This window comes from Paraburkholderia sp. BR14374 (genome assembly GCF_040948685.1).
Lineage (GTDB): Bacteria > Pseudomonadota > Gammaproteobacteria > Burkholderiales > Burkholderiaceae > Paraburkholderia > Paraburkholderia youngii.
In genome coordinates this window covers 343,920-458,569 of the sequence record NZ_JBFPKF010000004.1, presented here as the reverse complement: position 1 = coordinate 458,569, position 114,650 = coordinate 343,920, and the positions used below count along the sequence as shown (strand labels likewise).

Sequence of the window (114,650 nt, the reverse complement as noted above, 5' to 3'; positions counted from 1 at the left end):
TACGGCATCGGTGTCGGTCCCGGCGACCCGGAGTTGCTGACGTTGAAAGCGCTGCGGCTGCTGAAAGCGGCGCCCGTGGTCGCATATTTCGTCGCGAAGGGCAAGAAGGGCAACGCGTTCGGCATCATCGAGGCGCATCTGCACGACGCGCAGCAGCATCTGCCGCTCGTCTATCCGGTCACGACCGAAGCGCTCGAACCGCCGCTGTCGTACGAAGCGATCATCGCGGACTTCTACGACACCGCCGCCGCAGTCGTCGCCGGCCATCTCGACGCGGGCCGCGACGTCGCCGTGGTCTGCGAAGGCGATCCGTTCTTCTACGGCTCGTACATGTATCTGCACGACCGGCTCGCGGCGCGCTACGACAGTGAGGTGGTGCCCGGCGTGTGCTCGATGCTCGGCGGCGCGGCGGTGCTCGGCGCGCCGCTCGTGTATCGCAACCAGAGCTTGTCGGTGCTGTCGGGGGTGTTGCCCGAAGACGAATTGCGCCGCCGTCTGGCCGATGCCGACGCGGCGGTCATCATGAAACTCGGCCGCAATTTCGACAAGGTGCGGCGCGTGCTCGACGAACTCGGACTCGCGCAGCGCGCGCTGTACGTCGAACGCGCGACGATGCGCAATCAGCGCATCGTGCCGCTCGCCGAAGTCGATCCGATGGCATCGCCGTATTTCTCGCTGCTGGTTGTGCCGGGGCAGAAATGGCAAGGATGAACGCGCCCGCGATCGTGATTCTCGGCACGGGCGCGCTCGCGACGGCGCGGCGGATTCAGGCGCTGTACGTCGAGCGGGGCGCGCATGCCGCGGCCGGCGTTGCCACGGCATGTCAGGTCCACGCGCTGCAAGGCCGCGTCGAGGCCGACGTGTCGTACAGCGAACTCGGCGCGCATCTGCGCGAGCTGTATGCGCGCGGCACGCCGATCGTCGCGTTGTGCGCGGCCGGCATCGTGATTCGCTGCCTCGCGCCGCTGCTGTCGAACAAAGGCGCCGAGCCGCCGGTGCTCGCGGTTGCCGAGGACGGCAGCGCGGTCGTGCCGCTGCTCGGCGGCCTCGCGGGCGTCAACCTGATGGCGCGCGACATCGCTGCCGAGTTGGCGGTGCAGCCCGCGATCACGACGAGCGGCGAGCTGCGCTTCGGTACCTGCGTGCTCAATCCACCCGATGGCTATGCGCTCGCCGATCTCGGCCAAGGCAAGCGCTTCGTGTCGGATCTGCTCGCGGGCGAAAGCACGCGCATCGAAGGCGACGCGCCGTGGCTCGACGACGCGCAACTGCCCCGCTCGGACTCGGCGCGTCTCGCGATTCGCGTGACGCCGCGCGCGTGGGATGGGCGCGAAGACGAGCTCGTGATTCATCCGCGCAGCGTGGTGGCGGCTGTCGTCAGCGACGATGCCGACTGCGCCGATGCGATCGTCGCACGCGTGCGCGCGGCACTGAGCGCGCACGGTCTCGCGATGCTTTCGCTCGCGGCCTTGCTCGCGCCGTCGCCGAGCATGGCCGACCCGGCGCTCACGCAAGCCGCATGGCTTCTCGATGTGCCGCTACGTTTCGCCGATGCCAGCGCCGAACCGGGCGAATCGAGCGCCGCGCGCTTGCTGCATACCGCGCTGCGCGTCCCCCACGAAACGCTGCACGACGACGCATACCCGAACGTCGCGCTCGCCCTCTCCTCACTCGCCATCGACCCGGCGACGCTCGGCCGCCCCCGCGGCCGTCTGACCGTGATCGGCCTCGGCCCCGGTTGTGCCGAACTGATGGTCCCGGCCGCGCGCACCGCGTTGAACGAAGCGACCGACATCCTCGGCTACGACACCTACGTGAAAATGGCTGGCCCGCTGCGCGCCGATCAGCGTGTGCACGGCACCGACAATCGCGAGGAATTGCAGCGCGCGCGGCACGCGTTCGAGCTGGCGAGCGAAGGCCGCTCGGTCGTGATGGTGTCCTCGGGCGACCCCGGCGTGTTCGCGATGGCGGCCGCCGTGCTCGAAGCGCTCGAAGCATCGCACAACGACGCATGGGCCGCCGTCGAACTATCGATCGTGCCGGGCGTGTCGGCCGCGCTCGCGACCGCCGCGCAGGCCGGCGCCCCGCTCGGCCACGACTTCTGCATGCTGTCGCTGTCGGACAACCTGAAGCCGTGGACGATCATCGAAACTCGCCTGCGCCATGCGGCGCAAGCCGATCTGGTGATGGCCTTCTATAACCCGATTTCGCGCGCGCGTCCGTGGCAACTCGACAAGGCGCTCGATATCGTGCGGGAATATCGCGCGCCATCGACCCAGGTAGTGCTCGGGCGCGATATCGGCCGGCCCGGTGGCACGCTGCGCACGCTGACGCTCGGCGAGCTGCGCTCGGCCGACGTGGATATGCGCACGATGGTGATCGTCGGGTCGTCGCTGACGAGAAAATTCGCTTGCGGCGACAACGGCGCGCAGTGGGTGTACACGCCGCGGTGGTACGAGTAAGCGGGCCGTACCGGGTGGTGCCAGCCCGCTCCGCTCATGCCACCTTCAGATCCTGCACCGCCCGCTGCCTGACGCCCAGGTCGTCCCACAACTCCGGATGACACGTGAACACCAGAATCTGATGCCGCGTCGCCGCGTCGATCAATACGCGTTTGAGTGCGTCGCGGCGCGCGGCATCGGTGTGGACCGCGGCATCGTCGAGCATCAGCAGAGTCGGCCGGCCTGAGGCCTGCAGCAGGTCCGCGTACGCGAGTCGCGTCAGGATGCCGAGCTGTTCGCGCGTACCGAAGCTCAGCGCGTCGAGCAGTTCCGCGCGGCCGTCGCGATCGAGCATCGCCGGAATCAGATCGTCGCCGAGCGCGAGGCTCGACTGCGGAAAAATCCGCTTCAGGTAATGACCGAGCCGCTCGGTCAACGGCGCGCGCAGTTGCGCGAGCGCGGCGTCGCGTTCGTCGACCAGCACTTCGTCGAGCAGACTCAGCGCGCTCGCGCGCAGGCTCAGTTCGTCCTTGCGGCGCGTGGCCTGCTCGACCTGCGCTTCGAGCACGGCAAGCCGTTCGCCGAGACCGGATGCGCCCATCGTTTCGAGCTGGCTACGCAGCTCCGCGATCCGCAGTTGACGCTCGTGCTGCTCGTTGCGCGCAAGTTCCGCAGATGCGCGGTAGCGCTTCGCCTCCGCCACGGGATCGTCCAGACGCGCCGCATCGAGTTCGCGCTCGCGCTCGCCGCGCTGGTTCTTCAGCACATCGACCTTCACGCGCTGCTCGACGATATGCGCCTGCCACTGCGCGCGGTTGCGTCGGAACGCTTCGTCGTTCAGCTGCGCTTCTTTACGCTGCAGCTGCGCCGTGAGCGAATCGGCCTTGGCGACGCCGGTGGATTGCGCGCCCGCCGCCTGCGCGAGCACCTTGCGCGCGGCCTCCAACGCGTCGCGCGCGATATCGGCATTGCGGCGCGCGTCGTCGAGCGGCGGCGCCGCCGACACGTCGGGCAGACCGGCAAGGCGCTCGCTCGACGCCTGCAAGCGCGCAGCCGTCGATGCCAGCGCCGCGCGCAACGCATCGATGCCTTGCGGCGCATGGACCTCGAGTATCCTCGCCTGGCTCTTCTGTTGCGCGACCAGCGTTTTCCATTGCTCGTGACGCGCCTGCGCATCGCCCACCGACGCGACGCCCAGCGTGAGCAGCAACTGAGCGTGCTGCGCCTCGATCGACGCCAACTCCGACAATCGCGCGGACAGATCGGACACGCCCGGAATCACGCGCAATTCGCCGAGCTCGCCGAGGCCGATGCGCTTTTCTTCATCGACACGCAGCACGCCCGTGCCGCTGATCGTCTGATCGCCGACGCTTAACTCGCCGTTCAAGGTGTACTCGATGCGCGTCATCGCCGCTTCGGTCCGCGCGCGCAGCACGGTCAATTCGCTGTCGAGCGAGACGAGGCGCTTGAACCGCGCGTCGTCGAGTTCGAGCGCCGCCGCGTCGCGCGCGGCCTGCAGCACCGCCGCGTTCGCCTTATCCGCCTCACCGATCGACGCTTCGAGCCGCTGGCTCTCCGCCCGATAGAAATCGACCTGGCTGCGCAGATCGGCGGCGGTCACGGCCGCGTTCGCGAGTTCGAGCGCGCGGTTCGCCTCGGCGGCTGCCTGCTCGAATTGCGCCACGCGGCTTTGCGCCTGCGCATGCGCGGTTTGCGCAGCCGCGACTTCGGCGCGCGCCGCGTCGAGCTGCTCGCGTTCGCGCGCGATGGCTGCCTCCAGTTGGAGCGCACCCTGCTCCTGCTGCACTGACAACGCGAGTTCCGCCTCGCCGATCTTCAGCGACTGCGCGAGCCCTTCGAGACCGCGTTCGAGTTGTTCGACCGCCGCGGCACGTTGCTGCGCGAGCGCGGCCTTCTGCTCGTGAAGCTCCCACGGACGCCGGCGCTCGGCGTCGTCGAATGCCTGCTGTTGCGAGGCGAGGCGCGCGATGTTGTCGTCGAACTGCTGGCGCTGCTGTCGCAGCTCGTCGCGGCTCGCGATCAGCGTGGCGAGCTTCTGCTCCGCCTCGGCAAGCGGCCCGGTCGATTTCTGAGTGCGCGCGGTCAGCAGTTGCCGCAACTCGCGCTGCACGGCCGCGATCAGCGCGTCCTCGCCGCCCGCTTCGCGGCCGCCGGACAGTTGCGTGAGCGCGTCGCGCAGATACTGCGCCGCGTGCCCGGTCGAATCGCGCATCTCCTGCGTGCCGCCTTGCTGCACCCACAACAGACCGGGCACGCCGGCGTTCTCGGCTTTCATCGGACCGCGCGCCGCGCGCGAAAAGCCGAGCAGCGCGGCGAGCTTGTCTTCGGCTTCGTCCTCGCTATACACGGCCTGGCCGATTCTCAGCTCGCAGCGCTGACGCGACACGAACTGCTTCCACAGACGGCACGCGACACCATCGAGTTCGAAGCTGACCTCGACCGACGGCTGCCCGTTCGCGAGCCCCCACGGCAACAAGTCCTTCAGATGCGAGGCCTTGTAGCGTTCGAGGAACACCGTGCGCACCGCTTCGGCAATCGTGCTTTTGCCGGCCTCGTTCGGGCCGACGAACAGGTTGAGACCGGGCTGCAGATCGTCGATCACGATCCGCCCGCCGAACTGCCTGAATTCCTGAATCGCGATACGTTGCAGCTTCATGCGCAGGCTCCTTCACGCGGCGCTTCGGGTTGTCGATCGCGCGCCTGCGCGGGTGGTGCGGCATGGGAATCGCGGTGCCACTGTTCGCGCTGAAAGCGCGCCAGCAGCAGCAACGCTTCGGCCGCGCGCCGCGCATGTTGCGGATCGGCATGCGCGTCTTCCTGCAAGCCGCGCAGCCGCGCCACCACCTTCGCAAGATAGCCGCTTTGCGCGCCGAGCTCGGCGAGATCGTCGGCGGTGGGCAGCACGTGCAGGCTGCTCAGATCGGCACGCAACGCGCGCACGCACGCGCGAGCCTCTTCGACCGCGACATGCAGCGCCTCCGCATCGGCGAGCGCCGCCGTGCCACCGACCTCGATGCGCAGCACGTCATTCGCGCCGAGTTCGGCGAGGCGGGCTTTCAGTGCGTCGATATCGGTCGGCACCGAAATCGTCTCGTCCCAGCGATGCCACCGGTATTGCCCGACTCGCACCGCGTCGACCTGCGGCATCGCGCCCGGCTCGCTAATCGTGACGTCGAGCACGAAGCCCGGTTCGTTCGCGCGGAAGCGGTCCTGTTCGTGTGTACCCGCGTACCACGTGCGTTCGTCGACACGCAGATGGCCGTGCCAGTCGCCGAGCGCCAGATAGTCGAGCCGGGCGCTCACGGCGCGCGTCGGCGCAATCGGGTTCGACGAATCGATGCCCTCCTGCAGGATGCCGCCGACGCTGCCATGCGCGAGCCCCACGCGGTGATAGCCGGGCGGCGTCTCAATGGAATCGAAGAATGCGGTGGTGTCGTCGTAGGTGATGCGCTGCGTGAGCGGCGCGCACAGCAGCGCGCAACGGCACGCGTCGAGCAGCACGACGCCGGTTTCGAGCACGACGCGCACGTTCGGCGGCACGCAGTTGAGCCGCTGCGCGCGGGTCCACACGCTTTCGACCAGCGCCGCGTCGTGATTGCCCGGCAGCATGATCCACGTTCCGGAAAACGCTTGCAGCGCGGCGAACAAACGCCGGATCACGGTGTCCGACACCGTCTGCTGATCGAACACGTCGCCCGCGACGAGCACCGCGTCGACGTTGCGCGCGGCCGCTTCTTCGGCGATGCGGCGCACCGTGTCGAAGCGCGCTTGAGCGAGATGCGCGGCCTCGTCCGCTTCGAACTGACCGAACTGCGTGCCGATCTGCCAATCCGCGGTGTGCAGAAACCTGATCACTGTGCCTCCATTGCGATTGCGTTGCGTCGTCTTGCGGGTGGCTCGACGACGAGCCCAACCGCGAATGTTACCTTGCCGAAGCCCCGGCGCGCATTGCGCGCGCGCATCCAGGCTGGACGCGTGCGCGGGCCGTACCGCATCATTGCAACCGAACCGGCTGCCCCGCCACCTTTCAGCCGCCCGCCGCCCGACACGATCAACCGCGCCCGATGGACAAGACCACCGAACTGAAGAAGGCCAAGCGCACGCCTTTACTGCTGCTGCTCGCGGCCGCCTGCGTTTTCGTCGTCACCGCGTTCCTGCCGCGCGGCCTGTGGGTCGACGGCATCAAGGCCGTCGCAGAGGCCGCGATGGTCGGCGCGCTCGCCGACTGGTTCGCGGTCGCGGCGCTGTTTCGCCGCGTGCCGATTCCGGTCGTGTCCGCGCACACCGCGATCATCCCGCGCAACAAGCACAAGATCGCCGACAACCTCGCGCACTTCGTGCAGGACAAGTTTCTCGACATGCCGTCGCTGGTCGGTCTGATCCGCCGGCACGATCCGGCTCAGACCATCACCGCGTGGCTCAGCGAATCGGCCAACACCGAGCGTCTCGGCGACTACGTGGTGCGCCTCACCGGCGGCATCCTCGAGGTGGCCGACGACGCGCGCATCCAGAACTTCATCAAGGACGGCTTGCGCGACGTGCTCGCGAAGGTCGATCTGTCGCAATCGCTCGGCGCGATCCTCGACACGCTGACGCGCGACGGCCGTCATCAGGAACTGCTCGACACCGCGATCGATCAGGTGATCGCGGTGCTGCGCGAAGCGCCGGCGCGCGAGTTCATTGCCGCGCGCATCGTCGATTGGGTGAAAAGCGAGTATCCGACGATGGAGAAGTTTCTGCCGTCGGCGTGGATCGGCGACAAGGGCGCCGAAGCGATCGCGAGCGCCGCGAACCGTATGCTCGAACAGATCGCCGAGAACCCCACGCACGAGCTGCGCGACAGGTTCGACCGGGTGGTGCAGAAGCTGATCGCGCGCCTGAAGACCGATCCGGTTTTCCTGCAACAGGGCGAAGCGCTGAAGCGCTATCTGGTCGAAGGAGAGGCTTTCAGCAGCTATGTGAAGGACATGTGGGGCGAACTGCGCGCGTGGCTCAAGCGCGATCTGCAAAGCACCGACTCGGCACTGCATGCGCGTGTCGCCGCGATGGGCGCGTGGGTCGGCCGCGAACTCGCGCGCGACCCAGCGCTGCGGCAATCGCTGAACGATCACCTCGAAGAAGCCGCGCGCGCGATGGCGCCGGACTTCGCGCAGTTCCTGACGCGCCATATCAGCGATACCGTGAAGAACTGGGACGCGCATGAGATGTCACGGCAGGTCGAGATGAATATCGGCAAAGATCTGCAGTACATCCGCATCAATGGGACGATCGTCGGCGGATTTATCGGCTTGCTGCTGTACGCGAGTTCGCAGTTGCTGGAGATGTTGCGAGTGCATGTAGGCTGACGATTCGAGCTCATCGAGCGACCCGCCGCGTAGCCGCGCCTGAGCCCTGCTCGCACCAAACCGCCTACAATTCGGGCATATGTCTTGCGGACGACCAGTGCTCCGCTCGGTCGTCAACGCGTCCCAACCGGAATTGTGTTTACATGAAAATATCGCTACCGCCGCCGCATGGGCGCCCCAATCGCGTTTATCCGCCGGGCACGCCGGGCCTGCATGGCCTCGTGTCGCTAATCACCGGCGTGGTGGTCGTGTGCGCGCTGTACTTCGGGCGGGAGGTGCTGATTCCGATCACGTTGTCGGTGCTGCTGAGCTTCCTGCTCGCGCCGCTCGTGCAGATGCTGCGGCGTCTGCACATGGGCCAGTTGCCGTCCATCTTCATCGCGGTGCTGTTCGCTCTCGCGTCGCTGCTCGCGATAGGCGCGCTGATCGGCGCGCAGCTCGTGCAGCTCGCGAACGCCCTGCCGCAGTACCAGGAAGCGATCGAGCAGAAGATCGAAACCGTGCAGGAAAAGACCGTGGGCCGCGCCGATTCGCTGATGAGCAGCGCTGCCAGCGCGCTGCAGCGCATGGCGCCGTCGCGTCCCGCGCCGCCGCGCCCGACCGGCCGCGCCGCGCGCAACGCGCCGCAGGTGCCGCAACAGGTTGAGGTGCACGAGCCCGCGCCGACGCCGGTGCAGCTCGCCCAGCGCGCGCTGACGCCGGCCATCGCGCCGATCGAGACGACCTTCATCGTGCTCGTCGTGACGATCTTCATCCTGCTGCAACGTGAGGATTTGCGCGACCGTTTGATCAGCCTGTTCGGCTCGCGCGACCTGCACCGCACGACTACCGCGATCAACGACGCCGCCGGGCGCCTGTCACGCTATTTCGTCGCGCAGCTCGGCGTGAATCTGAGCGCGGGCGGCATCATCGCGATCGGGCTCGCGATCATCGGCGTACCGGGCGCGCTGCTGTTCGGTGTGATCGCCGCTTTGCTGCGCTTCGTGCCGTACATCGGCATCTGGATCGCCGCGATCCTCGCAGTATTTCTCGCGGCCGCGATCCAGCCGCAATGGACGATGGCGGTCCTCACGCTGATCCTGTTCATCGTCGTCGACGTGGTCGCCGGGCAGATCGCCGAGCCGCTGCTGTACGGTCATCGCTCGGGCCTGTCGCCGCTCGCGGTGGTGGTCGCGGCGATTTTCTGGAGCTGGCTGTGGGGGCCGATCGGCCTCGTGCTGTCGACGCCGCTCACGCTGTGCGTCGTCACGCTCGGGCGCTACGCGGACCGCTTGAACTTCCTGACCGTGCTGCTCGGCGATCAGCCCGCGCTGACTCCCGCGCAGAACTTCTATCAGCGCCTGCTCGCCGACGATCCGCACGAGGCGATCGTGCAGGCCGAACGGCTGCTGCGCGAGATGTCGCTGATCGACTACTACGACAAGGTCGCGCTCGAAGGCCTGCGGCTCGCGCGCAACGACGCGCAGCGCGGCGTGCTGATGCCCGGGCAGTTGCAGCGGATCAACGACGCGCTCGCCGATATCGTCGAGAACCTCGAAATCGCCGACGGGCTGCCCGATACGCTGTCGCCTGCCGAATCGGCTGACGCGGGTAACGCGCTGCTCGCGGGGGCGCCGGAGCTGGCGTCGCCGGGCGCGGGTGCTTCGGGGCGCTACGGCAGCGATCCGCTGTCGCGCTCGCCGCAGTCGGACGGAGCGGGCAAGGCGGCGGTGTTGTGCGTGCCCGGCCGCGGCGCATTCGACGAAGTGACGACGGCCATCGCCGTGCAACTTCTGAACCGCCAGGGTTTCGCGCCGCTGATGGCGACGCACTCCGGCTATCGCAGCGCGCGCGCCGATGAGCCGAGCTTCAAGGACACCTCGATCATCTGCATCGTGTCGCTCGACGCGCCCGAGTCGCCGCCGTATCTGCGCAACATGCTGCGGCGCACGCGCGAATGGCGGCCGCGCGCGACGCTGGTGGTCGGCGTCGGCGACGCGCCGGACGACAGCGCCGAACTCGATACGGGCGGCGAACTGCATGCGTCGCCGACGTTCCGCGCGATGATCCAGGCTTGTCACGCGGCGACGAGCGGGCAGCCGATGCGGCAGCAATCGCAGACGGCCAGCGCGGGCTGAGGCTGCTGGCCCGAAGCAGGCCACGTCGAAAGACCGCGATTTTTGCTTCAAGCATCCATCTGCGGCTATGGCTAGCGCGCACCGCCCCGGGGCTTACGTTAAGCCTCGCTCGAATCCCATTCTCATGGTCCGTCGAGGCTTCCTTCCCGACCGCCAAGCTGCAATGTCTCGTTGGCATCGATCGCTTTGAGCAGACTCGCGACGACTCGTCTGCTTTCTCCGAGATCGCGCATCTTGACGTCGAGCTTTTCGACCTCGCGCCGCAACGCAGCGCGTGCCTCGGCACACGGATGGAAAACGGGCTTGGCGCCGAGCACACAGGGCAGCAACAACCGGATACTCCTGATCTTCAGTCCCGCCGCGCTGAGCACACGGATACGGTGTGCCGCGTCTATCTCCTCAGGACCGTAATCGCGGTAGCCCGATTCGGTTCGCATTGGTTTGAGCAAACCTTCGTGTTCGTAATAGCGCAGCATCCGTTCACTAACGCCGCTGCGGCGAGCCAGTTCGCCGATACGCATGACATCTCCCATACGAAACGCTTGACTTTGACAACGCTGTCAAAGTTTAGCCTGATCTGGCCGGCCGGATCGGCCGCCGCTACATTCACCAAGGGACTTGCTCATGACATCCACCGATGACACGTTTGACGGAACGTTTCCGTTTTCACCGCGCTTCAGCGACGCTGCCGGCTTCCGAATGCATTACGTCGATGAAGGCCGCACCGATGGCGAGGTTGTCCTGTGTCTGCATGGGGAACCGACATGGAGCTATCTGTTTCGCGATCTGATCGTGGCGCTGTCAGGCAGCTACCGTGTGATAGCGCCCGATCACATGGGATTCGGCAAGAGCGAGACCCCGGAACATCGCACGTACTGGCTGCAGGATCATATCGACAATCTCGAACAGTTCGTGCTGGCCCTGGATTTGAACGACATCACGCTCGTCATGCACGACTTTGGCGGCCCGGTCGGCATGGGACTCGCCGCGCGGCATCCAAGCCGCATTCGCCGAATCGTCAGCACGAATGGCCCGACTCCGTTTGGTCAGCACACGTTACTAGACAGATGGAACGCGAATACCGCGGTCGCGCCGTGGTTCCAGTGGATCGTTCGCGCCGAATCGCAAGGGCGCCTTGAATCCGTGCTGGGCGAACTCGGCTTCAATATCCTAAGTACGTTGAAGGTCAACGGCTTCGAAAACCATACGCGCATCAACGATACGTGGCTGCGCGCCTACGGTTCGCGTTTCGTCGTGCCCGCCGACAGCGCCGGCGCAATTGGCTGGGCCAAAGGCTTCGCGATCGGGGCGCATCGTTTCGAGGTGCCCGACGCTGCTGCGCTCGACGCGATCCGGTCGAAACCGGCGCTCGCCATTTGGGGCGATGCCGACCGTACGCTGGCCGCGGATCACTTGCTGCCGCTGTTCAGCGAACTATTTCCGCTGGCGCCGATTCACCGGCTCGCGGGCGTCGGCCATTACAGCTTCGAAGACGCACCGCAGGAAATCGCAGGGCTGATCGTCGAATTCCTGAAGACCCACTGACGCAAGCCTGGACGGGGTCAGCTCGCGTCGCGGCGTCGTACCCAAAATGCGGACAGCCGCGCACGCACGCTGCCGCATACTGCGCCGATAACGCAAGCAAACCGGAGACACGCATGACCCGTCCGTTCAAACCCTATCCGTTCGCGCCGCGCCGTTATCCGGCCGCGCTGCCGCCGCTCGTCGACGGCCGCGATCCACAAACGCGCGCCGTCGCGATCGTCGGCGGCGGTCCGGTCGGCATGACGCTCGCGATTGCGCTCGCGCGCCAGGGGGTGCGCTCGGTGCTGATCGAGGCCGACGACAGCGTCTGCACCGGCAGCCGCGCGATCTGCATCTCGCGACGCAGCCTCGAAATCTTCAAACGGCTCGGCGTCGTCGAGGGGTTTCTGCAAAAGGGGCTGGCGTGGACCGGCGGGCGCAGCTTCTATCGCGACACCGAGGTGTTCCGCTTCGCGATGCATCAGGACGACGAGCAGTCGCTGCCGCCGATGATCAATATCGCGCAGTATCAGATCGAGCAACTGCTGCTCGACGAGATCGAACGGCACGCCGATCTGATCGACGTGCGTTGGCAAACGCGTGTGACGGGCCTCGCGCAACGGCCGCAGGGCGGCGCGACCTTGACATTGCGCTGCGCCGAATCTGCCGATTCCAAAGGCACGAGCTGGCAGATGGACGCCGCTTGGGTCGTCGCCTGCGACGGCGGACGCAGCACGATCCGAGACCTGCTCGGATTGAAGCTCACCGGCACGACCTACGAAGGCCGCTACGTGATCGTCGATATCGAACTCGACAGCACGCGCGCGACAGAACGCCTCGCTTATTTCGATCCGCCGTCGAATCCTGGCTCGACGGTGCTGGTGCACAAGCAGCCCGACAACGTGTGGCGTATCGACTATCAGTTGCGCGACGACGAAGACCCCGACGCCGCCGTGCTGCCCGAGAACGTGATGCCGCGCGTGCAAAACCTGCTCGACTCGATGGGCGAAACCGGCGCGTGGTCGCCGATCTGGATCACGATCTACAAGGCCAATGCGCTGACGCTCGAACGCTATCGGCACGGCAACGTGCTGTTCGCGGGCGACGCCGCGCATCTGGTGCCGATCTTCGGCGTGCGCGGCGCGAACTCCGGCATCGACGACGCCGACAATCTCGGCTGGAAGCTCGGCTGCGTGATCAATGGGAACGCTTCGCCAACGCTGCTCGATAGCTATAGCGACGAACGTGTGTACGCGGCGCGCGAGAATCTGAGCTACGGCATGAAAAGCACCGAATTCATGGCGCCACCGACCTTCGCGTTCGAGCTGATGCGCACGGCCGTGCTCGGGCTCGCCGAGCGTCATGCGGCATTGCGGCCGCTGATCAATCCGCGCCAGACGCATGCGATCGCGTATCGGCAATCGCCGCTGAACTTCGTGGGCGACAAGGCCGATGCATTCGATCGCGGCCCCGCGCCGGGCACCGTGCTGCCCGAGTGCAGGCTGCTGAAACAATCGCAAGATGGTGCACGGCTCGGCATTCACCTAACCGACCTGCTCGGACCGTGCTTCACGGCGCTGCGCTTCGACGCAGACCACGCGAACGACGGTGAGTCGTGGCAGCAACTGCAAAGCATGCTAGCCAGCAAGGACATTCCGTTCAACCTGATCGATATCGTCACGGCCGATGCGCAATCGGCGAACAGTCCTCGAGCGATCGATCCAACCGGCCGCCTGCACGACATGCTCGACGCACAGCCCGGCACTGTCTATCTGATCCGCCCCGACGGCCACGTGCTGGCGCGCTGGCGCAACGGCAGCGCGGCCGCCGTGCGGCACGCGCTCGATGCCACGCTGACGCCGCAGAACTAACGCGCAAGGACCCTCGACACCATGACCGATTCCGATCTCGACCTCGTCTATACGACGCTGTGCAACACGCTGACCCACGAAGGCGAAGCGCAGGCGTCGCTGTATCTGGCGCGGCTCGCGCTGTTGTGCCTGACCGAACTCGACGACCCGGGGCGCGCGTTGTCGTTGATCGAAGCGGCGAAGCTGCCGGCCGCCGTCGCGGTCTAGCACGGGCAAAAAAACCGCCTCCCTGGAGGCGGTAACGAGCCGACTATTTTTCCGCGAGCCGATGACCGCCGCCATGCGGCTCGACGCGATAGCGCTGGCGAATCTCCTTCAAATGATCGAGATCGCCGGGATGCTTGCCGTCGGGAAAATCGACTTCGGCGATGCTGTGGCCAGCGCTCGCCTTGAGCATCCCGCGCTTTTGGCCGCCGCTAGCCAGCACGGCGATCGCTTTGATATTGCCTTGCTGATCGTATTCGATATGGACCTTCATGGGGGACTCCTCGTCATGTTCGATGGAATTGAGCGGATGCACAGCGGCCAGGTTCATATTGCGTCGGTCCATGCAATGAAGAGTCCGTAGGAAGCATAGTCGGTTGCGCTCGTGTTATGCACCTCCAGCAGCACGACGCGATTGCCTTCGGCGTCGCAATCGTTGGAAAGGTTGCGGACTTCGATGTTCTTGTCCCACGGCGGTCCCGACAGGGGGATCGCTGCCGCCCACAGGATTTCGCCGTAGTTCATCGGACCCACCCACCAGAACGCGGAGTCGCCCGCATTCAGATCGACTCCGCTGCCGAGCAGTTGGCCATTTACATTGATACCCATCGCTGTCTCCCAGTTGCAGACGGCCACAGCGAAGCGTAATTGCCCGTGTGCCCGTGGCGGTGGTTACACCGCTGACTAGAGGACGGCGACGCTTGATGCGTTTTGAATGAAGCCTGGTATTCTGCGAATGCCCACAAAAAAGCCGCGCGATCAACGCGCGGCTCTTCTTCCTTCTTCGAACCGAAGGCGTTACGACAACAACTTCACTGCCTCGGATACAAGCCCAACGTACTCGCATGCAGCCTCGCGAGCCCGAGCAACGCATCCGTATAAGGCGTCGGCACCCGCGTCAGTTGACCAAGCTCGCGCACCGCGCCGACCAGCGCATCGAGTTCGACCGCCTTGCCGGCCTGCACGTCCTGCAGCATCGACGTCTTCATCGCGCCGAGCTTCAGCGTGACCGCGTGACGGTCATCGGGCGCCTGCTCGATCGGGATGCCGAAGCGAGCGCCGATTTCCTTCGCCTCCAGCATGATGTGCGTGACGAAGCCGCGCACCAGTTCGTCGCCGAGAATCCGGTCGGTCGTTGCGCCGGTGATCGCGCTGACCGGGTTCATCGTCATGTTGCCCCATAGCTTGAACCAGACGTCGCGCTGGATCTGCGCGGAGGCCGTGGCATGGAAGCCCGCCGCCTGCAGCAGCGCGGCAAGCAACTCGACACGCTCGCTCGCCTTACCCGACGCCTCGCCGACGATCAGCCCATTGCCCTGGTGATGCCGGATCACGCCGGGTGCGTCGATCAGGCAACTGGCATGCACGACGCAGCCGATTGTCTGCGCGGCCGGGATCGCGGCTGCGATCGCGCCGTCGGGATCGATCGTCTTCAGGCGCTGGCCGGCGAGCTCGCCGCCGAGGCCGTCGCAGAACCACCACGGCACGCCGTTCATCGCGGTCAGCACGATCGTTTCCGGGCCGAGCAGCGGTTTGATATGCGCGGCCACCGCCGCCATCGCCGGGCCCTTCACCGCGATCACGACTAGCTCCTGCACGCCGAGATCGGCCGGCTTGTCGCTCGCCTTCACCTGCTCGGCGTAGATCACGCCGCCTTCGATCAGCCGCAGGCCGTGCTGGCGCACCGCGTCGAGCGTCGCGCCGCGCGCTATCACGCTGACCTGATGCCCAGCCTGCGCGAGCTTCACTCCCATCCAGCCGCCGATCGAGCCGGCGCCGTAGATCGCTACTTTCATCGCCTGAATCCTTGCCTGTTGCTGTGTTTATCGCAGCGTTGATTGTCGCGCTCTTTTATGCGTGGCTTCAATCATTGCCGGTAGCTCGCATCGATCCGGTCGACCCGCCGCACCAGCGCATCGAACACGTCCTGCCCGGCGCCGTGGCGCGGATCGAACTGCAACGCGTCGCGCGAGCAGCGAATCGCGACCTCCTCCGGCACCGGCCGCGCGCGCCCCATCGAAAACGTCGCCATCTGGATTTCGCACGCGCGATTCAGCGTCCACAGAATCGCGAAGGTCTGCGGCAACGTGCGGCCCCACGATAGCAGACCGTGGTTGCGCAGGATCACCGCCTGTTTGTCGCCGATATGCGCGAGCAGCCGCGGGCCCTCTTCCGCATGAATCGTAATGCCTTCGAAGTCGTGATACGCGATCCGGTCGTGCAACTGCGCGCTATAGAAGTTGGTCTGCTGTAGGCCCTCTTCGAGACAGGCCACCGCGACGCCCGCGGTCGTATGCGTGTGCATCACGCAGTGCGCGTCGGGCAAGCCCTCGTGAATCGCTGCGTGCACGACGAAGCCGGCCGGATTCACCGGATACGGCGAGCCGTCGAGCACCCGCCCCTGCGCATCGATCTTCACCAGATTGCTCGCGGTGACTTCGCTGTAGTGGAGCCCGAACGGGTTGATCAGGAAGTGGCGCTCGACGCCGCTGACGGTTTCGGGCACGCGCAGCGTGATGTGGTTGTAGATCATCTCGGTCCAGCCGAGCAGATCGAAAATCCGGTAGCACGCGGCAAGCTGCACGCGCGCCTGCCATTCGTCCGGATGCATCGCGGCGGCCGGTCTGGGCAAGCTCGCCGGGTGCGCTTCGAGGGTCGTGGCCATCGTCAGTGTCTCCATGATTGTGGTTGTGACGGCGCGCCTATGCGCGCCGCCACCCTATTCACGCGTGCCGCAGCAGCGGCTGGACCGCCGGACGGCTTCAGGCGCCCGACACCACCGCCGCGATCGACGATGCGACATAGTCCGCGTTGCGCGCGTTCAGCCCGGCGACGCACATGCGGCCCGAGCGCAGCACGTACACCGCGTATTCGTTGCGCAGACGCTCGACCTGGCTTTCGGACAGCCCCGTGTACGTGAACATGCCGCGCTGAGCGACATAGCGCGCGCGCATCACTTCATCGACGCGTCCGTCGAGCCCCGCGTGGATCACGTTGCGCATCGCGAGGATGCGCTCGCGCATCGCGCCGAGCTCGGCTTCCCACGACGCACGCAGCGTCGCATCGGCGAGCACGTTGGCGACGAGACGCGCGCCGTGCGTCGGCGGATTGCTGTAGTTTGCGCGCACCGCCGACATCAGCTGACCCGCCACGCGCGCCGCTTCGTCGGCGCTCTTGCAGACCACGCTCAGCGCGCCGACGCGCTCGCCGTACAGCGAGAAATTCTTCGAGAACGAGTTCGCGACGATCAGCGGCACGTTCGCGTCGGCGAGCAGGCGCACCGGTGCGGCGTCTTCTTCGAGGCCCGCGCCGAAACCCTGGTAGGCCATGTCGACGAACGCCATCAGCTTGCGGCGCTGCAAAACCGGCGCCAGTTCCGCCCATTGCGCCGGACTCAGATCGACGCCGGTCGGGTTATGGCAGCACGCGTGCAGCAGCACGACGCTCTTTTCCGGCAATGCGTCGATCGCGGCGAGCATCTCGGCGAAACGCAGGCCGCCCGTTTGCGGGTCGTAGTACGGATAGGTGTTGACCGTCAGGCCCGCCCCTTCGAATATCACGCGATGATTTTCCCAGCTCGGGTCGCTGATCCACACCTGCGAGCCGGGGAAATAGCGCTTCAGGAAATCGGCGCCGACTTTCAGCGCGCCCGAGCCGCCGAGCGTTTGCAACGTCGCGATCCGGCCTTCGGCGCGCGCCGCGCTATTGGCGCCGAACACCAGCGCCTGCGCGGTGTCGCGATAGAGCGGCAGACCCGCCATCGGCAGATACGAGCGCGGGCCGATCGCGTCGAGCAGCGCGGTTTCGGCGCGGCGCACCGCGTCGATCACCGGCAGCTTGCCGGCGTCGTCGAAGTAGATGCCGATGCTGAGGTTGACCTTGTTCGGCCGGGGGTCCAGCTGAAAGTCTTCGTTCAGGCTCAGAATCGGGTCGCCCGGATAGGCGGGAATATGGTCGAACATGGCGGGTCCTTGAAGGCGGCCTGTGCAGGCCTGTTGTAGCGGTCGTCCGCGCGCCGCGTGACGACAGGGCAAACCTTAAGTCTAAGCGGGTTTGCCGGGCTAAGTCGACCCGCACGAGTGTCGGTCGCCGCCGGGCCGCGCACAATCAATCGATTTTTCACGATTCGTAAGTTTTTCTTTAGAATCGATCGTATGCCTCTTACCCGCGTCACGATCCGCCAGTTCGAAGCGTTCCTAGCCATCGTCGATCTGCACAGCATCGGCGCGGCGGCAGAGCGGCTCGGGCTGACTTCGTCGGCGGTCAGCCAACTGCTTGCCGAGCTCGAAACGGAGCTCGGCTTCCGGCTGTTCGATCGCACCACGCGGCGTGTCGCGCTGTCGAGCGCCGGGCAGGACTTTCTTGCGTCGGCCGAATCGGTGCTGCGCCACGTGCGCATGGCCGCCCAATCCGCCGACGACATCCGCAACCGCGCGGCCGGCATCGTGCGGGTCGGCGCGCCGCTCGTGATCGCATCGACGGCGCTGCCCGCGGCGATCGCCGCGTACGCGCGCGGCAAGCCGAAGGTGGTCGTGCGGGTCTGCGATACCGTGGTCGAGCAACTGGTGGAGCGCGTGGAGAGCGGCGATATCGATCTCGCGATCGGCCCGGACCGGCAAAGCGGGCCGCGCGTGCGCTCCGAGGCCGCGTTCGCGAGTCCGTGGGTCATGTGGTGCGCGGCCGCGCATCCGCTCGCCGCTCGCCGCCGCGTGCAGTGGCAGCATCTGCGCGACGTGCCGATCGTCGCGACCGGCCGCGACCACGAGCGCGCGGTCGATCAGATGCGCGCCAATCTGCCGGTCGAGGCACGCATCATTCCGGTCGATGTCGTCGATAACGTAACCACCGCGTTCGGCCTCGCCGCGCAAGGGCTGGCGGTCACGCTCGCGCCGGCCTATGTGGCGCCGCTCGCGCGCACGTTCGGGCTCGTGATGAAGCGCATCGTTGATCCGGAAACGATTCGCGAGGTGTGCGTGTATCGCTCGACCGAACGGGCGCTGTCGCCATCGGCCGATGGTTTCGCGGATTTCGTGATGCCGTGGTTGAAACGCTGGGATCGGGAGACGCAGGCCGACGCGCGGGGTAAGCGCAGTTGAAGCGGGCTTGAAGCGGGTCTGAAGCGCCAGGCGACTCGCGCTTCGGCGCATCGCGCATCGTGCATCTAGGGCTGCATACACAGCGCGAACAACTGCCGCTGATTCGAAATCCCGAGCCGCGCATACGCGCGCTTCTGATACGTGACGACGCTCGCCGGCTTCACACCCATCTGCCCGGCGATCTCGGCGGCGCTTGCGCCTTCGAGCGTGCCACGCAACGCGTCGAGTTCGCGCGGCGTCAGCGCCGGACATGCGCGCCGCACGCGCGCGAGCATCGCCGCGGCGGTGCCCTGCTGATGCTGCCCGTTCAGCGCGTAATGACCCTTGGCCGCATGCGCGAACAGCGGCGCGACGCTTTCGATCCGCTCCAGATCGCCCGGCGTGAACACGCCGTATGCGCGGTCGCGATACAGGTTGATCGACAGCCACACGCTATCCGCGGGCTGCACCAGCAACGACAGCCGGTCCGATACGTTCGGCTGCGCGTAGCAGACCGCGCGATACGCTTCATTCTCGATTTCGTCGCCGCGCTGCTGATGCAGCACCAGCGCATCGCGTGAAGCGCTGCGCCGCTTGCCGTCGGTCTGGCCGATGATCGCGCGATTGCCGTCCAGCGCATAAAAATGCGCGGCGTAGCGTTCGGCGACGTCGCGCAGAAAATGCCCGCCGCGATGATCTGCTGCCGACACCGTACGCGGCCGCGCATCGAACTCGTACGCGAAGATCGTGCACTGCGAAACGGGCAGCGACAATGATTCGCCCACGGTCTGCAGAATGCTCGCGGCGAGCGCGTCGGCATCCGGGTGCGAAATCGCCATGACGAGGTCGGTGGCGCGCGCGGTGCTGATCTGACCGCTGCGCTGCGGTGATGCGAGGCGCCAGGAACGCATGATGGGGATTCGTGCTTGCGATGCGTGGATTGGGTTGCGGCAAGCGTAGCACAGCCGGCGCGCGGCGCAGGTCCGCCGCCTTGATCGACTCGTTAGCGACGCGTTAGCGCCGGGTGAATGACCCCCGCTGCAACGCCACCACCCTCGGCAATTCGATCGTAAAGGTCGTGCCGGCCTCGTCGCTGGATACGACGCTGACGTCGCCGCCATGCATCCGCGCGATCTCCTGCACGATATGCAGACCAAGCCCGAGCCCTTCGCGCGAGCGCGCGCCGTTGCCGTTCGACCCGAACGCCTTGAACAGATGCGGAAATACTTCGGCCGGAATCGTGCCGCGATTGGACACCTTCAGCCGCACGCAGTCCTCGGCCTCGCCATCGACCTCCACGCCGATATCACCCTCCGGCGCGCCATGATGCAGCGCATTGCTGACGAGATTCGACACCGCCTGCCACACGAGATCGGTATCCCACGCGCCGGCCGTATTGCCGGTGCAGGTGAACACGATCTGCTTGCCGCTCTTCTGCGACGCGAATTCATCGATCACCGAGCGGCACAGCGTGGCGAGGTCGATCGAGCGCGGCTGCAACGGCAGGCGTCCGCCTTGCAGGCGTGCGAGGTTCAGCAGCTGATCGACCATCCGCGCCATCCTCAGCGAACTGTTCTTCACGCGCGCGGCAACGGTCGCGGCCTGCTCGTCGGCGGCCGTGCGCATCAGGTATTCGGCCGACGCGAGCACCGCGCCAAGCGGCGTGCGCAGATCGTGACTGAGCACTGCCATCAGCATTTCGTTCGCTTCGAGCATCTGGCGCGTCGTCACCAGTTGCGCGGCGAGCTGGCGCTTCTGCTGCTCCAACTGCACGAACACGTCGACCTTCGACTGCAGGATGCGCGGATCGAACGGCTTGTACAGAAAGTCGACCGCGCCCGCCTCGTAGCCGCGGAACGTGCGCGACGCGTCCTGCGCGGTCGCGGTCAGGAAGATGATCGGAACGTGCGCGGTGCGCGGGCTGCCGCGCATCAGCGCAGCCAGCTCGAAGCCGTTCATGCCGGGCATATTGACGTCGAGAATCGCCAGCGCGACTTCGTGCTTGAGCAGCAGATCGAGCGCGGCGGTGCCGGAGTCGGCGACCAGCACCGCGACGTCGGGCCGCGCGAGCAATGCTTCGAGCGCGGTGATGTTGTGGGCGATGTCGTCGACGATCAGGATGTTCACAGGTGAGTTCGTCATGGCACCGGATCAGAGGGAAGTCGGCAGCGCGGCAAGGCGCCTGGCCAAGGTTTCGGGATTGAAAATCGCATCGGCGGCGCCACGCGCGATCGCCGCGCGCGGCATTTCCGCCGAACCGGCGCTGGCGGGGTCCTGCACCCACGCGGTGCCGCCGAGCGCGCGCACGCGTTCGAGGCCGAGCGCGCCGTCGTCGTTGGCCCCGGACAGCAGGATCGCGAGCAGCCGCTCGCCGTACACCGCGGCGGCCGATTCGAACAGCACGTCGATCGACGGCCGCGAGAAGCGCACCGCCGCATCGGTCGATAGCGCGACCGTGCGGTCCACTTCGACGAGCATGTGGTAACCGGGCGGCGCGACGTGCACGCGGCCCGGCAGGATCAGCTCGCCCGCATCGGGTTCGAGCACCGGCAGCGCGCAGCGATGCGCGAGCGCCGGCACCAGATAGCTCGGCGAATCGGGCGGCAGATGCATGACGATCATCACGGCCGCCGCGAAGCGCGCGGGCAACGCGGCGAGCAGCACGTTGAGCACCTCGATGCCGCCCGCCGACCCGCCGATCACGACCAGCTCATAACCGCGCGGCGCGTGCGTGCGCGCAGCGCCGCCGGCATCGGCGGTCTTGGTCATCGCAGGTTCGACGTTCAAGGATGGCATCGCGACCTCGCTAACGCTTCTGATAAATGCGCTCGGCCGCGCGGAACTCGTCGAACGCCGGGTAGTGACGCGAAAACCGCAGGCTTTCCTTGCTGCCCAGGCCGAGAAAGCCGCGCCGCACCAGCGCGTTCTCGAACAGTCCCAGCGCGCGATCCTGCAAGCCGCGGTCGAAATAGATCAGCACGTTGCGGCACGACACCAGATGCGCTTCGAGGAACACTTCGTCGGTGGACAGGCTGTGATCGGCGAACACCACGCGCTCTTTCAGCGAGCCGGCAAAGCGCGCGCCGCCATACGCTGCATGATAGTAGTCCGACAGCGAACGCGTGCCGCCCGCCGCCAGATAGTTCTGCGTGAAGCCCTGGATGCGTTCGAGCGCATAGATGCCCGCCTCCGCGCGCGCGAGCGCGTCGGGGTTGATGTCGGTCGCGTAGAACAGCGTGCGCTCGGTGAGGCCCTCCTCGTCGAACAGGATCTTCAGCGACCACAGCTCCTCGCCGGTGCTGCATCCCGCGACCCACACCTTGACCGACGGATAGGTGCGCAGACGCGGCAGCACATGTTCGCGCAGCGCGAGGAAATACGACGGATCGCGAAACATGTCGCTGACCTGCACGGTCAGGTACCGGAACAGCCGCGAAAACTCGTTGCCGTCGCGCATGATGCGGTCCTGCAATTGCGACAGCGTGTCCACGTTGAATTCATCGAGCGCCTGCGTGAGGCGGCGGCGCAGCGACGACATCGCGTAGTGGCGAAAGTCGTGCTGATACTTCAGATAGATCGCCTCGAGCAGCAGCCTCAGCTCGATGTCGAAATCGCTGAGGCGCTGCGGTACGTCAGATGCGGACGGTTTCATCGCGTTTCTCGCTTGCGTGCTTGCGCTCGCGCTCTCAGCGCTGCCGCAGCCACACGCGGCACAGCGCGACGAGCTTGTCGACGTCGATCGGTTTCGACACGTAATCGTCGGCGCCCGCTTCGAGGCAGCGCGTGCGATCGTTCGCCATCGCCTTCGCGGTCAGCGCGATGATCGGCAGATGCGCGAAGCGCGGATTGCGGCGAATCTCGCCCATCGCGGTCAGACCGTCCATCTCGGGCATCATCACGTCCATCAGCACCAGATGCACTTCCGGTCCGCTCTCCAGTTCGTCGAGCGCCTCGCGGCCGTTGCGCGCGATCAGCAGCTTCGCGCCGAGCGGTTCGAGCACGTGCGACAGCGCGAAGATGTTGCGCACATCGTCTTCGGCGAGCAGGATCGTGCGGCCCTCGAACGCATTGTCGCGTTGGCGCACGGTGCGCAGCATGCGCTGCTGCTCCGGCGCGAGCGACGACTCGACGCTGTGCAGGAACAGCGTGACTTCGTCGAGCAGACGCTCCGGCGATTTCGCGCCCTTGATGATGATCGACTTCGAATAGCGGCGCAGCCGGTGCTCCTCTTCGTCGGACAGCATGCGGCCCGTATAGACGATCACCGGCAGCGATGCATGCGCAGTGTTCGCGGCGAGACGTTCGAGCAGATCGTAGCCGGTGCCGTCGGGCAGCGCGAGATCGGTGACGACGCAGTCGAACGCCACCGTCGACAGTTGCTCGAACGCCTCGGCGAGCGTCGCGACCGCGACGATCTCGGTGTTCTCGCTTTGCAGCAGCGCGCGGATGCTTGCACGCATCGGCGCGTCGTCCTCGATCACCAGCACGCGCTTCAGGCGCTGTTGCAGCCGCGCTTCGAGGCGGCGGATCGCGGCCTCCATCGTCGAGCGCGCGGTCGGCTTCAGCGTGTAGCCGATCGCGCCGAGGTGCAGCGCCTTGTCGGCGTGATCGGTAGCCGACACGATATGAATCGGAATGTGGCGCGTCAGCGGATCGTTCTTCAGCCATTCGAGCACCGTGAGGCCCGAGCGGTCCGGCAAACCGACATCGAGCAGCACCGCGGCCGGCCGCATGTCTCGCACCAGCGCGAGGCCGCTGGCGGCGTCGCTCGCGTGTACGAAGTCGAAGTCGAGTTCGTGCACGAGATCGCGCAGAATCGCGGCGAACGGCGGATCGTCTTCGACCGCGACGATCAGACGGCCTGCGCGGGTGCGGTTGTCGCGATCGTCGGCAATTGGCGCCGCGGCGGGCTCGACGGTGCCGGGCTGCAAAGCGTCGCGCGAAGCGACGGGCGACGCCCGGTTTTCCAGACCATTCGCCGGCGAGATCACCGCGGCGGGCGCGGCGTCGAGCGGCGTGTGCAGCAACGGTGCTTCCGCCGTTGCGTGCGCGCTCATGCCCGAGCCCGCGTTGACCGCGCTGTCCGCGGCCTCGCGCGCATCGAGCGGCAGCCACAGCGAAAACACGCTGCCCTTGCCGACTTCGCTCGCGACCGTAATGCGCCCGCCCAGCAGCCGCGAAAACTCGCGCGAAATCGACAACCCGAGACCGCTGCCGCCATATTGACGGCTCGTCGAGCCATCGGCCTGCTGGAATGCCTCGAAGATCATGTCGAGCTTGTCGGCCGGAATGCCGATGCCGGAATCGCGCACGTCGAAGCGCAGCACGTTGTCCTCGACCTTGGCGACCTCGAGCGTGACCTCGCCGCGCTCGGTGAACTTCACCGCGTTCGACAGCAGGTTGCGCAGAATCTGCGTGAGCCGCTGACCGTCGGTGACGAACGTATCCGGCGTACCCGGCAACTTGTCGAAAGCGACCCGCAAGTGCTTGGTCGCCGCGATCGGCCGGAACATTTCGTCGAGCGATTGCAGCGTCGCGTCGATCGACACCGTTTCGGGTTCGACCGTCAGCTGCCCCGCCTCGACTTTCGACAGGTCGAGAATGTCGTTGATCAGCACGAGCAGATCGCTATTCGACGCGTGGATCGTCTCCGCGTAGCGCACCTGCTCGTCGGTCAGATTGCCGCTGCGATTCTGCTGCAGCAGCTTCGCGAGAATCAGCGAGCTGTTCAGCGGCGTGCGCAATTCATGCGACATGTTGGCGAGGAATTCGGACTTGTAGCGGCTCGACTGTTCGAGGCGCTCCGCGTTGGCCGCCAGATCGTTCTGCGCGCGCAGCAGATCCGATTTCTGCCGCTCCAGCCGCTGCGCGTATTCCTCGAGCTGCACGTTGGTTTGTTCGAGCTCGGCCTGCTGCGCTTCGAGGCGCCGTTGCGATTCCATCAGCGCGCGGCCGCGTTCCTCGAGACCTTCGTTGGAGACCCGCAACTCCTCCTGCTGGACCTGCAACTCCTCGTTGAGCTGCTGCGTCTCGGCGAGCGCATCCTGCAGGCGCTCGCGATACAGCGCCGCTTCGAGAAAATCGCCCATGCTGTGGCGGATCAGCTCCATGAACTCTTCGTCGCGCGGCCTCACTTCGCGCAGGAAGCCCATTTCGATGACGCCGTTGACCTGGCCGTCGTTGTCGATCGGCAGGATCAGCAGATTGCGCGGCGCGCCGCTGCCCGTCGCCGACGTGACCCGCACATAATCGGCGGGCACGTCGCGCAGCACCAGCGTGCGGTGCGAGCGCGCGGCCTGGCCGACCAGCGTTTCGCCCTCCTCGAAACTCAGGGCGGCGGTCTGTTCGCTGTCGCGGCTGTATCCATACGCGGCGATGCGGCGCAGCGTGCCACTTTGCCGGTCGCGCACGTACAGCGCGGCGACGACCGCATCGAGATACTGGGCGAGAAACTCGAGCATCGCGCGGCCGACGAGCGGCGCGCTCGTCTGGCCGACGACCTTGTCCGCTAGCAGGCGCTGGCCCGAGCGCAACCAGACCTGCTGCTCGAGCAGCGTGGTCTGCTCGGCCTGCTGACGCAGCACGTCGTCGTAGGTCTGTGACAGGTCCAGCAGTTCGCGACGACCTCGCCATGCGAGCAGGCCGCTGACGCCGAGGCTGAACAGCAGGAACAGGCCGACCAGCGTCGCCGTCACATTGCGCGTCGCTTCGGCGCGCTGCTGGCGCAGCCGCAATTCGACATCGAGAAAATCGTCGAATTCGCGGCGCATTTCGTCGAATTCGACCTTGCCGCGCCCCGCCGCGATCGCGCTCTCGTAGTTCAGGTTGCGCCGGCGCGCGTCGATGATTTCTTCGGCGAAGCGGGTCCAACGCTGCTGCAACGCCTCGATCTGCTTGAGCCGCGCGATTTGCAGCGGATTGTCGGCGACCTGCTTCCGCAAGCTTTCGAGCTGCGCGTTGAATTTCGGGCCGCCGTTTTCATACGGTCTGAGAAGACTCTCGTCACCGGTGATCAGGAAGCCGCGCATCGACGATTCGCGATCGACCGCGAGCCGCAGCATTTCGTTGGCGTCGCCGATCACGCGCTCGGAGTGCTCGGCCCAACTCATTGTCGACGCGAGATAAGCGATCAGGCCGACGAACAGCGCCATCGTGACGAGGCCGACGCCCAAAGGAAGCGCGATATTGCGGCGAAGGATGCGGCGGAAACGGAGTTGATCGACGGCCTGCGATGCGGTCATTTTTTCGGTAAGAGGCATGGCGAATCGGGTCCATGCGGAATATTTTGCGGGGTCTGCGCACGGTGTTGAGTACCGCGAAGCGACCGCCGTCATCATACAAGGACGACGCTCATCCAGTAACGGAAGGCGGCTGGTTGAGCTTGCTGGCAGGGCGCGGCACGCTCGCGCGATCGGTCGCGTTCGGCGCGCGACGCAATAAAGAAACCTGGCCGGCTCGCACCGGCCAGGTTCCTGCATCGAACACACATCATCGACACGCCGCATTGCGGCTACGCTCAGCGCCGTATAGCGGCTAACGCGGCAGCGCAACCTGCCCGGCCCGCTCAGGCCGGCACCGATTCCGCCTGTGCCGCGCGCGACCACACGCGATGCTGCCCCGCGGCATTGAGGAACGCCTTCAACACATCGGCCGACTGCGAGTCCTCGCCGGTCGCGACGCCGTCCGACTGCGCCGGCAACTGCGCGGCCGTGAGCAGATCGCGCCCCGCGCCGAGCGCCGCGATCGCCTTCAGATGCTTGAACGCTTCGAGCACGAAGTGCCTCGCATCGCCCGATTCCGACAGCGCCTTCGCCCCCTTCTCGCCGCCGACGACGATCACCGCGTCGAACATCACCGACGGCAGCCCGGCGATCGTCGCGTCGGGTGCGAGGTCATCGATCCCGGCGAGCGTCGGTGCGATCAGCATCGGCGTCGCGCCTTCGCCCTTGAGCGCCTGCTGCAGCTGTTTGATCGCCGCGGCATCGGAACCGGGCGCGGCGAGCAGCGCGATCTTGCGAGTCTTGATGCCGGGCTTTACGCGATTGAGCAAACTCAACGCCGGCGATGCCTTCGGTCCAACCAGCCTGGCCGTGCCCTGCTTCGGCGCCGGCAGACCGAGTCCTTCGGCCACTTTGGCGGCGAGACCGGCGTCGAAGTTCGCGAGAATCTCGTTGACCTGGCGCGCGCGAATCTCGGGCTTCGTCACCTTACCCAGTTCGAACAGATAGGCCGCCGCGATATGGTCTTTTTCTGGCTGCGACATGCTGTTGTAGAACAGCGCGGCCTGCGAGAAATGATCGGCGAACGAGTCGCTGCGCACGCGAATCTTCGTGCTCTCGACGCGTTCCTGATAGCTGTCGAAGCCGCCATCTTCGGCGGCCGGATCGGTTTCCTTAGGCCAGCCGTCGTTCAGCGAGTTCGGCTCGTACGACGCCTGGCCGACGTGAATCGCCTGTCGATGCATCGCGTCGCGCTGATTGTTGACGGACGCACAGACCGGCCGGTTGATCGGAATCTCGTGAAAGTTCGGGCCGCCGAGGCGGCTGATTTGCGTGTCCGTGTAGGAGAACAAGCGCCCTTGCAGCAGCGGGTCGTTGGTGAAATCGATGCCCGGCACGATATGCCCCGGATGGAACGCGGCCTGTTCGGTCTCAGCGAAGAAGTTGTCCGGATTGCGATTGAGCGTCATCTTGCCGATGATCCTCAGCGGCACCAGCTCTTCGGGAATCAGCTTGGTCGGATCGAGCAGATCGAAATCGAACTTGTGCTCGTCGACTTCCTCGACGATCTGCACGCCCAATTCGTACTCGGGATAGTCGCCGCGTTCGATCGCTTCCCATAAGTCGCGCCGGTGAAAGTCCGGGTCCTTGCCCGCGAGCTTCTGCGCTTCGTCCCATAGCAGCGAATAGGAGCCTAGCACCGGACGCCAGTGGAACTTGACGAAGCGCGCCTTGCCCTCTGCATTGACGAAGCGGAACGTGTGGACGCCGAAGCCTTCCATCGTCCGGAAGCTGCGCGGGATCGCGCGATCCGACATCGTCCACAGCACCATGTGCGCCGATTCGGGCACGAGCGAAACGAAGTCCCAGAACGTGTCGTGCGCGGACCCGCCGGTCGGCATTTCGTTCGGAGCTTCCGGTTTCACCGCATGCACGAAATCGGGAAACTTGATCGCGTCCTGGATGAAGAACACCGGCATGTTGTTGCCGACCAGATCGAAATTGCCTTCCTGCGTGTAGAACTTCGTCGCGAAGCCGCGCACGTCGCGCACCGTGTCGGCCGAGCCGCGCGGACCTTGCACCGTCGAGAAGCGCACATAGACCGGCGTCTCGGCGGCCGGGTCCTGCAGAAACGCGGCCTTGGTGTACTCGCGCATCGATTCGTAGACCTTGAAGACGCCATGCGCGGCCGAGCCGCGCGCGTGCACGATCCGTTCGGGAATGCGCTCGTGATCGAAGTGCGTGATCTTCTCACGCATGATGAAATCTTCGAGCAGCGACGGGCCGCGTGGCCCCGCGCGCAACGTGTTCTGGTTGTCGGCGATCTTGACGCCCTGATTGGTTCTCAGCGCCTCGCCTTGCGGCTTCACGCGATTGCGTTCGAGATCGTTCGATTTCGCGTCGTTCGACTGCGCCGCCCCGTTTTCGTGAACCGCGGGCTTCTGGGTATTCGCTTTACCTGCCATGGGAATCGACTCCTTGTGTTCGGGCGCGCGGCGACGAAGGCGTCGCGGCGCGCGATTACGGAGTCAGCAAGGGCTATACCTACGAAGTCGCGGCGCAAGGGCTGCGCGGCACGCTACGTCAGAACCGGTAGTTGATCGATACGTCGGCGACACCGGTTGCGCGGCTGCGCGTGATCGGACTGTTGCCCGCGCTGCCGACGAGCTGCTCGAACGCGCCGTCGGCGGTCGCGAACCAGTGCTTGCTGAACAGCCAGATCGCGCTGATACCGAAACCCACCGACTTGAAGCCCGCGCTCGCGTGATACTGCGGATACTGCGAGTGAGCGGCCTGCTCCTGATTGACGCCGAACCAGCTGTTCATGTACTTGGAGTCCGCGAGCACCACGTTCGGCCCAGCGAACCAGAAGAACTGCCTGGTGCTGCCGGGCATCGGCATATAGGCGCCGAGATCGCCGATCCAGCCGTTCGATCCGCCGAAATAGCGGCGGATATCGGCGCGCAGCACGAGCGGAAAATCCTTCGACACGACGTACTCGCCCGAGAGCTTCAGACCGACCGCCGGATTGATGTTGCCGAGCCCGTTGAGTTCCTGCGGATCGTCCTGGGCGCGCCGGCCGAGGTCGTACACCGCGGCGAGACTCATGCGCCAGTTCTCGCCCTGCGCGAAGTTCACGCCGAAGCCTTCGCCGCTCGACAGAAAGAGCAGATCCTTGTAACGCACGTCGATGCTCGGACCGGCCACCAGGTGATAGCGGTCCGATCCCTCGAAGCGCGGCTGGAACGACGTGGCCACGCCGAAGCGCAGTTGCCAGTCGGGAATGTTCGGCTGCCACATCTTCTGCAGCGGAACGCCCACCGAGTATTGCCATTCGCCGAGCGGCGACGGCGTCTGCGCGTGGACCACACCCGGCACGCAGGCCATCGCACTCAAGGTCGCGGCGACGAAGGAGCTCGCCGCGATGCCGGTTTGTTTATGGCGGGGCCTGGCGCCCCGCTTCTTTCTACGGCTGTTGAACACCGGAAGCCTCCGATCCCGCTCGTCGCGAGGAGGTTAGGTTCTCGCCCGGGGTCCAGCGCGGACCCAAAAAGCACGGACGACCGCCGCACTGCTACTTACGGCGTGTAATTTTTCCAATCGATGACACGGGCGGCGCAATGCGCACGAGGCGCGGCGAGCCCGCGTGACCCACGCGGTCGTGTGGCCAGTGCGCCTCATCCTTGCGCGCCGCGGTGGCGCGGACAACGGCCGACGGAGCATCGCTTCGCAAGATATGCGCCAAGTCCGTGGAAGATTGATGACGAGCGCGACGCGACCGTTCGGCCGGGTCATTGCCCTGCTTGAACGAGCACCGGCTTGTCGCGATACAGGTTGGGGAACAGGCGCTTCAGGTTGGCGATTTTCGGCATGTCATTGAACACGATATAGGCCGAATCGGGATGCAAGGTCAGATAGTTCTGGTGATACGACTCGGCCGGATAGAAGCCCTTGTAGGGCTCCGTCTTCGTGACGATCGGCGCGGGGAACACACGGGACTTGTCGAGCTGTGCGATGTAGCTTTGCGCGACGCGCCGCTGCGCATCGTTCAGCGGAAAGATCGCGGAGCGGTACTGCGTGCCGCTGTCGGGCCCCTGACGATTCAGCTCGGTCGGGTCCTGAACCACCGAGAAATACACCTGCAGCAACTGGCCGTAGGTGACCTTGCCGGGATCGAAGGTGACCTGCACCGATTCGGCGTGCCCCGTGTCGCCGCCGCTGACGGTCTCGTACTGCGCGGTGTCGCGTGAGCCGCCCGAGTAGCCGGACACCGCCCGCGTCACACCGCGCACATGCTGGAACACGCCCTGGACGCCCCAGAAGCAGCCACCCGCGAGCACTGCGGTTTCCTCGTGCGCGGTGCTGGCCGTGAGCGGTTCGTCGAGCGCGGGCGGTGCGATGACGACGGCGCTCTCCGCCGGGAACGCGACGCGCTGCGCAAGCGGCGACGCGAAGGCGGCGGCGCCTAGCAGCAACGACAGTGCGACCGCACGTGAGCGTTTCGAGTTGCCGCCGAGCGATGTAAGGGATTGCGGTCTGTTGCCAGTCATGATGGTCGCTCCGAAAAAGTGCCGACGCGCGCCCCCGCTTTGCCACCGTGCAGCCAGGCCGCACGCGGGTGCGCCGAAGCTTGGTCGCGCGGGCGCGGCGTTTATGACAGCATGCGCGTTTTTGCGGCCGGCTGCGCGGCCGGGTGGCCGAGCGGCTTACAGCGGAAATTTCGTGGTCGACAGGATTTCCTTCAGCACCATGAACGAGCGGATCTGCCGCACGCCCGGTAGATACAACAACTGCTCCGCATGCAGGCGATTGAAGCTGTCGCTGTCGCGCGTGCGGATCACCATGAAATAGTCGAACTCGCCGGTCACCACGTGGCACTCCATGCAGCCGGCCACCTTCTGCGCGGCCTTTTCGAATACGGCGAACGACTCGGGGGTCGAGCGATCGAGCACCACGCCGATGATCACCAGCATGCCCGCGCCCGCCGCCTTCGGGTCGAGCAGCGCGACCACGCCTCGAATCAGCCCCGATTCCTTCAAGCGTTCGACGCGCCGCAAACACGCCGGCGCGCTCAGCTTCACTTTCGCGGCGAGCGCCACGTTCGAAATGGACGCGTCGGTTTGCAGTTGCCGCAGGATCGCGCGATCGATGCGATCGAGCGCGTGTTGGGGATCGGAAGGTCTCGATCCAGCACGAACTTTTGTTGCGCTAATGGCCATTGATACGAAGTTTTGTGAGGAAAAGAAGATTATCTGATTTTTAAAAATAGGTAGAGTCGTTTTTTTTCGCAAGCTCATTTCTGATGGTTTTTTCTAACATGAACCCACGGAAATCACCCACCACGGAGCCGCGATGAACCTGCAACGTTTCCCCCGCTACTCGCTCACCTTCGGGCCGACGCCGATCCAGCCGCTCAACCGTCTGAGCGAGCATCTCGGCGGCAAGGTCAAGCTTTATGCCAAGCGCGAGGACTGCAACAGCGGCCTCGCGTTCGGCGGCAACAAGACCCGCAAGCTCGAATATCTGATCCCCGACGCGCTCGCGCAGGGCTGCGACACGCTCGTGTCGATCGGCGGCATCCAGTCGAACCAGACGCGCCAGGTCGCGGCGGTTGCCGCGCATCTGGGCCTGAAATGCGTGCTGGTGCAGGAGAACTGGGTCAATTACTCGGATGCGGTGTACGACCGCGTCGGCAACATCCAGATGTCGCGCATGATGGGCGCCGACGTGCGGCTCGTGCCGGACGGCTTCGACATCGGCTTTCGCAAGAGCTGGGAGGACGCGCTCGACAGCGTGCGCGCGGCCGGCGGCAAGCCGTACGCGATTCCGGCCGGCTGCTCGGATCATCCGCTGGGCGGGCTCGGCTTCGTCGGCTTCGCAGAAGAGGTGCGCCAGCAGGAAGCCGAACTGGGCTTCAAATTCGACTACATCGTCGTGTGCTCGGTGACGGGCAGCACCCAGGCGGGCATGGTGGTCGGTTTCGCCGCCGACGGCCGCGCCGAGCGGGTGATCGGCATCGACGCCTCGGCGAAACCGGCGCAGACGCGCGAGCAGATCACCCGCATCGCGAAGCGGACCGCCGGGAGCGTCGAGCTGGGCCGCGACATCACCGCGAATGACATCGTGCTCGACGAACGCTACGGCGGCCCGGAATACGGTCTGCCGAACGACGGCACGCTCGAGGCGATCCGCTTGTGCGCGCGGCTCGAAGGCATGCTGACCGATCCGGTGTACGAGGGAAAATCGATGCACGGCATGATCGACAAGGTGCGTAACGGCGAATTTCCGGCCGGCTCGCGCGTGCTGTATGCGCACCTGGGCGGCGTGCCGGCGTTGAGCGCGTACAGCTTCATCTTCCGCGACGGTTGATGTGGTTCAGTGATTTAGCCGCCGGGCGTCCGCGGTTCAGCCGCGAGCTTTTTCCTCAAATGCTTGCGCAGAAACTCGACGAATGCCCGGATCGTGACCGAGCTTTGCCGATGCTGCGGATACACGGCATAGACGCCCGTCGCCGACGGCAGGAATGCTTCGAGCACGGGCACGAGCTGTCCGCTGGCGAGCGCATCGGCGATGATGAAATCGGGCAGCCGGACGATTCCCAGTCCCGCGACGGCCGAATCGCGAATCAGCTCGCCGTTATTGGCCCGCAACGGCCCGCGCACCTCGACGCTCCTGACCGCGCCGTCGACCCGAAACTCCCAGCTCACCGCGCCGCCGTGGCCGTACAGCAGGCAATCGTGATTCACGAGATCGGCCGGCACGGCCGGGCTGCCACGCCGCCGCAGATAACCGGGGCTGCAGCACGCGATCATCCTCACATCGATCAGCTTTTGCGCGATCAGCGACGAATCCGCCAGCGTGCCGATACGGATCGCCATGTCGAAGCCCTCGCCGACCACATCGACGGCGCGATCGCTCAGTTCCATATCGAAGCGCACGTCGCGATGCTCGCGCAGAAACGCCGCGACGAGCGGCGACAGATGCGTCATGCCGAACGACATCGGCGCGCTCACGCGTAGCAGCCCGCGCGGCCCGGCACGGCGCAACGACATCGCTTGCTCGGCGTCCTCGACCTCGCCGAGGATGCGCTTCGCCCGCTCGTAGAACTCCTGGCCCAGATCGGTCACCGCCAGCTTGCGCGTATTGCGAATCAGCAGTTGCACGCCGAGCGCCTCCTCGAGCGCCATCACACGGCGGCTCACGAACTGTTTCGACAGCGACAGCCGGTTTGCCGCGGCGGTGAAATTGTGGGCGTCGACAGTCGCGACGAAGATTCGCATGTCATCGAGTTGCATCGTATTGTCCACTTCATTGCGACAGTGTTTCCGGTTTTACCGTGATTATAGCGATCCGGATTGACCTACACTGTCATTCATCGATCGCAGCCAAACATCTGGCCCGGATCACATGACAAAACCCAAGGAGAAAACAGCATGCTCGAAATCAGACACGCCAACCAACGTGGCCGCGCGGAACACGGCTGGCTCAGCTCGCGCCATACGTTTTCGTTCGCGCACTATCATGATCCGAAGCAGAACGGCTTCTCCGACCTGCTCGTGATCAACGACGACCGTGTGGCGCCGGCGCAAGGCTTCGGCAAGCATCCGCATCGCGACATGGAGATCTTTTCGTACGTGCTCGAAGGCGCGCTCGAACACAAGGACACGATGGGCACGGGCTCGGTGATCGTGCCGGGCGACATCCAGTTGATGAGCGCGGGCACCGGCGTGGCGCACAGCGAATACAACCATTCGAAGAGCGAGCCGGTGCATTTCCTGCAAATCTGGATCGCGCCGTCGCAGCAAGGCACGAAGCCGCGCTATCAGCAAAAGCACTTCGGCGCGGCCGACAAGCGCGGCGTGCTGCGGCTGGTGCTGTCGCCGGACGGTGCGAACGATTCGCTGCAATTGCAACAGGACGCACGTGTGCATGCGGGTCTTTTCAATGGCGACGAAACCGCGCGGCTCGAACTCGCGAAGGACCGTTATGCGTATGTTCATGTGGCGCGCGGCAGCGTCACGGTAAATGGCGTCGAGCTTGGCGAGGGCGACGGGGCACGGGTGCGTGGCGAAGAAGCGCTGACGTTCACGCAGGGCCGCGACGCGGAAGTGCTCGTGTTCGACCTGCGTAACATCGAGACCTCGGCACTGTGGGCATAAGCGCTCCGCTTGCGCCGTTAATGACTCAATCTTGAACGTGGCTCGCTGGACGACGATGTTCCGCGAGCTTCAACTCTCTACCCTAACGGGAAAAATCATGCGCTATACGCTGTTTGAAAACCAGAAAGACGCTGTGGTTCTCGTCGCTCGAATCCTGCTGATGGTGCTGTTCGTAATGTTCGGCTGGTCGAAGCTGACCGGCTTTTCCGGCACCGTCGCTTATATGACGTCGACCGGCGCGCCTGTGCCGGAGTTGTCCGCCGTTATCGCGGTGGTGATGGAACTGGTCGTGGGCGTCGCGCTGCTGGTGGGTTTCTTCACGCGACCGCTGGCGCTGCTGCTTGCGCTGTATACGCTCGGCACCGCGATCATCGGCCACCACTACTGGAATATGACCGGCGCGATGCAATACGACAACATGATTCATTTCTACAAGAACATCGGCATCATCGGTGGCTTGCTGTTGTTATGCGTGACCGGCCCCGGCAAGTTTTCGTTCGACCGGCGTTGATATCGATTTCCGTGCTCTAACGAAAAAGGCCCGCATACAGCGGGTCTTTTTTCGTGCGCAAACTGAAACGGCGGCCCGCGGGCCGCCGTTTGCGTCTCTGAACTACCGGATCAAACTGCTGCTTCCGCTTCCGCTTCGCTGATCGCCGCGACCTCTTCGCTGTGGCGGATCAGGTGATCGAACGCGGACAGCGATGCCTTCGCGCCTTCGCCCACCGCGATCACGATCTGCTTGAACGGCACCGTGGTCACGTCGCCGGCGGCGAACACGCCCGGCACCGACGTCGCGCCGCGCGCATCGACGACGATCTCGCCATGCTTCGACAGCTCGACCGTGCCCTTCAGCCATTCGGTGTTCGGCACGAGACCGATCTGCACGAACACGCCTTCGAGTTCGACCTGCTTCACTTCGCCCGAAGCGAGGTTCTTATAGACCAGACCGTTGACCTTCTTGCCGTCGCCGGTGATTTCCGTGGTCTGAGCCTGCGTGACGATCGTCACGTTCGGCAGGCTGCGCAGCTTGCGTTGCAGCACTTCGTCAGCGCGCAGCGTCGCGCCGAATTCGAGCAGCGTTACTTCGCGCACGAGACCCGCGAGGTCGATCGCCGCTTCGACGCCCGAGTTGCCGCCGCCGATCACCGCGACGCGCTTGCCCTTGAACAGCGGGCCATCGCAGTGCGGGCAGTAGGCGACGCCGTGATTGCGGTATTCGCGCTCGCCCGGCACGTTGATTTCGCGCCAGCGTGCACCGGTCGCGAGGATGATCGTCTTCGCCTTCAGCACCGCGCCGTTTGCCAGACGCACTTCGTTGATGCGCCCCGGAATCAGCGCTTCGGCGCGCTGCACGTCCATGATGTCGACGTCATAGGCCTTCACGTGCTGTTCGAGCGCGGTCGCGAACTTCGGCCCTTCGGTTTCGGTCACCGACACGAAGTTTTCGATCGCCAGCGTATCGAGCACCTGGCCGCCGAAACGCTCGGCCACGACGCCAGTCGCGATGCCCTTGCGCGCCGAGTAGATCGCCGCCGCAGCGCCCGCCGGGCCGCCGCCGACGATCAGCGTATCGAACACCGGCTTCTTTTCCAGTTCCTTCGCGGCGCGCGCACCGGCGTTGGTGTCGAGCTTCGCGAGGATTTCCTTCACGCCGCTGCGGCCCTGGCCGAAGGTCTCGCCGTTCAGGAACATCGTCGGTACCGCCATGATCTGGCGCGCTTCGACTTCGTTCTGGAACAGCGCGCCGTCAATCGCGACGTGACGGATGCGCGGATTGATCAACGCCATCACGTTCAGCGCCTGCACGACTTCCGGGCAGTTCTGGCACGACAGCGAGAAATACGTTTCGAATTGATAGTCGCCGTCCAGGCTGCGGATCTGTTCGATCACCGCATCGTCAAGTTTGACCGGATGGCCGCCGACCTGCAGCAGTGCGAGGACGAGCGACGTGAATTCATGACCCATCGGAATGCCGGCGAAACGAATGCCCGCTTCCTTGCCCGCTTCGCCGATCGAAAACGACGGCTTGCGCTCGTCGTCACCGCGACGCTCGATCACCGTAACGCGCTCCGACAGAGTCGCGATGTCGTTCAGCAGGGCCAGCAGTTCCTGCGATTTCGCGCTGTCGTCAAGCGATGCGACGAGCTCGATAGGCCTGCTAACCTTTTCGAGGTACGACTTCAGTTGAGTCTTGAGATTGGCGTCAAGCATGGCGTTGCGATTCCGTGACGAGGGGTGTTGGTGTCCCGGCGCCGCGCACATCCGGATAGGACATGCTGGGCCCGGGGAACGCGCGAAACGCCGTAGCAGGCGATTCGCGCGGTGATGCGCCGGGATGCCCCCGGCAGATGCAGACTGCGAGTGCAGCGTGAGCTGCGCGGACCTTAGATCTTGCCGATCAGGTCGAGCGACGGGGTCAGCGTTTCTGCGCCCGGCGTCCACTTGGCGGGGCACACTTCACCCGGGTGAGCCGCGATGTATTGCGCAGCCTGAACCTTGCGCAGCAGTTCGCCAGCGTCACGGCCGATGCCGTTGTCGTGGATTTCGCACAGCTTGATCTCGCCTTCCGGGTTGATCACGAACGTGCCGCGCAGCGCGAGGCCTTCTTCTTCGATCAGCACGTCGAAGTTGCGCGAGATAGCGAGCGTCGGGTCAGCCAGCATCGGGTACTTGATCTTCTGGATCGTGTCCGACGTGTCGTGCCATGCCTTGTGCGTGAAGTGCGTATCGGTCGACACGCTGTAGATCTCAACGCCAATCTTCTTGAACTCTTCGTAACGATCGGCCAGGTCGCCCAGTTCGGTCGGGCACACGAAGGTGAAGTCCGCCGGGTAGAACACGAAAACCGACCACTTGCCCTTCAGGTCTTCTTCAGTGACGGTCTTGAAATCGCCGTTGTGGTAAGCCTGTGCTTTGAACGGTTTGACTTGACTGTTGATGATCGGCATTTGCTGAATCCTCTTTGGAGGGTGGTTGGAAAGTAGCGTCAGTATCTCAGACTACACTTAATAGGTAAAGTGGATTGTTTTAATGAGTTCGATAGTTCCGCCCTATTAATCTTGTCAGTCGAGACTATCGGGTCGAATGGCGCGGCGTTTCAGCCCTTCAGAAGCCGCCACAGCGTGGTTCGGCCGATGCCGAGCGCGCGGCTGGCGGCGGCACGATTGCCGCCGGATTGTTCGAGGGCGCGCAGGACATCCTCGCGGCTGGGGCTGGCGCGGGGCGCCGTGCTGCCAGGCCTCGCGTCCTGAGACGCTTCCGTGATTCGCTCGTCGCCGGCCAGCCTGATCCTGCCGAACTCGGGAAACACCGCCAACCAGTCTGGCAAGGCGTCGGCGGTCGAGTTCCCGGACATCTCGCTGGTCCCGTCGCCGATATAAATCGCCGCGCGCGCCAGCAGATTTTCCAGTTCGCGGACGTTGCCGGGCCACGCGTAGTTCGCGAAAAGCGGGTCGAGAAACGCGAGCACCCGCCCGAGCGCCGCCGCCGACAAGCCGTACTGCAGCGCGCTGCGCTCCAGCAGATGCCGCGCCAGCGGCGCGATGTCGGCGCGGCGTTCGCGCAGCGGCGGCAATTTTATCTGAAGCAGATTTAATCTGAAATACAGATCCGCGCGAAACGCGCCCTGCTCGACCAGCGCATGAAGATCGCGGTGCGTCGCGGCGATCACTCGCACGTCGACCGGCGTCGCGCGGCCCGCGCCGAGCTTCATCACCTCGCGTTCCTGCAGCACTCGTAATAACCGGCTTTGCAGCGCGGCCGGCATTTCGCCGATTTCATCGAGAAAGATGGTACCGGTGTGCGCGATTTCAAATAGCCCCGGCTTGCCGCCGCGTCGCGCGCCCGTGAACGCCCCTTCCTCGTGCCCGAACAGCTCACTTTCGATCAGCCCCTCGGGCAGCGCCGCGCAGTTGAACGCGACGAACGGATTGCCGCGCCGCCGACTCGCGTTATGGATGCCCTGCGCGACCAGTTCCTTGCCGGTGCCGCTTTCGCCGCTCAGCAGCACGGTCGCGTCGTGCGCGGCGCCGGCGCGCGCGAGCCGGCGCACCCGCTCGAGCGCCACCGACGCGCCGATCAGATCGTCGAGCCGATGCCGCGCGACCAGATGCCTCGGCCGCTGGCTGGTACGCAGCGAGCGGTCGATCCGTTGCGCAACGAGCGCGTCCTGCGCGGTCACGACGAAACCGGCCCGCGCGCCCTGCTCGACGATCGGCACGCAGCTGACGATCAGCGCGCGCCCGCCGATCTGCTCGATGCGTTCGTCGACCGGCTGGTCGGCGACGCGCGTCTCACGCAACAGCGGCGCGAGCGCGCGTCCCACCCGCGCCGGGGTGTCCTCGTCGTCCTGCGGGGCCGCCTGTGCGGAGCCTGAACCGAGCAGGTCGAGCATCGCCGGGTTGACGGCTTCGAGCTGGCCGGCTTCGTCGAACGCGGCGACGCCGTCGCGCAGGTGCGCGACGATCGTATTGAGGCGCACCCGCTTTGATTCCTTCTGGCGGCTCACGCGCGCCAGTTCGACCGAGCGCTCGAACGCTTCCTCGACCGCGGCGAGCGAGTACAGGAACACGCTTTCCATGCCGGCCTGCTGGGCCAGATCGCAGGCCATTCCCGCGCCGACCACCACGCGGCAGCCCTGCGCGGCGAGTTCATCGACCGCGAGCCGCACTTCGTCGATCGACCGATACGCGCGCTGCCGCAGATCGACGTTCAGCAGCGGGCTCAGGTCGGCCAGCTCCTGCGCGATCGCTTCATGCAGCACCAGCCCGATGCGCGCTTGCGGCCACGTGGCGGTGGCGCGCGTGATCGCGCTCAACACGTCGAAGCCGTTCACCTTGACCATCACGACCGGCACGCTGAGATTCTCTTGCAGATACGCGCCGTTCGAGCCGGCGGACAGCACGACATCGACGGAACCTGCGTCCACGTAAGCCTGCAGCGCGGCGACGGCCGCGCCGTAACCCTCCCGCACCGTGAAGAATTTCGCGCGGCCCGCATAGCGCGGCGCTACCGCCTCGCAAAGCGATTGCAGTCGGCTGATACTGACGAGTGCGACGCCGGGGCGGCCGACATCGACGGCGGGGCTCGGGTTCGCGACGAATGGGGTGAACGTGGACACCGCGGCTCTCCTTAATTGAAACGTTCCGCGAAACGTTTTATGAAACGTTCCATCGATTGTGCCACGAACGCCCAAGCCGAGCCCACCGCGCGCAAACCGTTGTTCCATCGGCACAACGCGGGGAACGCCCGCCAATGGCACGTTTCCTGCAGAATGTCGCCCGCCTTCCACTTCCCGTTTTCGTTCTGGAGACCCGCATCATGACCACCACTTCCGCCACCCGCCGCGCCGCCTTCCGCGCCAAGGTCAACCAGCGTCAGGGCCTGCTCGTGCCCGGCGCGTTCAACGCGATGAGCGCGCGCGTGATCGAGGACGCCGGCTTCGAGGCGGTCTACATCACCGGCGCGGGCGTTACCAATATGTCGCTCGGTCTGCCCGATCTCGGCTTCATCGGCCTCGCCGAAGTCGCCGAGCACACCGCGCGCATCCGCGACGCGGTCGCGCTGCCGCTGATCGTCGATGCCGACACCGGCTTCGGCAACGCGCTGAACGTGCGCCAGACCGTGCGCGTGCTCGAGCGCAGCGGCGCCGACGTGATCCAGTTCGAAGACCAGGTGATGCCGAAGAAATGCGGCCACTTCTCGGGCAAGGAAGTCGTCGCGACGAGCGAGATGGTCGGCAAGATCCGCGCGGCCGTCGACGCGCGCGAGGACGCGAACCTGCAGATCATGGCGCGTACCGACGCGGCGGCGGTCCACGGCATCGAGGACGCGATCGAGCGCGGTCATCGCTTCATCGAGGCGGGCGCCGACATCCTGTTCATCGAGGCGACCGAATCGCTCGCCGAGATCGAGCGTCTGCCGGGGCTGTTCGATGTGCCGCAGCTCATCAACATCGTGATCGGCGGCAAGACGCCGGTGCAGTCGCGCGACGCGCTCGCGAAGCTCGGCTACGGCATCGTGCTGTACGCGAACGCGGCGCTGCAGGGCGCGGTGCTCGGCATGCAGCGCGCGCTCGGCACGCTGCAAAGCAACGGCCGCCTCGACGAGGACGCGACCATCGTCGCGCCGTTCAGCGAGCGCCAGCGGCTCGTCAACAAGCCGCTGTATGACCGGCTGGACAAGGAATACGCGGCCAAGGACTGACGCAACGGCGGCGGCGCGGCGGCGCGCTGCACGCCTGCGTGAAAAGGGACCGTTTCTTGCGTTAGGATTCAGGGCTGGCAATCAGGCAAGCCGATGTCACCGCCAGCCCGAAGCACAAAAACGCATACGACAGGTAATCTCAAGCACCATGAAGTCAAACCCTTCGCGCGCCGCGCGCCGGCCCGTCAATGGTCTTTGCGCGCCTAGCAGCGCGCCGCGGGAGCTCGCGCGATGAGCAGCAGCGGCACCCGCACCGCGCATGTCGGCTGGCTGCCGTACATCGTCGCGGCCACCTTCTTCATGGAGTACCTCGACACCACGGTGATCGCCACCGCGCTGCCGCAGATGGCGCGTTCGTTCGGCGTCGGTCCGAACAGCCTGAGCCTCGGCATGACCGCCTACATGCTCGCGCTCGCGATCTTCATCCCGGCGAGCGGCTGGGTCGCCGACCGCTGCGGCGCGCGCACGGTGTTCGTCAGCGCGATCGGCGTGTTCACGGTCGCGTCGGTGCTGTGCGGGCTGTCGCAGAACGTGCCCGAGTTCACGGCCGCGCGGCTGCTGCAAGGCATCGGCGGCGCGATGATGGTGCCGGTCGGCCGTCTGATCGTGGTCCGCAGCACCGAGAAAGCCCGCATGATGCAGGCGATCTCGACGATCACCTGGCCGGCCATCGCGGCGCCGGTGGTCGGCCCGCCGATCGGCGGCTTCATCACGACTTACGCGTCGTGGCGCTGGATCTTCCTGCTGAACGTGCCGTTCGGTCTCGCGGCGATCGCCGTCGCGCTCGCCATCGTGCCGAACCTGCGCGGCACCGAACGCAAGCCGCTCGACGTCGTCGGCCTGCTGCTGAGCGGCGTCGCGCTGACCGCGATCCTGTACGGCGCGGAGCTCGCGAGCCAGCCGGCCACCAATGCGTGGCTCGCGATCGCGGTCGTGGCGGGCGGTCTGCTGGTCGGCGCGATCGCGTTCCTGCACGCGAAGCGTCATCCGCATCCGCTCGTCGACGTGTCGACGCTGAAGGTGCCGACGTTCTCGGTGACCGTCGTTACCGGTTCATTCACGCGCATCGGCATCGGCGCGGTGCCCTATCTGATGCCGCTGCTGTTCCAGGTCGGCTTCGGGCTGTCGGCGTTCCGTTCGGGGCTGCTGCTGCTCGCGAGTGCGGTCGGCAACCTCGGCATGAAGGCGCTGACCACGCGCATCCTGCAGCGCTACGGCTTCCGGATGGTGGCGATCGTCGACGTGGTCGTGGCAGGCATTTTCATCACCTTGTGCGGACTGCTGACGCCGGACGTACCGCTCGTGTTCGTGCTGATCGTGGTGTTCGTGTACGGCGTCACGCGCTCGATGCAGTTCTCGACGCTGGCGACGCTCGCCTACGCCGATATCCAGCAGCCGCAGATGAGTGCGGCGAGCACGCTGTGGAGCGCGGCCATGCAAATGACGATCGGTCTGGGCATCGCGTTCGGCGCGGTGTCGCTGCGCGTGGCGGCGCTGTTCAACGGCGAGACGACCGGCCACGTGTTCACGCTCGACGATTTCCGCCTCGCGTTCCTGTTCGCCGGCGTGCTGACGCTGCTGTCGGTGATCGGTTATATGGGGCTCGCGCGCAATGCCGGACAGAGCATTGGCGGGGGTTCGCGCGGTGGCGAGACTGCCGCGAAGGGCTAAGGCACACGCCGCCGCTACGCGAACCAGGAGACACCCCGTGCAAGCAAGCGAACTGACGATTTCCAGCCGCATTGACGATCTCGACCTCGAGATGGTGTACGCGTTCCTGTCGCAGCAAACGCCGTGGGCCAAGGGCATGCCGCGCGCGATCTTCGAGCGGTCCGTCGCCGGTTCGCTGTGCTTCGGCGGTTTTGTCGACGGCAAGCAGATCGCGTTCGCGCGTCTGATCACCGACGAGGCGACCTTCGCTTACCTGTGCGACGTGTTCGTGCTGCCGGCGTATCGCGGCAAGGGGTATGCGTCGGCGCTGATGAAACATATGTTTGCGAGCCCGTCGCTCGCCAGTCTGCGCAGAGTCGTGCTGGTCACGACCGACGCGCATCACGTCTATGCGCCGCACGGGTTCACGTCGCTCGCGAACCCCGAGCGGTATATGGAGCTGCATCGGCCGGATGTTTATCAAGCGGCCGAATAGGCGCCGTCTCAGCCGTACGCGCGCTCGCGCATCCACTTCGTCATGATCCATTTGTCGCCGGCCAGCACCGGCGCGCCACCGTGCAGCGTCGACGGGTCGAGCTGGCGTTCACCGTTCATGTAGCGGAAATACACCGCGCCGCCCGCCCGCGCCGCGACCGATAGGCCCGCCGTGGGAAACACCGTCTCTCCGCCGTCCGCGACGTCGTTCAGATAGATGATCAGTGTCGCGACGCGTTGGCCGCCCTGCGCGGTATGGACCGCGCTGCCCGGCTGATCGGGCGCGAAGAAGTCGAAATGCGGGCTGTACTCGCCGCGCGTGTCGTAATGAAGCACCTGCAGGCCTTCGCCGTTTTCGAGCGGCCAGCTCGTCAGGCTCGCGATGCGTCGTTCGATTCGCGCGATCAACCGGTCCTCGCCGCGCCGATACCAGACGCCTTCGCTGGTCCGGCTGCGGATCACGTCTTCGTGGCCGGTGAGTGGATTGACCGTCGTCGAGCGCTTCAACCGATGTCGCGAGCGTTCGATCAGCTCGGCGCATTCCACGGCCGACAGCACGTCGGCGAACACGACCAGCTGCGGACGCTCACAGCGCAGCAGCACGCGTATGTCGCGGTCAGCGGCGCGGATCAGGTTGCCGCGCGCGAGCGGCGCAGCGTCGTATCGATAAGGATTGGTGGCGGGATCGGCCACTGTGGCGGGCGCTGGGGGGCCGCACGCGCGCCGGTCGAACGCACGGTGGACCGCCACACGGGCTTGGCCGTCGGCAAAGCCGGCCTGCACCATCGCGTCGATCATCGAGCCCGGCGTGCAGCCGCGCGCGACATTGCTGCTCAGCCATTCTTGCCAGGCGGCATCGACGACTCGCATAGCGTTTCCTGTGCGGCGGCCCGGCAAGGCATGCGGGCACGCGCGTGCTTCGATGAAAGCAAGCGCGATGCGCGCGCCGCCGCCCGCACGCGCCTAGCCGCGCTCGCGATTCAACTGCCCGCGATAGTGCAGCAGCCCCCGGCGCGCCTGCTGCCTGAGCATCCGCTGCACGAACGGCGACCAGCCGAACAGCGTGCCGCGCACGCCCATCGCCTGGCGCATCCACAGCCACAGATCGAAGCGGTCGCGATGCTCGACGATGAGCCCGTCGCGGAACACGAAACGCGCTTCGATCCGGTTCACGACGTCGCGCCCGGTCTGGACGAAACGGTAGCGCGCCACCCACTGTGCGCGGCCGGTACGGTCGTCCGCCTCGATGTCGCTGAAGCTCAGCGTGAAGTCCTGCGCATGCTTGACGAGCATGCGCCACATATCGCGCACTTCGTCGCCGACCAGCTCGCCGAAGGCGGGGTCGCTGAAGACGGCGTCGTCGGCATAACAGGCGACCATGGTCTCGGCGTCGCGATGCTGGAAGGCGGTGTAGAAGCGTTCGATCAGCTCGGTGTTGGGATGGCTCATTGATGTCGTGTGGTCTATTGCCGGAGCGCATCACGTGTCATGCACGCGCAGAGTCGCGCCGCGCTCCGGAGAAACAGCCCGCGCGCGGCAGGCGGCGGGCATCGCGCACACGATATAGGAAAACAGTGTGAATGGGGGGGCGGCGCGAGCCGACGACGGCTTTACCCTTCCGATACCGCCGCGTTGAAACGCGCCACCTCCGCCCGCCCGGCGACGGCTGAGCGCACTGATAGCGGCGACGCAACCGTGGCCCTTCACGAGCGGATCAGTTTCACCAGTTCGGCGATCTGCTTCGCGCAGCTTCGCCGCGCCTCTTCCTCGACGTCCCGATACAGCCGGATGATGGTTTCGCCGACCGGCGTCAGCGTGCAGCCGCCGCCGCTCTGACCGCCCTGCTCCGATTGCGTGGCCGGCGACTTCAGCGAGCGATTCAGCTCGTCGATCAACAGCCACGCGCGCCGGTATGACATGTCGAGACTCCGCGCCGCCGCCGAGATCGATCCATATTCGCGCACCGCTTCGAGCAGATCGACCTTGCCTGGCCCGAGTGCAACCGCATCGCCGTTGCGGATGCGCATTCTGAAGCGCACCTCGGGACGCGCCCTGGTGGACTTCGTCGCCGGAGCGGCTCTGCTTTTAGTGGGTTTTGCGGTGTCGGCCATGCGCGCAAGCATACACGAACGGTTTCGCGCCGACGCCTCAGTGGCGCGCTTCAAGGCTGCCGTGGGAAGCAGTACCCGTAGTCTTCGCAGCCCGGGCAACCCGGCGCAGGTCCCGGTTGCAGACCCAACGAGATCGCGCATTGCGCGGCGAGGAACTTCTTCCAGCGCAGGTTATCGACGTTGCGCTCGACCAGCGTCGGGAAGTAGCGCGTGAGCATCCACGTCACTTCATCGCGGCCCGCGAGGCCAAGGTCGCGCCATAGATGATCCGGACGCAAACACGCATGGGCGATGATCGTCGCGAGACAATGCGCGTCGTCGGGATGGACCGTGCTGCTCGCGCTCGCGACGAGCAGCGCGTGCAGTGCATGGACGAAGCTCGCGTGTTCGCTGGGGACCACCGGAAGCGGCAATGCCGGACTGCGCGCACGGACGAAGTGCCTCGCTAGCAGCGCGCGCCATGCATGCGCTTGCAGGCCGAGCAACGCGAGTTCGTTGCGAGCGTCGCGCGCGGCGATCAGTTTGGCGAACAGACGCGTATCGGCGTCCTCGGGTTCGCTGGCCTCGCGCAGCCACCCACGCATGCAGTCGGCCGTCAACGGATCGTCAGGCATGGGTGGGTCAAACTTCCTCCGCATAGGCGCGGCCTCGAATCTCGGCCAGCGACGTATCGACCAGCAAGCGGCCCGTATCGAACACCGTCTCGAGCACTTCGTCCCACTCGCCCGCCACCGTGCGCTCGTCCCACACGATCGGCAACTTGACCGTCCGGTACTCGCCGCTGCTGCGATGGCGCAGCAACGTGAGCCGGCCTTTCTTCGAGCGCTTGCCGTGATCCGTGACCGGGTCCTTCGACACATCGCGCCACGTGTCGCCGAGCCGGATCGCGGAGCACTTCATCGCGAAGCGCTGCGTATCGCGGTTGATCTTCTGCAACAGCGCGCCGCCCATGCCGAACACGATGTTGTCGGCGGCGAAGCCGGCCTCGTCCATCGCGGCAAGAATCGCGGGGATCGAATCCGGGTTCACCTCGTCACCCTGGATCACACGTACGTGGTCGAGCACGCGCCGCCCCTTGCTGTTCGTCTGCGAGCCGAACGACGCCTCCAGCGAGCGCAGCGTGTACAGCACGATCGTGCAAGGATCGCCGGAATCCGGGCGAATCACCAGCGTGCCGCCGGAATCGAGCACGGCCTGCTTCAACTCGCCGCCCCATGCGTTCAGCGCGGCGAACAGGTCGTAAGAGTCGGACACCACAGAAACGATCGCGCCCGGCTTGCCGAAGCGGGCGATCATGTTGCGATACGCGTCGACTTCGCGCTCGCGGCCCCACGCCGTGATCGTGCTGTGCTCGGCCGCCGGCACCGAGAACGCGGCCATGCTGTCGTGGTAGTAGTGATTCGCCGCAAGCACGCCGAGCACCGTATCCGAGCCCATGAAGCTGACGAGGTGCGCCGCGCCGCCGATCGCGGCCGACTCCGCGCTCGACACGCCGCGCGCACCGAAATCGTGCAGTTTGAACGGCAACTGCGAGAGATCGTCGCTGCTTTTCAGCAGAGCTGCGCGGATCGTCTGACGCAGATGCCAGCTTTGTGTCGCGACCGTGATCGGATACCACACGCGCATCAGCATCGTCTCCAGATACGACGCGAGCCAGAACACCTGGGGATCGTCGCATTCGACAGTGACGAGCACGTTGTGCGTCGGCACGACCGAGCCTTCGGGCACCGCGCGAATCCGCACCGGCAGATGGCCGCCATATTGCTGCACGACGTAGCGCCAGCCCGCTTCGTTGAACGGCTCGCCGTGCGCGCTGAAGAACGCGCGCGCCTGGTCGATCATTGCGCCGGTGACCGGCCGGCATAGGTATTCCTTCAGCAGCATTTGCAAGCCGAAAAACAGCGTGCGCTCGTAACGTCCGCCGCGCGATTCGATATACGAGAACATTGCCGTCGCGTCGGGCGGATATTGAAGAAAGTGCGATGCCTTGTACGAATCCGTATTCAGAATCGGATTGGACAGGATCGACGCGAGGTCCCTGAAACCCTGCGCGTTTTGCATGGACGGTGCTGCGCTCACGTAATTTTCTCGCTCGAGTGACCGGACGGCGCGAGCCGCTCTACCTCTTCAGAATAGGCCGCGGGATGACCCTGTATCTCACCTTACTACGGTATGCGCGATAGCGCTCGTCGTCGGCTTAGACCCCTGGCTTCAATTGCGGCGGCAGGTTCGGCCACGTCGCGAGCAGCCGGCCGAGCATGCTTCTGCGGCGCTCCGCACCCGCCGGCCACAGCATGTTCGCGAGCAGGACGATGCCTTGCGCGAGCCCGCTGTCGCGCGCGCACGCGACCAGCGGCACGCCGAGGCTCAGCGCCTCGTCGACGTGCTGATCGTCGCGCGGCAGTTGATGCGCGATCCTTGCGCCGAGCGTGCGTTCGAGCATCGGCAGATTGATCTGCGCGTCCTTGTCGTACCGATTGACGACGACCCGCACCTTGCTGGCCGGATGCCCCAGCTCGCGAAAGATATCGAGCATGCGGCGCGCGCCATGCAGGTACAGCGGGTTCTGCCGCACCACCATGCAGATCGCGTCGCTATGCGCGAGCGCGCGGATCGTCAACGGATTCAGGCTCGGGCCGAAGTCGATCAGCACCGCGTCGTAGCGCTGGCGCACCAGCGTCAGAATCCGCTCGAGTTGGCCGGGCAGCAGTTCGGCGGCCTTCAGCGGATCGCCGGCGCCGGCGAGCAGATCGAGGTTCGGGCGCACGTGCATCGCGCATGCGTCGAACAGCGCCGCGTCGAGTTGCTCATTGCGCGAGCACAGATCGGCGAGCGTCATCGGCGGCGGGCGATTCGCCATCAGCAGGCTCGCGTCGGCGAATTGCTGGCTCAGGTCGATCAGCAGCACGCGCCGCTCACGCCGCGCGGCGAGCGCGCACGCGAGGTTGACCGCGATCAGCGTGGTGCCGCTGCCGCCCTTGCTCGACGCGAGGGTGACCACGCGCGCGCGGCGCCGCTGGGGCGCGCGACGCCGCGCTTCGATCTGCGCGAGCGCATCGGCGACGGCGTGAGCGTCGAGCGGCCACGACAGCACCTGCCGCACACCGACGCGCAGCGCCGCGCCGATCAGCGCGCTGGACGGCGCCGGCGTCACCAGCATGCAATGGAGCGTCGGCGCGCAGGCGAGCGCCTCCTCGACGCCGTCGAGTCCGCGGACGTTCAGACGGGCGTCGTCGACGATCAGCAGGTCGGCTGAGCGGAGCATGCGCGCGTGGATCGGCAGTTGCCGGGCCGAACCGTACGCGGTGTGCAGCCGATAACGCACGCCGCTCTGTTCGAGCCGCACGACGATGCGCTGCGCGTTTTCAATGCTCGCGGCAATCAGGAAGATGTCGATCATGGCAGCTCTGCGGCGCGTGGCGCGTCATGCGCGGGTTTTTATTCAAGTCGTCTGTTCACGATCGACGACGCAGGCTTCGCCGCGAACTTCTTACCGCGGCGCTCCTCCGTGAAAACCATGAGCCGGCAAACGGTGCTATCGAATTCCTGTACGGCCGTCGCGAGCCGGTATCGAGCGGCAAGCGTCAAACGTCGTCTTCATCGTCGTCACGCCGATGCGCCGCGCTGCGTTCAGCGCGCACCGACATCTCGTACAGCCCGTCGCGCAGCACGCCGCGACGGATCTCGGCCTGGGCGCGGCGCTCGAGCGTCTCTGCGACGACGAGCGCCAGCAGATCGACCGACGACCCCGCCGCCTGCGCAAAAAAGCGCGCGCGCGACGCCGCGACATACCGCCGGTAAGTGCGCCCCGTTCCGTCCGAAGCGGCCAGCCTGCGAATCAGTTGTGGTTTCATGACAGCCCCCGATGTCGATCGGATTTGCGCCAGGTCACGCCGCTTCGTCGCAGCGCCCCGGCCGTCGGGCCAGGTTGCCGTGCCCGTGCCAACCCACGGACACGGCCCCTGGTTCACTTCGTACATTCGTCTCTCTGTGGAGACGATGGCCTCTCTCCCCGCTTCATCGCGCCGGCCGGTCCTGATCCGGCGCTGCCCCTTCCCTTTGCGGCGCGTCGCTCGCGAAAGTCGCCAGCGCGTTGCCTGTCGTTATCGCCATCCTTTTCGCGTCGTCAGGACAAAAAGTCGAAAAGGAAAAACGGCGAAGTCGATGCCTTTTTTCGTCCGGTTTTGAATGGCCGTCATACCGGTCCGCCACTCAACCGTTTTTCTCACGTATTTAATAAGGCCCCGCCGCGCTCCCGCAGACACTTGATGGCTTCCCGACCATGCCTGCGAGTGAGCTTTTTACCGCCAGTCTTTTTTAATCCGGTTTTCCCCGTACCGTCGACATGGCTGCAAACATTTTTCTGTGCAGACCTTATTGCAACGCTTATGCCAACCCGCTTAACAAGCGGTAAGGCGGCCGTCAACGCTTCACGCTGCCGTGAAATCGGTTTGCTTTCGACGCGGCGCGAGCCTGCCCGATTTTTGGCGCAGCGCGCATTGATTCGTTTCTGACACGCCAATTCGCCGCGCGTTGGCGGCAAAGCGCGCTCCCCGCTGCCTCTCGCCAGCCTCCAGGCTGGCCGCAAGGCCGGCTACACGCGGCTTCGCCGTTCCCCGAGGTTGGAAAAGCGTCGCGCCCGGCACGGCAAAGCGCCGTGAACTCGTGCTGTCCAATCTGTCGCAACGGTGAAACACGACTGCTTACGCTTCGTCAGTTTTAGTCACGCCTTAATACCAGGGCAATTGCTACGCAATGTGCGATTCCTCGCATAACCGACCTTGACCGTTTATTCATTAGTGATCCGTGTTAATCCGAAAGCCAACACGCATTCCTGATCCCCGATTCTTTTATCTGGCGCTTTCAAGCGCTTTCGCTTATCGTTAGGCCATGCGCCAATCAGAGCGCTTGTATCAGGTCAACGAGGTAAGCCACGGTTCAAGTGGTTTTCACGATTCGGGGATAAAGTCGCCGGGCAGTTTCAGCAATGAACGACAAGGTTGCCGCCATTGCATGAATCGGTCCGCCATCCAGCGCGTTCCGGTTCGCGCCGCGCTTGCAGTGTGTCCCTTGTTCGTGTTCGCTGCTGCCGTGAATGCGTCGCAGCCGGAGTGCAGTAACTGGCCGCCTGAATCTCACAACGCCGCACAGCAGTCCTGAGGGTCGAACGGGGGGAATCATGACTACGACTTGCACGCCGGCCGACACGGAACGCACCGTTCTGTACGTGGCGAACGCGCCCGACCAGAAACTCGCCGAGTTTCTGGCCGCGTCGGGATGGCAAGCCGTGCACGCAAAAAGCACGGCCGTGGCCGAACGCTTGATCGAACGCGGCAACATCAAGGTTGGTCTCGTGCAGTTGCCCGAAGATTGCACGTCTCAGCAGCTATCCGCGTTCGCGCTGTGCATGCGCCGCGTCGAGACCAACTGGGTCGCGCAGATCGTGCCGGGCCAGGCCGACAACGAACTGGTCAGCCGTTTCATCCTCGATTACTGCTTCGACTTCGTCACGCAGCCGTGGCTCAACGAGCGGCTCGTGTTCGCGCTCGGCCACGCTCATGGGCTGTCGAACCTGCGTCAGGCGCGCGTCGCGCCGGAGCCGTCGGTCGGCCGTCACGGCATGGTCGGTCAATGCGAGCCGATGCAGCAGCTCTACCGGCGCATCGACAAATGCGGCGTGACCGACGCACCCGTGTTCATCGCAGGCGAATCGGGCACCGGCAAGGAGCTGACCGCTCGCGCTATTCATGATCGCTCGCCGCGCGCGGGCCGCACGTTCGTCGCGATCAATTGCGCGGCGATTCCGCCGAGCCTGTTGCAGGCCGAACTGTTCGGCCACGAGCGCGGCGCATTTACCGGCGCGCTGCAACGCAAGATCGGCCGCATCGAGAGTGCGCATGAAGGCACGCTGTTTCTCGACGAAATCGGCGACATGCCGCACGAATGCCAGGCGGTGCTGCTGCGCTTCCTGCAGGAAGGCACGATCGAGCGGCTTGGCGGCAACGGTCCGATCAGCGTCGACGTGCGGGTGATCTCGGCCACCCACGTCGACCTGGAGCGCGCCGTCGAGGACGGCCGTTTCCGCTCAGACCTCTATCACCGGCTGTGCGTGCTGCGGCTCGTCGAGCCGCCGCTGCGCGAGCGCGGCGGCGACATCAAGCTGCTCGCCCATTACGCGCTCAGCATGTACAAGCAGGACGGCGCCCGCAAGCTGCGCGGACTGTCGAGCGACGCGATCGTCGCCATGTCGAACTATCCGTGGCCCGGCAACGTGCGCGAGCTGATCAATTGCGTGCGCCGCGCGGTCGTGATGAGCGAGGGCCGCTTCATCACGGCGAGCGACCTGGGCCTGCCCGAGGCCGACAATGGCCCGGCGGTCACGCTCGCGGAAATCCGCAGCAAGGCCGAAAAGGATGCGATCGAGAACGCGCTGCTGCGACACGGCTACAAGCTGTCCGATGCGGCCGCCGAACTCGGCATTTCGCGCGCGACGCTGTACCGGCTGATGCACGGGAACCGGCTGCATCAGGAGCCACCCGGACGCGGCGCGAGCAGCGGTCCCGATGCCGGCGACGAAGCCGAGCGCCAGACCTCGTCGTTGGCATGAGCGCGGATTTAAGCGTTTTTTGCAGTGAACGCTTAGCAACGCATGGTGACAGCAATTGATCGATGAAGACTCACAAGCGCTCTGCTTGCAGCTAGCGTAGTCATACGGCGCGTCCCCGCGTCACCGCCAGCATTGCCACCCGGCAAGCGGCCTCCTACCCCTCGCGCCGCCTCGCCCACGGGGCCTTCCGGGCAGGCTTTCTGCCGACTTCGCCAGGCCTGCCGGCCATCATCGGCTATGCTATCGGCTCAACGCCCCAACCGGCGAGCGCCGCCCTCGCGGCCCTTTCGCCCGTCCGGCGGGCCTCCGCCGCAGGAACTTCAGCGCCCGAACCCGTGTCCGTCCGGGGTCGCCCCGCTGAAACAGCCCTGCGTTCCGGCACAATCGTCCGCCCTGGTTTCGTCCCGCTCTAAACCCCATGCAAAAATTTCTCCGCATCTGTTTTTTCATTTTTCTGGTCGCCGGCGCGGCGCCCGTGTTCGCCGCCGCGCCTGATCCCGCCCATTCCACGCCCGCTTCCGCCGCCGTTACGCTGACACCTCAGCAGGCTCGCGACGCGCTCTCCGTCCTGAACGATCCCAAACGCCGCGCGCAGGTCGCCGATACGCTGCAGGCGATCGCCGCGGCCGGCGCGTTGAGCGCGCCGACCGCTTCCGCGCCGGCAGCGGCGTCGGCACCGGCCGCCGCCAGCGGCGCAGCCTCGCTCGTGCCGGCCGCGTTCAAAAGCAATGGCCTCGCGTCGCAGATCGCGCGTCAGGGCGCGCATTACGCGAGCTATCTCGCGACCTCGCTGCGCGGCTCGGTCGCCGCGCTGCTCGACGTCGCATCGGTGCGCGCGTGGTGGAACTGGCAGTTCGCCAACCCGCACGCGCGCGTGGTGCTGTTCAAGGTGCTGTCGTCGCTGCTCGCCGCGCTGATTCCCGCACTGTTGCTCGAATGGCTGACGCGCCGGCTGCTGCGGCGCATCTACCGGGCGATCGCTGCCCGCCGCGAAGCCGCGCAGCAGGATGACAACGGCAGCGCGCCGCCTTCCACGCGTGCCGCAGGCGCCGCGCCGTACGCGACGCCTTCCGAGAAAGGCCGCGCGATCGAAGCCGAAGGCAAGCGCAACGCGACGCACCACTGGACGCTGCTGCAACGTCTGCCACGCGCGTTGCTTATCACGCTGGTCAGGCTGATTCCGCTTGCCGTGTTCGTCGCCGCGGCAAGCGCGGTGATTTCGATCATCACCGACAACGGCACGCCGCAGGACCGCGCGCTCGATTCGCTGATCGACGTCTATGTGGTGTGCCGCTGCGTCGTGATCGTCGGCGCGTTCTTCCTGCAGCCGAGCGCGCCGCGTCTGCGGCTGCTGCGCATGGGCGATGCGTGGGCCGCGTTCATCCTCGGCTGGATCGTGCGGATCGTCAGCGTGGTCGGCGCCGGCGTCGCGCTAGCCGAAGTCGCGCAGGCGCTTGGGATGAACGACGCCGCGCATCTCGCGCTGCTGAAAGTGGTCGCGCTGGTCGGTCACGTGATGATCTCGATCCTCGTGCTGCGCTGTGCGAAGCCGGTTGCCAACCGGATTCGCATTCGCTTTTCCGCGCACGAGTCGTTGCAGATGTTCGGCCACGCGCTCGCGGACGCGTGGGCCTGGGTTGCCGTGGTCATCGTGATGGGCCTGTGGTTCGTGTGGGCCTTCGACGTACAGAACGGCTATCACGCGCTCGTGAATATCGGCGGCATGACGCTCGCGATTCTGATCGGCGCGCGGCTCGTGTCGATCGTGATCTTCGGTGCGCTCGCGCGCATCTTCCACGTGCAGGACGAAGCGTCGCGTTCGCTCGTGCATCAGCACGCGTACCGATACTATCCGGCGCTGCGGCGCGTGATCGGCTGGGTCATCGGCATTGTCACCGCGTTCGTGCTGTTGCAGGCGTGGGGCGTCGATGTCGTCGATCTGTTCCGCAGCGGCACGATCGGCCACCGCCTCGCCTCGGCGCTCGCGACGATCGCGGTCGCGGCGATCATCGCGCTGGTGGTGTGGGAGGTGGTCAACGTGTCGGCCGAGCGCCGCCTCGACGACTGGACGAGCAGCGGCGATCTGGTGCGCGCCGCGCGCCTGCGCACGCTGATGCCGATGCTGCGCAGCGCGCTGTTCTGCGTGATCGCGCTCGTCGTCGTGCTGACGGGACTGAGCGAACTCGGCGTGAACATCGGGCCGCTGCTCGCGGGCGCGAGCATCTTCGGCGTCGCGCTCGGCTTCGGCTCACAGAAGCTGGTGCAGGATTTCATCACCGGCATCTTCCTGCTGATGGAAAACGCGATGCAGGTCGGCGACTGGGTCACGCTCGCGGGCGTGTCGGGCACCGTCGAATATCTGTCGATTCGCACCGTGCGCCTGCGCGGCAGCGACGGCTCGCTGTTTACGGTGCCGTTCAGCTCGGTGTCGACCGTGAACAACACGAATCGCGGCATCGGCAACGCGGCGGTGCGCGTGAATATCGTGTTCGGCCAGGACGTCGAGCGCGCGATCGACACGCTGAAGGAAATCGGCGCATCGCTGCGCGCGGATGACAAGTTCAAGGACGGCATCCTGGCGGACTTCTCGTTCTGGGGCGTCGATGCGGTCGACGGTTCGGCGATCACGCTGGCCGGCCAGATGCAATGCCGCGATACGTCGCGCTGGGGCGTGCAGCGCGAGTTCAACCGGCGCATCCTCGAGCGCTTCAGCGAGCTCGGCATCGAGATCGCGAATCCGCAGCGCCATCTGCTCACGTGGGACCCAGCGAGCAAGGCCAAGGTCGATGCGGGCGTGCCGCGCATCCACCACGTTGGACAGTCTGATGGCGGCGAGCACACTCCGCACAAGGGCGACGCGCCGCTCGACGATCAGATCCCCGTCGATCCAAGCCCGGCCGGTGGCCCCGGTACGCCCGCCAATCCGGGCTCGACCTCGCCGCACGCGTGACGTGACACGCCGCGCGTCGCACGCGTAACGGTTCGCTAGCGCCGCACAGCGCTAGCGAACCTGCCACCAGCGCGGCAACAGGCGCCGCACTTCCGGCCTGCGAAAGCGGTCGTCGATCAGATGCACGACGCCGCGATCCTGTTCGGTGCGGATCACGCGCCCCGCCGCCTGCACGACTTTCTGCAATCCCGGGTACAGGTACGTGTAGTCGTAGCCGTTGCCGAAGCGCGCATCGAGCGCACGGCGCATCTGCTCGTTGACGTCGTTCACCTGCGGCAGACCGAGCGTCGCAACGAACGCGCCGATCAGTTGCTGTCCGGTCAGATCCACACCCTCCGAAAACGCGCCGCCGAGCACCGCGAAGCCGATCCCCTGATTCATCGTCCTGAAGCGCGCGAGAAACGCATCACGCGCGGCTTCGTCCATGCCGGGCTCCTGCGTCCACACCGGCAAGCCGGGATGCCGCTCGCGCAGCAGCGCGACCACGCGTTGCAGATAATCGAAACTGCTCAGGAACCCGAGATAATTGCCGGGCTGCGTGTCGTACTGCTTCGCAATCAGTTCGACGATCGGCGCGAGCGAGCGCTCGCGATCACGCCAGCGCGTCGATACATGAGCCGCTACGTGCACCTGCAACTGCTCCGCGCGAAACGGTCCTTCGACATCGAGCCATTGCGTATCGTCGGCGAGCCCAAGCGTGTCGCGATAGAAATGCTGCGGATTCAGCGTGCCGGAGAACATCACCGTGGTACGCGCGGCCGCATAGCGTGACGCGAGAAACGGCGCGGGGATCACGTTGCGCACGCATAGCGTCGCACTGGTTTTGTCGCGCGGCGCGTAACGGTCGGCGCTCAATGTCACGTCGAACATCGAGTGCTCGCCGAACTGTTCGGCGAGCGCGACGAAGTGCATCGCATCGAAGAAAAAGCGCAGCGCGTGTTCGTCGATCGACAACGGCGCGTCGGCGAGCTGATCGGTCACTGCGCCAATCAGATTCTGCGCGGCGGATAGCAACCTTCCGGGTATCTCCGCGTACACCTGGTAGCTGGCCGTCTGCGCGCGCTTCAGCGCATTCCATTCGCGCTGCAAGCGTTCGAGCGGCTTCTTCAGCGCCGCCGGCGCGCTGTTGCGCGCGAGCCGGAACGCGCTTTGATCGAGCGACGCGGTATACATGCGCCGCGCGCGTTCCAGCAGGTTGTGCGCTTCGTCCACCAGCACGCCCACGCGCCACTGATTGATCTGCGCGAGCGCATGCAGCATCGCGCTCGCGTCGTAGTAGTAGTTGTAGTCGCCGACGATCACGTCGGCCCAGCGCGCGAGCTCCTGCGCCAGATAATACGGACAGACGTCGTGCGCGAGCGCGGCCTCGCGCACCGCCGCGCGATCGAGCCGCGGTGTCGCGAGCGCCGCGGCGCGCGCCGCATCGAGACGATCGTAAAAGCCGCGCGCGAGCGGACATGACTCGCCGTTGCAGGCTTTATCCGGATGCTCGCAGGCCTTGTCGCGCGCGACGAGTTCGAGCGTTCTGAGCGGCAACGGCGCGCTCTGGTGCAGCGAGTCGATCGCGTCGAGTGCAAGCGCGCGGCCCGGCGTCTTCGCGGTCAGAAAGAACACGCGATCGAGCCGGTCTTCGCCGCAGGCTTTGAGCAACGGAAAAATCGTCGCCAGCGTTTTGCCGATGCCGGTCGGCGCCTGCGCCATCAACGGCTTGCCGTCGCGCGCCGCACGATACACGGCAACCGCGAGCTCGCGCTGCCCACGGCGAAACTGCCCATACGGAAACTGCAACTCGACGAGCGCCGCATTGCGCGCAGCGCGATGCGCGTCTTCCTGCACGGCCCAATCGAGAAATCGTTCGCACTGGTCGACGAAGAAGATTTCGAGTTCGCGCGCGCTGTGCTGCTGTGTCAGCACGGTTTCCTTCTGACTGCCGATATCGAAGTACACCAGCGCAACCGTCAGTTCGCCAAGACCGCGCGCCCGGCACAGCAGATGCCCATAGACGAGCGCCTGTGCCCAGTGCAGCACGCGATGATTGGCGGGCATGCGCGCGAGATCGCCGCGATAGGTCTTCACTTCTTCGAGCCGGTTCGCGATTGGATCGTAGCCGTCCGCGCGGCCACGCACTGTCAGACTGCGATGCGTGCCCGTCAGCGTGAGTTCGGTTTCGTAGCCGCTCGCGCGACGGCCGGCGACCATCTGATGACCGGCAATCCCTTCGAGCGAAGTCGGCGCGGGCGTGAAGCGCAGATCGAGATCGCCGCGCCGCGCGGTGAATTCGCACATCGCGCGGACAGCTACCACGTAGCTCATACGACGCGCTCCGCGTCGGCTCGCGTCGCGACGTCCGCTTCGCCCTGCGCCTCTTGCCCGGCCCAGCGCACATCGACGACGCGCACCGGCATGCCGTGCTGCGCGCAGTACGCGAGCCAGCGGATCTGGTTGTCCTGCAGACGATCGCCGGGGCCTTTTACCTCGATCAATTCATAGCGACGCTCGGCCGGCCAGAACCGGATCAGGTCGGGCAAGCCGGAACGATTGCCGCGAATGTCACGCAGCAAGCGCTCGAACCACAGCTTCAGATGTGCGGCGGGCAGACAGTCGAGCGCAAGCGCGACGAGTTCGGGCGTCAACAGTCCCCAGAATACGAACGGCGACTGCATCCCGGTCTTCTGATGCAGATGCCGCAGAATCGTGTCGCGATACACACCGCTATCGAGTTGCGCGAAGCACGCCGCGAACTGCGTGGCGCGGCGCGCGTGAAAATCGGGCGCGTGCAGATCGGCCGGTTCGCGCTGGAACGGATGAAAAAAAGCGCCGGGCAGCGCCGCGAACACCGGCTCCCAGCACAGCAGGCCGAACAGCGAGTTGATCAGCGCGTTCTCGACGTAGTGCACCGGCGCGGCGTCGCTGCTCAGATGATCGCGCACCACGTATTCGACGGGCAACGGCGTGTCAGGCTTCGGCAGCACCAGCGTGCCGCGCTCGACCCGTCGCGCCGCCACGGCGCGCTGCACGGGCACGCCGCATTTGCGCCGCAGGCGCGGCAACATCCGGGCGACACGCTGCGCCTCTTCTTCGCTCTCGGGCGCTGCATCGGCCTGCAAAGCCAGCGCGAGCGCTTCGCCGTCACGCTCGCTGCGCTCGAGCACGCGCATGCGTCGATGACGCGCACCCGGCCACGCGCATGCGTCATACACCTCGAGTGCAGTGCTCCACTGTTCGCGCCGCTCGCACTCCTGGCCGATCCGGAACAGCAGTTTCGCGCGACGCGTTTCCAGCCACGGATTCGCAGTATCGATCGAGCGGACGGTCGTGATCAGTTCTTCAAGCGTGGCGGCGCCGGTGTCGGCCGGTAGCCATTCGAGCGCTTCGCGGCACGCGTGCAGCGCGAGATAAGCGTCGATGTCCGCGCGTTTCTGGAACGCGCGCGACGACGGTCCGAACGCGACCTTCTCGTACTGGAACACGCCAAGATCGGCGAGTACGAACTCCGACCAGTCCTGATATAGATTGCCGAAGAACATCAGCCGCAAGCGATCGCACAACGGCGCGATCGCAACGTGCAGCACGCGGTCCGTAGTGGCGTCGTGCCACGTGCCGATCGGACGTGATGGGCATGCTTGCGCTTCGCCGCTTTCAGCTTGGTAAAACGCGCGCAGCGTTTCGAGCAGATCCGGTTTGCGCAATGCCTTTGCGCCCGGAATTCGCGCGAACGCGTCCGCGAACATCTCCAGCAATTGCGCACGCGTGCTGAGGGCAAACAGATCGTCGAGTGACAGAGCCGGCTCGGTGTCGATCCAGCGATGCACCGTCATCGGCATCGCCGCCTGCAACGGACAGCCGATTTCGTCATAAGCGAGGCGGCTCGCGCGAAACAGCATGCCTTTGCGCATCAGCATGCGCACCAGCAACGCACGCGATGCCTGCGGCAATGTCGCGAAAGTGCTCAGAAAAGCGTGCTCGTCGTCGTTGAGCAGGTCGTCGTAACGCGCGGCGAGCCACGCCAGCGCGCGCTCGAAATTCAGCAGGTAGTAAGGGGCCTCAGAGCGGATCTCTGAGCGAGCATCGGTTGCCACGGACTTTGTGCAGGACCTGTATGTTTATACAGTGATGATAGCAAAGTCCGGCGCGGTAACTGCCGCGCGTCAGGCTGCGAGCCACACGACCGTCAACGAGCGCACGCCCTGCGCGCCGCGAATCAGTACGCCCTCGATATCGGCGGTGGCTGAAGGGCCGGTAACCAGCGCCGCGTAGCGCGCGCTGCGAAAATCGTCGCGACGGTAGACGTCTTGCAGTCCATCGAGCAATTGCGCCGGATCGAGCAACACGACCAGATGCTGGACGATGTAGCCCAAGGCATTGACCACATATTCGCGCTCGCTGAACCACACTGAGCCGGTTTCGGCAACGCCAAAGCGCGCCCGCACCACACCGACGTCGACGTCCTGCAGCGACGCGGGGTCCGTATCGGCGCCGATCACGCGCGTGCCCGCCACTTGCGCGCTCGCCGATGCAATCGATACCGCCGCGCCAAAACGCTCGCGAATCAGTTCGCTAACGTCGCTCGCGCTTGCCGCCTCGACGCAAGTGCCGCCCATCGTTTGCAACGCCGCTGTAAAACGCGCTCGCAGATCGCCGCCAACCGCATCGAATAGCGGCACGTCGGGACGCGGCCGCGCGGCCGGTTGCGCGGCGCGTACTTTGGCAAGAAAAGCCTCACGCGTTGTCATTGCCGCCTCCGCGATTCTTTTTGTACCAAGCATGGAAAGTCATCTTCGGCGCTTCCGGCAATTCGCGCTGCCGGCCCCAGATATTCAGAGGGTTGTACAGCACGAAATTCGGCAGCCGCCGCAACGCGCTGCCCATCGACGCCACCGTCGCGCGATACAAGGTCGGACTCGATAGCAGACGCCCCGCCATCTTCAGCACTTCCTGCTTCACGAACGGCACTTCGTGCTGCTCGGCGATCACCGCGCGCCATTTATAGATCTGCTCGTGAATGTTGATCTTCACCGGACACACGTTCGTGCAACTGCCGTTGAGTGTCGATGCGAACGGCAGCGCGCTATAGCGCTTCAGATCGAAAGTCGGATTGATGATCGCGCCGATCGGCCCCGAATAGGTGCCGCCATACGACAAGCCGCCGCTGCGTCGATACACCGGACAGGTATTCATGCACGCGCCGCAGCGGATGCATTTGAGCGAGTACCAGAAGTCCTCCATCGCAAGCCGTTCGGAACGGCCATGATCGACGAGGATGAAATGCATCTCGGTGCCCGGCCGCGGTGCACGAAAATGCGATGTGTACTGCGTGATCGGCGAACCCAACGCACTGCGCGATAGCATGCGCACGAACACGCCGAGGTCCGACACCTTCGGTATCAGCTTCTCGATTCCGATCGATGCGATATGCAACGGCGGCACGTTCGCTGAAAGATCGGCATTGCCTTCGTTCGTGCAGACGACGACCGTGCCCGTTTCCGCCACCGCGAAATTGCAGCCGGTCATGCCAGCCGTTTTCTCGCGCACGAAATACGGCCGGGTATTCATGCGCTGGCTTTCGGCCAGATAATGGATGTCGCTATTGTTCGGATCGGTGCCGATGGTACGGCCGAACAGTTCGGCCACGTCCGCGCGCAGCTTGTGCACGGCCGGCACGACCATATGACTCGGGTCCTGATGATCGAGCTGCTGGATGCGCTCGCCGAGGTCCGTCTCCATCACGGTAATGCCGCGCGGTTCGAGGTACTCGCGCATCCGGCATTCGTCGGTCAGCATCGACTTGCTTTTCACGAGCGTCGTCATGCCGCGCTCGGACATCAGCTGGTGGACGATCGCGTTGTGCTCTTCCGCGTTCGCCGCCCAATGCACGACCACGCCATTGGCCGCGGCGGCCGCCGCGAACTGCTCCAGATAGTCGGCCAGATGCGACAGCGTGTGTTCCTTGATGCCCGACGCCAGCGAGCGCAACGTTTCCCATTCGGCAATGCCGTGCGCCTGCGCGTCGCGCTTCTCGCGCAGGTCCCACAGACGCTTGTCGTGAAACGCGACATGCTCGGCTTTGCCGATAAAAGAACCCGCGGCTTTGGCGTGATCGATGCGGTGATGGTCGCCGCTCATGCGCGTGCTCCATTGAGAACCTGCGCGATATGAATGAAGCGCGCGTCGGCCTTCATGCGTTCGGCGCAACCCTGTTGGTGCATCAGGCAGGACATATCACCCGAAACGATGTACTCGGCACCCGCATTCAGATGGTCGCGCACCTTGTCCTGCCCCATGCGCACCGACACCGCCTCTTCGGTGACCGAGAAAGTGCCGCCAAAACCGCAGCATTCGTCGGGCCTTGCCGGTTTAACGAACTCGATGCCTCTCACGCCTTCGAGCAATGCGCGCGGCTTTGAAAACGGCGTGCCGGCAATTTCCGACACCGACGCCTGCCTCAGATGACGCAGCGCGCTGCAACTGGTGTGCAGACCGACGCGATGCGGAAACTCGGCCCACGGAAACTCGCGCGCGCCGATCACGTCGTGCAGAAACTCGACCAACTCGTAAGCGCTTGCGCGCACTTTCTTCACTTCATCGGTCTGCTCGAGCGCGGTCAGATGCTCTCGCACGTGATGAATGCAACTCGCGGACGGCCCGACGATGTAGTCGTAGCCGGCGAAGTTGCGCGCGAATAGTCGCTCGGTGGCGGCGGCGTCCGCATGCGCGCCGCTATTGGCCATCGGCTGGCCGCAGCAGGTCTGCTGTTGCGGATAGTCGACCTCGATGCCGAAACGTTCGAGCAGTTCGAGCGTCGCGATGCCGACCTCGGGATAGAACGCGTCGATAAAGCACGGGATGAACAGCGCGACTTTCATAGGGCCTTCAGGAAATGCGGCGGGGATGATGCCGGTTGACCGGTGCGGCCCGTTCTGCCGGTTTGGTCATGTTGGTCTGACCAAGACTATAAGAAAGTCAGTTGGCGGTGTCAATTCGAGCGGCCCGATCACCACGGCAGAGTAAGCGCGACCTTCGGCAGCGGGAGCTTGTTCGTCGGCCATCGAGCCGCCGCGTTCGTTCTCCAACACGACCGCTCAAACCGACTCCCGCAGCACCAGCCGATGCTGCAAGATGCGCGGCGCGGGGCGTCGGTCGTCCAGCAGCGCCAGCAGCATTTCGGCGGCCGCGGCGCCCAGTTCGACCATCGGCTGGGCCACGGTCGTCAGTCCCGGCTCGAAGATGTCGGCGATGGGCACATCGTCGAAGCCCATTACCGCCACGTCGTGCGGCACCCGCCGGCCGGCCTTGCTAAAGCACTTGATCGCGCCGATCGCCAACGTGTCCGATACGGCGAACACCGCGCTCGGCGGGTCCACCACCGCCAGCAGACTTGCCGCCGCCTGGTTTCCGGCGGCGTAGCTGTTGTCGCCAGTCACACAGACAAGCTCGGGCGCAGGCGCGAGGCCGGCGCGCGACAGTGCCGCGTCATAGCCCTCGCGGCGCTGACGCGCATACAAGAAGCGCTCATCGCTGGTGATGAAGCCGATGCGCCGGTGGCCCTTGTTGATCAGGTACTGCACTGCGTCCGTAGCGGCCTGGCGGTGATCGATGCTGACATAAGGCACATCACTACCGGGCATGAACTCCGAGCAATTGACCCACGGCTTGCCATTCGCCGCCTCGCGCCGGGCTGCCTGGTCGGACATCGGCACGAGATTGATGACGCCGTCGCTCAGACTGCCGAGCAGCGTCGGCAGCGACGCGTCCGCTGTGCCCGTCCAGGCTTCCAGGTCCGCCGGAAGCAGCGTGTAACCGGCCTGGCGACTGACCGCGGCGGCCCCGCGCACGATCTCGGCGTAATAGGGGTTCGCGAAGTCCGGCATCAGCATCAGCAGAATGCGGCTCTGCCCGGTACTCAGGCTGCGGCCGAACGGATTGACGCGGTAGTCCAGTGCGCTCACAGCCGCCTCGACCCGCTCACGCGTGGCCGCCGACACGGGCTTCGTCCCGTTGAGCACACGCGACACCGTGGCAATCGATACGCCAGCTTCGCGGGCTACGGCTTCGATAGAGGGTTTGCTTCGCATAGGCAACAATTGTAGCACCGCTGGGAAAATTTTTTCCCGACATGCGTTACCTAGAAGCAAAATCGAGTGGAGACGCAGACGTAGATCGCCGGGTGCCTTAGCTACCCTGCCTGCATAGGGGTAAAGCCCATGTTCCGCAGCGGCAGGAAAGCGCTTACCCTCTGGCCTGCACCGCTTCACTGCAATCGCTGCTCCCATCCGTGCCGCATCCCTTGACTCCTTGGACTGACGACCATGAATCAAGCCTTGCCCATTTCCATCCAGATTTACAGCCTGCGTAATGCGGGCGACCTCGACCGGCAGTTCGACATTGCAGCCCGAGCCGGATTTCGCCAGGTCGAGCTGATCGGGTCCTTGCTGGAAGATGCGGCCGACACCCGGAACAAGCTTCGGGCCCGCGGCCTGAGCGCCTCGTCCAGTCACCTCAGCATGGCCATGCTGCGTGAGCGTTTGCAAGATGTCATCGCGGCGTGCGAGACCATCGGTTTCACCCAGCTGGTCATGCCCGCCGTGCCGCCGGCCGAGCGCGACAGTGATGCCGCATATTGGCGGGCGCTCGGCAGCGAGCTGGGCGACTTCGCTCATCGGCTGGCCGATCAGGGCATCGGTCTCGCTTACCACAACCATGATTGGGAACTGAGAGCGAAAGAGAACGGCGCCACGGCGCTGGAACTGCTGTTCGAGTCCGCCGCGGCAAGCCCGCTCGGCTGGCAGGTGGATGTAGCCTGGCTCGTTCGCGGCGGCGCCGATCCACTGCCGTGGCTGCGTCGTTATACGGGCCGTGTGGTCTCGGCCCATGCGAAAGACCTCGCGCCCGCGGGTGAAAAACTGGACGAAGACGGCTGGGCCGACGTGGGTCACGGCGTCATGGATTGGCCCACGCTCTCCGCGGCCTGCCGCGAAGCGGGTGCACGTTTCCTCGCCGCCGAGCACGACAATCCCAGCGACGGCGAACGCTTCGCCCGCAATGCCTTTGCCTATCTGCACCAGCTCGGAGCCTGATCCATGAAACCTGTCCTCATCGGCATCATCGGTTGCGGCAACATCAGCGATGCCTATTTCACCGGCGCGGCGAATTCGGAGTTCGCGCGCGTCAAGGCTTGCGCCGACTTGCGTCCGGAAGCCGCCCGGGCCAAGGCCGCGCAGCACGGCGTTGCCGCGATGACGGTGGACGCGCTGCTGGCCGACCCCGACATCGAAATCGTCATCAACCTGACGGTGCCGCACGCGCATGTGCCGGTAAGCCTGCAGATTCTCGAGGCGGGCAAGCACGTCTACCTCGAAAAGCCTTTGGCTACCGACTTCGCGTCCGCACGCGCGATGCTGGCGCGAGCCGAGGCGTCGGGATTACGCGTGGGCTGCGCACCTGACACTTTCTTCGGCGCTGCCCATCAGGCCTGCCGCGAGGCGCTCGATGCCGGCCGCATCGGGCGCGCCATTGGCGGGGCCGTGGCCGTGTTGTCCCGCGGCATGGAATCCTGGCACCCCAATCCAGAGTTTTTTTTCAAGCCGGGCGGCGGTCCCATTCACGACATGGGCCCGTATTACGTGACCCAGCTGGTCAACCTGCTGGGACCGGTAGCACGCGTGACCGCGTGCGCGAGCATCGGTTTTCCACAGCGCATCATCTCCAGTGAGCCGCTCCGCGGCCAGATCATCGATGTCGAGGTGCCCACGACGGTCAACGGCATCCTGCATTTTGCGAGCGGAGCCAACGTGTCGATGAGTGCCTCGTGGGACGTGTGGGCCCATCAGCGTGCGCCCATCGAAATCTATGGCACCGAAGGCACCCTGTTGGGCGTCGACCCGAATTTCTTTGGGGGAAGTCCGCGCGTGGCCGAACGTGATAGTGGCTTCAAGCCGCTCGACACACAGCATCACCCGTTTGGTGCCGACAACTTCACGTTGAGGAGCGGCGCGCACGTGGCCAACTACCGCGCTGTGGGCGTACTGGACATGGCGGTGGCGTTGCGTCGGAATCGGCCGCATCGCGCAAGCGGCGAACTCGCGTTGCATGTGCTCGAGGTACTGGATGCCTTCGAACGCTCTTCGCGCGAGGGGCGGCACATCGATATCGACACCGCCGTGCAGCGACCCGTCGTCGTGCCATTGGGACGAGGCGAAGAGGTATTTCTCGCCGACTGACCCGCCTCGCCTCCGTCGCCAGAGGTTTCGCGTGGCCGGGCAACTCAGGAAATCACGGCAGCCGACGGCTTCGTCGCATCGTCCTTGTAGATCTCGCGCACGAAGGCCAGATGCCGCTCGGCGGCCTTGCGTGCTTTGGGCGCATCGCGTGCGACGACCGCGTCGTAAATCGCCTGGTGCTGGCTCATCAACTGCTTTTCCATCGCATCGTCGTAATCGATCAGGCGATGATACTGGCGCATGCCCTCGCGAATCAGCGTATGAATGCCGTGCATCACGTGCGCCAGCGCGACGTTGTGCGTGGAGTCGGCGATTGCTAGATGAAACGCGGCATCGAGTTCGGCGAGATTCGCGCGATCGCGCGACAAGGACGCAGCCTTCAAGGCCTCGAACGCCGCGCGGATTTTCCTCAGGTCGGTGGCGGTTGCGCGCTGCGCGGCATAGACCGTCGAAATCGCTTCGAGCCCCTGGCGCAACTCCAGAATGTCGGCACTGGTACCCGGATTCTGCAGCAGCAGTTCGGCAAGCGGCTTCGAGATGATCGGCGCGGTCACGTCGACCACCGTGAAACCGCCGCGCCCCGACGTTTCGATGTAACCGTCCGCTTCCAGCCTGATCAGAGCCTCGCGCAGCGACGGCCGCGACACCCCGAGCTGGGCCGCGAGATCGCGCTCGGCCGGCAGCCGGTCACCGGGCATCAGCGAGCCCTCCGAGATCAGTTGCTTGATCTGGTCGGAAACCACGTCGGAGATGCGCTTGCGCGCGAAGGACGGAATCGGGGTGAATGGCATAAGCGGCAAACGATGAAGCGCAGTTGACGAAGCGCGCGGCTACTGCACGGTGCGTGGAATTATACCGTTCGACATCGTGCGCCGATTCGCCGATCTCAACGCGGCTGAGCCGTATAAAAGCTCACGAGATCACGCTTCATCTCGTGCATCGCGGCATCGTCGAGGTACACCATGTGGCCGGTCGGATAGTAGGCAATCCGCACGTTCTCGCGCAGCGACCGGTCGAGGCCGAGATGCGCGAGCGCATATTCGGTCGCGTAGAACGGCGTGGCGAGATCGAAGTAGCCGTTCAGCGACAGCACCCGCAACTGCGGATTCTGCCGCATCGCTTCGGCTAGATCGCCGCCCGCGTACGGCAGCTCCAGCCGTTCGCCCCACCATTCACGGTGTTTCCAGTCCCACTGCTTCAACGCGTCGTCGCTGAACACCATATAACGGTCGGTCGGCGTGTAATGCAGGTCTTCCGACAGATGCTGATGAAGCGCCGCATTGAACGCATTCGACACGCTGTTCACCGACGCATCGAAATCGGGATCTTCCGCTGCATCGTCGTAATTCCGGCCTTCGACTCGCGCATCGTAGCGCCCTACGCTGCGCGACTCGTTGCGCAGCAACTCGTTTCGAAAGCGCGACGGATAAAGACGCAGACGGTTGCGCTTCACGAAGCCCACGTCGAGACCGGTGAAGTACGCGACGCGCGCGGCGATCGCGTCGCGCTGATCGTCGGGCAGCGCATCGCCCTGATCGAGCGCCTGCGCATACGGTCCGCGTGCGAACGCGCGCGCTTCGTCGAGAAAGGCCGGCAAGCTCGCGGGCTTCGGCGTGACCTTGTCGTGATACCACGCGATCGCTGCGAAACTCGGCAGATAGCTCACGCTCTTGAAATCGGTGCCGGGCGTGAACGCCGCGGAATTGAGCACCGACGACAGCAGGATCACGCCGTTCAGCGCGATATTGTGCTGCCCCAGCTGATAAGCGAGCATCGCCGCGCGCGCGGTGCCGTACGATTCGCCGAACAGGTACTTCGGCGAATTCCAGCGCTGATTCACCGTCAGATAACGGTCGATGAATTGCGCAAAAGCACTGACGTCCTGATCGACGCCCCAGAAGTCCTTGCCCGTGCCATGCCCGACCGGTCTCGACAGGCCAGCGCCGACCGCGTCGACGAACACGAGGTCCGAGACCTCGAGCAGGCTGTCGGGGTTGTCTTCGAGCGTGTACGGCGCGGGCGGCGTGCTCGCGGGGCTCGCGGTGCGCACCCGCTTCGGGCCGACCGAGCCCATCATCAGGAACACGCTGCCAGCGCCTGGGCCGCCGTTGAACAGAAAGGTGATCGGACGCGTCGCCGGCGTTTTGGTCGGCACCGTGTACGCGACATAGAACACGCTCGCGGTGGGCGCGCCGGACTTATCGTGCAGCAACAGATTGCCGGCGCTCGCCGTGTAGTCGAGCTTGCGACCGTTCAAGCGAAGCGAATGCGTGGTCACGCTGGTGGTTTCGGGCGGGACCGGAATCGCCGGCACCGACGCCCGGTCGTTGTGAGGCCTCGCCGTCGCGTCGGCCGAGTCCGGTGCATTCGATGCAGCCGTCCGCTTGCGCGGCTCGTCGTTCGGGCGCGCGGTCATCGGGTGCGGCTCGCCGGATTCGCCGACCTGCGGCGCGGTCGGCACGGAGGCGGCGGCGTCCGTGCCTTCCCTCGCATCGGCCTGTCCGGCTGCCATGCACCGTTCGCCGAACGACACCACAGCGGCGACGCAAAGCGCCACCGTCAGCGCGGCGGCCGGCAATGCCACTGTCAGCAAGCGGCGCAATGAGGAAGAGAAGCGAAGAATCATCAAGTCGTCCGCACGAGTCGAAGTGCGCTGGAATTCCGTCTAGCCGGATTCCGGGGCAAACCCGGCGTTCGATTCTTGACGCAAGTCTGCGCGGCGTCAACCGTCGATGTCACGGCACGCGCCAACATTACAAAGCGCTTTTTCCTCCACGTGGCGCACACCTGCGCAGTCATGGCAGAATCGACAGCGCCTTCGTCGCCTTGCCGAGAATACCCAATGGACCAACTGGTACTGGATGCATTCGACGCCGCCGCGCTGATCCCCGGCTTTCGCGCGCCACACCTGCCGCAGGAACAGCCGGACGCCTCGGCCCTCGACGCCGCCGAGCACGCGATGCGGCACTGGACGAGCACCGTCAGCGGCCCGCTGACGCCCGGCTCGGACGTGCACCGGCACGAAATGTGCCGCATGTTTCGCGAAACCTTCAATCCGTATCGCCCGTCCGTGCTCGCATGGCCGCCGCTCGAAGCCGCGACGCTCAAGCGCATCGTCGATCTGCCGATCTGGGACATCGCCGTGCAAACCGAAGGCAGAGCGCGTCTGCGCATGGCCGCCTACGCGGCGACGCTCGACACCCCGGACCTGCGCGACGCGCTCGCTCTTAACGCGTGGGAAGAAAACCGCCATAAGGAAGTGTTGTCGCGCATGGTGCATGCGTATGGCATCGAGCTCGCGAGCGAGCCGCCGTACGTCTATCCGAAAGACACGGAACGGGCTTACCTCGTGACCGGCTATAGCGAATGTATCGACAGCTTCTTCGCGTTCGGCCTGTTCGAGGTGGCGCGGCGCTCGGGCCTGTTTCCGCCGGAACTGACCGAGACGTTCGAGCCGGTGATGCAGGAAGAGTGCCGCCACATTCTGCTGTTCGCGAACTGGGTCGCTTGGCATCGCGCGCAGCTTTCGTGGTGGCAGCGCATCCGCTTCGAGCTCAAGGTGGCGGGCGTGTGGGCGTTTCTGATTTGGGAGCGTATCGGGCTCGCGCGTGCGATGGATGCCGATGGCAACGTCCACGAGCACGATAACAACTTCACGGTCAACGGCGCGCAGTCAGTGACGGATGTCGATATCAGCGTGCCCGAATTGATGGAACTGTGTCTTCAGGAAAACGAACGTCGCTTCGCGGGGTATGACCCACGGCTGTTGCGGCCCGAAACGATGCCGCGGCTGGTGCGCTTCGGCTTGAGGTTCGTGCGCAAGAAAAGGTAAACCGCGAGTAAGCCACGCCGAACGCATACGCGTTCTGCCGGCGCGCCCCCACATTCGAGAATTGCGAATCGCTGCTTGACGGTCGAAGTCACTCGCCATCGAAGCGAATGGCGCGGCAGTCATGCCCGCGTCAGGCTGACGCCATACGGCTTGCGTAAGCTAGGAACCCGGACGAACGACAAGGAGCGCGCAATGGAGTCTTTCCCGCTGTTCATCGTCGGCTCGCCCAGGTCCGGAACGACCTTTCTTTGTTCCGTGCTGAACGCGCATCCTCTGATCCAGCTGACCAACGAATGCCGCGTCTTTGCATTGCTGAAGGACTTCCTCGAAGTCGGCTGCCATCGCGCCGATCTGCTCGGCGAGAGTTCACGCGACCGCCTGCTCGCATTCGGCCATCGTACGTTGGGCGGGTGGGTCGAGCGCTTCTATCGCGAAGAACTGAAGTTCGGCGCGCCGATCTGGGGCGACAAGCATCCGTCGTACGCCGACCCTACGGTACTGTCGGGCCGAACGGGTTCGATCGAACGCCTGCCGCGCTCCGGTTCCTGCTTGCGTCTGATACGCGAACTGCTGCCGCAGGCGCGCTTCATTCATATCCACCGCGATCCTCGCCACGTGGCCAATTCGCTCTTGCACAAGCATTGGACCGGATCGATCGAAGACGGCATCCGCGTGTGGGGGCAATACGTCGGCGAGATCAACGCATTCTTCGAAGACATCCCGGCGCCTCACGCATTGACCGTGTCGTATCGGAAGGTCATCGAAGAACCGTGTGAGACGGCGGTCAGCATCGGGCAGTTTCTCGGCCTCGCGGATGCATCGCCGATCAGCGACTTCCTGATCTCGCAACGCCACTCGCCGACGCCGTTCAGCGATCCGGTGACCGATATCGGCGATCTATATCTGATTCCCGATACGGCCGCGAGCGACGACACCCTGCTCGCTCTCGCGGGAATCCAGGCGCGCCGGCTGGGTTATGCGGCGGCCTGAGGTGGGCTCTCAGCCGCGCACCCCTTCCACGAACCGCGCGATCCTGTCGCACGCCTCGATCAATCGATCCTCGCCCACCACCAGCCCCAACCTGACGAAGCCGTTCGCCGTTTCCCCGAACGCGCTCGCGTCGAGCACGGCCACGCCTCGCGCGCGAAACAGCTGCCACGTGAACTCGGTCGTATCGAGCCCGGTCCCGCTGACATCGACCATCACGAACATGCCGGCTTCGGGCAACAGGCATCGCAAGCCCGGCACGCGACGCAAGCGCTCGAACACGACGTCGCGCCGCCGCCGGTAGATCTCGCGGATCTCGGCGACGAACTCGGCCCTGTTCTCCAATGCCGTCAATGCGGCCTGCTGGATGAAGCCCGGCAGGCCGTACAGCATTGCGAGCGCGAGCCGCGCCATGTGCTCGATCAGCGTCACCGGCCCGATTGCCCACCCGACGCGCCATCCCGCCATCGCGTGCGACTTCGACAAGCTGCCGATCGTGACCGTGCGCTCCGCCATGCCGGGCAGCGACGCAATGCTCACATGGTCGCGTTCGAACGTCAGTTCCGCATAGACCTCGTCGGACAGCACCCACAGGTCGTGCTCGCACGCAAGCCGCGCGATGCGCTCGAGATCCGCGCGCTGCATCACGACGCCGGTCGGATTGCACGGCGTCGCGAAGAAGATCGCCTTCGTGCGCGGCGTGATCGCCGCTGCGAGCGCGTCGCAATCGACGTGAAACGCGCGCGCCGGATCGACCGGCACCGCGACCAGCGTCGCGCCCGCCGCGCGCACGCAGGCCTCGTAGGTCAGATACATCGGCTCGGGAACGATCACTTCGTCGCCGGCTTCGAGCAGGCACAGCGACACCGCGAACACGCCGTTTTGCGCGCCGGCGGTCAGCACCACGTTGGCCGCGCTCACGTCACGGCCTGAGGTACGCGCGTGCTCGGCGGCGATCGCGGCGCGCAGCGGCTCGCGACCGGCCATCGCCGTATAGTGCGTATCGCCGGCGCGCAGCGCATCGATCGCGCGCTCGACGATCGGCGCGGGCGTCGAGAACTCGGGGTCTCCTACGCTCAGCACGATCACGTCTTCGCCCCTCGCTGCCGCCTGCTGCGCGACCCGATGGATTTCCCACGCCGACGTGCGACGCCCTTGCAGCCGCTCGACCAGATTCGAATACTTCATTGCGCTCACCCGTTCCATTCGACCCGCCAATGTAAAGGCACGCCGGCGAAACGTCCAGATACGAAAAAGGGTCATGCGAGCGGACAACCTCGCATGACCCTGTGCGCAATGTACTGCTGTTTGAACGACTGCTTTGCTTCAAACCCCCGTTAAAACTTCGGTGCGTCAAAGCTGCCGGCGCAGTTCCGCCGGCGGCACCTTCATCAGATGCCGGTATTTCGCCACCGTGCGCCGCGCGACCAGCACGCCCTGATCCGCGAGCATCTTCGCGAGCGTCACGTCCGACAGCGGATCGCGCGTGTTCTCCGCGGCGATCATCTCCTTGAGCAGCGCGCGCACCGCCGCGGCCGAGCAGGTGCCGCCGCTTTCGGTGCCGAGCTCGCGCGGGAAGAAATGCTTGAACTCGAAGATGCCGCGCGGCGTCGCCATATATTTGTTGCCCGTCGCCCGCGAGATCGTCGATTCGTGCAGACCCAGCTCGTCAGCGACGTCGCGCAACACCATCGGCTTCAGCGCGATCTCGCCATACTGGAAGAAGGCCTTCTGATGCGCGACGATGCATTCGGCCACCCGCTGGATCGTGTCGAAGCGCTGCTGCGCGTTGCGGATCAGCCAGCGTGCTTCCTGCAGCTGCTGTGCGAGCGGCGAGCGGCTCGCGCCGGCCGACTGCGCGAACAGCTGTGCATACATGCGATGGATTCGCGCCCGCGGCTGCACTGCCGGATTGATCGACACGACCCACTTGTTGCGTACCTGACGCACGAGCACGTCGGGCACCACATAGTTATCCTCGGCGCGGCCGTAGCAATTGCCCGGCTTCGGATCGAGCTTGCGCACCAGCGCGCAGGCCACGCGCAGTTCCTCCGCGCTGCAGCCGATCTGCTTTTGCAACTCGGCCTGTTCGCGGCGCGCGAGACGTTCCAGATGATGCTCGGCGATCTGCCGCGCGACCTCGCGCCCTGGCGTGTTGGCGGGCAGCGCATTGATTTGCAGCGCGAGGCATTCCGACAGCGAACGCGCGCCGAGCCCCGGACGATCGAGCGATTGCACGAGGCGCAACGCCACCAGCAGTTCTTCCTCGGTCAGCGTGGGCTCGAGATCGACGCTGTCGGCGAGGTCGGCGAGCGACTGCCGCATATACCCGTCTTCGTCGAGTGCCTCGATGATGAAACGGGCCACCGCGCGATCGCGGTCGTCGAGCCGGTATAGGCGCAACGCGTCGTGCAACTGCTCGCGCAGCGTGGGTTGCGAGCGAGCCCATTCAGCCGGGTCGCTGCCGTCTGCGTCGCCGTTCTGGCGCGCCGAACTGCGCGAACCGTAGTCGCCGGAAAAATCGGCGGGCATGTCGTCCTGGCCCGCGCTTTCGAGCGTATCGCTAGCGGAGTTTTCCGCCGGTAATCCGTCCGGCTCGGCGGCGGCTAGCGAATCGGCGGCGGGCACGTTGGCGTCTTCGCCGTCAGCCGGCGTCGTGCCGGCGAGCGCGACGTCCTCTGCTTCGGATGAGTCGTATTCGAGGAACGGATTGGTATCGAGCGCCGTGCGCAATTCCTGCTGGAACTCGAGAGCCGACAATTGCAAGAGACGCACCGACTGCTGAAGACGAGGCGTCAGTGCAAGAGACTGCCTTGTGCGTAGTTCGATTGAAGGCATTGGAGTAGATCCCGTTCGTTGGATGAGGCGAGTGCACTCTTCAACGCAACGTCCGTACCAGGTCGCGCAAGACGCTGTTTTGATTACGCTTTGTTTATTGAGGCGCAGGAATTGACGGGACCGCGAGCGCCGGTTTTTACAAACGGCTGGCAATTTACGGTCCCTTTTCTTCACACCTCGGACGGCCTCGGGCACGGTCGCAACGCAGCCCGATTCATCAGTCGAAAAACCCTGGTGGATACGGCTTTCGCGAGCGGTGTCACCGGGACCGCAGCGGCCGGGCACGATCCATGCGGAGCAGCGTGGTGTGGACGGACGCCGCCCTTCGTAAAAACGCCAGTCATGCGTGGATGCGAGTACGGCGCCCGGTGTCGAGAAACGGGCCCCTGACGGTACCGTAGCGGCGACGACCCCACGTGTGTCATCAGCGGCTTGCGCCGCGATCGGCCACCGGCAACAAGACCGCCATTTTCATCACCACCTGAAGGAGAAAACCATGAAGACGATCCAGCTTCTGAAGACCGCAGGCAGTATCGCTGTCGTCGCGTTCGCGCTGAACGCGAACGCGCAGACCAGCGCTTCGGCTCCGCCCGCGGCGTCGGAAAGCGTCGGCCAGCATATCGACGACGGCACCATTACGACCAAGGTCAAGGCCGATCTGCTTGCCGCGAAGAACGTCAAATCGACGCATATCCACGTGAAGACCCGCAAGGGCGTCGTGTGGCTCACGGGTTCGGTGCCATCGGCCGAAGACAAGACCGCCGCCGAGGATGTCGTGCAGAACGTGAAGGGTGTCGAGAGCGTGAAGAACCATCTGAAGGTGGCCGCCGACTGATATCCGCATGATCGGTTCACGCCGATTCGACTGAGCGGAACGAACAAGAGCCGGCTGCGGAGCCGGCTCTTTCTATTGCATCGATGCGTCGATCAACGCTTCATCGCCGCATAGCGGTCACGCAGATCGCGCACGCGATCATGATTCTGCAGTACGCCCTGATATTGCCGCTCGACGATCGCACGCACATCGGCCGGCAAATCCTTTTCGAGCGCATCGTGATAGCGCTTCTTCGCGACGTCCTCGCCCTTTTCGCACTCGGCGAGAATCGCATGGTCGCTGCGATCCGAAACCGCCGATCTGACGTCGACCCAGCCGCGATGCAGCGCACCGGTCACGCTGCCGCCGGTTTCCGGCTTGCCGCCCAAGGTCTGAACGACATCCTGCAACTCACGCGCGCCGCGCGAGCACTCGTCTGCTGTCGAGCGAAACAGCATCTTCAGCTCTTCGTCGTGCGCATCCTCGGCTGCCTTCATAAAGCCCTTTTCGCCATCCTTCGACGTTTCGACCAGGTCATTCAATACGGAAACAACGTTGGTAGCCATTCAATACCTCCAAGGGTTTCGTTCATCGCGGAATCCGCCGCGCGGAGCTTTTTATGTGCGTCGCGATGAATCGGTTCGACGCGCGGCGGGCTGCATGGGATAGCTCGCATCACGCGTGCCCGGCATACACGCCTGGCGCCGCGTTTCGATCTTCGCAGGCGTGGCACAGCGGTTGCTAACCCACTCGATTCGGCAATCTATAACGACAGGGGGAACCACGATGAAAAAATCCGGCAGCATCAAATTTCTGGCGGCGGTCGCAATCGTCACTTCGGCTACCGTGATGCAGATTCGCGCGCACATCGCGTCGCCGGACGCGGCGGCGCCTCAGCCGCATGCAACGATGTCGACGTGCGGCCGCTCGCATGACGGCATCACGGCGGCCTCATGCCGGCCGACGAATAGCGAAAGGCAGCTCGAACGATTTCAGCCGCCGCACGACACGCGGCAACCGTGGGTGTAGCGCGACGTCGAAATCGCGCGGTAAACCGAAAACGGCCCGATCATCGTCATCGGGCCGTTTTCCGTTGGCATACCGCATCGCTTACATCACTCGCGCTTCTCCGCGAATTCCTTGATCGGTTCGGGCGTCTTCAGCGGATCGAAATCGGCCCAGTGTCCCTGCTGCCAGCGGCCGGTCGCCTTCTCGATCGACACGCCGCCCGCTTCGCGCAGCACACGTGCGGCATCGAGCTGATTGTCGGGCGACACGTGCACGGCGACGAGCACGCCCGATTTGCGGGCCTCCTCGTGATACGGCACGCGATAGTCCGATTTGCCATGCTCCTTGGTGCGCAACATCGCGCCGATCAGCGAGCCGACATACGCGCCGACGCCCGCCGCGATCGGCGACACGAGCAGCGGTGCGGAAAACGCCGCGAAAATCGCCACGCCGATCACCGCGCCGATGACCGCACCGATCGTCACGCCCATGCCTACGCCTTTAGGCGCCTCTCGCGCGCCGGGGTCGGAATCCGTGTCGCCGCCGATCGGGAAACGTGCGTGCTGGCCGCGCGGATTGACGAAAAACAGCGTGACGTCCTCTTCGACGAAACCCGCCTCGAAAAGCTTTTGCGCCGCGCCTTCCGCGGCCGGAAACGTCGTGAAGCGTGCTGCGACGATGAGTGACATTACGCCTCCGTTATCGTTGACTAGCGTTCACGGACCATACCGTCGCCGGGGTGGCGCGCGTCACGAGCAGCGCGCCCAGTCAGTGCCACACGCGGCACCCCTACGCCGCGGTGCCGCGATCCGGTTCCATGCCTTCCACTCTGAACAGTCCGCTATGCAACACCACGCCTTCTCCGTTGTTCTGGTCGAGCGCTTCCGCGCAGACCGAGCGGATGCGCTGACGGCCTCTGTCGAACGCGGCCATCAACGCAGGTTCGAGCGCGGATTCCGCGCCGAAATGATCTTCCAGAGCCTCGGCGGTGATCGAGCAGACCACCGGCTCGCCATCGACGCGCGCAAGAAACCGCACGGTCAGATTGGCGCCGTCGAAGACCGGGTCGTCGTCGGGGAAAGTGATCTGCATCAGAGAGTCCTCATAAGCAGGCCGTGGCAGGATCGCGTTCATGACGAGCCCTTCAAGTTGCCGGCCAGTTGCTGCGCCATCTCCAGGTGATGCTTGATGGTTGGCAGCGCTTGCATGGCCGCGGCCTTCAGTTGCGCGTCGGTGCCGCTTTCGCTTTGCTGCTGGAACAGATCCACCGCACGCTGATGCGCTTCCACGCCGACCTGCTCGACGTAGGCCGCATCGAACCCGGAGCCCTTCAACGTCTGCAGTTTGCCGACCAGCGCGGAATCCGCGGACGGCGTCGGGTTGAAGCCCTTCTTCGCGACCAGCGCGGCCATCGCATGCGACAGCTTCGTGTGGTCCGCGATCATCTGTTGCGCGAACTTCTTGACCTGCGGATCGTTCGAGTTCTTCAGCGCGATCTTGCTGGCGGCGATTTCGGTGGCGTCCGACTTCGACGCTTCGAGCACGAACTGCTGATCCGCGGGCGACAGCGTCGTTTTACCGGCCGGCGCGGCACTCGCGGGCGCATCGCTCGCCTGCGCGCTGGCCGTGTCGAGCGTTGCCGCGCTCGCGCCCAACGCAGCCAGCGCGGCGGTCAACACTTGTAGGGAATACCGGAATTTCATGCACTTTCTCCCTGTCGAATCGCCGATGCGCAGTATCGAATCACAACGCGCCGGCGTCGAAGCCAGCGCGCCGCCCTTCGATCAAGCCGCCTTGCGCTTCGTCAGTTGCCCGATCAGCGTCCTGTTGAATGCGGGCAGGTCGGCGGGTTTGCGGCTCGAAATCAGATTGCCGTCCTCGACCACTTCCTGATCGACCCACGTGCCGCCCGCGTTACGAATATCGTCCTGCAGGCTAGGCCAGCTCGTCACCGTGCGCCCCTTGATGATCCCCGCCGATACCGGCAGCCAGGTGCCGTGGCAGATCACCGCGATCGGCTTCTTCGCGTTGTCGACCGCTTTGACGAAAGCCTGCGCCTGCGGCAGCAGTCGCAACGCATCGCCGTTCACGACGCCGCCCGGCAACACCAGCGCGTCGTAGTCTTCGGGACGGGCCTTGTCGAACGTCGCATCGACATCGACGGTGTCGCCCTTGTCGACGTGCTTGAAGCCCTGGATCTTGCCCGGCTTCGCCGAAATCACGTGGACCGTCGCGCCCGCCTCGGTGAGCGCGCGTTTCGGCTCCACGAGTTCCGCCTGCTCGAAGCCGTCTACGGCGAGTACCGCTACCTTGTAGCCATTCAGTGCATCACTCATGCGTCCTCTCCTTCCAGTGGCGCCGCGCTCGCTCGCTTGCTCGTTATGCAGGTGCATAGCGCGGCGCCTTCACAAAAACGTTCTCCCGCAAGACGCGTGCCCGATTGCGCCGGTCGGCGCGAGCCGCTTCGTGCGCGAAACGCAACCTGCTCAGACATCGGTTTCCTCTTCGCCGGATCGCTCCGCGCCCGGAGGCACTCGCGGATCGACGACGTGGTCGGTGTCGATATCGCGATCCGCTTCCAACGTCGAATCGCCGTCGGCCGACGCGCGCTCGCCCGTACCCGAGCGATCGGTATCGCTGCCGAGTTCCGCGTCGCCGGTTTCGAGCGCGTGATTGTCGAGTTCCGTATCGACGTCGAAATCGTGACGCTTCGCGCCCGCCACGTCGCTGCCGCTATCCGACGAGTCGCTGGGACCCAGCGCGCCCGTCGTACCGGAGGTTTGCTTGACTGTCCGCTGCGGCTCTTCATCGGGATTGAGTGTGCTGGTCATGAAAGCCCCCTTTTCCAGTTGGTCACATCGACTTTTTCCGCAAGGACCGTTCCGCTCAAGCGCCCCGGTTCAGTGTCAATGGCATTCCCCTTGCTTCAGCCGCTTGAAACTTCTACTTGCGACCATGACTACCGCGACTCATTCCACGACCGCATCACGCAACTCGGCGAGCGCGACCGCCCACGCCGCACCGCAGCCGATGCCGCCGGGCCTGCGCCACGCCGACGACACGAAACCCGGCTACACACGCAAGCGCGAGCGGAACGGCTTCATCTATTTCGACCTGAACGGCAGGCGCATCGTCGATGAGAACGAGATCCAGCGCATCAACTCGCTCGCGATTCCCCCCGCCTATGAAAACGTGTGGATCTGCCCCGATCCGCGAGGTCATCTTCAAGCGACCGGCCGCGACGCGCGCGGCCGTAAGCAGTACCGCTATCACCCGCGCTGGCGCGAAACGCGCGACGCCGACAAGTACGAACGGATGGCCGAGTTCGGCCGCGCATTGCCGAAAATCCGCGCGCGTGTCGCGCGTGACCTGAAGCTGACCGGCATGCCGCTCGACAAGGTCGTCGCGGCCATCGTGCACTTGCTCGACACGACGCTGATTCGCGTCGGCAGCGCCGAATACGCGCGCGACAATCAGTCATTCGGATTAACGACGTTGCGCAAGCGGCACGTGAAGATAAAGGCCGGTCAATTGCGACTTCAGTTTCGCGGTAAGAGCGGCATCGAGCACGACGTGACCGTGGACAATCCAACCGTCAAGCGCATCGTGCGACGTTGCGCGGAGCTGCCCGGCCACGACCTGTTCCAGTATCTCGACGAAGACGGCACGCGCCACGGCGTCGGCTCGACCGATATCAATGACTACCTGCGCCGCGTGAGCGGCGCCGACTTCACCGCGAAGGACTACCGCACATGGGCCGGCAGCGTATACGCGCTGGCGGCATTGCGCCGTTTGATGTGCAGCAGCGCAGCCGAAGCGCGCGGTCATATCGTCGCAACCGTGAAAGAGGTGGCGAGCCTGCTGCGCAATACGCCCGCTGTCTGCCGGCGCTGTTATATCCACCCGGCGATCATCAGCGCGTTCGAGGCCGACGAATTGCGGAGCCTCGCGCCAGGTCAAGCGCGCCGCGGACTCAAGGTGGATGAAGTGGCCTTCGCGGTGCTGCTGGCGCAGGCGGAAAAACGCGCGGCGAAACTCGCGCGCGCGACCAGTGGGAAAGGACGCAAGACGCGGGAGTCGCCGTCCGACGACACCATCAACGGTTCGCTGACGAGTCTGCTGAAAAAATCGCGCGTGGTGCGCAAAAAATCCCCCGCCGCGAAACACGAAAGCGCCGCGGCCCAAATGCACACTGGGCTGGAACTGCCATCTGAATCGAAACCGGCGGCCCAGTGACGGGCTCGGCGATGAATCGGCGAAGGCTCAAACGTCTTCCTCGAATGCCGCCATCACGAGCCAGACATCGCGCTCGCCGTCGCGTATCTCGGCCGCCAGCGCATACGCGTCGCCAGGCGAACAAACGCTCGCGAGCGTGTTATGCGCGACTTCGCCGTTGTCGAACACGCGCTCCGACAACGGCCGCACTTCCTGCTTGCCTTCGAACATCGGCTGTTGCCGACGATACACGAGCGTCTCGGACTTCCAGTTGCTGAAGCATTCGCGAACGTGCGCGAAGTCCCCCCCGCAGATGTTCGCCTGATAATGAATGTTCCTGGTCACGATATTCTCCCCCCGATGCGAAGCGGCATCGTCCGTGCGTCACGAGGAACGCAACGGTGCATTGCCGCTTGCGCATCGATCCAGCGTTACTGTCCCTTTGTATCGCTGCTGGCATCGGCGCCGGGCGTGTTCGTCGTGTCGTTCATTGGCTTCATTGCCTTCGACTTCTTGTGATGGTGTTTCATCGACGAAGTCGAGCCCCCGGTGCTGCCCATCGCATTCGGTGCGGGCTCGTTGCCCGCCGTCGGCGCGGCGGTCGCCGCGCCATGCGCGTTGCCGCCGCCGGCGCCGCTATTGCCGTTGCCGCCGCCCGTCTGCGCGAACGCGGCGCCCGACGCGACGGCGCCCGACGCGGCCACACATGCCGCGACCAGCCATGCCTTCGGATACTTGCTCATCTGGCTTCTCTCCATGAAGTGAAAAGGACGGTTGTGATCCTTCAGTTCCTGCCGCCATCACTGAAAGTCGAGCAAGGCCTATGCCGCGCGATGCATGCGTCGCATGCGCGCATCGCGCTTCGCCGGGCAGCGCTAGCGTCAGCATGGACGCAAAAATTGCAAACGTGCTCGCATCCTTTACGCGCGCGGCGCCTCGTCGGGAGAATGCGGCGCCGGGTGCCATAGAGTAATGGCGCCACACGGCTCGATGGAACGGCCGTTGCTAAATGCCTCGGTACATTCACCCCATCAAAGGAGCCCATCATGGTGATGCAGACCCAGACGCAAGGCGCGAACATCGTCGGCAAAGGCGCCGCGACCGCGGAAGGCCCAGGCCCGGACGTAATGGCTGCGGCTACGCTCGACGGCAACAAGGTCATCAGCAGCGACGGCGAGCACATCGGCAAGATCAAGGACATCATGCTCGACGTGCGGTCGGGCCGCATCGCGTATGCAGTGCTGTCGAGCGGCGGTTTTCTCGGCATCGGCGACAAGCTGCTCGCGATTCCGTGGAGTGCGCTGACGCTCGATACGCAGGAAAAATGCTTCGTATTGAACATGGTGGCCGAGCGCGTGAAGAACGCACCGGGTTTCGATAAGGATCACTGGCCATCGATGGCGGATCAGACGTGGGCCACCACCGTGCATCAGTACTACGGCAGCGAACCGTACTGGGGCGGCGACGTCTATACGAACCGCAACGACGTGGGCGTCGGTGACATTCCCCCGGGTTCGTCGGATGCACCCGAGGCCGGCGGCGTGAAGCTCTGATCGCCGAACCGACCATTTCCGATGCGTGGCCAGTCTGGCATTGCGCTTCAGGAGCAAACACAATGGCGACCCGAAAGACCAGCAGCAGATCGAAACGCCCTGTGTCGCGTGGCAAGTCGGGACGGCCACCGCGCCAGCGCCATGCGCAGGCGCAGGCCGCGCATCGCGCCAAAACCGCGAAGTCGAGCGGCGCATCCGGCGCGAAGAAATGGTCGCATCACGTGATGGAAACGAGCGACGCGATGGACATCCAGAAGGATATTTTCAAAACCGGCAGCGCGGAGTCCATCGCGCAATCGTTGAAGCACTCCTCGACGGTGAGCCGACGACGCAAGGGCACGCCGTTTCAATCGGCGATGTCGATGCTCAATTTCTACGTCAATCGGGCGGGCCGAAACCTGCCGAAGGAGCGGCGCGATACGTTGCAACAGGCCAAGCGCAAGCTGCGCGAAGCGTTTGGACGCGAGCCGCGGTGAGCTGCCGGGATCGCGGCGGCACTACGCGGCCAGACGCTTCAGTCGTCGCCAGGCTGAATGCCGAAGGCACTCTGCACGGCCTCGAATCGCGAATTGACGTTGAGTTTCTCGAACACATTCTTCATATGCCATTTGACCGTCTCGGGCGCCAGATTCAGCGATCGCCCGATTTCCTTGTTGGAAAGCCCTCGAGCGACGTAGCCCAGAATTTCGAGTTCTCGCGCGCTCAGTGTGCCCGGCGCTACCTTGGTGTCGGCATGACCCGGCGAAGACGATGGCGGGTTATCCGCTTCGTCGAAAGCCGACAGCACCGTGTCGATATACGTCGCGTGCCCGCTCGCGATTTCCGATGGCGCGCGGCGAAAGCGTTCCAATAACGCACGCATCGGCGGTCCCTCGTCCACGAAGCTATTGATCATCCCCATCGCGCCGCCGATCCGCAGCGCGTTTCCCAGCGCGTCGAAAGCCTGGTCCGAAGCGCCGTTCTGCTCGTGCGCGAGAGCGAGCAGCAACGAAACGACGGCCTCGGCATAGCGCCAGCCCAGTACAACCAGATTGTCGAGTAAGCGCGAAAGAAAACCGACGGCGTCCGCGGCGGCATTTTCGGCGAGCAGAACACGGGCTTGCAGCACACAGTAGCTTGCCCACGTTTCCATCGCCGAGCCCCGTCGCCCTTCGCACATCATCGGTACGCTCGCGCTCAGCTCGTCGGCGACCTGACGCGCCTCGACCACCCTGCCGTCGGCAAGCAGCTGCCGGACGGATTCCGCATCGCACGCGAGCTTCAGACGCAACCATCGACGGGTAATCGCGAGCTGTCGGCCGTCCTCGAGAACGGCCAGCGCCGGCCCCTTTTTGCCATCGCGCCACAGCAGGCGCGCCGAGGTGAGCATATAGCGCATCAACGCGGCGAGCGGTGAGGTCTCCAGCGCGATGGTCATGCGAGCGTCGAGCAACTTCCGCGCCTTGGACAGCTGGTTGCACTCGTAGTAAATCGACGCAAGGCAACCGGAAACCGCGGCCGCGGCCGCCGACCACTCCCCCAGCTTGTCTTCGGAGTAGCGCATCGCGACCTCCATCACCCGCCTCGCATCGGGAAGATCGCCGTGTATCAGCGCGGCGACGCCGTACACCGCGTCGCGCAGCATATCCGCGCTGTTCGGCTTCTGGCTGAGTCCCACCTGATCGACCCGCGCTCTCCATACGCGCGAGATATAGGCGAACTGCCCTCTATACATCAAGCCGAAAATCTCCGCGCTTTGCCCGTATTGGCGCACCCAGGGTTCCGCAGGCACCGTCGATGCCTGGACGGCACGCCCGAGTTCCAGCGCATGCTCGCTGTCGTCGTTCACACAAGCGATCACCGCGCGGATCGCGTTGATCTCCGCCCACGCGATCTCGTCGGCTGCGGTCCGATCATCACGGGCCATACGCTCGAACTCGTCAGCAATCTCGCCGATCTCCTTCGACGCGCGCGCGGTTTCGAGCGACATCGCGAGTGCCCACGCTTTCGCCAGACGCAAGCGCAATCGACTCGCGATCACGTCCGGCGGAAGTTTGCGAATCCAGCCCGGCAGCATGAACGGGTCGCCGCGTTGAAGCATCTCCATCGCACAGTTTTCGGCCCACTGCGCCGCCTGCCCGATGTCGCCCGCGGCCAGCGCATGTCGCACGGCTTCGGGCCACAGACGCGCACGCGCGAACCATAGGCTGGCCCGACGATGCAGCAACGGAACCTGGCGTGGCGCCTGACGCATCAGACGGCGGCGCAGCGCATCGCTCAGCAACGCGTGATAGCGATACCAGCTTTGCGCTTCATCGAGCGGCCGGATGAACACGTTATGACGCTCGAGCCAGTCGAGCTTCTCACCGCTGTCGCCTTCACCGCCCATGACGTCGTCGCACAGCGTCGCGGTAAGCCGCTCGAGAATCGACGTGTACAGCAGAAACGTCAGCATATGCGGCGGCAAATGCGCAAGCACCGTATCGTTCAGGTAGCGATCGATGCCGAATCGGGAACCGGCGAGATGACTGGCAAGCGCGGCCACGTCATCGACCCGGTTCAGTCCGAGCGAAGCCAGCTGTAAGCCGGCAACCCATCCCTCGGTCGCGCTGTTCAACAACTCGACGCTGTTGCGGTCGAGCAGCGCATTACCGGTGTGATGGAAAAACGCTTGAGCATCGTCGAGCGAAAAGCGCAGATCGTCGACGGTCACATGCGAAAGTTTGTCGGGGGAGCGCAGCGCGCTCAGCGACAACGCCGGTTCGCCGCGCGCGCCGAGCAGCACGTGCAGGTTGTCGGGCGCGTAGCGCAGCAGGCGCGACACGATCGCGAGAACGGGTTTCGCGCTCAGGCGGTCGACGTCGTCGAGCACGAGGAAAACCCCGCGGCCGTATGCGGCGATGTCATTGAGCAGCACTGAAATGACCGTTCTGACCGGCGTGTGTGCATCGTTATCGAGAAGTTGCTGCGCCCGCCACGCGATCTCCTTCGACGCCCGACAAAGCGTCGCCACCAGATAGGCGCCGAGTTGCTGCGGGTCGTCGTCTTCTCCATCGAGACTGAGCCACGCAACGGGACGCTTCTTTCTCGCTTGCGCTTCGCTCCATGCGGCAAGCAAAGTTGTTTTGCCGAAACCCGCGGGCGCGGTCACGAGCGTAATGTGACGCGGACGTCGTTCATCGAGTCGCCGGAGCAAGCCCGGTCGTTGCACGCAACCCGCGGGAAGACGCGGCGGCATCATCTTGGTCTGGATCAGCGACACGATCCATTCACGCTCGAAACTATCAGCGGGTGTATTCATGGGTGGTCCTCTCACCGGCTATCCGTGAGAGGCATGGAGGGGTCGTTGTGAATTCGTCTCGAAGATACGCCGAACCGTGTGACGACTCAATGCAGAGCTGCGCAACGAGCCGCGAGGACCGGTATCCGCTTCGGGTCGCATAGGGTCTCGGGTCGAATCGCTAGCGCAGATTGCTTTGTGCGCGCTGCGCGGGCGTGTCGATCTCCGCGACGGGATCGTCCGGCTCGGAAACCTCGGACGCCTGCACATTCGCACTGCCGGTATCGACCTCGTCGAGCCGGTAGCCGTGCGTATAGACGGTCGTCAATCGCACGCCGTTGTCCGGCCGCAGCGCCAGCTTGCGTCGAAGCCGGTAGATGTGCGTGTCGATCGTGCGCGAGGTACTGTCCAGTTCGCGGCCCCAGGCAAGCTTTGCCAGAAGCCGTTTGGAAACGACCCGTCCGACGTGCGCGAAGAAATAGGCGGCCACGTCGAATTCCTTTTCCGTCAACAGGATCGATTCGCCGTGCAGAAAAACACCGCGCTGCGTGACGTCGAAGATATACGGCCCAACGGCGATGGCGCTTTCCACTTTTATGCTGCGCCGTGTGCGACGCAACAGCGCGCCGACCCTTGCCCCCAGTTCTTTGGCCCGGAACGGCTTGACGACGTAGTCATCCGCGCCGGCGTCCAGCGCCTGCACGATCTCTACTTCCAGAAGCCGTCTGGTCACGAACAGCACCGCGGGTTCACGGCCCAGATGACGGCGTATCCAGTACAGCACCTCGAAGCCGCTCATGCCCGGTAGTTCCCAATCGAGCACCACGAGATCGACCTCGTTGGCCTGGAGAAAACTGATTGCGTCCTTGCCCCGCTCGACCTTGCTGATTCGATGTCCGGACTGTCCGATTTCCCTTTCGATCGAATCAGCTTGTGCGGGATCGTTTTCGACCAACAGGATATTCATCTATCACCTTTTTCCTTCTCGCTGCCGACTGGAAGACCGGCCCCCCACAATTGCGGGAGATAGGCGTGAGCGGCCAGTTGAGCCGGTCCCGTAGGCCTTGTTGAATTTCGAGAAGAAAGATAGAGCCAGTCGCTTTTCAAATCCCCCCCTTCGGGGAGGGGGGATGGCGTTTTCGAAGGGGGGGTTCATGTTGCGTGGACGCCCCCCTTATCGGTGATTCGATCTCACCTGCGATTTGTGGGCAAGCGAGTCGTCATTGAAGGTGTCGAAACCGCAGAACTGTTTGCGTGGGTCAAGACAATCGATCAGATCGATTGTGAGGGGTTACTTTATTTCCGCCTCGATCGCCAACGAGCAGATAGACACGCTCGTTGCGCGGCACGGGCTGCTGCATCGATCGGACAAGCCGGCGCCCCCCGGACCGCGCGCCGCGAAGCGGCGTCGCGACAGCCGGCTTAGTCTGGATAAACCTCACACCCCGCCGCCGCCCACGGTCCGCTGACTCTTCCACTGCCCCTGCTGCACTTCGAACAGCGTATAAGGCGGTTTGATCAGATCCCCATGCGGATCGAACGCGATTTTCCCTGTCACGCCCGTTACGTTCACTTTCGGGAAAGCCGCGACGATCTTCGCGCGATCGAGCGAGTCCGCGCTCTGAATTGCCTGAATCATCGCGAGCGCGGCGTCGTAGGCGAACGGCGCATACAGCTCGACATCCTGATTGAAGCGCGCCTTGTAGCGCTTGCCGAACTCCTGCGCGGACGGCAGCTTGTCGAGCGCAGGACCGGGCTCGAGATCGCGCGTCCCCTCGCCCGCGTTGCCCGCAATCTGCAGGAACGCGTTGCTCTTCAGCGCACCCGCGCCAAACAGTTGCGCGGGCATGCCGAGCGAGCGCATCTGCTTGACCAGCATCGCGCCCTGCTCGTCGAGTCCGCCGAAAAAGATCAGGTCGACGTTTTTCTGCTTCAACGAAGTCAGGATCGCGCGCAGATCGACCGCCTTGTCGTTCGTGAATTCGCGATCGACGACATTGCCGTTCGCCTGCTTTGCGCCCTTCTCGAACGCATCGGCGAGGCCCTGGCCGAACGCGGTGCGATCGTCGATGATGCCGATGCGCTTCGCCTTCAACTGCTGCACCGCGAACTCGCCCGCGATTACACCGCCCACGCCGTCGTGCCCCATCGTGCGAAACACGTTCGCGAAACCCTGCGCCGTGAGCGCCGGATTCGTCGAGCCCGGCGTGATCATCGCGACGTTCGCCGTGTGATAGACGGCCGAGGCCGGAATGCTGCAGCCCGAGTTGTAATGGCCGATCACGCCGACCACGCCGTCGTCGACGAGTTTCTGCGCGACCTGGATCGCGATGCGCGGATCGGCCTGATCGTCCTGCACGTCGAGCACATATTTGACGGGTTTGCCGCCGATCATCGGATGCTTCGCGTTCGCTTCATCCACCGCGAGCTGCGCGCCGTTCTGCAGGTCCTTGCCGACCCGCGCGACCGGTCCGGTCAGCGGTCCGACGAAGCCGATCTTGACGATTTGCGGCTCTGCGCCGTACGACGGCGCATGCGCGCACAACATCCCAAGGGCGAGTGCGACAACCAGGTTTCTGCGTTTCATGATGTCCGTCCTCTTCCGTGCAGCAGTTGCGGTGGTTAAAAACGACGCGGGCTGTAAGGCGCGAGATCGACCGGCGGCACGCGCCCCGCCACCAGATCGGCGACGACGCTGCCCGTCACGCCGCCCAGCGTGACGCCCAGATGCTGATGACCGAATGCGTAGACGACGCGCGGCGACGCGCTCGACGCTCCGACGACCGGCAGGCCGTCGGGCAGGCTCGGCCGGAAACCGAGCCAGTCGCTATCCGGTTGAGGCAATTGCGGCAGCGCGAGCCGCGCGGAGCGCGTGATCAGATCGAGCAGCGCGGCATTGCGCTGCGGTCCATAGCCGCCCAGTTCGACGGTGCCCGCGGCGCGGATGCCGCCGTCCATCGGCACCATGTAGAAGCCGCGCTCGGCCCAGCCGCACGGCCGTGAAATCAGCGACGACGTGCCGGGGAAGCGCACGTGATAGCCGCGCTCGGTATCGAGAGGTACGCGGTCGCCGCATTGGCGCGCGAAGCGGCCGGAAAATGCGCCGGCACAGACGACCGCCTGCGCGGCATCATATGCGCGACCCGCGTCGTCGACGATTCGCACGCTGTTGGCACCCGGCACGAGCGTGCGAACCGCGACGCGCTCATGCCTGAGGCCGCGAGCGAGCAGCGCCGCGTGCAACGCCTGCAAAAAGCCGCGCGGGTCGCCGAGGAACCAGCTGCCGTTGAACAACGTGCCGTGCGCAAAGATCGGCGCGAGATTCGGTTCGAGTGCGGCGATGCCGGCGCGGTCGAAGTTTTCGAAGCGCACGCCGAGCGAGCGCCGCAACGCGAGCGACGGCTGGGCCGCGTCGAACGACGCCGCATTCGAATACAGGTACAGGCATTCGCGCGGCCGCACGAAGCGCGACAGGTTATCGCTTTCGAGCATCTCGCGATAACCGTCGAACGCGCGCGACAGCAGGCTTGCGAGCGCTCGAGCGCTGTGCTCGTAGCGCCGCGGCATCGACGCGCATAGAAAACGCACAAGCCAAGGCGCGAGTTGCGGCAGATAGCGCCAGCGAATCCGCAGCGGACTCGTCGGCGAAAACAGGAAACGCGGCAGATTGCGGAACACCGCCGGGTTGTTCACCGGAATGCAGCCATAGTTGGCGAACGTGCCCGCATTGCCGTATGACGTGGCCTCGCCCGGACCGAGCGCGTCGAACAGCGTGACGTGGTGAGCGTCGCGCATCAGCCAGTAGGCGCTCGACAGGCCGATGAAGCCCGCGCCCAGCACGGCGACTTCGCTCATCGCGTGCGCCACTCGGCCGCACTGGCCGCCCGACCCGACTTTCCGCCCGATGCATCGACCGGCAGGAGCGTGCTCTGCTGCTCTATCACGACCGTCCCTCCTGTACCACGATTGCGCGTCGTCTTTCGACACGACGCCACACAAATCATGCTTTAATACTCACACAAAGTTTTTTTGTGTGCAATTAATTTGGCTTTGTGTGGACTTAGGTACTTTCCCCGAGCGAAACGGGCTGGCATCGTGCAGTGCGATGTACTTGCAGTTGCCGATCCGACGACGAACGGGTTTAGTATTGGCAGGGTCCTGCACGCTCGAACGGGTTTTTGCATGGAGATTCATGCTGGATGAAAAGCGCAATTGACCACACAAACGGTGAGGACGTGCTCCAGACAAAGGGCCGTCAGCCGACTTATCTCGAGTTGTCGCGCAGCCTCGAGGAACAAGTCCGCAGCGGCCTCTACCCGCCCGGCAGCCGTCTGCCGCCGCAGCGCGAGCTCGCGTTGGAGCTGGGCCTGAATGTCTCCACCGTGTCGCGCGCGTACAAGGAGTTGCAGGCGCGGGGGCTGATCGTCGCGAGCAAGCGGCGCGGCTCGATCGTCACCGGCGGCGCCATGCCTGCCGTGCGTGCCCGCAGCGACAGCACATCGGCAAGCGGCCACGCCGACGCGAACGCCGTGCTGGACCTGACCGTGAACCGGCCCGCCACCGGTGAATTCCTCACACAGCTCGCGCGGACGATGGCGCAGATCGCGCACGATCCCCGCTATCCGCAGACCCAGGAATATCAGCCGCCGCAGGGCCCCGAATGGGCGCGGGCCGCGGGCGCGCAATGGCTCGCCGCGCCCGGCTTCACGCCCAGCGCCGACAGCGTGGTCGTGACGAGCGGCGCGCAGCATGGCCTGTATGCGGTGCTGAGCAGCCTGATGGGGCATGAAGGCGTGATCCTGTCGGATCAGCTGACCTACTATGGCCTGAAAGCCCTCGCGCCGGTGTTTCAGTTCGAACTGGTCGGCATTCCGAGCGACGACGAAGGGCTGCTGCCCGACCGTCTCGAAGACGCGTGCCGGCATCGGCGCGTAAAGGCGATCTTCACGGTGCCGAATCTGCAGAACCCGACCGTGGTGACGATGAGCCTCGCGCGTCGCGCGGCGCTCGCCGAGATCGCGCGCCGGCATCACATCGTGATCATCGAAGACGACGTGTACGGTCCGCTGCTGCAAGCGCGCTTGCCGACGATTGCGAGCCTGTGCCCGGAGCTGACCTTCCACATCACGTCGACCTCGAAGATCCTCGCACCGGGCCTGCGCATCGGCTATCTGCACACGCCGCCGCATGGCGCGGCGCTGGCCGCGGAAGCGGTGCGCACGACCGCGTGGATGCCCGCGCCGCTGTCGACGCTGATCGCCACGCGCTGGATCGAGGACGGCACCGCGCAGACGATCCTCGACGCGCAACGCGCCGAGTTGCGCGCGCGCCAGGAGATCGCGCGCGAACTACTGCCCGCCGAGCATCTGAAGAGCGATCCCGCATGCATGTTCGTGTGGTTGCGCGTGCCGCCGCCGTGGCGCTCGGACGATTTCGCGGCCAACGCGCTCGCGCGCGGCGTCAACACGATGCCGGCCTCCGCGTTCGCGGTGGATCGCTCGACGGTCGAACACGGCGTGCGCATCAATCTCGCTTGCGCCGAGTCGCGCGAGCACCTGACGCGCGGCCTGCAAATTCTCGCGCACACGCTGCGCGACCGGCCGCGCGCGCTGTTCGGCACGATCTAGACAGCGATGGAAGCGTCGGGCGGAGCCGCTAGAATACGGCACGACCCTGTCCCTGCCGAGCCGCCTTCATCCGATGACTCCGTCCGACGATTCAAGCCCCTCCTCGCGCACGCCCGCCGCCGATGCGCTGTTCGCTTTCCTGAAGACGCTGCCGCTCGGCGACCGCTTGATCGAGGGCGGCTTCATGGCCGTGCAGGCGGTGGCGGGCGCGAGTCTCGCGTTCGGCATCGGCCGCGCGCTGCACACCGAGCAGGCGTTCTGGGCCGCGATCACCGCGATCGCGGTGAGCCAGCACAGCTATATCGACACTCGCAAGCTGTCGCGCGACCAGTTCATCGGCGCGATGGTCGGCGGCATTTGCGGGCTGATCGGCACGCTCGCGGGCGGCGGCCATTTTGCCGCGTACATGGCGACCGTCGCGGCCGCGATCCTGATCTGCTGGGTCGTCAACGTCGGCAGCGCGGCGCGCCTTGGCGGCATCACGGCGACGATCATGCTGCTGGCGCCAGGCATCGGCCCCGCGTGGGACAAGGCTTTTCTGCGGCTTGCCGAAGTGACGCTCGGGACGGTCTGCGCGCTCGTGGTCGCGCGGCTGATGGCGTCGCTCGAAAGACGTGCGTTCAGCAAGGGCGAAACGCCCAAATAGAATCACGCGCGCGCGTCGATTCTTTGGTCAGTCATCCGGAGCATCGTCCGTTTGCGTGCGACGCCGGTAACGTCCCGGCGTCACGCCGACGCTTTGCGCAAACGCCTTGCCGAACGCCGCCTCCGACTGATAGCCGACCGCCTCGCCGATGTCCGCCGCGCTGCGTTGCGTGCGCAACAGCAGGTCGCTGGCGATCGCCATGCGGATCTGCGTCAGAAAATCCATCACGGTCATGCCCGCGCGCTCGTTGAAACGGCGCGCGTAGGTCGCGCGCGACATCGCCGCGCGCTCGCCGAGTTCGGAGATCGTCCACGCGCGTTCGGGTGCATCGAGCATCGCTTGCACCGATGCGCCGAGTCGTGCGTCCGTCAGCAACGCGAGCATGCCGGCGCTGTTCGCATTGCGCTCGCCGTGCACGCGCAGTGCCATTGCGAACAGCGCGTGGCTCAAGGCCGTCACGATGGTGAGCGCGCCAGGCTGACGCCGCGCCGCTTCACCGCGCATCAAAGCGATCAGCGTTTGCAACGCATCGAGCGTCTGCGCGTCCCCCAGCGACACGTGCAGCGGATCGGGCAGCGCATCGAGCAGCAACGCCGACGAACCGGGCGCATAGGCGAAGCGGCCGCACAGCAGATCGACGCCTTCATGAGTCGCGGTGTGATTGGGCGTCTGCGCGGATGTGGCAGCTTCCTCACCGTCGTTGCGCCGCACCGGCAGCATGCCGTCGTGCCCGAGCGTCAGCGGCAGGCCGCCCGTCGAGCGCTTCACGTCGCGCACGCGATGCGCGGCGCCGCGCGGAAACAGCATGAAATCGCCGGCCTTCAATTCGAACTGCTCGCCGGCGGCGGTCTCGATCACGCAATTGCCGTCGAGCACCAGATGAAACGGCGCGACGCCCCTCTCCAGCGGCGCGTGATCGACATCGAATGCGCCTGATAACAGGCAGCGAAGATCGAGGCTCGCTTGCGGCCGGGCAAGGTCGATCAGGCGACTGAGCGTGTCCATGAGACGAGCGCGCTAAAAGTTGAGTCGAATGAGTATTCAGGATATCGCGGCGCGACGCAATACTGTTTCCACGACGCCGGCGACCGCTGGCGCGCAACGGACCAAGGAGCACTGCCATGTTGAACTGGATCGATTACCGCAAGGAACTGTTCGGCCGTATCGGCGAAATGTCGAAGCTCGCGCCGGACAGCGTGAAGGCGTATCAGGCGATGTCGAATGCCGGTCAGAAGACCGATCTGCTCGGCGCGAAAACGCGCGAACTGATTGCGCTCGCGGTCGCGGTGACCCTGCGCTGTGACGGCTGTATCACGGTCCATACGGCCGAGGCGCTGAAGCACGGCGCGACCCGCGAGGAAATCGCCGAAGCGCTCGGCGTCGCGATGGCGGTCAACGCGGGCGCGACGCTGGTGTACTCGGCGCGCACGCTGGACGCGGTCGCCGCGCATGCGCAGGGGTAAGCGAGTCGATGATGAGCCGGGGCGCTCGCCAAGTCGGCATGCGTGGTAACGCGCCGCATCGACCGATCATGTTCGGCGATGCGGCGCGCGGCCTTTGTTGAAGCGATTGATGAAGCGCGTATCAGCCTCCCGCGCGACCTTTCCTCAAAACTGGATCGTCGTGCGCAAGCCGAGAACCGCTTCGTTTCTGATGCGCTGGGACGAATCGTCCGGGTCCGGAATCCCGCCGCCCGGCCGCCAGAAGTACTGGAAGTCCGCTTGCAGCATCCACCACGGCGCGACCTGGTATTGATAAGTGGCTTCGAGCACCGTCTCCGCGCTGCGCGACGGATAGCCCGGCGTGTACAGCGCCTGCGCGCTCGCCAGATTCTGCGCGTGAGAACCGATCTTTGCATAGCCGAGCGCGAGCCCGACCACATCGTTGTCGCGGCCCTTGAACGGCGCCTTGAGCGTGACGCCCGCGTTGACGCCGAGATCGACCAGATTGCGATCGCCCGGCGCACCCATGATGCGGGCGAACACGCCGACCGACTGGGGACTGTCGGGGCCCGCGCGCCACACCATCTGGTCGGCAACCGCGTAGAAGCTGTAGTTGCCGCGATGATTCGTCGGCATGCCGTTGCTCGCCGGATTCGCCAGCGACAGGCCGCCGGTGTCGAAACCCTGATCCGCGAAGTGGTTGCTGTTGTACCAGAAGCCGAGCTTGTAGGTGCCCGGCAGGCCAGCCGGCCTCGGATCGGAAGGATTCGCCGACGGCTGGTTGATCGCGTACTGCAGTTCGCCGATCACGAGCGCGCCGTTGCCAAGATTGAAGTTCGCGCCGCTCGCGTTGAGCTTTTGCGGATCGCCGACGCCTGGCGCCGGGTTGCCGTCGAATACGCCGCCCAGCACGGTGACACCGTTCGCGAACGATGCGCGCGCCCTCACGCCGAGCGACGACAGCGGATAGGCCGGTCCGCCCGCGGGCAGATCGACGGCCGGCAGCACCGGCCAGCCAAACGTTGCATTCATGAAGGTAGCCGCGTACTGGCTGACCATGAACTCCTGATCGAGACTCTGCTGGCCGATCTTCACATCGACGTTGCCGAGCGACTGCTGATACCACAGTTCCCACAGACGGGTCGCGGCGTCGGCTTCGATGCCGCTCGCAGTTTGCAGTGTTTGCAGATTTCTGGCGGTCAGGCTCGTGCCGTGAATCTGCAGACCGGAGACGTTGAAGGTGCCCCCCGGCAATCCGAAGGCCTTTTCCGTATCGACGACGAGTCCGAACCCGGTCAAGCCTTGATAGGCACCGCCGCGATTGGTGCCGCCCGACAGGTTGCCCATGTATTCGCTGGTCTCCTGCAGATTGAACGTCACGCCATAGTTGCCGAGCCAGGGACGCAGGCCGCCCATTTCGCCGAACAGGTTCGAGCGCTCCCACAATCCGGTCGGCGCTGCGACGGTCTGATCGGCGGGCGCCGCATTGTCCTTGGCGCCGGGAACCGGTGCGGCCGGTGCAGTCGATGGCGCCGCTTGCGCCGGGGTGGCGTCGCCGGGTGTCTGCGCGAACGCGCAAGGGCCGAGGCCGAGGGAAAGGACCGCAGTCACGGCGATCGAACCGCCGGAGCCCAGTAGTCTGCGCTTGTCGATATTTTTCATCGGTTGTTGGGGATCGGAGTTATAGGGGGATCGCTCCGTCGTTATTCGCACATGCACATGGACGTGTGCGAAAGATCTGGCAAACAACGAGCGCAAATGCGAAAGCGCAATCGCCTCTGCAAGCGGGCTCGCAAACGACGGTCAAAAAAGAGCAGGCGTGCTACAGAACCGACGGCAAGGCCGGTTGGAATTGAAGCGCGCTAACCCGACTTAAGCGAGTCAGCGGCGAAGGAGTGAACCTGCGGCGACTATCTCGCGGTGGCGCTGCCGGTGCTGGCCGGCATCGGACTTCCACTTTCTGGACACGGGTCCATGGACGACTCCTTCGATACGTTGGGGCGGATTGTATTGACATGCTCGCCAAAAGCGCAAGTAAAAATCGCACAAGGACGGCCTCGGGTTCTTTCGAAGAATGTTGGCTCTGCTTAAAGAATCCGGTTGACTCCTGGTTTTTACCGCGTCTAGAATTCGCCCGTCTTCTCAAATGAGGCTGATGCCTTGGACACCTGCAGTAGTCAATCTTCGAACAGTTTCACTGCCTGACCGGCAGAACGTCCGCGCCCCTTCCCCGCGCCGCCGTTCCGCCAGCAGGCAGAACGGTGCGCGCCGCAGCAAAGCTCCTTCGTGCACCTCGATCATTAGCGCCATGTGGACGCGGCCTTCGCTCGTCCACGCTGGCACGCCCTCGCAAGCCTTCGGGTTTGCGGCCGGCGCTCGCCCATACCCGCGCCTGCTCGCGGGTTCGGACGAATCCGGTAGAGCCACGCTGCGCGTCCGCGCGCAGTTCAACCCGACGAGGAGCCGACATGCCCGACAGTGACAGTTGTTGTTTATGCCCCTTCCCTTCAGTCTTACAGAAGGAAAGCAGCTAGCACCCTGACGCCGCGCCAAGCGTGCGACGTTGGACCGTCTGCCCGCTTTCCGCTTGCCGCGTCAACACACGACGCGCGGAGAAACGTCATGAATTTCGCTCTGCTTTTGCCGCATCTGCCTTATCGCAACGAGTCGCGCGCTCACTACGAGTCGCTTCTATCGCTCGATCCGGTCCGCTCGAATCGGCTCCCCACGCTGTGGCGCCGCATCGGCTCGCTTTTCTCCTAAGTTCTGCCAAGCTCCTGTCACGAATCGACGCCATCATCGAAAGATTGTGGTGGTGCCTCGTCGTGACCGTTGCTTGCTGAATAAGCCCTTTCATCAACTTGCAATTAGTTATGTTCCAACTCAACGATCCGTCGCGAATCGATGCGCAGGCCACCGCCCTGTACGGCGGCACGACTTCGCTGCTCACCAATACTCACGGCCCCGGAGGTGACTGATGGAGTTCGGTTTCAATCTGAACCGCACCGCCAACGCATCCGCGCGGCGGCTGCTTCCAAACGGCTGGGACTTCGTTGCCTTTCCGTTGATCATCTGCCTGATCGCGATGGCGTCGATCGGCTTTCACGAGACGCTCGCGCCGATGTCGACGCTAAAGACCCAGGCGATCTCGCTCGATCCGGCCAACCTGCCCGAGTACGCGATGCGCACCACGCTGCGCATGCTCGCGGCGATGGTCGCCTCGCTGATCTTCACGCTGGTCTACGGCACGCTGGCCGCCAAGAGCCGCCGCGCCGGCCTCGTGCTGGTGCCGATTCTCGACATCCTGCAGTCGGTGCCGGTGCTCGGCTACATCTCGTTTACGGTCACCTTCTTCCTCGCGATGTTCCCGGGCCGCGTGCTCGGCGCCGAGCTCGCCGCGATCTTCGCGATCTTCACGAGCCAGGCGTGGAACATGACGTTCAGCTTCTACCAGTCGCTCCGCACGGTGCCGCGCGACCTCGATGAGGTGTCGCGCGGCTTTCACCTGACGTCGTGGCAGCGCTTCTGGAAGCTCGAAGTGCCGTTCTCGATGCCGGGACTGATCTGGAACATGATGATGTCGATGTCGGGCGGCTGGTTCTTCGTCGTGGCTTCCGAAGCGATCACGGTCGGCAACAACACGATTACGCTGCCGGGCATCGGCGCCTACCTCGCGCAGGCGATCAGCGACAAGAACCTGCACGCGATCGGCTGGGTCATCCTCGCGATGACGGTCGTGATCCTCGCCTATGACCAGCTGCTGTTCCGTCCGCTCGTCGCGTGGGCCGACAAGTTCCGCATGGAGACCACGAGTTCGGGCAACGCGCCGCAGTCCTGGCTGCTCGACATGATGCGGCGCACACGTCTGATTCATCAGTTGCTGACGCCGGCGGGCGTGCTGCTCGCGAGCACCGCGCGCATCCCTTTGCGTGTGCCTTTCGCGAACGTCCGGCGTGCCAGCCGAGCACGCAGCGACACTTCGACACGCGTCGGGGACATCGTGTGGGGCGTGCTCGTATTCGTGCTGACGGTCTATGTGATCTATCGCGTCGTCGCCTATGTGCGTACCGGCGTGACGCTCGACGAGGTCGGTCACGTGTTCCTGCTCGGGCTCATCACGCTGCTGCGCGTCGCCGTGCTGATCGCGATCTCGTCGCTAATCTGGGTGCCGATCGGCGTGCTGATCGGCCTGCGTCCGGCGCTCGCGGAAAAGGTCCAGCCGCTCGCGCAATTTCTCGCCGCGTTTCCCGCGAATCTGCTGTTCCCGGTGTTCGTGATCGTGATCGTGCGCTTTCATCTGAATCCGGATATCTGGCTGTCGCCGCTGATCGTGCTCGGCACGCAGTGGTACATCCTGTTCAACGTGATCGCGGGCGCGACCGCCTATCCGAACGACTACCGCGAGGCGGCCACCAACTTCCGCATCCGCGGCTGGCAATGGTGGCGCCAGGTGATGCTGCCGGGCGTGTTCCCTTACTACGTGACCGGCGCGATCACCGCGTCGGGCGGTGCGTGGAACGCGAGCATCGTGTCCGAGTTCGTCCAGTGGGGCGATACCAAGGTCGCCGCGCATGGCCTCGGCGCCTATATCGCCGAGACGACCGCCGCCGGCGACTTTCCGAAGATCATCCTTGGCGTCGCCGTGATGGCGCTATTCGTCACGCTGTTCAACCGCGCGCTGTGGCGTCCCCTGTATGCCTTCGCCGAATCAAGGCTCCGACTCGACTAGGAGTAAACCCATGCAAAACGTCATTCAAGCCATCCCCGCCGACCTGCTCCAGTCGTCGCCGCGCCTGGGCGGGCAGGTGCTGAACATCGAGCACGTGAGCCGCGGCTTTCATAAAAATCAGAGCGAGCTGCTGGTGCTCGACGACGTGAATCTGACGCTGCGCGAGGGCGAGATCGTCGGACTGCTCGGCCGCTCGGGCTCGGGCAAGTCGACGCTGCTGCGCATCATCGCCGGTTTGATCCGGCCGACGAGCGGCAACGTGACCTACCTGGGCAAGCCGCTCGACGGTCCAGCCGAGGGCGTCGCGATGGTGTTCCAGACCTTCGCGTTGTTTCCGTGGCTGACGGTGCTGCAGAACGTCGAAGCGGGGCTGGAGGCGCTCGGCGTCGGCATCGAGGAGCGGCGCACGCGCGCGCTCGCGGCGATCGATCTGATCGGTCTCGACGGCTTCGAAAACGCGTATCCGCGCGAGCTGTCGGGCGGCATGCGGCAGCGCGTCGGCTTCGCACGCGCGCTCGTCGTCGATCCGACCATCCTGCTGATGGACGAGCCGTTCTCCGCGCTCGACGTGCTGACCGCCGAAACGCTGCGTACCGACCTGCTCGACCTGTGGAACCAGGACCGCATGCCGATCAAGTCGGTTCTTATAGTCACGCACAACATCGAGGAAGCCGTATTCATGTGCGATCGCATCCTCGTACTGTCGTCGAACCCCGGGCGCGTGGTGGCCGAGACCGTGGTGCCGTTCGCTCATCCGCGCAACCGGCTCGACCCGGATTTTCGCGCGCTCGTCGACGAAATCTACGCGAAGATGACCGCGCGCCCCACTGGAGCCGCGGCCAAACGCGAACTCGAACCCGGCAGCTGGTTGCCGAACGTGTCGACGAACCTGATGGCTGGTCTGATCGAAACGCTTGCGGCAGCGCCCTATAACGGCCGCGCCGACATGCCCGAGATTGCGCGCACGCTGCAGTTGGAAGTCGACGAACTGTTCCCGATCGCGGAGATGCTGCAGTACCTCGGCTTTGCCGAAGTCAGCGAGGGCGATGTGTTCCTCACGCCGCCCGCGCATCGATTCGCCGAGGGCAGCACGCAGGAGCGCAAGATCATGTTCGCCGATCATCTGTTGCAGTGTGTGCCGCTCGCCGCGCGAATCAGGAAGGTCCTCAACGAACGGCCCGGACATCGCGCGCCGCGCGTGCGCTTCGAGCAGGAGCTCGAGGACCTGCTGTCCGACAGCGCGGCGCAGGAAACCCTCGATGCGGTGATCGACTGGGGCCGTTACGCGGAAATCTTCTCGTACAACGACAAGACGGAAACCTTCAGTCTCGCGGATGTCGAGACCTGAGCGGGGCCGAAACGAAATGGCCGCGGAGAACCTGACGGAGGTGCTTCGCGGCCATTTTTCAGTTCGCGCCGACCTTCACGGATTGATCTCGCCCGCACCGGGCCGGCCGCGCAGCCGCCCGGCAATGCGGCCGAACGCGTACCACTGCTGAGCGATCAGCCCATCCCCATACGAGCGCGCGGCACCATGCGGCGCGGGCAGCTGATCCCGGATGCCGGTCGGCTCGACGGCGCGCTCCCACGACGCGGTGCCGAACAGCATGTCCCACCACGGGAACAGCACGCCGAAGTTGCAGCCGTAGCGGGTGCCTTCGTGGCCATAGCCAATCGCATGATGACGCCGATGAAACGCCGGGCTCACGATCAGGCGTTCGAGCAGCCATCCATACGGGAGGCGCGCATTCACGTGCTGCACACTCTGCATGAAATTGCCGAGCGCGACGAGCACGACGAACTGGTTTGGCTGCACGCCGATGAACAGCGCAATGGCCGCAAAAAACGCCGCCTGCAAGATGTCGTCCAAAAAGTGATTGCGGTCGTCGGCCCACAGCGACATCTGCCGCTGGCTGTGATGAACCGCATGCAATTCCCACCACACGCCGAACCGATGTTGCCAGCGGTGATACCAGTAGCCGGCGAAATCGAGCACGATCAGGTAGATCAGAAACGACACGAGCGGCTGATCGGTGACGCCCGGCCACAAATCATCGACCTCGATGTTGGGCACGTCGTGGATCGCCATCAGGCTCTGCCAATGATTGAAGAACGGCTGCAGCAGAAAGAAGAATGCAAGATTGATGATGCCGAGCTTGGCGATCCACGTGTAGGCCACGTCCGCGCGCAGCGCCCTGCGGTCCGACCATGTCTCCACCGGGCGCAGCGCTTCGAGCGGGCGCAACAGCAGATACGACACGACTATCTGCATCGCGCCGACGATCACCCAGTAGAGCGCGTCGTAAGTGTCTTCGTCGTAGCCCATCAGATTGAAGCGGTAGAAGATCGGCTGGACCACGTCGACGTACAGCAGCGTCTGCAGGGCTGAGATGCCGTTGTCGAGTTGAGCGGCGAGTTCGTGAATCATGTAAAGCCTTTCGGGTTGCCTCAGTCGGGATTGGGCGCGTAGACCGGCGCGCGGTTGGCGAAATAAAGACCGTGCGGCGAGCGCCCCACCGCGATCGTATCCACCAGCCGATGCGTGCTCAGGTCGATGACGCCGACGTGCCTCGCGAAGCGGAACGTGACCCATAGATAGCGCCGGTCCGCCGATAGTTCCATGTCGTCAGGGCCCGGCATCAAACCGGTTATGTCGGCCACTTTGGTCAGCGTGTTGTAATCGAGAATGCTGATCGTGTTCTCCACGCGATTCGACACGGCAAGATGCTGGCCATCGTCGAGATTGCGGAAGTTGTGCGCGCCGCGGCCCGTGTGGATCTTCTTCACGAGTTGGCGGCTTTTCCAGTCGACCACCGCGACATTGTCTTCGCCCGTCATGCCGACGAGCAGATAACGATCGCCCGGGGTCATCCAGAGTCCGGCCGGCGTCTTGCCCACATGCAGCTTCCACGACACTGACTGCGTCGGCAGATCGATCGCCGCGACTTCGCCCGTGTCCTGAAGCGTGACGAACACGGTGCGGTTGTCGGCTGCAAAGGTCAGGTGGCTCGGGGTCTTCGCGAGCGGAATCCGCTTCGCGAGCGTCACGTTCTCGCCATCGTAGCGATAGATATCGAGGCGATCGAGCCTCAGTCCCGCGGTGACGAACCACTTATGGTCGGGCGAAAAACCAAGCTGGTACGGGTCTTCGATGCCCTCGACACGGCGTTGCACCCGGCCGCTGTGCGGGTCGACGAACATCAGGTCGTTCGAAAACGCATCCGCGACGATCAGCGAACGACCATCGGGCGTGATCATCAGATGATGAGGCTCCTTGCCGGTCGGCTCGGTGCCGATCACTTTGTGCGTGACGGGATCGATCAACGTAAGTTGCGCTTCGCCCGAGTCGAGCACGATCACGTTGTCGGCGGCGTGGGCGAGATGAGGCAATGTCAGCGAACAGCAAGCCAACGCCACGAAAGCGCCAGTTTTTGTAATCGAAGCGAATGCGAATGTCACGAACCGGATAGGACTCTGAAATACGACGCTGGGCATCGGTGCGGCCGATGCGGAAGAAGACCTGCCGTGTGAAGTCTACGCGCAATCGCGTGGCAAATGTGATGAAGATCGCGGCCGCGCGAGCATCGAACTCGCGCCGCCCAACGATAAAGATTCAGGCCTTCTTCAGCGTTCGCGAGAACGCCGTCGCGCTATCGCTGACGACGTGCCGAACCTCGGCCAGTTGTTGCCGGCGCTGTTCGCCATGCCGCTCCAGCATCCAGCCCGGATACTCGGCGGGCAGCGCGCTGACCTCGGCGAGCTTCGCGAGCTCATCGGCGGATAGCGCGACCTTGGTCGCCGCGATGTTGTCGTCGAGCTGCTCGATTTTCTTCGCGCCGACGATCACCGTGCTGACGACACGCTGATGCAGCAGCCACGCCAGCGCGATCTGTGCGACCGATACGGTCTTCGCCGCGGCCATCTCGCGCATCACGTCGATGCAGTCGTACGCGCGTTCGCGATTGACCGGCGGAAAGTCGAAAGTCGTGCGACGGCTGCCCGCTTCACCCTGCTGTTCACGTCCGTACTTGCCGCTCAGAAAACCACCCGCGAGCGGACTCCATACCATCAGACCGAGGCCTTCGCTTTGCAGCATCGGCACGAGCTCGCGTTCGAGATCGCGGCCCGCGAGCGTGTAATACGCCTGCAGCGTTTCGAAGCGCGCGGCGCCAAGCCGCTCGGCGATGCCGAGCGCCTTCGCGATTTGCCATGCGGCCCAGTTCGACACGCCGACATAGCGCACGTGGCCGTGCTGCACGAGCGTATCGAGCGCGCGCACGGTTTCTTCGATCGGCGTGGCCGGATCGAAACCGTGGATCTGATAGAGGTCGACGTGATCGAGTTGTAGACGCTTCAGGCTCGCCTTGATGCCGTCGAGGATGTGATAGCGCGACGCACCGCGCGCGTTGGCGAACTCGCCCGTCTGGCCGAACACCTTGGTCGCGATCACGACCTTGTCGCGCGGCACTTTCAGATTTTTCAGCGCGTTGCCCGTGATGAGCTCGGACAGGCCGCCCGCGTAGACGTCGGCCGTGTCGATGAAATTAATGCCCGCGTCGAGCGCCCGGCCGACCAGCCGCTCCGCGTCGCTTTGCTGCAGATCGCCGATCTGCCGCCAGATGCCTTCGCCACCGCCGAAGGTCATCGTGCCCAAACACAACTCCGATACAAACACACCGGTACGGCCCAACTGGTTATATCGCATCGTCGACGCTCCATCGTGGGGACAGGGAGAATCGTCAAGCGTACTGCAAATGGCGGAGGCTGGGAGGAGAGGCGCACGCGGCGAAACTACGAATTCCAGCAGTAACGCAACGCCCAACGCGCCGCGCACGAGCGCCGAAAACCTGCGAGACTGACCGCTATTACGAGTCAGCGTGGAATGCCCCGCAACCGCAAAAAACGGGCGACATTAGCGGGTACTGATCCAGCCGCCCCCACTGGATATCCCCCGCGCCGCCCTCATCTACACGAGCATGACTTCGGCAAAAACTGCCGCCGCACTCGACGCGGCGCCCCGCTCCCGCAAGGCCCGCTCCACCGCGAGCGCGGCGCGGCCCGTCGCACCTGCCTTACCGCCAGCCCCGCAGGCGCTCGCCGGCTTTCACCCGGCCGTTGCCAGCTGGTTTCAGAAAACCTTCGCCGCCCCGACCGATGCGCAAGCCGCCGCCTGGCCGCAAATCCGCAGCGGCCGCTCGACGCTGGTCGCCGCGCCGACCGGCTCCGGCAAGACGCTGACGGCGTTCCTGTCCGCGCTGAACGACCTGGTGTCGGAAGGCCTCGCGAACGACGGCGTGCTGCCCGACGAAACGCTGGTCGTCTACGTGTCGCCGCTGAAGGCGCTGTCGAACGACATCCGTCTGAACCTGCAACTGCCGCTCCAAGGCATCGCCGCCGAACTCGACGCCCTCGGCCTGCCGCCGCTCGACATCCGCACCGCCGTGCGCACCGGCGACACCACGCAGCAGGAACGCAACGCGCTGAAAAAACGCGCGCCGCACATTCTCGTGACGACGCCCGAGTCGCTGTACGTGCTGCTCGGCTCCGATTCGGGCCGCCGCATGCTGGCGACGGTGCGCACGGTGATCGTCGATGAAATTCACGCGCTCGCGGGCAGCAAGCGCGGCAGTCATCTCGCGCTGAGCCTCGAACGGCTCGACGCGCTCTGCGGCCGGCCCCTGCCGCGCATCGGGCTGTCGGCGACGCAAAAGCCGGTCAGCGCGGTGGCTCGGTTTCTGGTCGGCCGCGCGAGCCTCGATAGCGACGTGCCGGCCGAGTGCGCGGTGATCGACGTGGGTCACGTCCGCGCGCGCGACCTCGCGCTGGAGATCCCGCCGGTGCCGCTCGAAGCGGTGATGGCCAACGAAGTGTGGGAGCGCGTCTACGACCGGCTCGCCGAGCTGGTCGCGCAGCATCGCACGACGCTCATCTTCGTCAACACGCGCCGCATGGCCGAGCGCGCCGCCCGTCATCTGACCGAGCGGCTCGGCAAGGACGCGGTCGCCGCGCATCACGGCAGCCTCGCGAAAGAACATCGTTTCGACGCCGAACAGCGCCTGAAACGCGGCGAGCTGCGCGTGCTGATCGCGACCGCGTCGCTGGAGCTCGGCATCGATATCGGCGACGTCGATCTCGTCTGCCAGATGGGTTCGCCGCGCGCGATCGCGCCGTTCCTGCAACGCGTCGGCCGCTCGGGGCACCACGTCGGCGGCATGCCGAAGGGGCGCCTCTTTCCGGCCTCGCGCGACGATCTGCTCGAATGCGCGGCGCTGCTCGATTGCGTGCGGCGTGGCGAGCTCGATGCGCTGCGCATCCCGCGCGCGCCGCTCGACGTGCTCGCGCAACAGATCGTCGCGGAGGTATCGAGCGCCGAGTGGAGCGAGGATGCGCTGTTCGACATGCTGCGGCGTGCCGCGCCGTATGCGGATCTGCCGCGCGAGCAATACGACGCGGTGCTGCGCATGCTCGCCGAGGGCTACACGAGCCGCCACGGTCCGCGTGCTGCGTATGTGCATCGCGATGCGGTCAACGGCACGTTGCGCGGCCGGCGCGGCGGCAAGCTGGTCGCGGTGACCTCGGGCGGCACGATTCCCGAGAACGCCGATTACGCGGTCGTGCTCGAACCGCAGGCGCTCAATATCGGCACCGTCAACGAGGACTTCGCGGTCGAAAGCCTCGCCGGCGATGTGTTCCAGCTCGGCAACGCGTCATACCGGATTTTGCGCATCGAAAGCGGCCGCGTGCGGGTCGAGGACGCGCAGGGGCAACCGCCGAACATTCCGTTCTGGCTCGGCGAGGCGCCGGGGCGCAGCGACGAGCTGTCGTTCGCGGTCGCGAGATTGCGCGAGCAGGTCGAAGCGTTGCTGACGGAGGGCGACACACGTGCAACCACGGCAACCGCCGTAGCCGCAAGCGAACTCGAGCCCACCACGCCGCGTCTCGACCACGCTATCACCTGGCTCGCCGACAACCTGGCGCTCGACGAACCGGCCGCGCGCCAGATCGTCGAATACCTGGCGCGCGCCCGCGCCGCGCTCGGAGTCTTGCCGACGCAGAGCACGCTCGTGATGGAGCGCTTCTTCGACGAATCGGGCGGCACCCAGCTCGTGATCCACTCACCGTTCGGCAGCCGCGTGAATCGCGCGTGGGGGCTCGCGCTGCGCAAGCGCTTCTGCCGCAGCTTCAACTTCGAGCTGCAGGCGGCGGCCACCGAAGACGCGATCGTGCTGTCGCTGACCGGCAGCCACTCGTTCGTGCTCGACGATGTGTGGCGCTATCTGCATTCGAACAGCGCCGAGCATCTGCTGATCCAGGCGCTGCTCGATGCGCCGTTATTCGGCGTGCGCTGGCGCTGGAACGCGACGACCTCGCTCGGCCTGCCGCGCTACACGGGCGGGCGCAAGACCGCGCCGCAACTCCAGCGCATGCGTAGCGAGGATCTGCTTGCAAGCGTGTTTCCCGAACAGGCCGCGTGTCTGGAGAACGTCGTCGGCGAACGCGAGGTGCCGCGCCACCCATTAGTTGACCAAACCATCGACGACTGCCTGCACGACGCGATGGACAGCGAACGCTGGCTCGCGCTGCTACGCCAGATCGAGCACGGCGAGTTGCGGCTCGTCGCGCGTGATCTGCCGGCGCCGTCGCCGCTCGCCGCCGAAATCCTGACCGCGAAACCGTACGCGTACCTGGACGACGCGCCGATCGAGGAGCGCCGCACCCAGGCGGTGCTGAACCGCCGCTGGACCGACCCTGAAAGCGCTGACGATCTCGGCGCGCTCGACGCCGCCGCGATCGACAGCGTGCGCGACGAGGCCTGGCCGCAAGCACGCAACGCCGACGAAATGCACGAAGCGCTGACGGGCCTCGCCTGCATCACGGAAGCCGAGGCGCGCACGCATGAAGATTGGCCCACGCTGCTTGCGGCGCTGGCGAAAGCCGGCCGGGCGACGCGTTTGCCGCTGGCCGCGCAAGCAGACGCAAGCACGGGCAACGACGACGTCAGCGACGGCGCGCTGTGGCTGCCCGCCGAACGTCTGACCTGCTTCGAAGCGCTCTACCCCGGCATCGCGCGCAATCGCTACACGCCGCCGCTGAGCGCCCCGAAGGGCTACACCGAAAGCTGGAGCGCCGACGACGCGCTCGTCGACGTGCTGCGCGCGCGGCTGACCGGTTTCGGCCCGCTGACGGTCGACGCGATCGCGCGCCCGCTCGGTTTGCCGGCCGAGCGGATCGAACCGGCGCTGATCCGGCTCGAGGCCGAAGGCTACTTGTTGCGCGGCCGCTTCACGCCGCACACGAGCCACGAAGAATGGTGCGAGCGGCACCTGCTCGCACGCATCCATCGCTACACGGTGAAGCGGCTGCGGCGTGAGATCGAGCCGGTCGAGCGGCACGACTTCATGCGCTTCCTGTTCGAATGGCAGCATCTGACGCCGACCACGCGCGCCGAAGGCCGCGACGCGCTCGCCGCCGCGCTGGACCAGCTCGAAGGCTTCCAGGCCGCGGCCGGCGCATGGGAGGAGGACATCCTGCCCGCGCGGGTGCGCGCCTACACCAGCAGTTCGCTCGATGAGCTATGCCGCGCCGGCAAGATCGTCTGGACCCGCCTGACCGAGCGGGCGCGCGGCGCCGCCGGTCCGGTCCGCGGCACGCCGATCGTGCTGCTGCCGCGCGCGCAGTTGCGCGCGTGGCGCGCGCTGCTCGATCCGGCGCGCCAGGTCGAGTTGTCGGCGCTCGCGCAAAGCGTGCACGACACCCTCGCGCAACATGGCGCGATGTTCTTCGACGAACTGCTCGCCGAGGTGCGCGTGCTGCGCATGGAACTCGAAAACGCGCTCGGCGAGCTGGTCGCGGCCGGCCTCGCGAACTCGGACAGCTTCGCGGGTCTGCGCGCGTTGCTGAAGCCGGTCGCCAAACGCAACGCGTTTTCCAGCAGCCGGCGCGCGCGAGCGAGCGCGCTGATCGGCGGCATGGACGACGCCGGGCGTTGGGCGCTCGTAAGCCGCCCGTCCGCCGTCGCGCCGGAAAATCCGTCCGAGCGGCGCAGTCAGTTGCCGCCCGAGGTGCTCGAACACGTCGCAATGACGTTGTTGCGCCGCTACGGCGTGGTGTTCTGGCGCGTGCTCGAACGCGAGGCCGAATGGCTGCCGCCGTGGCGCGATCTGCTGCGCGTGCTGCAGCGGCTCGAGGCGCGTGGCGTGATCCGCGGCGGGCGTTTCGTCAACGGGCTCGCGGGCGAGCAGTTCGCGCTGCCCGAGGCGATTCCGCTACTGCGCGAGGTGCGGCGGCAAGCGAACGACGGTGCGCTTATCTGCGTCGCGGGAACCGATCCGCTGAATCTCGTCGGCACGCTGCTGGTCGGCGACAAGGTGCCAGCCGTGACCGGCAACCGCGTGCTGTATCGCGACGGCGTGCCGGCGGCCACGCTGGTGGCCGGCAAGTTCTGGTTCGACGCAGCGCTCGACGCCAATCCGATCGAGCGCGAACGCGCCCGCGCGCTGCTCACACACCGCTTCTAACGACGTCACCGTGGCCTCGTTTTGCCATGCCATCGTGCCGCCGCGCGCGGCCACCCCGGCTCGTGCTCATGGTTAGCAAAACGTTAATGATTCTTCGCTCGAACTGTCACGCTTAGATACAATGGGGCAGTTTCACTTTAGTATGAGGAAGACCGTCTGCCGCCGCCCGCCTTGATAGCGACCGCCGGCACTCTCCGGGGATTTCATGAGCGACGAGCTACACGACCAGGTGCTTCACGCGCGGTTCGGCACGAGCAGCCCTCGCTGGTGCCTGGCGGCTTCCAGCGACACGCTGGAACTCGCGCCGGCGCACGGCCACGCGGCTGCCGGCGTCGCCATTCCCCTCAACTCTTGCCAAGCCTCCCAGATCCGCGCGCTGAGCGGCGTCACCTCGCACGTAGTCGTCGACGTGCAGTTGGACGGCGCGGCGCGGCGGCTGCATCTGGTCGGCAAGAAACTCGATTGTCATCGCTGGGGCGGCACCGCCTCGACCCATGCCGACACCGAATCCGTCGCGCGCGCGCTGCTGCACGGTCTGTCGTTCGCCGAACAGGTCGTCTCCGAGGTCAATTCCGTCGTCGTCATCGTCGACCGGCACGGCCGGATACAGCGCTTCAACCGGCTCGCCGAGGAGCTGACCGGGCTCAAGGAAGAGGACATCATCGGCCGCAGCGTCTGGACGCTGTTCATGTCGTCAGACGACGGCGCGGTCTCGAACCAGGTCAGCGCGCACTTCTTCAACCGTGGCGAACCGTACGAGATCGAACGGCGCATCAAAACGGTGCATGGCGAGCGGCTGTTCCTGTTTCGCAACAAGTTCGTGAGCAGCGGCACCGGCATCGAAGACCAGTTCCTGATCTGCTCGGGCACCGACATCACTGAGCAACGGCTCGCGCAGGACCGGCTGATCGAGCAGGCCACCACCGACCCGCTCACCGGCCTCGCCAATCGCAACGCGATCCAGGAGCGCATCCAGATCGCGATCGAACAGGCCGCGCCCGGCGAAACCATCGGCGTACTGTTTCTCGATCTCGACAACTTCAAGAAGGTCAACGATCACTACGGCCACGTGTTCGGCGACCGGCTGATCTGCGATGTGTCGGACGCGATCCGCAACTGTCTGAATCCGGGCGACTCGCTCGCGCGCCTCGGGGGCGACGAATTCATCGTGCTCGCGGCGAAGGGCTCCGCGCATGGCCTGGAAAACACCGCGCAGCGCATTCTCGATCGCATGCGCATGCCGTTCGCGGTCGGGCTCGTCGAGGTCTATACCGGCTGCTCGATCGGCATCGCGCGTTGGCCCGAGCATGGCGAAACGCTCGAATCGCTGATCCGTTCGGCCGACACCGCGATGTACGTCGCGAAGGACGAAGGCAAGCGTACGCATCGCGTGTTCTCGCCGGACATGAACCGCCGCGTCGCTGAGTTCATGTGGCTCGACACGAATCTGCGCCGCGGGCTCGAGGAAGGCCAGTTCGCGCTGCACTATCAGCCGAAGCTGAACCTCGCCACGGGCGCCGTGCAAGGCGCGGAAGCGCTGGTGCGCTGGAACTCGCCGGAGCGCGGGCAGATCATGCCTGCGGAATTCATCCGTTATGCCGAGGAATCCGGCTTGATCGGCGTGCTCGGCCGCTGGGTGATGGAAACCGCCGCGAAACAGGCGGCCCGCTGGAAGGCGGCCGGCTACGACCTGCGCGTGGCGATCAACGTGTCGGCGCGACAGCTCACGGATACGGCCGTGGTCCGCCATTTCACCGAGGCGTTGCAGCATGCGAGCCTCGATCCCTGCCTGATCGATCTCGAGTTGACCGAAAGCTGTCTGATCGAAAACGAAGCGGCCGCGATCGAACTGATCAAGCAGTTTCGGCAGCTCGGCGCGCAGGTGCATCTGGACGACTTCGGCACCGGCTACTCGTCGCTGTCGCAACTCGGCCGTATTCCGCTCGACGTGATCAAGCTCGACCGCAGCTTCACGCGCTCGATCCACGCTGATATGAAGGCACAGGCGCTGGTGCGCTCGATGGTCGCGGTCGCGCAGGAACTCGATTTCCAGGTCGTCGCCGAGGGGATCGAAACTGAAGCGGAAGAAACCTTCATGAAGGGCCTGGGCGTCGATTACGTGCAGGGTTTCCTGTACGCGCGGCCGATGCCCGTCGCCGAATTCGAGCGCTGGCTGCTCGATCAGCGCAAGCTCAGGCTGATCGCCTGAGCCTTGCCGTCGCGCGCTTCAGCCGAGGCGCGCGGACCAGCCTGCCACTTCATCCTCACTCATCCCGACGGCGCGCGCCGCGGAGTTAATTTGCGCCCACGTAGCCGCGTCGATCGGAATGCCGGCGGCCTCGCGTTGCGCGCGCGTGACGCGCTCGGGCTCGCCGGGTTCGTAGATGCGCTCGGTGCCCGCCGCGAGCGGCGACGCCTTCACCCACGCGAGGAACGCATCGGCTTCGGCTTGCGCATCGGGCGCGTCGAATGCGCTCGGATCGATGATCACCGACAGCATGCAGTTGATGATCGCGTGCGTGGTACAGAGCGTGTCGGCGTGCGTCGTGAAGCCGCCCGACAGCGCGCCGCCGAAAATCTCGCACATCGCCGCGAGCCCGAAACCCTTGTGGCCACCGAACGGTGTCAGCGCGCCGAACGGCGCTTCGTGCATGACTTTCGGTTCGAGCGTCGGCATGCCTTCGTGATCGATCAGCGCGCCGGGTGGCGTGTGCTTGCCCTGGTTGTACGCGACGCGCGTCTTGCCGAACGCGATGGTACTGGTCGCGAAGTCGAGCACGAGAGGCGGCTTGCCGGGCCGCGGATAAGCCGCGCAGAACGGATTCGTGCCGATGCGGCGGTCCGCGCCGCCGAACGGCGCGACGAGCGGATCGCCCGCCACGTTGACGAAGTGGAACGACACCAGGCCGGCGCGCGCGCACTGCTCGGCCCAGTGCCCGATGCGGCCGATATGATGCGCGCCGCGCAAGCCCACCGCGCAGATGCCGAGCCGCCGCGCGCGCTCGATGCCCCGCTCCATCGCCTCGAACGCGATCACCTGACCGAAGCCCTTGCCGCCTTCGATGGTCAGCACCGCGCCCGCGTCTTTGACGACGTCGGCATGCCGATTCAGTTGCAGTTGCTGGTCGGCGAGCGATTCGACATAGCGCGGGATCATGCCGACGCCATGCGAGTCGTGTCCGGTCAGATTCGCGGCCACCAGATGATCGGCGATCAGCTCCGCTTCGCGCGGCGCACTGCCCGCTCGCTCCCAGATCGCCCTGACGTAGGCATGCAGTTGATCGGCCGGAATCCGGGGCGTGGTGGTTTGGGCAGTCTGGGAGTCGGTCATTCAGCGTGTCGGTGTGGTTCGAACGGAAGGAAGCATCAGTAAACAACGGGCCCGGGTCGCGCCCGAGCCCCATTCAAACGAGGCCACGACTCACGGCGCCGCGGCGATTACTTCGGCAACCGCGGCCGTCAGTTTCTTGCCGTACGGCACGTGCAGGAACTCGTTGGGCCCATGCGCATTCGACTTCGGCCCAAGCACGCCGCACACCATGAACTGCGACTTCGGGAAGCCCGCCTTCAGCACATTCATCAATGGGATGGTGCCGCCGAGGCCCATGTAGGCGGCGTCTGCGCCGAAGTGCTGACGCGATGCATCGCTGAGCGCGGTGGCCAGCCACGGTGCGACCTCCGGTGCGTTCCAGCCGCTCGCCGCGCCCGCATCCGGCTTGAACGTGACCTTCGCGTTGTACGGCGGATCGAATTCGAGCAGCGCCTTCAGTTCGGCGACGGCCTTTTCCGCTTCGATGGTCGGCGGCAGACGCAGCGACAGCTTGAACGCGGTGCGCGGACGCAGCACGTTGCCGGCGTCGGCGAGCGCGGGCAAGCCGGCCGCGCCCGTCACCGACAGCGAAGGACGCCACGTCGAATTGAGCAGCGCCTCCTGTGGATCGGTCGTGGTGGGCAGCACCTGACGGCCGTCCTGCCCGCATGCCCACGGCATCTTCTTCCACACGTCGTCGCCGAGAATCCTCGCCGCAGCCTCCGCTTCGCGCAGACGATCGGCCGGCACCGGGCAATGAAAACCCTTCGGCAGCAGCGTGCCGTTCGCGGAGTCTTCGAGACGGTCGAACAGTTGCCGCATGATGCGGAAGCTCGACGGCGCGATGCCGCCGTAGACCCCCGAGTGAATCCCCTCGTCGAGCACCTGCACTTCGAGATCGCCGGCGACGAGCCCGCGCAGCGACGTGGTCAGCCACAGCTGATCGTAATTGCCCGCGCCCGAATCGAGACACACGACCAGCCCGACCTTACCGAGCCGCTCGCGCAGCGCGTCGACATAGGGCAGCAGATCGTAGCTGCCCGACTCCTCGCAGGTTTCGATCAGCCCGACACAGCGCGGACGCTCGACACCTTGCGCATCGAGCGCGGCGAGCGCCGTCAGGCTCGCGTAGATCGCGTAGCCGTCGTCCGCGCCGCCGCGGCCGTACAGCTTGCCGTCCTCGAGCTTCGGCGTCCACGGACCGAGGTCGTTGCGCCAGCCATCGAACTCGGGCTGCTTGTCGAGGTGGCCGTACAGCACGATGGTTTCGGTGCTGCCCGAGCGCGTCGCGGCGGTCTCGAAGAAGATCACCGGCGTGCGTCCCGGCAGGCGGATCACTTCGAGCTTCAGGCCGCGCACCGGTTGCTGCTCGGCCCATTTCGCGGCGTCGGTGATCACGCGCTCGAGGTAACCATGCTTCGCCCAGTCGGGATCGAAGGCCGGGCTCTTGGCCGGCACCGCGATGTAGTCCGTCAGCGCGGGCACGATCTCGTCGTTCCACTTGCGCTCGACGAATGCTCGTAGCGTGTCCGGGTTGAGGTGGGCCTGCTGGGTCGTGTCGGTGATCATGATCGGGTCCGTGAAGTACTGTTCGGTCGAAACGATCATCATAGTCCCGATGCGTGCCGGGCTGAACCCCTTGCGGTGATTGGGTGGGGACTGGAACGCGCAGGGTGCGCGGCGGGCGGCGGCCATTCGCGCGACAATCACTACATGCATCGCGCATCGGGAGCTTTTATGAGTGGCAACGTGGCCGTTCAGGCCATCGGCGCGGCGTTCGCGCTAGCGCTGTATTTTCTGCCGGCGATCATCGCGGACCGGCGCAAGCGTCGTGACGTGCTGACGCTCGCGCTATTTAACGCCTGCCTCGGCTGGACCGTGCTTGGTTGGGTGCTCGCGCTGTATTGGGCGCTACAGCCGATTCCGGCGGAGAGCCTGGCGAGCGACGTCGCCGAGACTCGCAAGATGTCGACTTTGCGCGCGTTTTCATCGGCACTGACACTGCGCGTGCGGCGACGCGAGGCCGCGCGCGACCGGCCCGAGCGCTGAAACGATTCTGGCGGCTCGCGCAATACGAGCAATAAACAAATAACAGGAAACGGCTTGATTGAAGCGCACGTGCGTCACTCAGGCCGCGCGCCCGATGCGACTCCACTGTACCGAGGCCGCCGGAATCGAGCGCGGTTCCGCACGCACGGCTTGCGCGGCAAAGGTTTCATGACGCAGTTCGCCGTGTTCGTCGAACCACTCGCAGATCAGCCAGTCGCCCGGATTGCGCGCGACCGGACCTGCATACGTCACGGTCATGCGCGGGCCCCCTTCTTTTAACTTGACGACGTCGCCCACGTTGAACGCGGCGGATGTTGTCTGGAATGCGTCAATGGTAGCGGTCAGCATCTTTGGTCCCCCTATCTTGAGCGTTTTTAAGTTGAGCCCGGCTTTAACGACTTCGACCTGTTGAATGGGTACTCTAAAGTTTAGACAGATTAACAATCGAATTTAAACGCGGCAAGCGCTTTTTATTGATACCGTTTTCAGTGAACCGACGTTGATGCCAAACGGTTAAAGTTCCCGGCATTTCCAAAACATTCTCCGCGAAAACATTGCGGCTAACCCTATGTGCGCTACCGCACAATTGCAACAGTTACTGCCGGCGGTTCGCAGGCCGGTAGAAAATACGGCGCCCGTTTCCTCTGATTAGAAAATCTGACGCAATAGCGTTGAGCCGTTAATCAGAAAGCCCCATTTGATCTAAATCAGAATTACCTGTGAACGAGCAGATCGCCGGTAAATGCCACGTAGTTCGTTATACCGCTTCGTTCAAATTGAACGATTTTTCTGAGCAAGCCAACTAATGAAAACGATTACCAACGGCTTAATTTCAAACCGCCGGAGCGACTGAGCGCCGTACGCTTTGCTGATGACGCACCAGCAGCACGCTCAGGCCGATACACACGAACATCAGCGCGGCATTGATAGCAAGGCTCAACTGAAACGCGTGTGCATAAGACGCGGGTGCCGTGCTGCCACCGAGCGCCCCGAAGAACGCGCCGCTCACCGCGGCGGTGCCGAACGCGGAGCCGATCTGCAACGTCGACGACACCACACCCGATGCAAGCCCCGCCTTCTCGGGCACCACCTCCTGCAGCACGATGCGCATGATCGACGGCAACAGCAGACCATGTCCGACACCCGCGCACACCAGCCCGCAGTAGAACAGCAGATCGGGCGTCGCGGATTGGGTCGCGGACCAGCCGGTCACGGTGAAGCCCAGCGTCATCATCGAGAAACCGAGCGTCAGCACATGCGCGCCGATGCGCTTGACCACGGCCGGCGACGTCAGCGGCCCGATCACGAAGCCGAGCGCGAACGGCATGATCGCGATGCCCGACGCGAGCGGCGTCCAGTGCAGGCCGGTCTGCAGGAAGATGCCGTAGGTCAGGAAGAACGCGCTGTTGCAGTAGAACAGGAACGCGAGCACCAGACCGAGCGCGAACGCGCGATTGCGGAACAGTTGCAGATCGACGAGCGGATGGCCACCGCCGCGCTCGACGCGCCGTTCGGTCGCGACGAACAGCGCGAACACCGGCACCGCGAGCGCGAACATCGCGAATGTCCACGCGGGCCAGCCGGCTTCGCGGCCGTGCGTCATCGGATAGATGACCAGCAGCAGCACCGCCGACAGCAGCGCAACGCCCTTCAGATCGACGCCGGTATGCGTGGCCGGCTGGTTCTCCGGCACGAACTTCCATGTGCCGATGAACGCCGCAATGCCGATCGGGATGTTGATCAGAAAGATCACGCGCCAGTCGAGCCCGAACGGGTGATACGTGATCAGCGCGCCGCCGCCGAGCTGCCCGACGATCGACGACAAGCCGAACACGAAGCCATACAGACTCATCACGCGCGTCTGCTGATGCAACGGTACGACCGCGCGAATCGTCGCGAGCACTTGCGGCGCCATCACCGCGGCCGCGATGCCTTGCACAATGCGCGAGATCACCAGCATATGGCCGCTCGTCGCGAAGCCGCACAACGCCGACGCGATCACGAATGCCGCCATGCCCGTCATGAACATGCGACGGCGGCCGAACAGATCGCCGAGGCGGCCGCCCGTGATCAGCAGCACCGCGTAGGCCGACGCATAGGCCGATACGACGAGTTGCAGCTGTGCGTCGCTCGCGTTCAGGCCCGCGTGAATCGACGGCAGCGCCAGGTTGACGATGAAGTAATCGAGCGGCGCGAGAAAGGCGCCGACGAACAGCACCGCGAGCGCGAGCGCCTGGCGCGGGAAGCCGGGCGCCGCCGCTTTGGCGGCGACAGCCAGGCCTGCCATCGCTGGTCCAGGGCCGGTCACGGCCCCAGCTGCGCTCCCCGCGCCGCAAGCGGATCCACCGAATGCCGCCGGAGCGGACTTGATTGCTTCGCTTTTCATGACCGACCGTTCAAAAAATAGTTAAAAAACTTGCGGCTGTGTTCGCGAACGAGTTGCTAAACCAGCGCGCGCATCGCCACATCGACGATAGCGATCAGCGCATCCTGCTCATGCGCGACCCGTCCCATGACCCGCAAGCCTTGCATCACGCATAACAGGAAATCGCCGACGGCTTTTTCGTCGAGTGTCGAATCGAATGCGCCGCTCGCCTGCCCGCGGATCACCGCTGCCGCGAGCAAGGTCGCCATGCGGCGCTGAATCGCTGCGACGCGCGCGCGCAGCGCTTCGTCATCGGGCTGCATTTCGAGCGTCGCATTCGTGATGAAACAACTGCGCCGGCCGCTCAACGCGCATGACACCCGCGCGTAGTGCAGCAGCGCGTCGCGCAGCGCCTGCTCTGGATCAGCCGTCGCGCTCAGCCGCTGCGCTAGCCGCGCGACCGCGCCTTCCGAGTAATGCTCGAGCGCGGCGAGCATGATGCCGTGCTTGTCGCCGAACACGCCGTACAGGCTGCCGCGCAGCAGACCGGTGGCCTTGCACAGATCGTCGATCGACGTCGCGTGGTAGCCGTGATCCCAGAACACCTGGCTTGCGTTCGCCAGCACGGTGTCCGTGTCGAACTCGCGCGGACGGCCCCGCTGGGATGTTTCGCCGGCTTTTTTCGCGGCTTGCCTGGAATGACTCAATTGCGATGACCTCGTTGCAATGTTCGCGTCGGTCTGTGGATATTATGACTGGATGTTCAATAAATTAAGGACGGCCTTCCGTAGGCCTATTGGCGTCGGGGTCATCCGTTCATTCCGACTACCGCGATGAAAAAGCCGGCGGCGGGCATCGCCCTTCGCCGGCTTCGTTGCGCTGAAAGTGACAGCAAAAGCTTAGGTCTCCAGCTTCGCATCCATCGTAATCGTTGCATTCAGTACCTTCGACACCGGGCAACCGGCCTTCGCGTCCGCCGTGGCCTTGTCGAACGCGGCTTTGTCTGCGCCCGGAATCTTTACGGTGACGTCGAGATGCACCGCGGTGATCGTGAAGCCGCCGCCGTCCTTGTCGAGCGTGACGGTGGCCGTGGTGCCGATCCGCTCCGGCGTGATGTTGGCCTTGCCCAGCTCCGCCGACAACGCCATCGAGAAACACCCTGCATGCGCAGCCGCGATCAGCTCTTCCGGATTCGTGCCGATGCCGTCCGCGAAGCGCGTCGCGAACGAGTACTGGGTGTCCTTCAGGACGCCGCTGTCGGTGGAAATCGAGCCCTTGCCGTTCTGCAGGCCGCCTTGCCAGACTGCCGATGCCTTGCGCTTCATTGCTCTCTCCTGTTGATGCCTTGCCGCGCACGCTGCTCGACCGAAGATGATGCCCGCCGCGGCGGTCCGCCCGGATGTGTCCGCGCCTGGGCATCGGTCGCAGGTGCCGCGCGGCTTGCAGGCGCGGGCGTGGACCGGATTTCATGATAGGCGCTTCCGTGTTTCGGCGCGGAAAAGCGCCCTTCTTACTATCTCAAAACCCGCAACAATATTTCGCCAGAAAGCCGCTTTTTTGCCGGCCTCGTAAGAAATAGACTGCGTTCAACGGATCCGGAAATGCAATTCAAACCGGTCCACCACACAATCAATTTGGAGGTCGTCATGAAATCGCTTCTTTCCGCAGTTGTCGTCGCATCCGCTCTTATCGTTCCGGCAGTGTCGTTCGCCCAGCAGGCAAACGGTCCGATCACGCGCGCTCAGGTGCGCGCCGAACTCGTAGCCGCGCAGAAAGCGGGCCTTCTGAACCAGAACGACACCACGTATCCGAAGTCCTTGCCGCAGGACTCGACGATCGTCACCGCTTCGGCGGAGGGTACGCAGGATGTCGGCGGCGCGAAGGCCAGTTCGTCGGAAGCAGGTGCGCCGGCGACGGTGCAGCAACGCCTGTTTTCGACGTATCGCGGTAACTAAAAGGTGGTAACCGAGCGTCTTAACTAAGCGTGCTAACTGAGCACGCTGGCAGTTAAGGCAACACGCAGTAAAAAGCCCCGGTCGCAAAGTTCGGCAACCGGGGCTTTTTTGCTTGGCGCGTGCGGCGCTGCTGTGCGGCCGCCCGACGGTAAACGCGCTATTCGGGAAACGGCAGGCTTTGCTGACCCACTGCGCGCATGTCGAACACATTCAGCGTCATCGCGACCAGCGCGTAGTAGCCGAGCAGGCCGACCAGGTTGATCACGACCTGATGCCCGAACCGACGGAC

General features: G+C 65.0%; 96 protein-coding genes and 1 pseudogene (2 of these 97 cut by a window edge). 35 read left to right on the top strand and 62 right to left on the bottom strand.

Annotated features, from left to right (window positions below; genetic code table 11):
- Positions 1-711, top strand: the 3' portion of a protein-coding gene (locus tag AB3X86_RS12320; RefSeq protein WP_368596192.1) for a precorrin-2 C(20)-methyltransferase. 33 nt of this gene lie to the left of the window's left edge; the window shows 711 of its 744 coding nt (coding positions 34-744); its start codon lies beyond the left edge, outside the window; its stop codon occupies positions 709-711.
- Positions 708-2,462 carry a precorrin-3B C(17)-methyltransferase gene (gene cobJ, locus AB3X86_RS12315; protein ID WP_368596320.1) on the top strand — a complete coding sequence of 585 codons (1,755 nt, stop codon included), beginning with the start codon at positions 708-710 and terminating at the stop codon, positions 2,460-2,462. Before AB3X86_RS12320 ends, cobJ begins: the two co-directional genes overlap by 4 nt.
- 34 nt (positions 2,463-2,496) lie before the next feature.
- Here cobJ and AB3X86_RS12310 read toward each other — a convergent pair whose 3' ends face one another.
- Together AB3X86_RS12310 and AB3X86_RS12305 are read right to left on the bottom strand one after the other, a co-directional pair.
- On the bottom strand, positions 2,497-5,118 hold the full coding sequence (locus AB3X86_RS12310) for an AAA family ATPase (protein WP_368596191.1): 2,622 nt from the start codon (positions 5,116-5,118) through the stop codon (positions 2,497-2,499).
- Positions 5,115-6,317: an exonuclease SbcCD subunit D gene (locus tag AB3X86_RS12305; RefSeq protein ID WP_368596190.1), complete on the bottom strand. Its 1,203-nt coding sequence runs from the start codon at positions 6,315-6,317 to the stop codon at positions 5,115-5,117. The genes AB3X86_RS12310 and AB3X86_RS12305 overlap by 4 nt, the downstream gene beginning before the upstream one ends.
- 209 nt (positions 6,318-6,526) lie before the next feature.
- Between AB3X86_RS12305 and AB3X86_RS12300 the strand changes: the two genes are divergently transcribed.
- Both AB3X86_RS12300 and AB3X86_RS12295 read left to right on the top strand, forming a co-directional pair.
- A complete protein-coding gene (locus tag AB3X86_RS12300; RefSeq protein WP_368596189.1) occupies positions 6,527-7,807 on the top strand; it encodes a DUF445 domain-containing protein in 1,281 nt (426 codons plus the stop codon).
- Positions 7,808-7,950: 143 nt separating this feature from the next.
- Positions 7,951-9,924 (top strand): AI-2E family transporter, encoded by a 1,974-nt coding sequence (locus AB3X86_RS12295; protein WP_368596188.1) that lies wholly within the window; start codon positions 7,951-7,953, stop codon positions 9,922-9,924.
- Between the two features lie 122 nt (positions 9,925-10,046).
- Here the strand turns inward: AB3X86_RS12295 and AB3X86_RS12290 are convergent, their stop codons facing one another.
- Positions 10,047-10,445 carry a MerR family transcriptional regulator gene (locus tag AB3X86_RS12290; protein WP_368596187.1) on the bottom strand — a complete coding sequence of 133 codons (399 nt, stop codon included), beginning with the start codon at positions 10,443-10,445 and terminating at the stop codon, positions 10,047-10,049.
- A gap of 103 nt (positions 10,446-10,548) precedes the next feature.
- On the opposite strand from AB3X86_RS12290, the gene AB3X86_RS12285 reads away from it, so the two are divergent.
- The 3 genes from AB3X86_RS12285 to AB3X86_RS12275 all read left to right on the top strand — a co-directional run bounded on the left by AB3X86_RS12285 (position 10,549) and on the right by AB3X86_RS12275 (position 13,526).
- The gene (locus tag AB3X86_RS12285; protein ID WP_368596186.1) at positions 10,549-11,469 is read left to right on the top strand and encodes an alpha/beta fold hydrolase; all 921 of its coding nucleotides are present in this window, start codon (positions 10,549-10,551) and stop codon (positions 11,467-11,469) included.
- 113 nt (positions 11,470-11,582) lie between these two features.
- Entirely contained in the window at positions 11,583-13,319 is a 1,737-nt protein-coding gene (locus AB3X86_RS12280; protein ID WP_368596185.1) for an FAD-dependent oxidoreductase, read from the top strand.
- 21 nt (positions 13,320-13,340) lie between these two features.
- A complete protein-coding gene (locus AB3X86_RS12275) occupies positions 13,341-13,526 on the top strand; it encodes a hypothetical protein (RefSeq protein ID WP_368596184.1) in 186 nt (61 codons plus the stop codon).
- Positions 13,527-13,569: 43 nt separating this feature from the next.
- Here AB3X86_RS12275 and AB3X86_RS12270 read toward each other — a convergent pair whose 3' ends face one another.
- From AB3X86_RS12270 to AB3X86_RS12250, 5 genes are all read right to left on the bottom strand, one after another.
- Entirely contained in the window at positions 13,570-13,854 is a 285-nt protein-coding gene (locus tag AB3X86_RS12270) for a hypothetical protein (RefSeq protein ID WP_368596183.1), read from the bottom strand.
- Positions 13,851-14,132 (bottom strand): hypothetical protein, encoded by a 282-nt coding sequence (locus tag AB3X86_RS12265; protein WP_176384677.1) that lies wholly within the window; start codon positions 14,130-14,132, stop codon positions 13,851-13,853. The genes AB3X86_RS12270 and AB3X86_RS12265 overlap by 4 nt, the downstream gene beginning before the upstream one ends.
- A 203-nt stretch (positions 14,133-14,335) precedes the next feature.
- Complete coding sequence (locus AB3X86_RS12260; RefSeq protein WP_368596182.1) at positions 14,336-15,319, bottom strand: 2-dehydropantoate 2-reductase; 984 nt, start codon at positions 15,317-15,319, stop codon at positions 14,336-14,338.
- A 71-nt stretch (positions 15,320-15,390) separates the two neighbouring features.
- On the bottom strand, positions 15,391-16,188 hold the full coding sequence (locus AB3X86_RS12255) for a class II aldolase/adducin family protein (RefSeq protein WP_368596181.1): 798 nt from the start codon (positions 16,186-16,188) through the stop codon (positions 15,391-15,393).
- A gap of 97 nt (positions 16,189-16,285) precedes the next feature.
- Entirely contained in the window at positions 16,286-17,485 is a 1,200-nt protein-coding gene (locus AB3X86_RS12250; RefSeq protein WP_368596180.1) for an amino acid aminotransferase, read from the bottom strand.
- Positions 17,486-17,677: 192 nt separating this feature from the next.
- On the opposite strand from AB3X86_RS12250, the gene AB3X86_RS12245 reads away from it, so the two are divergent.
- The gene (locus tag AB3X86_RS12245) at positions 17,678-18,619 is read left to right on the top strand and encodes a LysR family transcriptional regulator (RefSeq protein ID WP_184227405.1); all 942 of its coding nucleotides are present in this window, start codon (positions 17,678-17,680) and stop codon (positions 18,617-18,619) included.
- Positions 18,620-18,684: 65 nt separating this feature from the next.
- Here the strand turns inward: AB3X86_RS12245 and AB3X86_RS12240 are convergent, their stop codons facing one another.
- From AB3X86_RS12240 to AB3X86_RS12200, 9 genes and pseudogenes are all read right to left on the bottom strand, one after another.
- Positions 18,685-19,509, bottom strand: a complete 825-nt coding sequence (locus AB3X86_RS12240; protein ID WP_368596179.1) for a helix-turn-helix transcriptional regulator — start codon at positions 19,507-19,509, stop codon at positions 18,685-18,687.
- Between the two features lie 103 nt (positions 19,510-19,612).
- Positions 19,613-20,740 (bottom strand): response regulator, encoded by a 1,128-nt coding sequence (locus tag AB3X86_RS12235; RefSeq protein WP_368596178.1) that lies wholly within the window; start codon positions 20,738-20,740, stop codon positions 19,613-19,615.
- A gap of 9 nt (positions 20,741-20,749) precedes the next feature.
- A complete protein-coding gene (locus AB3X86_RS12230; protein WP_368596177.1) occupies positions 20,750-21,367 on the bottom strand; it encodes a chemotaxis protein CheB in 618 nt (205 codons plus the stop codon).
- A gap of 37 nt (positions 21,368-21,404) precedes the next feature.
- Entirely contained in the window at positions 21,405-22,250 is an 846-nt protein-coding gene (locus AB3X86_RS12225) for a protein-glutamate O-methyltransferase CheR (protein WP_368596176.1), read from the bottom strand.
- A 34-nt stretch (positions 22,251-22,284) separates the two neighbouring features.
- Positions 22,285-25,839 (bottom strand): response regulator, encoded by a 3,555-nt coding sequence (locus AB3X86_RS12220; protein WP_368596319.1) that lies wholly within the window; start codon positions 25,837-25,839, stop codon positions 22,285-22,287.
- A gap of 323 nt (positions 25,840-26,162) precedes the next feature.
- Positions 26,163-28,295 (bottom strand): annotated as a pseudogene (gene katE, locus AB3X86_RS12215) (catalase HPII); the annotation flags it as partial.
- Between the two features lie 106 nt (positions 28,296-28,401).
- Complete coding sequence (locus AB3X86_RS12210) at positions 28,402-29,301, bottom strand: MipA/OmpV family protein (RefSeq protein WP_368596175.1); 900 nt, start codon at positions 29,299-29,301, stop codon at positions 28,402-28,404.
- A gap of 308 nt (positions 29,302-29,609) precedes the next feature.
- Positions 29,610-30,368: a peptide-methionine (S)-S-oxide reductase MsrA gene (gene msrA / locus AB3X86_RS12205; RefSeq protein ID WP_368596174.1), complete on the bottom strand. Its 759-nt coding sequence runs from the start codon at positions 30,366-30,368 to the stop codon at positions 29,610-29,612.
- Positions 30,369-30,524: 156 nt separating this feature from the next.
- On the bottom strand, positions 30,525-31,037 hold the full coding sequence (locus AB3X86_RS12200) for an Lrp/AsnC family transcriptional regulator (protein ID WP_368596173.1): 513 nt from the start codon (positions 31,035-31,037) through the stop codon (positions 30,525-30,527).
- A 133-nt stretch (positions 31,038-31,170) separates the two neighbouring features.
- On the opposite strand from AB3X86_RS12200, the gene AB3X86_RS12195 reads away from it, so the two are divergent.
- Positions 31,171-32,187, top strand: a complete 1,017-nt coding sequence (locus tag AB3X86_RS12195) for a 1-aminocyclopropane-1-carboxylate deaminase (protein WP_368596172.1) — start codon at positions 31,171-31,173, stop codon at positions 32,185-32,187.
- A 14-nt stretch (positions 32,188-32,201) separates the two neighbouring features.
- Here AB3X86_RS12195 and AB3X86_RS12190 read toward each other — a convergent pair whose 3' ends face one another.
- Positions 32,202-33,113, bottom strand: a complete 912-nt coding sequence (locus AB3X86_RS12190) for a LysR family transcriptional regulator (RefSeq protein ID WP_368596171.1) — start codon at positions 33,111-33,113, stop codon at positions 32,202-32,204.
- A 138-nt stretch (positions 33,114-33,251) separates the two neighbouring features.
- Here AB3X86_RS12190 and AB3X86_RS12185 point away from each other — a divergent pair, with 138 nt between their 5' ends.
- Both AB3X86_RS12185 and AB3X86_RS12180 read left to right on the top strand, forming a co-directional pair.
- Positions 33,252-33,977 (top strand): pirin family protein, encoded by a 726-nt coding sequence (locus AB3X86_RS12185; protein WP_368596170.1) that lies wholly within the window; start codon positions 33,252-33,254, stop codon positions 33,975-33,977.
- A 97-nt stretch (positions 33,978-34,074) separates the two neighbouring features.
- Complete coding sequence (locus tag AB3X86_RS12180) at positions 34,075-34,488, top strand: DoxX family protein (RefSeq protein ID WP_368596169.1); 414 nt, start codon at positions 34,075-34,077, stop codon at positions 34,486-34,488.
- A gap of 110 nt (positions 34,489-34,598) precedes the next feature.
- On the opposite strand, the gene ahpF is transcribed toward AB3X86_RS12180, so the two are convergent.
- From ahpF to prpR, 3 genes are all read right to left on the bottom strand, one after another.
- Positions 34,599-36,191, bottom strand: coding sequence for an alkyl hydroperoxide reductase subunit F (ahpF, locus tag AB3X86_RS12175; RefSeq protein WP_368596168.1), 1,593 nt, complete (start codon positions 36,189-36,191; stop codon positions 34,599-34,601).
- A 173-nt stretch (positions 36,192-36,364) separates the two neighbouring features.
- On the bottom strand, positions 36,365-36,928 hold the full coding sequence (ahpC, locus tag AB3X86_RS12170; protein ID WP_176123765.1) for an alkyl hydroperoxide reductase subunit C: 564 nt from the start codon (positions 36,926-36,928) through the stop codon (positions 36,365-36,367).
- Between the two features lie 149 nt (positions 36,929-37,077).
- Positions 37,078-39,099: a propionate catabolism operon regulatory protein PrpR gene (prpR, locus tag AB3X86_RS12165; protein WP_368596167.1), complete on the bottom strand. Its 2,022-nt coding sequence runs from the start codon at positions 39,097-39,099 to the stop codon at positions 37,078-37,080.
- Between the two features lie 200 nt (positions 39,100-39,299).
- On the opposite strand from prpR, the gene AB3X86_RS12160 reads away from it, so the two are divergent.
- The 3 genes from AB3X86_RS12160 to AB3X86_RS12150 all read left to right on the top strand — a co-directional run bounded on the left by AB3X86_RS12160 (position 39,300) and on the right by AB3X86_RS12150 (position 42,330).
- Positions 39,300-40,184 carry an oxaloacetate decarboxylase gene (locus tag AB3X86_RS12160; protein ID WP_368596166.1) on the top strand — a complete coding sequence of 295 codons (885 nt, stop codon included), beginning with the start codon at positions 39,300-39,302 and terminating at the stop codon, positions 40,182-40,184.
- 231 nt (positions 40,185-40,415) lie between these two features.
- A complete protein-coding gene (locus AB3X86_RS12155) occupies positions 40,416-41,855 on the top strand; it encodes an MFS transporter (RefSeq protein WP_368596165.1) in 1,440 nt (479 codons plus the stop codon).
- A gap of 37 nt (positions 41,856-41,892) precedes the next feature.
- Entirely contained in the window at positions 41,893-42,330 is a 438-nt protein-coding gene (locus AB3X86_RS12150; RefSeq protein WP_368596164.1) for a GNAT family N-acetyltransferase, read from the top strand.
- Between the two features lie 8 nt (positions 42,331-42,338).
- On the opposite strand, the gene AB3X86_RS12145 is transcribed toward AB3X86_RS12150, so the two are convergent.
- The 7 genes from AB3X86_RS12145 to AB3X86_RS12115 all read right to left on the bottom strand — a co-directional run bounded on the left by AB3X86_RS12145 (position 42,339) and on the right by AB3X86_RS12115 (position 48,420).
- Complete coding sequence (locus AB3X86_RS12145) at positions 42,339-43,199, bottom strand: 2OG-Fe(II) oxygenase (protein ID WP_368596163.1); 861 nt, start codon at positions 43,197-43,199, stop codon at positions 42,339-42,341.
- 93 nt (positions 43,200-43,292) lie between these two features.
- On the bottom strand, positions 43,293-43,778 hold the full coding sequence (locus AB3X86_RS12140; RefSeq protein ID WP_184227391.1) for a nuclear transport factor 2 family protein: 486 nt from the start codon (positions 43,776-43,778) through the stop codon (positions 43,293-43,295).
- Between the two features lie 254 nt (positions 43,779-44,032).
- On the bottom strand, positions 44,033-44,452 hold the full coding sequence (locus tag AB3X86_RS12135) for a winged helix-turn-helix domain-containing protein (protein WP_368596162.1): 420 nt from the start codon (positions 44,450-44,452) through the stop codon (positions 44,033-44,035).
- A gap of 38 nt (positions 44,453-44,490) precedes the next feature.
- A complete protein-coding gene (locus AB3X86_RS12130) occupies positions 44,491-45,024 on the bottom strand; it encodes a nitrogen fixation protein NifQ (RefSeq protein ID WP_368596318.1) in 534 nt (177 codons plus the stop codon).
- A gap of 37 nt (positions 45,025-45,061) precedes the next feature.
- Positions 45,062-46,501 (bottom strand): nicotinate phosphoribosyltransferase, encoded by a 1,440-nt coding sequence (locus AB3X86_RS12125; protein WP_368596161.1) that lies wholly within the window; start codon positions 46,499-46,501, stop codon positions 45,062-45,064.
- Positions 46,502-46,637: 136 nt separating this feature from the next.
- Positions 46,638-47,840, bottom strand: coding sequence for a CpaE family protein (locus tag AB3X86_RS12120; protein WP_368596160.1), 1,203 nt, complete (start codon positions 47,838-47,840; stop codon positions 46,638-46,640).
- A 184-nt stretch (positions 47,841-48,024) separates the two neighbouring features.
- Positions 48,025-48,420 carry a hypothetical protein gene (locus AB3X86_RS12115; RefSeq protein ID WP_368596159.1) on the bottom strand — a complete coding sequence of 132 codons (396 nt, stop codon included), beginning with the start codon at positions 48,418-48,420 and terminating at the stop codon, positions 48,025-48,027.
- A 1,199-nt stretch (positions 48,421-49,619) separates the two neighbouring features.
- Here AB3X86_RS12115 and AB3X86_RS12110 point away from each other — a divergent pair.
- Entirely contained in the window at positions 49,620-51,047 is a 1,428-nt protein-coding gene (locus AB3X86_RS12110) for a sigma 54-interacting transcriptional regulator (protein WP_368596158.1), read from the top strand.
- 418 nt (positions 51,048-51,465) lie between these two features.
- Positions 51,466-53,997 (top strand): mechanosensitive ion channel domain-containing protein, encoded by a 2,532-nt coding sequence (locus AB3X86_RS12105; RefSeq protein WP_368596157.1) that lies wholly within the window; start codon positions 51,466-51,468, stop codon positions 53,995-53,997.
- Positions 53,998-54,048: 51 nt separating this feature from the next.
- Here the strand turns inward: AB3X86_RS12105 and AB3X86_RS12100 are convergent, their stop codons facing one another.
- The 6 genes from AB3X86_RS12100 to AB3X86_RS12075 all read right to left on the bottom strand — a co-directional run bounded on the left by AB3X86_RS12100 (position 54,049) and on the right by AB3X86_RS12075 (position 62,069).
- A complete protein-coding gene (locus AB3X86_RS12100; protein WP_368596156.1) occupies positions 54,049-56,310 on the bottom strand; it encodes an ATP-dependent DNA helicase in 2,262 nt (753 codons plus the stop codon).
- Complete coding sequence (locus AB3X86_RS12095; RefSeq protein WP_368596155.1) at positions 56,307-58,076, bottom strand: VRR-NUC domain-containing protein; 1,770 nt, start codon at positions 58,074-58,076, stop codon at positions 56,307-56,309. Before AB3X86_RS12095 ends, AB3X86_RS12100 begins: the two co-directional genes overlap by 4 nt.
- Before the next feature lie 69 nt (positions 58,077-58,145).
- On the bottom strand, positions 58,146-58,730 hold the full coding sequence (locus AB3X86_RS12090) for a lactate utilization protein C (protein ID WP_368596154.1): 585 nt from the start codon (positions 58,728-58,730) through the stop codon (positions 58,146-58,148).
- Positions 58,717-60,120 (bottom strand): lactate utilization protein B, encoded by a 1,404-nt coding sequence (locus AB3X86_RS12085; RefSeq protein WP_368596153.1) that lies wholly within the window; start codon positions 60,118-60,120, stop codon positions 58,717-58,719. The genes AB3X86_RS12090 and AB3X86_RS12085 overlap by 14 nt, the downstream gene beginning before the upstream one ends.
- A complete protein-coding gene (locus AB3X86_RS12080; RefSeq protein WP_368596152.1) occupies positions 60,117-60,860 on the bottom strand; it encodes a (Fe-S)-binding protein in 744 nt (247 codons plus the stop codon). The genes AB3X86_RS12085 and AB3X86_RS12080 overlap by 4 nt, the downstream gene beginning before the upstream one ends.
- A 216-nt stretch (positions 60,861-61,076) precedes the next feature.
- Positions 61,077-62,069 carry a LacI family DNA-binding transcriptional regulator gene (locus AB3X86_RS12075; protein ID WP_368596151.1) on the bottom strand — a complete coding sequence of 331 codons (993 nt, stop codon included), beginning with the start codon at positions 62,067-62,069 and terminating at the stop codon, positions 61,077-61,079.
- 234 nt (positions 62,070-62,303) lie between these two features.
- Between AB3X86_RS12075 and AB3X86_RS12070 the strand changes: the two genes are divergently transcribed.
- Together AB3X86_RS12070 and AB3X86_RS12065 are read left to right on the top strand one after the other, a co-directional pair.
- Positions 62,304-63,071, top strand: coding sequence for a sugar phosphate isomerase/epimerase family protein (locus AB3X86_RS12070; RefSeq protein ID WP_368596150.1), 768 nt, complete (start codon positions 62,304-62,306; stop codon positions 63,069-63,071).
- Positions 63,072-63,074: 3 nt separating this feature from the next.
- The gene (locus tag AB3X86_RS12065) at positions 63,075-64,214 is read left to right on the top strand and encodes a Gfo/Idh/MocA family protein (RefSeq protein ID WP_368596149.1); all 1,140 of its coding nucleotides are present in this window, start codon (positions 63,075-63,077) and stop codon (positions 64,212-64,214) included.
- Between the two features lie 44 nt (positions 64,215-64,258).
- Here AB3X86_RS12065 and AB3X86_RS12060 read toward each other — a convergent pair whose 3' ends face one another.
- Together AB3X86_RS12060 and AB3X86_RS12055 are read right to left on the bottom strand one after the other, a co-directional pair.
- The gene (locus AB3X86_RS12060; RefSeq protein ID WP_368596148.1) at positions 64,259-65,005 is read right to left on the bottom strand and encodes a FadR/GntR family transcriptional regulator; all 747 of its coding nucleotides are present in this window, start codon (positions 65,003-65,005) and stop codon (positions 64,259-64,261) included.
- A gap of 95 nt (positions 65,006-65,100) precedes the next feature.
- A complete protein-coding gene (locus tag AB3X86_RS12055; protein WP_368596147.1) occupies positions 65,101-66,840 on the bottom strand; it encodes a S10 family peptidase in 1,740 nt (579 codons plus the stop codon).
- A gap of 216 nt (positions 66,841-67,056) precedes the next feature.
- Here AB3X86_RS12055 and AB3X86_RS12050 point away from each other — a divergent pair, with 216 nt between their 5' ends.
- On the top strand, positions 67,057-68,046 hold the full coding sequence (locus tag AB3X86_RS12050; protein WP_368596146.1) for a ferritin-like domain-containing protein: 990 nt from the start codon (positions 67,057-67,059) through the stop codon (positions 68,044-68,046).
- Between the two features lie 192 nt (positions 68,047-68,238).
- Positions 68,239-69,036, top strand: a complete 798-nt coding sequence (locus tag AB3X86_RS12045; protein WP_368596145.1) for a sulfotransferase — start codon at positions 68,239-68,241, stop codon at positions 69,034-69,036.
- A gap of 9 nt (positions 69,037-69,045) precedes the next feature.
- Here the strand turns inward: AB3X86_RS12045 and AB3X86_RS12040 are convergent, their stop codons facing one another.
- Both AB3X86_RS12040 and AB3X86_RS12035 read right to left on the bottom strand, forming a co-directional pair.
- A complete protein-coding gene (locus AB3X86_RS12040; RefSeq protein ID WP_368596144.1) occupies positions 69,046-70,221 on the bottom strand; it encodes a pyridoxal phosphate-dependent aminotransferase in 1,176 nt (391 codons plus the stop codon).
- Between the two features lie 165 nt (positions 70,222-70,386).
- Entirely contained in the window at positions 70,387-71,871 is a 1,485-nt protein-coding gene (locus AB3X86_RS12035; RefSeq protein WP_368596143.1) for an RNA polymerase factor sigma-54, read from the bottom strand.
- Between the two features lie 496 nt (positions 71,872-72,367).
- Here AB3X86_RS12035 and AB3X86_RS12030 point away from each other — a divergent pair, with 496 nt between their 5' ends.
- A complete protein-coding gene (locus tag AB3X86_RS12030) occupies positions 72,368-72,706 on the top strand; it encodes a BON domain-containing protein (RefSeq protein WP_176106060.1) in 339 nt (112 codons plus the stop codon).
- Positions 72,707-72,798: 92 nt separating this feature from the next.
- Here the strand turns inward: AB3X86_RS12030 and AB3X86_RS12025 are convergent, their stop codons facing one another.
- Positions 72,799-73,251 carry a PA2169 family four-helix-bundle protein gene (locus AB3X86_RS12025; RefSeq protein ID WP_368596142.1) on the bottom strand — a complete coding sequence of 151 codons (453 nt, stop codon included), beginning with the start codon at positions 73,249-73,251 and terminating at the stop codon, positions 72,799-72,801.
- Between the two features lie 220 nt (positions 73,252-73,471).
- Between AB3X86_RS12025 and AB3X86_RS12020 the strand changes: the two genes are divergently transcribed.
- Positions 73,472-73,714 carry a hypothetical protein gene (locus AB3X86_RS12020; protein WP_368596141.1) on the top strand — a complete coding sequence of 81 codons (243 nt, stop codon included), beginning with the start codon at positions 73,472-73,474 and terminating at the stop codon, positions 73,712-73,714.
- Between the two features lie 86 nt (positions 73,715-73,800).
- Here the strand turns inward: AB3X86_RS12020 and AB3X86_RS12015 are convergent, their stop codons facing one another.
- The 5 genes from AB3X86_RS12015 to AB3X86_RS11995 all read right to left on the bottom strand — a co-directional run bounded on the left by AB3X86_RS12015 (position 73,801) and on the right by AB3X86_RS11995 (position 76,524).
- Positions 73,801-74,382, bottom strand: a complete 582-nt coding sequence (locus AB3X86_RS12015; RefSeq protein ID WP_368596140.1) for a hypothetical protein — start codon at positions 74,380-74,382, stop codon at positions 73,801-73,803.
- Between the two features lie 100 nt (positions 74,383-74,482).
- Positions 74,483-74,827 carry a DUF1488 domain-containing protein gene (locus AB3X86_RS12010; RefSeq protein ID WP_176383054.1) on the bottom strand — a complete coding sequence of 115 codons (345 nt, stop codon included), beginning with the start codon at positions 74,825-74,827 and terminating at the stop codon, positions 74,483-74,485.
- Positions 74,824-75,396 (bottom strand): DUF4142 domain-containing protein, encoded by a 573-nt coding sequence (locus tag AB3X86_RS12005; protein WP_368596139.1) that lies wholly within the window; start codon positions 75,394-75,396, stop codon positions 74,824-74,826. Before AB3X86_RS12005 ends, AB3X86_RS12010 begins: the two co-directional genes overlap by 4 nt.
- 81 nt (positions 75,397-75,477) lie before the next feature.
- Positions 75,478-76,029, bottom strand: coding sequence for a type 1 glutamine amidotransferase domain-containing protein (locus tag AB3X86_RS12000; RefSeq protein ID WP_368596138.1), 552 nt, complete (start codon positions 76,027-76,029; stop codon positions 75,478-75,480).
- Between the two features lie 150 nt (positions 76,030-76,179).
- The gene (locus AB3X86_RS11995; RefSeq protein WP_176106065.1) at positions 76,180-76,524 is read right to left on the bottom strand and encodes a chemotaxis protein; all 345 of its coding nucleotides are present in this window, start codon (positions 76,522-76,524) and stop codon (positions 76,180-76,182) included.
- Between the two features lie 124 nt (positions 76,525-76,648).
- On the opposite strand from AB3X86_RS11995, the gene AB3X86_RS11990 reads away from it, so the two are divergent.
- Positions 76,649-77,929 (top strand): DNA topoisomerase IB, encoded by a 1,281-nt coding sequence (locus AB3X86_RS11990; protein ID WP_368596137.1) that lies wholly within the window; start codon positions 76,649-76,651, stop codon positions 77,927-77,929.
- A 27-nt stretch (positions 77,930-77,956) separates the two neighbouring features.
- On the opposite strand, the gene AB3X86_RS11985 is transcribed toward AB3X86_RS11990, so the two are convergent.
- Both AB3X86_RS11985 and AB3X86_RS11980 read right to left on the bottom strand, forming a co-directional pair.
- Positions 77,957-78,253: a hypothetical protein gene (locus tag AB3X86_RS11985; protein WP_368596136.1), complete on the bottom strand. Its 297-nt coding sequence runs from the start codon at positions 78,251-78,253 to the stop codon at positions 77,957-77,959.
- 86 nt (positions 78,254-78,339) lie between these two features.
- Positions 78,340-78,651, bottom strand: coding sequence for a hypothetical protein (locus tag AB3X86_RS11980; protein WP_368596135.1), 312 nt, complete (start codon positions 78,649-78,651; stop codon positions 78,340-78,342).
- A 303-nt stretch (positions 78,652-78,954) separates the two neighbouring features.
- Here AB3X86_RS11980 and AB3X86_RS11975 point away from each other — a divergent pair, with 303 nt between their 5' ends.
- A complete protein-coding gene (locus tag AB3X86_RS11975; protein ID WP_176383067.1) occupies positions 78,955-79,461 on the top strand; it encodes a PRC-barrel domain-containing protein in 507 nt (168 codons plus the stop codon).
- 62 nt (positions 79,462-79,523) lie between these two features.
- Positions 79,524-79,937 carry a DUF3175 domain-containing protein gene (locus tag AB3X86_RS11970; protein ID WP_368596134.1) on the top strand — a complete coding sequence of 138 codons (414 nt, stop codon included), beginning with the start codon at positions 79,524-79,526 and terminating at the stop codon, positions 79,935-79,937.
- A 38-nt stretch (positions 79,938-79,975) separates the two neighbouring features.
- Here the strand turns inward: AB3X86_RS11970 and AB3X86_RS11965 are convergent, their stop codons facing one another.
- From AB3X86_RS11965 to AB3X86_RS11950, 4 genes are all read right to left on the bottom strand, one after another.
- Positions 79,976-82,741: a LuxR C-terminal-related transcriptional regulator gene (locus AB3X86_RS11965; protein ID WP_368596133.1), complete on the bottom strand. Its 2,766-nt coding sequence runs from the start codon at positions 82,739-82,741 to the stop codon at positions 79,976-79,978.
- 160 nt (positions 82,742-82,901) lie between these two features.
- Complete coding sequence (locus tag AB3X86_RS11960; RefSeq protein WP_368596132.1) at positions 82,902-83,687, bottom strand: response regulator transcription factor; 786 nt, start codon at positions 83,685-83,687, stop codon at positions 82,902-82,904.
- A 471-nt stretch (positions 83,688-84,158) separates the two neighbouring features.
- Positions 84,159-85,307, bottom strand: coding sequence for a branched-chain amino acid ABC transporter substrate-binding protein (locus AB3X86_RS11955; RefSeq protein ID WP_176106071.1), 1,149 nt, complete (start codon positions 85,305-85,307; stop codon positions 84,159-84,161).
- Positions 85,308-85,342: 35 nt separating this feature from the next.
- Positions 85,343-86,575, bottom strand: a complete 1,233-nt coding sequence (locus AB3X86_RS11950; protein ID WP_368596131.1) for an NAD(P)/FAD-dependent oxidoreductase — start codon at positions 86,573-86,575, stop codon at positions 85,343-85,345.
- 344 nt (positions 86,576-86,919) lie between these two features.
- Between AB3X86_RS11950 and AB3X86_RS11945 the strand changes: the two genes are divergently transcribed.
- Both AB3X86_RS11945 and AB3X86_RS11940 read left to right on the top strand, forming a co-directional pair.
- The gene (locus AB3X86_RS11945; protein ID WP_368596130.1) at positions 86,920-88,347 is read left to right on the top strand and encodes a PLP-dependent aminotransferase family protein; all 1,428 of its coding nucleotides are present in this window, start codon (positions 86,920-86,922) and stop codon (positions 88,345-88,347) included.
- A gap of 73 nt (positions 88,348-88,420) precedes the next feature.
- Positions 88,421-88,993, top strand: a complete 573-nt coding sequence (locus tag AB3X86_RS11940) for an aromatic acid exporter family protein (RefSeq protein WP_368596129.1) — start codon at positions 88,421-88,423, stop codon at positions 88,991-88,993.
- Positions 88,994-89,020: 27 nt separating this feature from the next.
- Here AB3X86_RS11940 and AB3X86_RS11935 read toward each other — a convergent pair whose 3' ends face one another.
- Positions 89,021-89,998 carry a cupin domain-containing protein gene (locus AB3X86_RS11935; protein ID WP_368596128.1) on the bottom strand — a complete coding sequence of 326 codons (978 nt, stop codon included), beginning with the start codon at positions 89,996-89,998 and terminating at the stop codon, positions 89,021-89,023.
- A gap of 116 nt (positions 89,999-90,114) precedes the next feature.
- On the opposite strand from AB3X86_RS11935, the gene AB3X86_RS11930 reads away from it, so the two are divergent.
- Entirely contained in the window at positions 90,115-90,456 is a 342-nt protein-coding gene (locus tag AB3X86_RS11930; protein WP_368596127.1) for a carboxymuconolactone decarboxylase family protein, read from the top strand.
- A 144-nt stretch (positions 90,457-90,600) separates the two neighbouring features.
- Here the strand turns inward: AB3X86_RS11930 and AB3X86_RS11925 are convergent, their stop codons facing one another.
- On the bottom strand, positions 90,601-92,097 hold the full coding sequence (locus tag AB3X86_RS11925; RefSeq protein ID WP_368596126.1) for a carbohydrate porin: 1,497 nt from the start codon (positions 92,095-92,097) through the stop codon (positions 90,601-90,603).
- A 960-nt stretch (positions 92,098-93,057) separates the two neighbouring features.
- On the opposite strand from AB3X86_RS11925, the gene AB3X86_RS11920 reads away from it, so the two are divergent.
- From AB3X86_RS11920 to AB3X86_RS11910, 3 genes are all read left to right on the top strand, one after another.
- The gene (locus tag AB3X86_RS11920; RefSeq protein ID WP_176383085.1) at positions 93,058-93,198 is read left to right on the top strand and encodes a hypothetical protein; all 141 of its coding nucleotides are present in this window, start codon (positions 93,058-93,060) and stop codon (positions 93,196-93,198) included.
- A gap of 214 nt (positions 93,199-93,412) precedes the next feature.
- Positions 93,413-95,164: an ABC transporter permease gene (locus AB3X86_RS11915; RefSeq protein WP_368596125.1), complete on the top strand. Its 1,752-nt coding sequence runs from the start codon at positions 93,413-93,415 to the stop codon at positions 95,162-95,164.
- Between the two features lie 10 nt (positions 95,165-95,174).
- Positions 95,175-96,512, top strand: a complete 1,338-nt coding sequence (locus AB3X86_RS11910) for an AAA-associated domain-containing protein (RefSeq protein WP_368596124.1) — start codon at positions 95,175-95,177, stop codon at positions 96,510-96,512.
- 75 nt (positions 96,513-96,587) lie between these two features.
- Here AB3X86_RS11910 and AB3X86_RS11905 read toward each other — a convergent pair whose 3' ends face one another.
- The 3 genes from AB3X86_RS11905 to AB3X86_RS11895 all read right to left on the bottom strand — a co-directional run bounded on the left by AB3X86_RS11905 (position 96,588) and on the right by AB3X86_RS11895 (position 99,869).
- Positions 96,588-97,592: a sterol desaturase family protein gene (locus AB3X86_RS11905; RefSeq protein WP_368596123.1), complete on the bottom strand. Its 1,005-nt coding sequence runs from the start codon at positions 97,590-97,592 to the stop codon at positions 96,588-96,590.
- Between the two features lie 20 nt (positions 97,593-97,612).
- Positions 97,613-98,659, bottom strand: coding sequence for a YncE family protein (locus AB3X86_RS11900; RefSeq protein ID WP_368596122.1), 1,047 nt, complete (start codon positions 98,657-98,659; stop codon positions 97,613-97,615).
- 118 nt (positions 98,660-98,777) lie between these two features.
- Positions 98,778-99,869, bottom strand: a complete 1,092-nt coding sequence (locus AB3X86_RS11895) for an aldo/keto reductase (protein WP_368596121.1) — start codon at positions 99,867-99,869, stop codon at positions 98,778-98,780.
- 271 nt (positions 99,870-100,140) lie between these two features.
- On the opposite strand from AB3X86_RS11895, the gene AB3X86_RS11890 reads away from it, so the two are divergent.
- Together AB3X86_RS11890 and pdeR are read left to right on the top strand one after the other, a co-directional pair.
- Positions 100,141-104,682, top strand: a complete 4,542-nt coding sequence (locus AB3X86_RS11890) for a DEAD/DEAH box helicase (RefSeq protein ID WP_368596120.1) — start codon at positions 100,141-100,143, stop codon at positions 104,680-104,682.
- Between the two features lie 205 nt (positions 104,683-104,887).
- Positions 104,888-106,891 carry a cyclic di-GMP phosphodiesterase gene (gene pdeR / locus AB3X86_RS11885; RefSeq protein WP_368596119.1) on the top strand — a complete coding sequence of 668 codons (2,004 nt, stop codon included), beginning with the start codon at positions 104,888-104,890 and terminating at the stop codon, positions 106,889-106,891.
- 18 nt (positions 106,892-106,909) lie between these two features.
- Here the strand turns inward: pdeR and AB3X86_RS11880 are convergent, their stop codons facing one another.
- Positions 106,910-108,013, bottom strand: a complete 1,104-nt coding sequence (locus AB3X86_RS11880; protein ID WP_368596118.1) for a malate/lactate/ureidoglycolate dehydrogenase — start codon at positions 108,011-108,013, stop codon at positions 106,910-106,912.
- Between the two features lie 90 nt (positions 108,014-108,103).
- Positions 108,104-109,561 carry a M20 family metallopeptidase gene (locus AB3X86_RS11875; protein WP_368596317.1) on the bottom strand — a complete coding sequence of 486 codons (1,458 nt, stop codon included), beginning with the start codon at positions 109,559-109,561 and terminating at the stop codon, positions 108,104-108,106.
- 168 nt (positions 109,562-109,729) lie between these two features.
- Between AB3X86_RS11875 and AB3X86_RS11870 the strand changes: the two genes are divergently transcribed.
- Positions 109,730-110,041 carry a superinfection immunity protein gene (locus AB3X86_RS11870; RefSeq protein ID WP_368596117.1) on the top strand — a complete coding sequence of 104 codons (312 nt, stop codon included), beginning with the start codon at positions 109,730-109,732 and terminating at the stop codon, positions 110,039-110,041.
- Positions 110,042-110,119: 78 nt separating this feature from the next.
- On the opposite strand, the gene AB3X86_RS11865 is transcribed toward AB3X86_RS11870, so the two are convergent.
- From AB3X86_RS11865 to AB3X86_RS11850, 4 genes are all read right to left on the bottom strand, one after another.
- Complete coding sequence (locus tag AB3X86_RS11865) at positions 110,120-110,389, bottom strand: YodC family protein (RefSeq protein ID WP_368596116.1); 270 nt, start codon at positions 110,387-110,389, stop codon at positions 110,120-110,122.
- Between the two features lie 484 nt (positions 110,390-110,873).
- Positions 110,874-112,427 (bottom strand): MFS transporter, encoded by a 1,554-nt coding sequence (locus AB3X86_RS11860; RefSeq protein ID WP_368596115.1) that lies wholly within the window; start codon positions 112,425-112,427, stop codon positions 110,874-110,876.
- 56 nt (positions 112,428-112,483) lie between these two features.
- Positions 112,484-113,113 carry a TetR/AcrR family transcriptional regulator gene (locus tag AB3X86_RS11855; protein ID WP_368596114.1) on the bottom strand — a complete coding sequence of 210 codons (630 nt, stop codon included), beginning with the start codon at positions 113,111-113,113 and terminating at the stop codon, positions 112,484-112,486.
- 192 nt (positions 113,114-113,305) lie between these two features.
- On the bottom strand, positions 113,306-113,731 hold the full coding sequence (locus AB3X86_RS11850) for an OsmC family protein (RefSeq protein ID WP_176106089.1): 426 nt from the start codon (positions 113,729-113,731) through the stop codon (positions 113,306-113,308).
- A 321-nt stretch (positions 113,732-114,052) separates the two neighbouring features.
- On the opposite strand from AB3X86_RS11850, the gene AB3X86_RS11845 reads away from it, so the two are divergent.
- Positions 114,053-114,361, top strand: coding sequence for a DUF4148 domain-containing protein (locus AB3X86_RS11845; RefSeq protein ID WP_368596113.1), 309 nt, complete (start codon positions 114,053-114,055; stop codon positions 114,359-114,361).
- A 157-nt stretch (positions 114,362-114,518) separates the two neighbouring features.
- Here AB3X86_RS11845 and AB3X86_RS11840 read toward each other — a convergent pair whose 3' ends face one another.
- Positions 114,519-114,650 carry the end of a carboxymuconolactone decarboxylase family protein gene (locus AB3X86_RS11840; RefSeq protein WP_368596316.1) on the bottom strand. It continues 423 nt past the right edge of the window, so only the last 132 of its 555 coding nucleotides appear in the window; its start codon lies beyond the right edge, outside the window — the gene reads right to left on this strand; the stop codon is at positions 114,519-114,521.

Excerpts from the sequence above, each read along its gene's own strand:
- AB3X86_RS12235 (WP_368596178.1), bottom strand. The coding sequence starts at position 20,740 with ATGACGAACTCACCTGTGAACATCCTGATCGTCGACGACATCGCCCAC.
- AB3X86_RS11955 (WP_176106071.1), bottom strand. The coding sequence starts at position 85,307 with ATGAAACGCAGAAACCTGGTTGTCGCACTCGCCCTTGGGATGTTGTGC.
- pdeR (WP_368596119.1), top strand. The coding sequence starts at position 104,888 with ATGAGCGACGAGCTACACGACCAGGTGCTTCACGCGCGGTTCGGCACG.
- AB3X86_RS12195 (WP_368596172.1), top strand. The coding sequence starts at position 31,171 with ATGAACCTGCAACGTTTCCCCCGCTACTCGCTCACCTTCGGGCCGACG.
- ahpC (WP_176123765.1), bottom strand. The coding sequence starts at position 36,928 with ATGCCGATCATCAACAGTCAAGTCAAACCGTTCAAAGCACAGGCTTAC.
- AB3X86_RS11975 (WP_176383067.1), top strand. The coding sequence starts at position 78,955 with ATGGTGATGCAGACCCAGACGCAAGGCGCGAACATCGTCGGCAAAGGC.
- AB3X86_RS12245 (WP_184227405.1), top strand. The coding sequence starts at position 17,678 with ATGCCTCTTACCCGCGTCACGATCCGCCAGTTCGAAGCGTTCCTAGCC.
- AB3X86_RS12225 (WP_368596176.1), bottom strand. The coding sequence starts at position 22,250 with ATGAAACCGTCCGCATCTGACGTACCGCAGCGCCTCAGCGATTTCGAC.
- AB3X86_RS12220 (WP_368596319.1), bottom strand. The coding sequence starts at position 25,839 with ATGACCGCATCGCAGGCCGTCGATCAACTCCGTTTCCGCCGCATCCTT.
- AB3X86_RS12300 (WP_368596189.1), top strand. The coding sequence starts at position 6,527 with ATGGACAAGACCACCGAACTGAAGAAGGCCAAGCGCACGCCTTTACTG.
- AB3X86_RS12240 (WP_368596179.1), bottom strand. The coding sequence starts at position 19,509 with ATGCGTTCCTGGCGCCTCGCATCACCGCAGCGCAGCGGTCAGATCAGC.
- AB3X86_RS12090 (WP_368596154.1), bottom strand. The coding sequence starts at position 58,730 with ATGACAACGCGTGAGGCTTTTCTTGCCAAAGTACGCGCCGCGCAACCG.
- AB3X86_RS11930 (WP_368596127.1), top strand. The coding sequence starts at position 90,115 with ATGTTGAACTGGATCGATTACCGCAAGGAACTGTTCGGCCGTATCGGC.
- AB3X86_RS12270 (WP_368596183.1), bottom strand. The coding sequence starts at position 13,854 with ATGAACCTGGCCGCTGTGCATCCGCTCAATTCCATCGAACATGACGAG.
- AB3X86_RS11945 (WP_368596130.1), top strand. The coding sequence starts at position 86,920 with ATGAAAAGCGCAATTGACCACACAAACGGTGAGGACGTGCTCCAGACA.
- AB3X86_RS12050 (WP_368596146.1), top strand. The coding sequence starts at position 67,057 with ATGGACCAACTGGTACTGGATGCATTCGACGCCGCCGCGCTGATCCCC.
- AB3X86_RS12080 (WP_368596152.1), bottom strand. The coding sequence starts at position 60,860 with ATGAAAGTCGCGCTGTTCATCCCGTGCTTTATCGACGCGTTCTATCCC.
- AB3X86_RS12015 (WP_368596140.1), bottom strand. The coding sequence starts at position 74,382 with ATGTCACTCATCGTCGCAGCACGCTTCACGACGTTTCCGGCCGCGGAA.
- AB3X86_RS11905 (WP_368596123.1), bottom strand. The coding sequence starts at position 97,592 with ATGATTCACGAACTCGCCGCTCAACTCGACAACGGCATCTCAGCCCTG.
- AB3X86_RS12250 (WP_368596180.1), bottom strand. The coding sequence starts at position 17,485 with ATGTTCGACCATATTCCCGCCTATCCGGGCGACCCGATTCTGAGCCTG.
- AB3X86_RS12065 (WP_368596149.1), top strand. The coding sequence starts at position 63,075 with ATGAAACCTGTCCTCATCGGCATCATCGGTTGCGGCAACATCAGCGAT.
- AB3X86_RS11865 (WP_368596116.1), bottom strand. The coding sequence starts at position 110,389 with ATGCTGACCGCTACCATTGACGCATTCCAGACAACATCCGCCGCGTTC.
- AB3X86_RS11965 (WP_368596133.1), bottom strand. The coding sequence starts at position 82,741 with ATGAATACACCCGCTGATAGTTTCGAGCGTGAATGGATCGTGTCGCTG.
- AB3X86_RS11960 (WP_368596132.1), bottom strand. The coding sequence starts at position 83,687 with ATGAATATCCTGTTGGTCGAAAACGATCCCGCACAAGCTGATTCGATC.
- AB3X86_RS12290 (WP_368596187.1), bottom strand. The coding sequence starts at position 10,445 with ATGCGTATCGGCGAACTGGCTCGCCGCAGCGGCGTTAGTGAACGGATG.
- AB3X86_RS12200 (WP_368596173.1), bottom strand. The coding sequence starts at position 31,037 with ATGGCCATTAGCGCAACAAAAGTTCGTGCTGGATCGAGACCTTCCGAT.
- AB3X86_RS12010 (WP_176383054.1), bottom strand. The coding sequence starts at position 74,827 with ATGAACGCGATCCTGCCACGGCCTGCTTATGAGGACTCTCTGATGCAG.
- AB3X86_RS12255 (WP_368596181.1), bottom strand. The coding sequence starts at position 16,188 with ATGGCCACGACCCTCGAAGCGCACCCGGCGAGCTTGCCCAGACCGGCC.
- AB3X86_RS11870 (WP_368596117.1), top strand. The coding sequence starts at position 109,730 with ATGAGTGGCAACGTGGCCGTTCAGGCCATCGGCGCGGCGTTCGCGCTA.
- AB3X86_RS11970 (WP_368596134.1), top strand. The coding sequence starts at position 79,524 with ATGGCGACCCGAAAGACCAGCAGCAGATCGAAACGCCCTGTGTCGCGT.
- AB3X86_RS11845 (WP_368596113.1), top strand. The coding sequence starts at position 114,053 with ATGAAATCGCTTCTTTCCGCAGTTGTCGTCGCATCCGCTCTTATCGTT.
- AB3X86_RS11980 (WP_368596135.1), bottom strand. The coding sequence starts at position 78,651 with ATGAGCAAGTATCCGAAGGCATGGCTGGTCGCGGCATGTGTGGCCGCG.
- AB3X86_RS11910 (WP_368596124.1), top strand. The coding sequence starts at position 95,175 with ATGCAAAACGTCATTCAAGCCATCCCCGCCGACCTGCTCCAGTCGTCG.
- AB3X86_RS12190 (WP_368596171.1), bottom strand. The coding sequence starts at position 33,113 with ATGCAACTCGATGACATGCGAATCTTCGTCGCGACTGTCGACGCCCAC.
- AB3X86_RS12135 (WP_368596162.1), bottom strand. The coding sequence starts at position 44,452 with ATGCTTGCGCGCATGGCCGACACCGCAAAACCCACTAAAAGCAGAGCC.
- AB3X86_RS12180 (WP_368596169.1), top strand. The coding sequence starts at position 34,075 with ATGCGCTATACGCTGTTTGAAAACCAGAAAGACGCTGTGGTTCTCGTC.
- AB3X86_RS11880 (WP_368596118.1), bottom strand. The coding sequence starts at position 108,013 with ATGACCGACTCCCAGACTGCCCAAACCACCACGCCCCGGATTCCGGCC.
- AB3X86_RS12005 (WP_368596139.1), bottom strand. The coding sequence starts at position 75,396 with ATGAAATTCCGGTATTCCCTACAAGTGTTGACCGCCGCGCTGGCTGCG.
- AB3X86_RS12130 (WP_368596318.1), bottom strand. The coding sequence starts at position 45,024 with ATGCGTGGGTGGCTGCGCGAGGCCAGCGAACCCGAGGACGCCGATACG.
- AB3X86_RS11920 (WP_176383085.1), top strand. The coding sequence starts at position 93,058 with ATGAATTTCGCTCTGCTTTTGCCGCATCTGCCTTATCGCAACGAGTCG.
- AB3X86_RS11860 (WP_368596115.1), bottom strand. The coding sequence starts at position 112,427 with ATGAAAAGCGAAGCAATCAAGTCCGCTCCGGCGGCATTCGGTGGATCC.
- AB3X86_RS11925 (WP_368596126.1), bottom strand. The coding sequence starts at position 92,097 with ATGAAAAATATCGACAAGCGCAGACTACTGGGCTCCGGCGGTTCGATC.
- AB3X86_RS12140 (WP_184227391.1), bottom strand. The coding sequence starts at position 43,778 with ATGAGCCATCCCAACACCGAGCTGATCGAACGCTTCTACACCGCCTTC.
- AB3X86_RS11895 (WP_368596121.1), bottom strand. The coding sequence starts at position 99,869 with ATGCGATATAACCAGTTGGGCCGTACCGGTGTGTTTGTATCGGAGTTG.
- AB3X86_RS11995 (WP_176106065.1), bottom strand. The coding sequence starts at position 76,524 with ATGACCAGCACACTCAATCCCGATGAAGAGCCGCAGCGGACAGTCAAG.
- AB3X86_RS12110 (WP_368596158.1), top strand. The coding sequence starts at position 49,620 with ATGACTACGACTTGCACGCCGGCCGACACGGAACGCACCGTTCTGTAC.
- AB3X86_RS12310 (WP_368596191.1), bottom strand. The coding sequence starts at position 5,118 with ATGAAGCTGCAACGTATCGCGATTCAGGAATTCAGGCAGTTCGGCGGG.
- AB3X86_RS12070 (WP_368596150.1), top strand. The coding sequence starts at position 62,304 with ATGAATCAAGCCTTGCCCATTTCCATCCAGATTTACAGCCTGCGTAAT.
- AB3X86_RS12285 (WP_368596186.1), top strand. The coding sequence starts at position 10,549 with ATGACATCCACCGATGACACGTTTGACGGAACGTTTCCGTTTTCACCG.
- AB3X86_RS12275 (WP_368596184.1), top strand. The coding sequence starts at position 13,341 with ATGACCGATTCCGATCTCGACCTCGTCTATACGACGCTGTGCAACACG.
- AB3X86_RS12055 (WP_368596147.1), bottom strand. The coding sequence starts at position 66,840 with ATGATTCTTCGCTTCTCTTCCTCATTGCGCCGCTTGCTGACAGTGGCA.
- AB3X86_RS11915 (WP_368596125.1), top strand. The coding sequence starts at position 93,413 with ATGGAGTTCGGTTTCAATCTGAACCGCACCGCCAACGCATCCGCGCGG.
- AB3X86_RS12295 (WP_368596188.1), top strand. The coding sequence starts at position 7,951 with ATGAAAATATCGCTACCGCCGCCGCATGGGCGCCCCAATCGCGTTTAT.
- AB3X86_RS11875 (WP_368596317.1), bottom strand. The coding sequence starts at position 109,561 with ATGATCACCGACACGACCCAGCAGGCCCACCTCAACCCGGACACGCTA.
- msrA (WP_368596174.1), bottom strand. The coding sequence starts at position 30,368 with ATGACTGGCAACAGACCGCAATCCCTTACATCGCTCGGCGGCAACTCG.
- AB3X86_RS11890 (WP_368596120.1), top strand. The coding sequence starts at position 100,141 with ATGACTTCGGCAAAAACTGCCGCCGCACTCGACGCGGCGCCCCGCTCC.
- AB3X86_RS12260 (WP_368596182.1), bottom strand. The coding sequence starts at position 15,319 with ATGAAAGTAGCGATCTACGGCGCCGGCTCGATCGGCGGCTGGATGGGA.
- AB3X86_RS12030 (WP_176106060.1), top strand. The coding sequence starts at position 72,368 with ATGAAGACGATCCAGCTTCTGAAGACCGCAGGCAGTATCGCTGTCGTC.
- AB3X86_RS11940 (WP_368596129.1), top strand. The coding sequence starts at position 88,421 with ATGACTCCGTCCGACGATTCAAGCCCCTCCTCGCGCACGCCCGCCGCC.
- AB3X86_RS12105 (WP_368596157.1), top strand. The coding sequence starts at position 51,466 with ATGCAAAAATTTCTCCGCATCTGTTTTTTCATTTTTCTGGTCGCCGGC.
- AB3X86_RS12115 (WP_368596159.1), bottom strand. The coding sequence starts at position 48,420 with ATGTACGAAGTGAACCAGGGGCCGTGTCCGTGGGTTGGCACGGGCACG.
- AB3X86_RS12085 (WP_368596153.1), bottom strand. The coding sequence starts at position 60,120 with ATGAGCGGCGACCATCACCGCATCGATCACGCCAAAGCCGCGGGTTCT.
- AB3X86_RS11850 (WP_176106089.1), bottom strand. The coding sequence starts at position 113,731 with ATGAAGCGCAAGGCATCGGCAGTCTGGCAAGGCGGCCTGCAGAACGGC.
- AB3X86_RS12075 (WP_368596151.1), bottom strand. The coding sequence starts at position 62,069 with ATGCGAAGCAAACCCTCTATCGAAGCCGTAGCCCGCGAAGCTGGCGTA.
- ahpF (WP_368596168.1), bottom strand. The coding sequence starts at position 36,191 with ATGCTTGACGCCAATCTCAAGACTCAACTGAAGTCGTACCTCGAAAAG.
- AB3X86_RS12120 (WP_368596160.1), bottom strand. The coding sequence starts at position 47,840 with ATGATCGACATCTTCCTGATTGCCGCGAGCATTGAAAACGCGCAGCGC.
- AB3X86_RS12230 (WP_368596177.1), bottom strand. The coding sequence starts at position 21,367 with ATGACCAAGACCGCCGATGCCGGCGGCGCTGCGCGCACGCACGCGCCG.
- AB3X86_RS11990 (WP_368596137.1), top strand. The coding sequence starts at position 76,649 with ATGACTACCGCGACTCATTCCACGACCGCATCACGCAACTCGGCGAGC.
- AB3X86_RS12125 (WP_368596161.1), bottom strand. The coding sequence starts at position 46,501 with ATGCAAAACGCGCAGGGTTTCAGGGACCTCGCGTCGATCCTGTCCAAT.
- AB3X86_RS12185 (WP_368596170.1), top strand. The coding sequence starts at position 33,252 with ATGCTCGAAATCAGACACGCCAACCAACGTGGCCGCGCGGAACACGGC.
- AB3X86_RS11935 (WP_368596128.1), bottom strand. The coding sequence starts at position 89,998 with ATGGACACGCTCAGTCGCCTGATCGACCTTGCCCGGCCGCAAGCGAGC.
- AB3X86_RS12100 (WP_368596156.1), bottom strand. The coding sequence starts at position 56,310 with ATGAGCTACGTGGTAGCTGTCCGCGCGATGTGCGAATTCACCGCGCGG.
- cobJ (WP_368596320.1), top strand. The coding sequence starts at position 708 with ATGAACGCGCCCGCGATCGTGATTCTCGGCACGGGCGCGCTCGCGACG.
- AB3X86_RS12265 (WP_176384677.1), bottom strand. The coding sequence starts at position 14,132 with ATGGGTATCAATGTAAATGGCCAACTGCTCGGCAGCGGAGTCGATCTG.
- AB3X86_RS11900 (WP_368596122.1), bottom strand. The coding sequence starts at position 98,659 with ATGCCCAGCGTCGTATTTCAGAGTCCTATCCGGTTCGTGACATTCGCA.
- AB3X86_RS12020 (WP_368596141.1), top strand. The coding sequence starts at position 73,472 with ATGAAAAAATCCGGCAGCATCAAATTTCTGGCGGCGGTCGCAATCGTC.
- AB3X86_RS12000 (WP_368596138.1), bottom strand. The coding sequence starts at position 76,029 with ATGAGTGATGCACTGAATGGCTACAAGGTAGCGGTACTCGCCGTAGAC.
- AB3X86_RS12035 (WP_368596143.1), bottom strand. The coding sequence starts at position 71,871 with ATGCCTTCAATCGAACTACGCACAAGGCAGTCTCTTGCACTGACGCCT.
- AB3X86_RS11950 (WP_368596131.1), bottom strand. The coding sequence starts at position 86,575 with ATGAGCGAAGTCGCCGTGCTGGGCGCGGGCTTCATCGGCCTGTCGAGC.
- AB3X86_RS12280 (WP_368596185.1), top strand. The coding sequence starts at position 11,583 with ATGACCCGTCCGTTCAAACCCTATCCGTTCGCGCCGCGCCGTTATCCG.
- AB3X86_RS12145 (WP_368596163.1), bottom strand. The coding sequence starts at position 43,199 with ATGCGAGTCGTCGATGCCGCCTGGCAAGAATGGCTGAGCAGCAATGTC.
- AB3X86_RS12045 (WP_368596145.1), top strand. The coding sequence starts at position 68,239 with ATGGAGTCTTTCCCGCTGTTCATCGTCGGCTCGCCCAGGTCCGGAACG.
- AB3X86_RS12155 (WP_368596165.1), top strand. The coding sequence starts at position 40,416 with ATGAGCAGCAGCGGCACCCGCACCGCGCATGTCGGCTGGCTGCCGTAC.
- AB3X86_RS12160 (WP_368596166.1), top strand. The coding sequence starts at position 39,300 with ATGACCACCACTTCCGCCACCCGCCGCGCCGCCTTCCGCGCCAAGGTC.
- AB3X86_RS12060 (WP_368596148.1), bottom strand. The coding sequence starts at position 65,005 with ATGCCATTCACCCCGATTCCGTCCTTCGCGCGCAAGCGCATCTCCGAC.
- AB3X86_RS12025 (WP_368596142.1), bottom strand. The coding sequence starts at position 73,251 with ATGGCTACCAACGTTGTTTCCGTATTGAATGACCTGGTCGAAACGTCG.
- AB3X86_RS12040 (WP_368596144.1), bottom strand. The coding sequence starts at position 70,221 with ATGAAGTATTCGAATCTGGTCGAGCGGCTGCAAGGGCGTCGCACGTCG.